A 113024-nucleotide genomic window follows, 5' to 3' on the forward strand; every position below is an offset into this window, starting at 1 on the left:
GTAGCCGATCTGCGACATGGTCGAGCCGGCCAGCGCCTTCTTGATGTCGTCCTTGGCGCAACCGACGATCGCACCGAAGAGGAGCGTGACCGCGCCGACGACGACGACCGCCAGCTGGGCGTCCGGCGCGGCGTTGAAGATCGCGCCGGAGCGGACGATCAGGTAGACCCCGGCGGTGACCATGGTGGCCGCGTGGATCAGGGCCGAGACCGGGGTCGGGCCCTCCATCGCGTCCCCGAGCCAGGACTGCAGCGGCACCTGGGCCGACTTGCCGCACGCGGCGAGCAGCAGCATCAGGCCGATGGCCGTCAGCATGCCCTCACTCGTCTCGCCCGTGGACTCCAGCACCGGCCCGAAGGCGAAGGTCCCGAAGGTCGTGAACATCAGCATGATCGCGATCGACAGGCCCATGTCGCCGACGCGGTTGACCAGGAAGGCCTTCTTCGCCGCGGTGGCCGCGCTGGGCTTGTGCTGCCAGAAGCCGATGAGCAGGTACGAGGCGAGACCGACGCCCTCCCAGCCGACGTACAGCAGCAGGTAGTTGTCGGCGAGCACCAGCAGCAGCATGGCCGCGAGGAAGAGGTTCAGGTAGCCGAAGAAGCGGCGGCGCCGCTCGTCGTGCTCCATGTACCCGACGGAGTAGAGGTGGATCAGCGTGCCGACGCCCGTGATCAGCAGGACGAACGTCATCGACAGCTGGTCGAGCCGGAAGGCGATGTCCGCCTGGAAGCCCTCGACGGGAATCCAGCTGAACAGCGTGCTGTGCAGGGCGCGTTCCTCCGCGCCCTTGCCGAGCATGTCGGCGAAGAGCACGGCGCCGATGACGAAGGACGCGGCGGCGAGCAGGGTGCCCAGCCAGTGGCCGGTGCGGTCGAGCCGGCGGCCGCCGCAGAGCAGCACCGCCGCTCCGAGCAGGGGCGCCGCGACGAGCAGCGCAATCAGGTTCTCCACGATTCGTCCGTCCCCTTACAGCTTCATCAGGCTGGCGTCGTCGACCGAGGCCGAGTGGCGGGAACGGAACAGCGACACGATGATCGCGAGTCCGACCACGACCTCCGCGGCGGCGACCACCATCGTGAAGAACGCGATGATCTGGCCGTCGAGATTGCCGTGCATCCGGGAGAACGCGACGAGCGCGAGGTTGCACGCGTTGAGCATCAGCTCCACGCACATGAACACCACGATCGCGTTCCGCCGGATCAGCACACCGGCCGCACCGATGGTGAACAGCAGGGCAGCGAGATACAGGTAGTTGACCGGATTCACCGCTTGGCCTCCTGTCCGTCCCGGTCGTGCTCGTCCCGGCCGCGTCCGAGGCGCTCCTCGGAGCGCTTCTCGATCGCCTTGAGGTCCTCCAGCGCGTCGGCCGACACGTCGCGGATCTGGCCGCGGTCCCGCAGGGTCCGGTTGACGGTGAGCTCGGACGGGGTGCCGTCCGGCAGCAGTCCGGCGATGTCCACGGCGTTGTGCCGGGCGTAGACACCGGGCGCGGGGAGCGGCGGCAGGTGCTTGCCTTCGCGTACGCGCTGCTCGGACAGCTCCCGCTGGGTCCTGGCCCGCTCGGTGCGCTCGCGGTGCGTGAGCACCATCGCGCCGACCGCGGCCGTGATCAGCAGGGCGCCGGTGATCTCGAAGGCGAAGACGTACTTGGTGAAGAGCAGCCGGGCGAGGCCCTCGACGTTGCCGCCGTTCGCGGTGTTGGCGACGCCCAGCCCGTTGAAGTTCTTCAGCGAGGCGTTGCCGATTCCGGCGATCAGCAGGATGCCGAAGCCGAGCCCGCAGGCGGCGGCCAGCCAGCGCTGCCCCTTCAGCGTCTCCTTCAGCGAGTCGGCTGCGGTGACGCCGACCAGCATGACGACGAAGAGGAACAGCATCATGATCGCGCCGGTGTAGACGATGATCTGCACGACGCCGAGGAAGTACGCGCCGTTGGCGAGGTAGAAGACCGCCAGGACGATCATGGTCCCGGCGAGGCTGAGCGCGCTGTGCACGGCCCGCTTCATCAGGATCGTGCCGAGCGCCCCGACGACCGCGATGGTGCCGAGCACCCAGAACTGGACGGCCTCGCCCGTGGAGGTGACGGAGGCGGCGAGCAGGTTCATGCCCCGATCACCTTCTTCGAGGCCGGTTCGCCCTCGCCGAACGTCGACTCGGCCTCCTGGACGGTCTCGCCCTTGGAGTGGGCCACCTGCTGGACCGTGCCGGGCGCGGCCTCCGTGACCAGCCCCCGGTAGTAGTCCTGTTCGTCCATGCCGGGGTAGATGACGTGCGGGCTGTCGACCATGCCCTCCTCCAGACCGGCGAGCAGTTGCTCCTTGGTGAAGATGAGGTTCGCCCGGCTGCTGTCGGCCAGCTCGAACTCGTTGGTCATCGTCAGCGCGCGGGTGGGGCAGGCCTCGATGCACAGTCCGCAGAAAATGCAGCGGGCGTAGTTGATCTGGTAGACGCGGCCGTACCGCTCGCCCGGGGAGTAGCGCTCCTCGTCGGTGTTGTCCGCGCCCTCCACATAGATGGCGTCGGCCGGACAGGCCCAGGCGCACAGCTCGCACCCGACGCACTTCTCCAGCCCGTCCGGATGGCGGTTGAGCTGGTGCCTGCCGTGGAAGCGCGGCGCCGTGACCTTCTGCTGCTCCGGATACTGCTCGGTCAGCCGCTTCTTGAACATGGCCTTGAAGGTCACGCCGAAGCCGGCGACCGGATTCTGGAACGCGCTCTCGGATTCCTCAGACACCGTCAGCCTCCTTTCCGTCCCGAGGACCATCACTGTCGGTTTGCGATCCGCCGCTGGCGATCAGTTCGCGGTCGCGGCGCGGGCGCCTGCGCGGCACCGGCGGCAACTCCTGGCCGGGCAGCGGCGGTACGGGGAATCCGCCCGCCATCGGGTCGAACGGGCCCGGTTCGGGCTTCGCGGCCTCGGCCTCCTTCTCCTTCTTGCCGCGGAAGACGTCGGCGACGAAGGACAGGAGCAGGACGGCGATCACGGCCCCGGCGACGTACAGCACGATCTGCTGGAAGTCGTAGTTCTCGTTCCGCAGTGCCCGCACGGTCGCGACCAGCATCAGCCAGACGACGGAGACCGGGATCAGCACCTTCCAGCCGAGCTTCATCAGCTGGTCGTAGCGCACGCGGGGCAGCGTGCCGCGCAGCCAGATGAAGAAGAACAGCAGCAGCTGGACCTTGAGGACGAACCAGAGCATCGGCCACCAGCCGTGGTTCGCGCCCTCCCAGAAGGCGGAGATCGGGTACGGCGCCCGCCAGCCGCCCAGGAACAGGGTGACCGACACGGCCGAGACGGTGACCATGTTGACGTACTCGGCCAGCATGAACATCGCGAACTTGATGGAGCTGTACTCGGTGTTGAAGCCGCCGACGAGGTCGCCCTCGGACTCCGGCATGTCGAACGGCGCCCGGTTGGTCTCACCGACCATCGTGACGACGTAGATGATGAAGGAGACCGGCAGCAGCAGGATGTACCAGCGGTCCGCCTGCGCCTCCACGATCGCCGACGTCGACATCGACCCGGAGTAGAGGAAGACGGAGGCGAACGCCGCGCCCATCGCGATCTCGTACGAGATCATCTGCGCGCACGAGCGCAGACCGCCGAGCAGCGGGTACGTCGAGCCGGACGACCAGCCCGCGAGCACGATGCCGTAGATGCCGACCGAGGCGACCGCGAGGATGTAGAGCATCGCGATCGGCAGGTCGGTCAGCTGCATCGTGGTGCGGTGGCCGAGGATCGAGATCTCGTTGCCGGCGGGGCCGAACGGGATCACGGCGATCGCCATGAAGGCCGGGATCGCGGCGACGATCGGGGCAAGGATGTAGACCACCTTGTCCGCGCGCTTGACGATCACGTCTTCCTTGAGCATCAGCTTGACGCCGTCGGCGAGCGACTGGAGCAGACCCCAGGGGCCGTGCCGGTTGGGGCCGATGCGCAGCTGCATCCAGGCGACGACCTTGCGCTCCCACACGATGGAGAAGAGCACCGTCACCATCAGGAAGGCGAAGCAGAACACGGCCTTGATGACGACGAGCCACCAGGGGTCGCGCCCGAACATCGACAGGTCCTCGAGAGCCAGGACGCTGCGCTGTGCTTCGGCGACATGAGCCAGCGTGGTCATGCGTGCACCTCCGTTGCGGGGGTGGCCGGGGCTGCGCCCGGCAGGCCGACGGGGGTCGAGGACCTGGACGGCCGCACGGCGTCGCGCAGGCGCGCGGCCGCCGGCCGGCGGGTGACTCGAGCGGTCATGACTGCACCTCCGGTGTCGCCTCGACGGCACCCGTCACGGCCGCGATACGGACCAGTTCGCCCGGACGGGCACCGGTGTCCGCCGTCACGCCGCCGCCGGCCGAGTTCATGGGCAGCCACACCACGCGGTCGGGCATCTCGCTCACCAGGAGCGGCAGCCGCACCGATCCGGCCGGGCCGGAGACCTGCAGTTCGTCGCCGTCCTCGACGCCGGTCTCGGCCGCGGTCGCCGCCGACAGCCGGGCCACGGCGGCGTGCCGGGTCGCGGCCAGCGCCTCGTCGCCCTGCTGGAGCACGCCCTGGTCGAGCAGGAGCCGGTGACCGGCGAGGACCGCCTCGCCGGCGCCCGGCCGCGGCAGCGGCCTCGCCGACTCGGCGGGTTCGCCGGCGCGGGGACCGTCCCAGCGGCCGAGCCGGTCCATCTCGGCGCGTACGGACGTCAGGTCCGGGAGGCCGAAGGGGATGTCGAGCGCGTCCGCGAGCATGTGCAGCACCCGCGCGTCGGTCGGCGGGAGGGGCCGGGTCATCTGCTCGGGCTTGAGGGCGGCCTCGAACATCCGCACCCTGCCCTCCCAGTTGAGGAAGGTGCCGGGCTTCTCCGCGACGGCCGCGACCGGGAAGACGACGTCCGCCCGGTCGGTGACCTCGCTGGGCCGCAGCTCCAGCGAGACGAGGAAGCCGACGGCGTCGAGCGCCTCCCGCGCGCGGGCCACGTCGGGCAGGTCGGCGACCTCGACACCGGCGACGACCAGCGCGGCCAGTTCGCCCGTGGCCGCGGCCTCGACGATCTGGCCGGTGTCCCGGCCGTAGCGGTGCGGGAGTTCGCGTACGCGCCAGACCTCGGCGGTCTCCTCGCGGGCCCGCGGGTCGGTGGCCGGGCGGCCGCCCGGCAGCAGCGACGGCAGTGCGCCCGCCTCGATCGCGCCGCGGTCACCGGCCCGGCGCGGGATCCACACCAGGCGGGCACCGGTGGCGGTCGCCGTGCGCAGGGCGGCGGTGAGGCCGCCGGGCACGGCCGCGAACCGCTCGCCCACCACGATCACCGCGCCGTCGGCGCGCAGCGCCTCGGCCGCCTTCGCGCCGTCCCCGTCCAGGCCGGTGCCGGAGGCGAGGGCGTCCAGCCACTCGGTCTCGGTGCCGGGCGCGGCCGGCAGCAGCGTGCCGCCCGCCTTGGCCAGGCCCCGCGTGGCGTGCGTGGCCAGGGAGAAGGTGCGCTGGCCGTGCTTGCGGTGGGCCTTGCGCAGCCGCAGGAAGACGCCGGGCGCCTCCTCCTCCGACTCGAACCCGGCGAGCAGGACCGCCGGCGCCTTCTCCAGCGAGGTGTAGGTGACTCCGGTGCCGGACAGGTCCCGGCCCTGCCCGGCGACCGCTGCCGCCAGGAAGTCGGCCTCCTCTGCGGAGTGGACCCGCGCGCGGAAGTCGATGTCGTTGGTGTCCAGGGCGACCCGCGCGAACTTGGCGTACGCGTAGGAGTCCTCGACGGTCAGCCGGCCGCCGGTGAGCACGCCGGCCCGGCCGCGTGCGGCACGCAGTCCCTCCGCCGCCGCCTCCAGCGCCTCGGGCCAGCTCGCCGGCTCCAGCTCACCCGTGTCCTTGCTGCGCACCAGCGGGGTGGTGAGGCGGTCGCGCTGCTGGGCGTAGCGGAAGGCGAACCGCCCCTTGTCGCACAGCCACTCCTCGTTGACCTCCGGGTCATCGGCGGCCAGGCGGCGCATGACCTTGCCGCGCCGGTGGTCGGTGCGGGTGGCGCAGCCGCCCGCACAGTGCTCGCACACGCTCGGCGAGGAGACCAGGTCGAAGGGGCGGGAGCGGAAGCGGTACGCGGCCGAGGTGAGCGCGCCCACCGGGCAGATCTGGATGGTGTTGCCGGAGAAGTACGACTCGAACGGGTCGCCCTCGCCGGTGCCGACCTGCTGGAGCGCGCCCCGCTCGATCAGTTCGATCATCGGGTCGCCCGCGACCTGGTTGGAGAAGCGGGTGCAGCGTGCGCACAGCACGCAGCGCTCGCGGTCGAGGAGCACCTGCGCCGAGATGGGCACCGGCTTCTCGTAGGTGCGCTTCCTCCCCTCGAAGCGGGACTCGGCCTGCCCGTGCGAGACCGCCTGGTTCTGCAGGGGGCACTCGCCGCCCTTGTCGCAGACCGGGCAGTCCAGCGGGTGGTTGATCAGCAGCAGCTCCATCACGCCCTTCTGCGCCTTCTCGGCGACGGGCGAGGTGAGCTGCGTCCTGACGACCATGCCGTCGGTGCAGGTGATGGTGCAGGAGGCCATCGGCTTGCGCTGGCCCTCGACCTCGACGATGCACTGGCGGCAGGCGCCGGCGGGGTCGAGGAGCGGGTGGTCGCAGAAGCGGGGGATCTCGATGCCGAGGAGTTCGGCGGCGCGGATCACCAGCGTCCCCTTGGGGACGGAGAGCTCGACGCCGTCGATGGTCAGCGAGACGAGGTCCTCCGGCGGCTGGGCCGCAGCTCCGCCGGCGGAGGCGGAGGACGTGGTGACGGTCATGCGTCCACCTCCGGGTGAGACGAGTCGAAGCCGCGGCCGGTGCCGGGCGCGTGCGCCGGACTCATGCGGACACCTCCGTGATGTGTCGATCGGCCCAGGCCGTGGACTTGGCCGGGTCGAAGGGGCAGCCCCGGCCCGTGATGTGCTGCTCGTACTCGTCGCGGAAGTACTTGAGCGAGGAGAAGATCGGGGACGCGGCGCCGTCGCCGAGCGCGCAGAACGACTTGCCGTTGATGTTGTCGGCGATGTCGTTCAGCTTGTCGAGGTCGGCAAGGGTGCCGGCCCCGTTCTCGATGTCCCGGAGCAACTGGACGAGCCAGTAGGTGCCTTCGCGGCACGGTGTGCACTTGCCGCACGACTCGTGGGCGTAGAACTCGGTCCACCGGGTCACGGCCCGCACGACGCAGGTGGTCTCGTCGAAGCACTGGAGCGCCTTGGTGCCGAGCATCGACCCGGCGGCGCCCACCCCCTCGTAGTCCAGCGGGACGTCGAGGTGTTCGTCGGTGAACATCGGGGTCGAGGAGCCGCCCGGGGTCCAGAACTTGAGCCGGTGGCCCGGCCGCATGCCGCCGCTCATGTCGAGCAGCTGGCGCAGCGTGATGCCGAGCGGGGCCTCGTACTGGCCGGGGCTCGCGACATGGCCGCTGAGCGAGTACAGCGTGAAGCCAGGGGACTTCTCGCTGCCCATCGACTTGAACCAGTCCTTGCCCTTGTTGAGGATCGCGGGAACGGACGCGATGGACTCGACGTTGTTCACCACAGTGGGGCACGCGTACAGACCGGCGACCGCGGGGAAGGGGGGCCTGAGCCGGGGCTGGCCGCGGCGGCCTTCCAGGGAGTCCAGCAGCGCGGTCTCCTCACCGCAGATGTACGCACCGGCGCCCGCGTGCACGGTGACGTCGAGGTCGAGTCCGCTGCCCAGGATGTCCTTGCCGAGGAAGCCTGCTTCGTACGCCTCGCGGACGGCCTCGTGCAGCCGCCGCAGCACGGGGACGACTTCGCCGCGCAGGTAGATGAAGGCGTGGTTGGACCGGATCGCGTAACAGGCGATCACGATGCCCTCGATCAGCGAGTGCGGGTTGGCGAAGAGGAGCGGGATGTCCTTGCAGGTGCCCGGCTCCGACTCGTCGGCGTTGACCACGAGGTAGTGGGGCTTTCCGTCGCCCTGCGGGATGAACTGCCACTTCATTCCGGTGGGGAAGCCCGCGCCGCCGCGGCCGCGCAGGCCCGAGTCCTTGACGTAGGCGATGAGGTCGTCGGGCGACATCGCCAGCGCCTTGCGCAGGCCCTCGTATCCCTCGTGCCTGCGGTAGGTCTCCAGGGTCCAGGACTCCGGCTCGTCCCAGAAGGCGGAGAGCACCGGGGCCAGCAGCTTCTCCGGGCTCGCCTCGCCGCCGGTCTCCGGCCGGGAGCTGCCCCCGTATTCGGTGGACACGGTCATCACTCCCCCTCCTCGCCGACAGGTCCGGCCGGGTGCTCCGGGTCGGATGCCGATGTCTGCTGCGGTGCGTCATGAGAGCTGAGGTGCTCGGAGCCGGGCTGCGGCGGCTCCTGGGGCGCCTCGCCGCGCGGGTGGACCACGCGCGTCGCCGGGGCGGCCTCGCCCCTGGCCAGGCGGAGCCCGATCAGGGACGCGGGCCCGGCGCCGCCGCTCGCCTCGACCGCGCCGGGACGCTCGTCGGGGAAGCCGGCCAGGATGCGGGCGGTCTCCTTGTAGGTGCACAGGGGCGCGCCGCGGGTGGGCGTGACCTGCCGGCCCGCCCGCAGGTCGTCGACGAGCCGCTTCGCCGACTCGGGCGTCTGGTTGTCGAAGAACTCCCAGTTGACCATCACGACGGGCGCGAAGTCGCAGGCCGCGTTGCACTCGATGTGCTCGAGGGTGACCTTGCCGTCCTCGGTCGTCTCGTTGTTGCCGACACCGAGGTGCTCCTTGAGCTCCTCGAAGATCGCGTCGCCGCCCATCACCGCGCACAGGGTGTTGGTGCAGACGCCCACCTGGTAGTCGCCCGACGGCTTGCGCCGGTACATGGTGTAGAAGGTGGCGACCGCGGTGACCTCCGCGGTGGTGAGGCCGAGCACGTCCGCGCAGAACCGCATGCCCGTACGGGTCACGTGGCCCTCCTGCGACTGCACGAGGTGCAGCAGCGGGAGCAGCGCGGAGCGCGAGTCCGGGTAGCGGGCGATGACCTCTTTCGCGTCCGCCTCGAGCCGGGCGCGCACATCGGCCGGGTAGTCGGGCGCGGGCAGCTGCGGCATGCCCAGCGATACGTCCGTCATCGGTCGACGCCTCCCATCACGGGGTCGATGGACGCGACGGCGACGATGACGTCGGCGACCTGGCCGCCTTCGCACATGGCCGCCATGGCCTGCAGGTTGGTGAAGGACGGGTCGCGGAAGTGGACCCGGAAGGGACGGGTGCCTCCGTCGGAGACGACATGGACGCCCAGTTCGCCCTTGGGCGACTCGACGGCGGCGTACGCCTGCCCGGCCGGGACGCGGAAGCCCTCGGTCACCAGCTTGAAGTGGTGGATCAGAGCCTCCATGGACGTGCCCATGATGTTCTTGATGTGGTCGAGGGAGTTGCCGAGTCCGTCCGGGCCCAGGGCGAGCTGCGCGGGCCAGGCGATCTTCTTGTCGGCGACCATGACCGGCCCGGGCTCGAGGCGGTCCAGGCACTGCTCGACGATCCGCAGCGACTGGCGCATCTCCTCGAGGCGGATGAGGAAGCGGCCGTAGGCGTCACAGGTGTCGGCGGTCGGCACGTCGAAGTCGTACGTCTCGTAGCCGCAGTACGGGTCGGTCTTGCGCAGGTCGTGGGCGAGGCCCGCGGCGCGCAGGATCGGTCCTGTGGCGCCGAGCGCCATGCAGCCCGTGAGATCGAGGTACCCGATGTCCTGCATACGGGCCTTGAAGATCGGGTTGCCGGTGGCGAGCTTGTCGTACTCCGGCAGGTTCTTCCTCATCGTCTTCACGAACTCGCGCATCTGGTCCACCGCGCCGGGCGGCAGGTCCTGGGCCAGCCCGCCGGGCCTGATGTACGCGTGGTTCATGCGCAGGCCGGTGATCAGCTCGTAGATGTCGAGGATCAGTTCACGGTCACGGAAGCCGTAGATCATGATCGTCGTGGCGCCGAGTTCCATGCCGCCGGTGGCGATGGCGACCAGGTGCGAGGAGAGCCGGTTGAGCTCCATCAGCAGCACGCGGATGATCGTCGCCCGGTCGGGGATCCGGTCGTCGATGCCGAGCAGCCGCTCCACGCCCAGGCAGTACGCCGTCTCGTTGAAGAACGGCGTCAGGTAATCCATGCGCGTGACGAACGTGGTGCCCTGCGTCCACGTCCGGTACTCGAGGTTCTTCTCGATACCGGTGTGCAGGTAGCCGATGCCGCAGCGGGCCTCGGTGACGGTCTCGCCGTCGATCTCCAGGATCAGGCGCAGCACGCCGTGCGTGGAGGGGTGCTGCGGACCCATGTTGACCACGATGCGCTGGTCGTCGGCCTTGGCCGCGGACTGGACGACCTCGTCCCAGTCGCCGCCGGTGACCGTGTACACGGTCCCCTCGGTGGTCTCGCGGGGGGAAGCGGTGGTCATTGGAGCCTCCCGAAGGGAGTCGATGAGGGGCGGTGGTCGAGTGGCGGGTCGGCGCTCACGAGTACGACCTCCGCTGGTCCGGAGCCGGGATCTGGGCGCCCTTGTACTCGACGGGGATGCCGCCGAGCGGATAGTCCTTGCGCTGCGGGAAGCCCTGCCAGTCGTCCGGCATCATGATCCGGGTGAGGGCGGGGTGGCCGTCGAAGACGAGCCCGAAGAAGTCGTACGTCTCGCGCTCGTGCCAGTCGTTGGTCGGATAGACCGACACCAGCGACGGGACGTGCGGGTCGCTGTCCGGCGCCGTGACCTCCAGCCGGATCAGCCGGCCGTGGGTGAGCGAACGCAGGTGGTAGACGGCGTGCAGTTCGCGGCCCTTGTCATGGAGGTAGTGCACCCCGCTCACGCCGGTGCACAGCTCGAAGCGCAGCGCCGGGTCGTCGCGCAGGGTCCTCGCCACCTGGAGCAGGTGTTCGCGCGCGATGTGGAAGGTGAGTTCGCCGCGGTCGACGACCGTCTTCTCGATGGCGTTCTCCGGGAGGAGGCCCTGCTCCTCCAGGGCGCCTTCGAGCTCGTCGGCGACCTCGTCGAAGTACCCGCCGTAGGGGCGGGTGGCCGGTCCGGGGAGCCGTACGGACCGCACGAGCCCACCGTAACCGGACGTATCCCCTCCGTTGTTGGCGCCGAACATGCCGCGCTGGACGCGGATCTCCTCGCCGTGCTCACCGCGCTGCCCGGGAAGGTTCTGCCCGGAGAGCTCCTTCTCCGGATTCGGCTGGTCCGTCATCACTGCATCCCCTTGGTGTCCCCCAGAGCTGACGCCTGGGTGGTGCCCCCATCTCCGCCCACGCGGCGCAGAGGTGCGGCTTTCGTGTTCGTCTGCGGCCCGGCGGCCGCGCGCGCGTCGCTCACCGGAGCAGCCCCTTCATCTCGATCGTCGGGAGCGCCTTCAGGGCCGCTTCCTCCGCCTCGCGGGCCGCTTCCTCCGCGTTCACGCCGAGCTTGGAGCTCTGGATCTTCTGGTGGAGCTTGAGGATCGCGTCCATCAGCATCTCGGGGCGCGGCGGGCAGCCGGGCAAATAGATGTCGACGGGGACAATGTGATCAACGCCCTGCACAATCGCGTAATTGTTGAACATTCCGCCCGATGAGGCGCAAACACCCATGGAGATCACCCACTTGGGGCTGGGCATCTGGTCGTAGACCTGGCGCAGGACGGGCGCCATCTTCTGGCTCACCCGCCCGGCCACGATCATCAGGTCGGCCTGGCGCGGCGAGCCGCGGAAGACCTCCATGCCGAACCGGGCCAGGTCGTACCGCCCGGCGCCCGTCGTCATCATCTCGATGGCGCAGCACGCCAGGCCGAAGGTCGCCGGGAACACGGACGACTTGCGCACCCAGCCCGCGGCCTGTTCGACGGTGGTCAGCAGAAAGCCGCTCGGCAGCTTCTCTTCGAGTCCCATAGGAGTGCCCCTTCGCCCCTCAGTCCCATTCCAGGCCGCCGCGCCGCCACACGTACGCGTAGGCGACGAAGACGGTGAGCACGAAGAGCAGCATCTCCACGAGCCCGAAGATCCCCAGCGCGTCGAAGGTGACGGCCCAGGGATAGAGGAAGACGATCTCGATATCGAAAATGATGAAGAGCATCGCCGTCAGGTAGTACTTGATCGGAAAGCGGCCGCCACCGGCCGGCGTCGGCGTGGGCTCGATGCCGCACTCGTACGCTTCAAGCTTCGCCCGGTTGTACCGCTTTGGGCCGATAAGCGTGGCCATGACCACGGAGAAGATCGCAAACCCTGCCCCGAGGGCGCCGAGCACAAGGATGGGCGCGTAAGCATTCACCCTCCCGCTCCTTCCAGTCGTCCTTGACCGTTGGACCGCACCGGGCCATCGCCTCGCCGCCTCGCGAAGATCGTGTACATGTGAGGCAGTTCACAAGCCCGACTGCTCCGCATCCTATGCCTCTCGGTCTGTGATCTGCGACACGGGGTCGGGCATCGCGTTTGTGATCTCCACCACCCGACGAACGATCATGAACGAGGATGAGCGGTGATCTTCACACGTGAAGCTCCCGAGTGATCACCAGACGTGACATCCGGTGCGGTTACCGCTGGTCAAAGGCGTGGCGCTCTATCAAGTGGTGGCCCATGCAGGCAAATTGGCAATGGACCGCAATGGGTGATAGAGGACATCCGCTCACTCGACCGTGGGACGGGGCGGACAGCAGTGGACGCGTGCGCGCATTCACGAGCCTCCGGGGGCCCGGACGTTGACCGTTCTGTGACCTGCGCCACTCACTCAAGAGTTCAACAAAAGCGGTCTTGGCCATCCGGGCGAGAGGGTGATAGGCGGACGGCAATTCGGACCTTTTACGGAAAGCCCATGATCACAGCCGTGATCACGCATGCCCGGTTTGCCCGTTACGGCGTCAATAAAGGTCCATCCGCAGCGGATTCACAGGTTCCGTTCGTAACTGTGGCGCAACCCACGTTTCTTGAAGGGAACCGTCGGGCCCTGATAGCGGTTGTACTCATGTCCCACACCGCTCACATACCCAGCCACCGGAAGCCCCGCCGCGGAGCGTCGAAAGTCGCGATCCGGACCGGAGTTGCCGGTGGCTTCCTCAGCACCATCGCGGTGGCCGGAGCCGCCGGGCCGGCGAATGCCGAGCCGGTGACCCAGACCATCGAGATGCCCGTCCTCACGTCCACCGACCTCTCCGCCGCAGTCGCGCAGTCGGCCGAGGCCACGCAGCAGGTCGCGCTCGACCTCGAACTGCAGGCGCAGGAGGACGCCGCCGCCGAGGAGGCGGCCAAGAAGGCCAAGAAGGCGAAGGCCGAGGCGGAGCGCGAGGCCGAGGCCAAGGCCAAGGCGGAAGCGAAGGCCCGCGCCGAGGCGGAGGCCGAGGCGCGCGCCTCCCGCAGCGCCGAGCGCACCACGCTGTCCGCCTCCACCGCCCCCGCGAGCGGCTCCGCCGCCACCGTGGTCGCCTTCCTCAAGGCGCAGCTCGGCGACGCGTACATCATGGGCGCCACCGGTCCCAACGCGTGGGACTGCTCCAGCCTGGTCCAGGCCGCGTACCGCCAGGTCGGCATCGAGCTGCCGCGCGTCTCGCAGGACCAGTCGGTCGCCGGCACCCAGGTCGGCACCTCCAACCTCCAGGTCGGCGACATCCTCTACTGGGGCGGCGCCGGCTCCGCGTACCACACGGGCGTCTACATCGGGAACGGCCAGTACCTGGACGCCGCGAACCCGAGCAAGGGCGTCGTCATCCAGGACCTGTCCGGCTACCCGGCGAGCGGCGCGGTCCGCGTGCTCTGAGGGCTGTCGGCGTCTTCGACGGGCCGCCGCTCCGGAACGGAGCGGCGGCCTTCGTCGTACTCACCCCCGTGACCGCGCCCCGGCCCGGCAGGGGCTCCGTGTGCGCGGTGATCCACTCCGCGAGCAGATCCGGCCGCCGGATCGGCCGCCATCCGGGAGCGATCACGACTCGGCGTCCGCGCTGCCGGACGAGGCGCTCGAAGAAATCACTGATCTCCGCCCCGTCGTACGGGTCTCGGCTCGCCATGAAGAGCAGTGCTCCCCGGTCGGAGACGGCGATGAGGAGGTCCGAATCGTGCGATGCGCCGGGCGTCACGCCGTCCGCCGCCGCCTGGGCAGGAACGGACCACCGGATGCGAGCGCATTCCGTCCACAGGGTCTCGCTGCTGTCCCCCGGCCTGGGCGAACCCACCACAACGAGCCCCGATGGCGCCGGTCCCCCCGCGGCGGCCCGCGGGACGCCTGGGCGTGCTGTCGGCGGACCGGCGGCACGCACACCCCAGCGCATCAGGTAATTGCGGATCGTCGGAGTCCGCAGCCCGACGTGGAACTGCCGGTCGACCAGTTCCGCGACGGACCTGCTGGTCCACAGGGCGTGCCGCAGCCCCACCTGCTCGGGCGTCGACGCGGTCACGGTCCTGAGCGCCCACAGCTGCTGTGCCGGGGAGAGGGCCAGTCGGTCACCGGGGCGGCGGCCGCGTCTGCGCGGGCGCAGCGCGTCGGCGCCCTTCAGCCGGTAGGTGCTCACCCAGGCGCCGACGGTCTGGCGGGACACTCCGTACATCCGTGCCACCTCGGTGCGCGGCAGTCCCGATTCGACCGCTGCCACCGCGCATCGCCGGAGATCCTCGAGGCCGTCGGCCGACAGCTTGCGGGCGTCGCGCGCGTACCTCACTCCGCCCCCGTCGTCGTCCCGGCCGCTCCGGTGCCTGCCCACGGCCTCAGCGCACATCGATCGCGGTCCTGACGATGGCCTGGTCGACCTCCGATGTGCGGACGGTCACCGACAGTTCCCACCGTCCGCGCACGGGCAGCGAGAAGCCGGTCGACGTGTAGTGCCCCGGCCCCAGGTAGGTCAGCGGTGCCCGGATCGGGCCGATCGAGGCCTCGCGCAAGGTGAACTCCGCCCGGACCTCGGGCACTTCGCTCGGCCTGCCCTGCTGGTCCAGGACGGACAGATGCACCTCGTTCAGGCCGGTCGCGGCGGGGCCGACGACCACGAGGAGTACGCCCCTCCCCTGCTTCCCTCCGGCATCGAAGCGGAACCCCTTGCTGAACGGTGCCTCCGCCGGCGCGGTGGGAGCCGTTTCGGCGCTGTGCTGCTGCGCTGCCGGCGTCCGCGCCGCCGGGGCCGCCTGGTCCTCCCTGTCCCTGGGCGGGTCGGTGTTCACCAGCACGGCCGAGAGACCGAGCAGGACCGCCGCGATCACCGTTTCCGCGACGACCAGCCGCCTGAAGCGGCGAACCTGCGAGCCACCGGGCTGCTGCCGGGCCACCGGTCGCCTGCCCGCGACGGCAGCCGGATCTGAGCCGCAGTGCCGCCGCACCCAGCCGCGGGCGGCGGCGCCCAGCGCAACGAGGACCACGACGAGGCACATCTTCGCGAGGAGAACGCGGCCGTACGCGCTGCCGAGCAGCGCAGGCGCCGTCCCGACCTGCCGCCAGGCCTGAAAGACCCCCGTCACGAGAAGCAGTACGACGCAGATCCGCGCCGTCCGGGAGAAGCGCCTCACGACGGGCTCCAGAACGGAGACGTCCGGCGGCCGCCGCAGAACGGTCGCCAGGACGACAAGGCCGCCGATCCACACGGCCATGGCCACCAGATGGACCGTGTCCGCAACGAGGGCGAACGCGACGAGCGGACCCACCGCGCTGTGGGCGGCGAGGCTCCAGGTCAGTGCCAAGCCGCAGCCGGCGGTGAGCACGAGGGCGGTGCGGCGCTTCCGCCCGCCCTCGCCGGGCGCGGAAGCCGTCAGTGCCTCGCGCTCGGGCCCCGAGCCGGGCCGACGGCCCAGGTCGTGTGCAGCGGCGCGCCGGAGGTACATCACCAGCGCCATCGCGGCGGCGCCCAGGAGCGCGGCACGCAGGAGGAGCATCCGGCCCATACGCGTGTCCAGCGTGGCGGTCATGAGCCGGGGGTCCGTGGCCGAGGAGAGCGATGTGCCTCCCGCGTACGGCCCGTAGAGGAGAAATCCGATCGCGGTCGCCGCCAGGAGGGCGGACCAGCCGCTCCACAGCAGCCTTCGTACGGAACTCCGGCGCGTGCTTCCGGGCCGGCACGCCGCGATGAAGCAGGCCGTCCCGAGCAGCAGCGCCAGACCCACGAACGACACCCAGCGGGTGATGTCGTACAGCGCGACGGTCCAACTGTCGGGCCGGGGTGCGGTTCCCGGCGCCGGCGCGGCGGCGGACGCGGACCGTCCGACGGTGAAGGCGAAGGCCCCTTGCACCGGGTGCGAGTCGGCGGAGACCGCGTGCCAGGCGACGGTGTACGTGCCGTCGGCAGACGCGTCCGGCACCGACACCGTGACAGTCTCGCTCCTTCCGCCGGAACGCGCGGGCCGGCCGGTGGCGACGGTGTCGCCGTCCGGTCCGATCAGCCGGATCCGGGCGAGTGGGAGGCTCACCGGTTCACTGAACGTCAGGGAGACCTGGCGAGGCGCGGCGCCGAGCGCCTGCCGGTCGGCCGGTGCCGTCGAGACCAGGGTGGCGTGCGCCTGGGCGGGAGTGGGGCTACCCACCACGGACAGCAGGGCCAGCAGGAACGCGACGCATACATGGGCGTACGTGAGGACCTTTGCTCGGTGCATCGTGGTTTCTCTCGCGTCGGAGGGCGGTGGGGCGGTTCGGCCATGCGGCCGGCGGCCCCGGGAGACGGACGGAGGCCGCCGGGCGCTCACCGCTCTCAGACGGAGACCTTCTCCTGCCCCGGCTGGTCCACGGATGTCCCTTCGCGGGCGGCGGGCCTCCTCAGGGCCGCCCGGCCGAGGGCCACAAGGCCGAGAGCGAGGGCACCGCCGCCGAGCACCCGGGCCAACGTGTCCGTGGCGGAGCCGGTCCGCGCCACGGGCGTGGCCCCGGCATCCTGCTCCTGCCTCGGCTCCCGTGCGGCCGCCGCCCCGGTGACGGGAGCTTCCTGGGCCGCCGCCTTCAGCTCGAGTACGGGCGCGGGGCGTTCGGGTTCCCCGCCGCCCTCCTGCGGGACGTCGATCCAGCGCACGACCTCGCCGTCCGAGTACGTCTGGAGCGCCTTGAAGACCAGCTCGTCGGTGTCCGTCGGCAGCGGGCCGAAGGACACGGGGAACTCCTGGAACTCGCCCGGCCGGATGGAGCCGCCCTTCCACACGATGGACGAGACGGCCTCGGTGAGCTCGTGGTCGCCGTCCTTGACCGGCTTGTCGAGTTTTTCCTTCTTCACCGTCGCCTTCCATCCGGGGACGGGCTGGACAGACACATGACCGAGCGGGTGGTCCGTCGGGAAGGCCACTTCCACCTGGACGGTCGAGGCGTCGTCCCGTTCGTTGGGCACCCGGAACGCCTCCTTCGTGAAGCCTCCCGGCTCGGCCGTGCCCGGGTCGACCGAGACGTGGGCCGAGGCGCCCGAGGCGGCGAGAAGGACGACCGCAGCACCTGCGACCGTCGCGGCGGAGAGGCACCGGCCCATGAGGTGCCGAGGGATGCGAGAAGTCATGGAGGACCTTTCGAAGGGGAAGTCGGGCAGAAGGACAGAGGTCCGCGGCGGCTCAGTCGATGAGGGGAAGCTCCGGTACGGAGACGACCGGCGGATCCACCTGGAAGATGGAGACGAGTCCCGTCATGCCCTCGTGCGTCTCCGAGTGCGAGAAGATGTGGCAGTGGATCATCCACTTGCCTGTCCTGGTGGGGGTCCAGACGATGTCGTAGGTCTGTCCCACACCGACGTTCAGCGTGTCCATCTCCTGCGGGACCGCCAGCGGGCGCCCGTCCTGCGCGACCACCGTGAAGTGGCCGCTGTGCAGGTGGATCGGGTGGATCATCTCCGGACCGGTGCCGATGAGACGTATGCGGACCTTCTCCCCCACGCGTGCCCTGAGCTGCGTGGTGGCGGGGAAGCTCTTGCCGTTGAACACGAACCCCAGTGCGCCGTCGCCGATCATCAGGCGGTAGTCGCGGTCGGCCTGGACGTCGCCGGTCTTCGGCACGACCTCGAGCGATCCGTAGAGCCCCTTGCCCAACTGCTCGCCGTGCATGTGCGTGTGGTACCAGTGGGTTCCCGGACTGATCGCCTTCCACTCGTACGTATGGCTCCCGCCGGGCTCGATCTCGGGCTGAGTGAGACCGGGGACGCCGTCCTGGTCGTTCGGCAGATCCATCCCGTGCCAGTGCACGGCGGTCGATTCGGGCAGGGCGTTCTCGACGACGATGCGGACGGGGTCTCCTTCGTTCACACGGATCACCGGGCCGGGGACGACGCCGTTGAACGCGTAGGCCTCCCGGACCTTGCCGGGAGCGACCTCCCAGGTGAGGGGCGCGGCACGGAGCTTGAAGACCTTGACGCCGTCCACGACCTCGTACGGCGCGAGTCGAGTGCCGTCGCCGAGGTCTCTTGCCTCCCCGGCCGCCGCCACCGCCGAAGGGTTGGGCCCGCCCGAGCCGTCCTGGGTGCCTCGCTGTTCGGCGAGGGGGTTGAAGGAGCTAAGGCCGATCACGGCGAAGAACGCCGCGGCGCTCACCGCGACACGCGGGAGGCGTGATCTGCGGGAAGGGGCCGGCCGTGAGGGCTGCGGCAGGTCGGGAAGAGCCATGGAGTGTCCCTTTCGGGGGGGCGGGGAGGTGGGCCTGGGGGCCGCCGGAGCGGCGGCCCCCCGGCTGCGGTCGATCCCTACGAGCACTTGCTCTCGTAGTCGAGGGGGTTGCGCTGACGGCAGGTCAGCTGGTCGTTCACCGCGTTGCTGGGCACGTTCTGGACCCAGCCGTTGTAGGCCAGCGGGATGGCGAGCACTCCTTGGCCGCCCATGCCGGCGTAGTCGACGATCCGGTCGTCGGTCTTGGTGTTCTCGTCCGCGGCGATGACCATCCGGCCGACGACCTTGGCGTCGGAGATGTCGCCGTTGTTGTCGGGGTCGATGTCGACGATGGACATGGCGTTGGAGAACTTGCTCACGACGTAGGCGTAGTAGCCTCCGCCCTTCTTGGCGCCGAAGTTGATGCCGTGGCAACCGGCGTCACAAGGCAGCCACTTCTTGACCTCGTCCGTCTTCGGGTCGATGACCGTGATGTTGGACGTCAGGGTGTTCGCCACCAGGACGGCCTTGCCATCCGGGCTGACCGGGATCTGGATCGGCAGTCCGCCGAAGGGTCCCGTGGAGCCCTTCACCGGGTCGTAGTTCCTCCACAGGTCGATCTGCTTGCTGTGGGTCTTCGCACCCCCGTCGTTGCAGGCGCTGTCCTTGAGCGAGATGCACGACACCGACGCACCGAGGAAGTTCGCCTCGTAGACCTTCGACGAGTCCGGCGTCATACCGGTCGCGATGGGCAGTTCGCCGGTCGCCTCCTTGCGAATGCCGCCGGTCGGGATGTCCACGACGGTGGAGTCGTAGCTGTTCACGTTCGGCGTGACCATCGTCTTGCCGTCGGCGCTCATCCAGTGGGCGTGCGGGTGGGCGACCTTCTCGCCCGGAGCCTGGACGGGGATACGGCGGTCGATCTTGGTGGCACCCGGGGACAGCTCCATCACCGCGCTGCCGCCGTTGAGGGCGACGTGCAGCTGGTCGGTGTCCGTCCTGGTCATCACGTGAGACGGGTCGGTTCCGACCTCGATCTGCCGGACGAACTCACCCGTCTTGCGGTCGAAGACGTCCAGCTTGTTGTCGAACCACTCGGTTTGGTAGATGTACTTTTCCTCGCGGTCCGTCCACATGTTGTGCGGGTTGTTCATGTTGATCTCGGGCAGGGCGACCTTGCGGTCGACGGTCCACGTGGAGACGTCGATCTTCGTGGCCGCGCCCGACTTGGTCTTGCCCGCCGTCTTCTCCATCTGGGTGTCCACCCAGACCTCGCCGACTCCGGGGACGCCCGGCCGCTGGCTCGTGGCCGGGAGGGTCTTCGGCGTGTGGAACTTGTTCTTGAGGTAGGCGTCGAGGCTGGGGACGATCTCCTGCCTGCCCTCGGAGTCGTGCATCAGGATCGGCGCCGGCGGATAGGCCGGATTCCACTGCCGGTCCTCGGTGTTGCTGTACTTCTGCCAGTTGCCCGGGACCGTGATGTTGAAGAACTTCTGAACCAGCTGGGCGATGATGTCGCCGTCGGAAGGCACGTTCAGCGAGCGGCTGTTGACCCGCAGCTTCTTGCCGAAGTCCAGACCCGGGGTGAGCGGGTCGTCGACGACGATCGCGCCGAGCATGTACGGGTGGATCTTGCATGCGAAGGCGTACAGACCCGGCTCGGTCAGCTGGACGCTGGTCTTGCCGACGAAGGCGCCCGGCTGGTCGAAGGGGAAGCCCTTCGCGCCGTCCGGCCAGATGAGCCCGGTGACGGTGTGGGCCGACGCGGCCTGCGGGGCCGATATGTCGAAGTTCGCCGTGACCGGAAGCTCGAGGTCATTGGTTTCCGCGTACTTCTGGATGTCCTCCAGCAGCGGCAGCAGGTCGGCCCCGACCGGCAGGTCCGCCAGCGTGGTCGACGAGTTCGCCGGCCTGCTCCTCATCTGCTCGGCCAGCTGATCGAGCAGCGTCGCCGCCTTCTCGGCCCGGGGGTCACCCTCGGGCAGGACCGTACTGATGGCCTCCTTGGTGGAGTCCAGACCCAGCAGCTTCAACGGGTCGACCCCGAGCTCGCCGACCAGCGGAGCGTCCGAGCCGTCGAAGTCGAACTTGTCGAGTCCGGACAGGTCGCCGTTGAGGGCGCCCAGAGCATCGTCACCCAGCAGAGCGCCGTCACCGAGCGCCTCGCCGACCAGTGGAAGACCGTCCAGGTTCACGCCCGGCAGACTCGAGGCGGTCTTGCTGAGCGGCACGCGCGGCAGCTCGGCCACCGCCAGCGAACGGCCACCGAAGAGGTTGACGTTCGTGTCGTACCACGAGCCCTGGTTGTCGGTGAGCCGCATGGAGACGGGCAGCGGCCCGGTGCCGACCGGCGCGCCCCCTTCCCCCTCGCCTCCGCCTCCACCGGAGGAGCCCCCGTCCGGCGGCGGCGTCGTGGCGGTGCTCGTCGGAGTCGGCGACGGTGTGGCACTGCCCGTGGGGGACGGGGTCGGGGACGGTGACGAGGAACCTCCCACGACCACGCTGCCCGTCATGTCCGGGTGGAACTTGCAGCGGTAGTTGAAGGTCCCGGCGGAGGAGAAGGTGAAGGAGTACTTCTGCCCCGGCTCCATGTCGGGGGAGTTCAGCGGGCCTCCCGTGACGCTGTGGAAGACGCTGTCGTCGTTCGACCACGTGACGGCGTCGCCGACGTCCACGCTGATGGTGGCCGGGTTGTACTGGAGATTCCTGATCGACACGGAGTGCGTCGCCGCCGAGGCCGCCGGAGCGGACAGACCGACAGCGAGCGCGGTCATGGTGAACGCCGTGGCAGCCGCCATGGCGCCTACCGCCCGTGGCCGGCGTCGCCGCCCTCCGGACGAGAACATGCGCGGCGCGTGGGAAAAGCGCATGATTTCCCTTCTCGTTGATGATCGCAGCGCATCGGCAGACCACCCGGCGAGGCATATCTCTTACCTCTCTCATTGCACGACGCCACTGCGGGAATAATCGATCGACTGGACCGGAATATCGCCTTTCCTTGGCAACTTCGCTTCGCCTTCGCGGTGTGGCGCAAAATATCTATCGATCACTTATGTCTCGCTTATCTCCCCACCGTTAAGGAGGAGTCAACACAGCTTCACTCGGGAAAACCGAGGACTGTGAAGGCGACCCGCCCTCGCAACATCCATGGCTGCGGCAATTAAATACATGACACTTCAACAGCAGCCACCTTCCCCCCATAACACCAGCTCACAGCGGTGAATCCGAGGGATGCGCGGTGTCATACATTTAACGTGGGCACCACACAATTCCGTCTGCGACACCTCGACACAAGACGCCCGCAACGCTGCGGATACACGAGCGCAAGTTACCTGTGAGTTTAGTACGGGCAAAGGAACGCCCTCGCTTGCACACTGGCGAGGAAAGCCTTCCGGGTGTCACCATGAGAGCTCACGACCGCAGAACATGGAGATGAATTCACCACCGTCGCTTTTTCATCGGCGACCTGCCGGCTGACACGACGGCCATGTCTCACAGAAAGCGAGAATGCCCATGCCCACCGCAGGACGTCGTTCCCGCACCCCGCGGCTGCTCTGGTTGCTCGGAGCGATGACGCTGGTCATCGGTGCCGGCACACTCATCGGTGCCACCGGCGGCACCGACGCGTCGCCGAGCCGGGAGGACCGGATGCGCAAGGCGCTCCGGCCGACCCCGCACACCGTCGTCTACGAGGTCACCGGCGCGGGCCGGACGTCACCCGACATCAGCTTCCGGACCGACGGCGTCAACACCACGGAACGTGTGGAGGACGCCCGCCTGCCCTGGCGCAGGAAGGTGACCCTCACGGCCGGGCCCGCGGCGGCGGTGGCGCAGGTGATGGCGGCAGGCGGCGACTCCGACTCCGTCTCCTGTTCGGTGCGTGTGGACGGCCTGGTCGTCGACAGCAAGACGTCCACGGGCAGGTACACCAACGTCTCCTGCTCCTTCGTCGTCCCTCCCGGAGAGCCCGAGGAGCCCGGAGAGAAATGAGCGGGCGCCGCCCGCGCCCCGGCGGTTCAGGTCCGGCCGCCCGGTGCCGCCCGCCGCTCGGTCAGCCACTCGTCGAACGTCTGCGTGCCGCGCGGGCCGGGCCCCGTCGGCAGCAGGCCGCCGGCCGCCATCGCGCGGCCCGCCGCGCCCGGGAACCTGACCGGCACCACCATGCGCCGCTCGTGCCGGGCCGGCAGCACACGGCGGACCATGTCGATCAACAGCTCCTCGCGGGGGCCCGCCAGTTCCGGGGCCGTTCCCACGGCCGGGCCCAGCGCCAGCCCGACGAGCACGCGGGCCGCCTCCCGGACGGCGACCGGCTGCACGCGCATCGGCGGGATCGGCGCCAACGGCCCTCGCATCCGGTCGAGGAGCTCGTCGGCGAACTCGTGGAACTGGGTGGCGCGCAGCACCGTCCACGGGACCGGACCGGCCGCCACGACCTCCTCCTGGCGGATCTTGCCCTGGTAGTAGCCGTGGCCGACCCGGTCGGCGCCCACGATCGACAGCGCCACGTGGTGGCGCACGCCCGCCCGTTCCTCCGCCATGAGCAGATGGCGCGACGCCGACTCGAAGAAGGCGACGGCCTTGCGGCGGCTGATCGTCGCCGCGTTGGTCACGTCGATCACCACCTCGGCGCCGGCGAGCGCGGCGTCCAGCCCCCGGCCCGTGGTGACGTCGGCGCCGGTCGACCGCGCCAGCACCACGGGCTCGTGACCCGCCGCCCGCAGTTCCCCGACGACGTGCCGCCCGGCCAGGCCCGTGCCGCCCGCTACCGCGACCCGCATGGGGTCCTCCCTTCGCCCGTCACCCCGCGTGGGTGACGCGGAGCTTCGACTGGCCGTGCGGCAGGCGCTCCCAGTCGTCCATGAAGCGGGCGGCCAGGCCGTGGCGCGCGGCCAGCCGTACCAGAGTCTCCGTGCGGTAGTAGAAGTCCTCGCCCAGCACCTGGTGCTCGCGCGTCTCGGTGCGGTCGTAGGTGAAGTCGAAGAAGCCGCCGGGCGCGAGGATGCGTCCCACGTGCGCGAGGCATTCGTCGATGATCTCCAGCGGCGAGTGGGAGAAGACGCTGTGCGCGTGCACGACCGTGAACGCGGCGTCGGGAAGGAAGTCCAGGGTCAGATCGTCGACGGGTGTCAGGTACGGCAGCTTGTCCTGGAGCCCGTAGCGGACAAGAGTCTTCTTCGCCTCGATGAGGATGTCGGGCGAGATGTCGATCCCGTAGTAGTGGCCGGGCTCCAGATGGTCGATCAACAGCCGGCCGGCCCGCAGGTTGCCGCAGCCGATCTCCAGCAGCCGGTCCTGCGGCCGCAGACCGTGCTCGCGCAGGTAGTCGAACTGCATCTGACCGATGGCGAGCCAGCGGTCGTGCGAGGGCCCGCCGCCGACCGCCGCCTCCGGGCTCCTCGCGGTGTCGGACGCCATCACCGCCCGGTAGTACGCGACGTGGCCGCGGTGGCGCAGCCGCAGCCACGCGTCCCGGCCCGCCCGGCGCAGATGGGGCACCACGCGGCGGGGATGGCGCAGGGCGTACCGCACCTTGTGGCCGAGCCGTGAGCGGTTCACCGACAGGCGGGATGTGCGTCCTTGCTGCATGACGGCCTCCGTGCCATCCGTGGGCTGCCCTTTTCCGGATGCTAACCAGCGGACGAGACGACCGGCACGGGCTCACTCGTTCGGAACGCGCGTTGGTCCGACTGCCGCGCCGGCCCGGGCGCCCGGCCGCACCCGGCGGCATCTTGGCTGCCATGCGGGAAACAGGCGTGATCAACGAGGCACTGACCGGTGCGGCGGGCGAGGTGCTGCGGGGACCGCGCGCCGGGACGGCCGCCGGGAACGCTCTGCCCTGGCTCGCGGCCGTCTCCGCCGCCTTCGCACTCGTCCACCTTGCGCTGATCGCCCCGGGTCTCGGGCTCGGCTGGGACGAGTCGGTGTACGTGAGTCAGGTGAGCCCGCAGGCGCCGGCGGCGTTCTTCAGCGCGCCGCGCGCCCGGGGCATCACCTTCCTCGTCGCCCCCGTCACGGCGCTGACCACCTCCGTCATGGCGCTGCGCGTCTTCATGGCCGTGCTGGCGGGCTGCGGCCTGTTCCTCGCGCTGTGGGTGTGGCGCCGGCTGCTGCCCGCTCCCGTCCTCGGCGTCGCGGGCGGGCTGTTCGCCAGTCTGTGGATCACGATGTTCTACGCCTCGCAGGCGATGCCCAACCTGTGGGTGGCCTACGGGGCGCTCGCCGCGGTCGGCTGCTTCCTGCGGGCCGCGCGGAGCCCGGGCGACCGGTGGGCGCCGGCCGGCATGGCGGCGGGGGTGGCGTTCGCCGCGCTGATGCGGCCCACGGACGCGGTGTGGCTCGCACTGCCGCTCGCGGTCGCGGCCGTGGTGATGCGGGCCTGGCGGTGGCCGCTGCTGCTGGTCCTGCTCGCCGCGGGCGTGGTCGTCGGCTGTGCCCAATGGATCGTCGAGGCGTACGTCTCGTACGGGGGCCTCACCGCCCGGCTGGAGCGGGCCGGCGAGATCCAGGGCCGGCTCGGCTGGTACTTCTCCGTCGACGATCACGTACGCGCCCTCGACGGACGCCTGCTGTGCCGCCCCTGCGACGTGGCCTGGCGGCACCACGCGGCGGCCCTGTGGTTCTTCGTCCTGCCGCTGTTCGTGGCGGCGGGCGTGCGGACCGCCGCCCGCACCCGCCGCCACCGCACGCCGCTGGTGGTCGCGACCGTCGTCGGTGCCGCGCTGGCCGTGCCCTACCTGTTCACCGTCGGCTACGCGGCACCGCGCTTCCTGCTGCCCGCCTACGCCCTGCTCGCCCTGCCCGTCGCGTACGGCCTCGTCCGGGCGTGCCGGCCGCGGCCGCGCGGGCGGTGGATCGCCGTCGGGATCGTCGCGGTGTTCGTGGCGGCGCATCTGGCGATCCAGTTCCGGGTGGCCGACAGCGCCGCGGACCGGGTGCGGCGCAGCACCGCCGATCTCGGGCGCATCACCGCCGAGCTGCGTGCCCTGGGTGTGCGCCCGCCGTGCGTGGTCAGCGGCACGGAGGCGATCCGCATCGCGTTCCGCGCCGGCTGCGCCTCCCGCCAGCCCTGGGGCCACGACGAGAGCATCACGCCGGGGGAACTCGCGGCCGCGGCGCGCCACCGGCCGGTCGCCGTCGTGGTCGCGGACGGGGGACGCCCCCCGGCGTACGCCCGCGCGTGGCCCGCCCATCCGCTGCCCGACCTGGGGAGCCTGACGGGCCTGCGGGTCTACGTCTCGGCCGCGGACCGCTGAGTCCGCCCCTTCGTGGCCCGGCACGCGGGCGACGCTCGAACCACCCACGACCGCTCGGCCGCCCGTTCCCTCCAGCCGTCCCGCTGTGCCCGCCGGGCGGTCACGCCTTCGGGGCCACCTTCGACAGGCCGTTGATGATGCGGTCCATCGCGTCGCCGCCCGTGGGGTCCGTCAGGTTCGCCAGCATCTTCAGCGTGAACTTCATCAGCAGCGGGTGCGTCAGGCCGCGCTGGGTGGCGACCTTCATGACCTTCGGGTTGCCGATCAGCTTCACGAACGCGCGGCCCAGCGTGTAGTAGCCGCCGTAGGTGTCCTTGAGGACCTTCGGGTAGCGGTGCAGGGCCAGTTCGCGCTGGGCGGGGGTCTGCCGGGCGTGGGCCTGGACGATGACGTCGGCCGCGATCTGGCCGGACTCCATCGCGTAGGCGATGCCCTCGCCGTTGAACGGGTTGACCAGGCCGCCCGCGTCGCCGACCAGCAGCAGGCCCTTCGTGTAGTGGGGCTGGCGGTTGAACGCCATGGGGAGGGCCGCGCCGCGGATCGGGCCCGTCATGTTCTCCTCGGTGTAACCCCAGTCCTCCGGCATCGAGGCGCACCACGCCTTGAGCACCTCGCGCCAGTCCAACTCCTTGAAGGACGCGGAGGTGTTGAGGACGCCCAGGCCGACGTTGGACGTGCCGTCGCCCATGCCGAAGATCCAGCCGTAGCCGGGCAGCAGCCGGTCCTCGCCCGGGCCGCGCCGGTCCCACAGCTCCAGCCAGGACTCCAGGTAGTCGTCGTCGTGGCGCGGGGAGGTGAAGTACGTACGCACCGCGACGCCCATCGGGCGGTCCTCACGGCGGTGCAGGCCCATCGCGAGGGAGATGCGCGAGGAGTTGCCGTCGGCGGCGACGACGAGCGGCGCGTGGAAGGTGACCGGCGTCTTGTCCTCGCCGAGCTTGGCGTGCACGCCCGTGATGCGGCCGGTGCGGTCGTCGACGATCGGCGCGCCCACGTTGCAGCGCTCGTACAGCCGCGCGCCCGCCTTCTGCGCCTGCCGCGCCAGCTGCTCGTCGAAGTCGTCGCGCTTGCGGACGAGTCCGTAGTCCGGGTACGAGGCGAGGTCCGGCCAGTCCAGCTGGAGGCGCACGCCGCCTCCGATGATCCGCAGGCCCTTGTTGCGCAGCCAGCCGGCCTCTTCCGAGATGTCGATGCCCATCGCGACCAGCTGCTTGGTGGCGCGGGGGGTGAGACCGTCGCCGCAGACCTTCTCGCGCGGGAACGCCGTCTTCTCCAGGAGGAGGACGTCGAGCCCGGCCTTGGCCAGGTAGTACGCGGTCGTGGAGCCGGCCGGGCCTGCCCCGACGACGATCACATCGGCAGTGTGCTCGGTAAGGGCTTCGGTCACGGCGGATTCTCCCGAAGATTCGATTCGATTCGGTTCGATATTGCGTACCGAACGGCACAGGACATGGGCAGTCTATGGGGGCGATCAGTTCCGCCGACCGAAGGGCTCCGTACATGAGCAGCAGGCCGCTCCCCGACATACAGCTGCGCGTCCCCACCGACGAGGACGCCCTGGCCTGGCACCGGGTCTTCGCCGACCCCGAGGTCATGGAGTTCCACGGGGGCAGGCCGGCCGAGCTGTCGGTGTACGAGGAGCTGACCGCCCGGCAGCGCAGGCACGACGCCGAGCGCGGCTTCTGCTTCTGGACGATCCTCGACGAGCACGGAGAGGTCGTCGGTTTCACGGGCGCGCAGCCGTGGCCGCACGAGAACTTCGGGCCGGTCGGCGAGATCGAGATCGGCTGGCGGCTCGCCCGCTCCGCCTGGGGCAAGGGCTACGCCACGGCCGCCGCCCGCACCACGCTGGAGCGGGTACGGGCGGCGGGTGTGGAGCGCGTGGTGGCGATGGTGCACTCCCGCAACGAGCGGTCCATCGCCGTGGTCCGGCGGCTCGGAATGGAGCTCGCCGAGACGTTCACGACCCCGGCGTCGCAGCAGACCGGCTACTGCTTCCGGCTGGAGCTGGCGGACGGCCTCAGCCGGCCGTGAACGTGGCGACCGCCGTGGAGAACACCACGTCCTTGTCCGGGTCCCAGCGGTCGGCGCGACCGGCGGCGAGGATCGCGTACTCGGTGCCGTCGGCGGCGACGAAGGCCTGGTCGATGACGTGGCGGACCAGGCCGCCCTCGTCGGGCTCGGGGATGTGCGTGAACTCCCAGAGCGCTCCCGGGCGGCCCTGGTAGGTGTTCTGCTCCAGCCGCAGGCGCCGGTAGTCGCTCGCGGCGTTCGCCAGGTGCTTCTTCTCCAGGCCGGTGAAGTTCTCGTACGAGCTCATCGGGGTGTTCCGGATGACGCCGATCTGCACGTACTCGCCTCCAGTGGGCGCCTCGTAGAAGACCTGGCTGCCCGCCTGCCGGCGGGTCCAGCCCTCCATGACCGCCACACTGAACCCGGCGGGGTCCTCGCGCACCACGAAGCCGGCGGGGAGCGAGCCGCCGGGGGAGGCGGACGGCGAGGACGACGCCGAGGAGGAGGGCGAGGAGGCGGGCGACGGCGTCGCCTGCGGCTTGGCGTCCGGCGTCTGCGCCGGCGGCGCGGACCGCCGGTCCTGCGTCGTGGGTGCGTGGTCCTTGTCCTGGTGGTCCTGCCAGATCAGCAGCCCGGCCGTCGCCCCGCCGCCGATGACGAACGCGGCGGTGAGCGTCGCCGTCCACAGCAGGACCTTGCGCCTGCGGTCCCCGGGGGCTCCCCCGCCCGGTTTGGCAGGCAGCGGCGCCGTTCCGGACATCGCCGGGGCGCCGAGGTGCACGGTGTACGGGTCGTGCGGACCACCGCCTGCGGCACCGGCCGCCGGGGCCTGCGGACCGCCCGCCTCCGGACCGGGCGCGGGAGCCCCGGGCGCGGGCAGTCCCGGTGCGTACGGCACCGGTGCGGGCGCCGCCCCGGGCCCGTACGGCACCGGCGGCGGGGTGTACGGCGTCGCCTGCGCCGCCGGCGATTGTCCAGGCCGCCCGGGCAGGAGCGAACCGACGAACGTCGCGCCGCCCACCCACAGCAGCCCGAACAGCAGCGCGTCCGGCACGCTCGGCGCGATCTCGGCGAAGCCCTGGCCGCCGAAGCCGGCCAGCCCGCCCGCCATTTCGGCGGAGACACCACAGACCCCGGTGAACAGCAGCACCAGCCCCAGGACGAATGCTGCCGCCAGCAGCTGCTCGCGCCGGTCGGCCGAACGGCGCGCCGCCCACACGCCGAGGATCAGCGCCGAGACGGCGCCGAGCGCCACCGCTCCCGCCACCGCCCCGCCGCCCCACACGTCGGAGATCTCGCCCAGCCCGAAGCTGCCGTGCTCGGAGCCCCAGCCGAAGAAGACGGCATCGCCCTGGACCTCGTACGTCACCGGCACGCCCCAGCCCAGACCGAGCACGGTGAGGCCGATGTTCGGCAGGAGCGGCAGCGCCATCAGCAGAGCCGTACCGTCCACGTCGTCGTTGGCCGCGTAGACGGCGAAGCCGGTCAGCGAGCACAGCGCGACTGCGACGGCGAGCGCGCGGACCGCCGTGCCGAAGGCGCGGACCGCGGACCGGACGGCGGGGCGCTGCGCCAGCCACGCGGCGAGGTCGTCGCGCTGGAGCACCCCGGCCGTCACGACCGCCGAGAGCACCAGCGCGCCGAGCGCCGCGAGCAGCGGTGACGAGGAGACCTCGATGCCCGCGATCCCGGGCTGGGCGAACAGGCCGAGCACGAGGACGGCCGCGGTGACCACCAGCGAGACGCGCACGGCCGCTTCGAGCCCCGCGCCGCGCGCACGGAGCATCCGCGCTCCCGTCCACAGTGCGGCGATCCACAGCACGGTGACGGTCAGCGGGACGAGCGAGAGCGACGCGGTGCCCTGTGTCACGGCCTCCATGCCCGAGTCGGAGAAGCCCGAGCCGCCGGAACCGTCGCCGTAACCACCCGAGGAGTCCCCCCAGCCGAAACGGCCGCCGCCCGAGGAGTCTCCGGTGCCGAACCCGGCCCCGTCGGCGGCCTTCAGCTCGAACCCGCCGCCGAATCCCTGCATCAGCAGCGCGAGGGCGATCCGCAGCCGGTCGCTCCAGCCGACGACGACCTCGTCCTGTTGTCCGTACGACGGGATCGCCAGCGCGGTCGCGAGCAGGAGCAGCAGACCGGTCGGCCAGAGCGCGGCCTGCACCGATGCCGCCCAGTCGCCGCGCAGCGCCCGCCGGAAGAAGGCCGCCACGGGCGAGGGCGCGGCGGGACCGGGTCCGTACGCGGGCGGGGGCGGCACGGACGCCGGGGTCTGCGCCGGGACGGGGACGGGCACCGGCGGGGCGGTCTCGGCCGGCCGCTCCTTGCCGCATGTCATGCAGAAGCGGGCCTCATCGGGGGATGGGGCACCGCAGTGGCCGCAGTACGACGCCATGGGGAGACTCCGAACGCAACGGGTGGGGACGGAAGTTGACGCTCCATGAGGAGCACGTAAGCAACTGACTCATCCTGCCACCCGCCGGTTCCCGCCTCAGAACACGGACAGCCCCGTCAGCGTCGTGAACCTGTCCAGCGCCGCCACCCCGGCCACCGAGTTGCCGCGGGCGTCGAGACCCGGGCTCCACACGCACAGCGTGCAACGGCCCGGCACGACGGCCACGATGCCGCCGCCGACCCCGCTCTTGCCGGGCAGACCGACACGGTAGGCGAAGTCACCGGCCGCGTCGTACGTGCCGCAGGTGAGCATCACCGCGTTGATCTGCTTGGCCTCGCTGCGGGTCAGCAGCCGCGAGCCGTCCGCGCGCAGCCCGTGCCGGGCCAGGAAGCGGGCGGCGCGCGTCAGGTCGGCGCAGCTCATCTCGATCGAGCACTGCCAGAAGTAGTGGTCGAGGAGGGACGGGACGGGGTTGGTGATGTTGCCGTAGGACGCCATGAAGTGGGCGAGCGCCGCGTTGCGGTCGCCGTGCGCGGACTCCGACTCGGCGACCTCGGGGTCGAAGGCGAGGTCCTTGTTCCCGCTCTCCTCACGCAGGAATCCGAGCAGTTCGCTGCTGGCGTCGCCGGTGAGGGTCTGCAGCGCGTCGGTGACGACGAGGGCGCCCGCGTTGATGAACGGGTTGCGCGGGATGCCGTTCTCGTACTCCAGCTGCACCAGCGAGTTGAAGGGGTTGCCCGAGGGCTCGCGGCCCACCCGTTCCCACAGGCCGTCGCCGCCCGCGGCCAGCGCCAGCGCGAGCGTGAAGACCTTGGTGATCGACTGTGCGGAGAACGGGTGGCGCCAGTCCCCCACCCCGTACACGTTGCCCCGCAGGTCGGCGACGGCCATGCCGAAGCGTTGCGGGTCGACCCCGGCGAGGGCCGGGATGTACTCGGCGGGCCTGCCGCTGCCGACCAGCGGGGCGACGTCCTGCGCAATCTGCTCCAGGACCGCCTGGTAGTCCACGGCGATGGACTGGTGTTCCACGCCTGCTGCCTACTGCTGGGGCTTGGTGCCGCGGTGCAGCGCGACGATGCCACCGGACAGGTTGCGCCAGGCGACCTTCGTCCAGCCGGCCTGCTGGAGCCTGCGGGCGAGTGCGGGCTGGTCGGGCCAGCTCTGGATCGACTCGGCGAGGTAGACGTACGCGTCCGGGTTGGAGGACACCGCGCGGGCGATGGGCGGCAGGGCCCGCATCAGGTACTCCTCGTACACGGTGCGCAGCGGCGCCCATGTCGCGTGCGAGAACTCGCAGATGACCACACGGCCGCCCGGCTTGGTGACCCGGTACAGCTCGCGCAGCGCCTGGTCGGTGTCCTGCACGTTGCGCAGCCCGAAGGAGATCGTCACGGCGTCGAAGACGTCGTCGGCGAACGGCAGCTTCGTCGCGTCGCCCGCGGTCAGCGGCAGCCACGGGTGGCGCTTCTTGCCCTCGCGGAGCATGCCGAGGGAGAAGTCGCACGGGACGACGTACGCGCCGGTGGTGGTGAACGGCAGCGAGGAGGTGCCGGTGCCGGCCGCGAGGTCGAGGACCTTCTGCGCGGGGCGCGCGTCCACGGCCTTGGCGACCTCCCTGCGCCAGCGCCGGTCCTGGCCGAGCGAGAGCACGTCGTTGGTGAGGTCGTAGTTCGCCGCCACGTCGTCGAACATCGAGGCGACTTCGTGCGGCTGCTTGGCCAAGGTTGCTCGGGTCACAGTCCCATTCAAGCAGCCCGCCCCGCCGACCGGCCCGGCGGACGCCCCGTGACTGCCCGCGGCGCGGCGCCTCCCAGGTGGCGTCGCCCATGAGGCGGCCCGGCGGCGCGTCCGTGGAGCCGGCCCGGCCGGCCGCGCGTGCTCGATGGCGAGGTCGCGGATCGCCGTGCCCGACACGGTGTGCGGATCTCGGGGCGCGCCCGGCGCGTGCCACCGCGCCCGGCTCACCTCCGCCGGTACACCAGTCGGCCTCCGAGGACGGTCGCGACGCACGTGGCCGCACCGCCCAGGCGCAGCGCGCGGGCCGGCTGCTCGCCGACGGGGACGTCGAACACCGCGAAGTCGGCGGCGCCGCCGGCACTCAAGTCGCCGTCGAGCAGCGCGTTGAGGGGGAAGTGCACGACGGGATCGAGCGCGAGGGCGTCCCCCTCGTACCGGCCGCGCCGCGCGTCGCGCACCCTCAGCCCGGACCGCGCGACCGCCGTCCGCACGGCCGGCACGGTGAAGGGTCCGGCGAGCGCGGTGACTCCGTGCGCCAGCAGCCGCTGGAGACCGCGCCGGGCACTCGCGCCCCAGCGCGTGTCGTCCATCGCGAGCGCCTCCAGGGCATCGCCCGTCAGCGGCTCGGTGCCGAGTTCGTCCGCCTCGCGCGGATCGGGGTGGTACGCACTCTCCAGCAGTGGCACGGCCTGCGGATGGCGCAGCCCGGGCAGCAGCAGCCCGGGCCAGCGGCGCACCCGCGCCTGCGGGCGCTCACCGGCCAGCCGTTCGTACGGGCCGGCCGCGACGATCAGCCCGCCGTCCACGGCCACGGCGTCGGCGTCCTTGCGGCCGGTGAAGGCCGCCCGGTCCGCGACGTGAATGGTCAGCAAAGCGGCCTCAGTTGGCGCCGAGCAGCTTCAGCTCCGGGTGCGCCGTCCCGCCCTCGATCGCCGTGGACGAGATGTGCGAGACCACGCGCTCGTCGACCGGGTCGTCCGCCGGGTCCTCGTGCACGACGATGTGCTCGTACGTCGTCGTCCGCTGCGCCGGCACGCGGCCCGCCTTGCGGATCAGGTCGATGATCTCCATGCGGTTGGAGCGGTGCTTGGCGCCGGCCGAGGAGACGACGTTCTCCTCCAGCATGATCGAGCCGAGGTCGTCCGCGCCGTAGTGCAGCGACAGCTGGCCGACCTCCTTGCCCGTGGTGAGCCAGGAGCCCTGGATGTGCGCGACGTTGTCGAGGAACAGACGCGCGATCGCGATCATGCGCAGGTACTCGAACAGGGTCGCCTGCGTACGGCCCTTGAGGTGGTTGTTCTCGGGCTGGTACGTGTACGGGATGAAGGCGCGGAAGCCGCCCGTGCGGTCCTGCGCGTCGCGGATCATCCGCAGGTGCTCGATCCGCTCGGCGTTGGTCTCGCCCGTGCCCATCAGCATCGTGGAGGTCGACTCGACACCGAGGCCGTGCGCGATCTCCATGATCTCCAGCCACCGCTCACCGGACTCCTTGAGCGGCGCGATCGCCTTGCGGGGGCGCTCCGGCAGCAACTCGGCGCCGGCGCCCGCGAAGGAGTCGAGGCCGGCCGCGTGGATGCGGGTGATCGCCTCCTCGACGGTGACGCCGGAGATCCGCGCCATGTGCTCCACCTCGGACGCGCCGAGCGAGTGGATCACCAGCTGCGGGAACTCCTTCTTGATGGCCGCGAAGTGCTTCTCGTAGTACTCGACGCCGTAGTCGGGGTGGTGGCCGCCCTGGAACATGATCTGTGTGCCGCCGAGTTCGACGGTCTCCGCGCAGCGGCGCAGGATGTCGTCGAGGTCGCGGGTCCAGCCCTTGGCGGTGTCCTTCGGCGGGGCGTAGAAGGCGCAGAACTTGCAGGCCGTGACGCATACGTTGGTGTAGTTGATGTTGCGTTCGATGATGTACGTCGCGATGTTCTCCGTACCGGCGTACCGGCGCCGGCGCACGGCGTCCGCAGCGGCGCCCAGCGCGTGCAGCGGCGCGGAGCGGTAGAGGTCGAGCGCTTCCTCGGCTGTGATCCGCCCGCCTGCGGCGGCACGGTCCAGGACGGACTGAAGGTCGGCCTTCTCGGTCACCGGGCGTCACCCTTCGGCGGTCTTCTGTGGATCTACGGACCGATCCAGGCTACGCCACGGCCCCGACGCCCGGCCGCGGGCCTCCCCGTCCCCCGCCCGCTCAGCGCCGCACCTTCGCGAGCGTCGCGGTCGGTGTGCCCGCGGCCTCCTCGTGGGACCGGTAGCGCAGGGTGCCGTCGTCGGCGAGCGTGAACACCAGCACCGCCTTCCCGCCGGTGCACTTGCCGGCCGTGCCCTCGCGCTCGGGGTCGGTGCGCTCCTCGATGCGCACCATCCGGGAGGTGGCCGAGGTGAGCCTGCCGACGCCGTAGCACTCGACGCTCACTCCCAGGACCGAGATCGCGTTGGTGCTGTGGACGACGTCCTGCCCCTTCGTCCCCTTGGTGAAGGTGACGGTCACGGTGCCGTGCGGCAGGCCGGACCGTTCGGTGGCGGGCCCCGACCAGGTGCCGAGGAACGCCGCCGGAACTTCGTCGCCCTTGCTCGGGGAGGGGGACGCGGTCGCGGCGGGCGGCGGCTCGGCCGCTTCGTTCGCGCCCTGCTTGCCGTCGCCGCCGCGGCCCGGCCACAGGTCGAGGAGGAAGCCGCTGCCGAGGGTGACGGCCGCGAGGGCGCCGGCCACGGTGAGGGCGAGCGTGCAGCTGACCCTGCGGCCCTTGCGGCCGCCGTTCGCCGAGAGGGAGATGCCGCCGCCGTCGGCCGGGCGGGACGTACCGGAGGCCGTGGCGGCCTCGTGACCGACGGCCGGCGCCGGCCTGCCCCACGGTGCGGCGGCCCCGTCCGGCTCGACCGGCGGGCCGAAGACGCCGAGGGCCGGGCTGGAGAACGCGACCGGGCCGGAGGCGGCCGGGTCCGCCGCCGGGCCCAAGGCCGAGGGTGCGACGGGCTCGACGGGGAAGGACTCCAGGTGCAGCAGGTCCACCGCCGCGCGGCTGATCTCCTCCACCAACGGGCCCGGCAGCCAGCCCGCCCCGGCGCCGGCACCGAGTTCTTCCGCGACCTCGGCGGGCGTCGGCCGCGCCGCCGGGTCCTTGGCCAGGCAGGCGCTCACCAGATCCCGTATCCCGCCGTCCAGTGCGCCGAGTTCGGGCTCCTCGTGCACCACCTTGTAGAGCAGCGCGGCCGAGGAGTCGCCGGGGAAGGGGGCCTCACCGGTCGCCGCGTAGACGAGGACCGCGCCCAGCGAGAACACGTCGGCCGCGCCCGTGACTCCCTTGCCCAGGATCTGCTCGGGGGACATGTAGCCCGGCGAGCCGACCGAGACGCCGGTGGAGGTGAGCGACACCGTGCCCTCGGTGGCGCGCGCGATCCCGAAGTCGATCAGCCGCGGGCCCTCCAGGGTGAGCAGCACGTTCGACGGCTTCACGTCCCGGTGCACCAGGTCGAGGGCGTGCACCGCGACCAGGGCCCTGGCGAGCCCGGCGCCCAGCACGCGCACCGAGGGCGTCGGCAGCGGGCCGTGGCCGGCGATTGCCCGGGACAGGGCGGGGCCGGCGACGTAACCGGTGGCGACCCAGGGCACGGACGCGTCGGGGTCGGCGTCCAGTACGGGGGCGGTCCACTCCCCGCCGACCCGGCGCGCGGCCTCGACCTCGCGCCGGAACCGCGCCCGGAACTCGTCGTCGAGCGCGAAGTGCGGATGGACGACCTTCACCGCGACCGTACGGCCGCCCGCGCTGCGGCCCAGGTAGACGCGGCCCATCCCGCCCGCGCCGAGTCTGCCGAGCAGCCGGTACGCACCGATGACGCGCGGCTCACCCGGATCCAGCGGCTGCATCTCAACTCCCCCGTCAGCCCTGGCGCCAAGGCCCTGGCACAGACCGTCCGGTCAACAGACTAGGGGGTGGGGTGTCAGCGGTGGCCGTCGAGCAGCCGCACGTCCACATCGGCGGGGAAGCCGGTGGTCGGCCCCGTCCTGCGCGCGAACTCCCGTACGCCCGCGAGCTGCTCGGGCCCGAAGCGGAAGTCCAGCGTCGTGAAGTAGCGCTCCAGCAGCTCAGCGTCGAAGCTCTCCCAGCGCGCCGCCTGCTCTGCGACCTTGCCGACCTCCTCCAGGGACAGGTCCCGAGAGGCGAGGAACGCCTCGTGCACCTGGTGCACGACGACCGGCTCACGGGCCAGGTAGTCCTTGCGCGCGGCCCAGACGGCGAAGACGAAAGGCAGCCCGGTCCAGTCCTTCCACATCTGCCCGAGGTCGTGGACCCGCAGGCCGAGGCGGGGCGCGTCGTGCAGGGAGGCGCGCAGCGCTGCGTCCCCGATGAGGACGGCGGCGTCCGCCTCCTGCATCATCACGCCGAGGTCCGGCGGGCAGGTGAAGTAGTCGGGCGCCACCCGGTACTGCTCGGCGAGCAGCAGCTGCGCGAGGCGCACGGAGGTGCGGGAGGTGGACCCGAGCGCGACGCGCGCCCCGTCCAGCTGCTCCAGCGGCAGCTGGGAGACGATCACACAGGACATCACGGGGCCGTCGCAGCCGACGGCGAGGTCGGGGAATGCGACGAGGTCGTCGGCATTACGAAGGAATTCCACGAGGGTGATCGGCGCGATGTCGAGTTCGCCGCGCACCAGACGCTCACTGAGCTTCTCGGGAGTGTCCTTCGTCAGTTCCAGGTCGAGAAGAGTTCCCGTTCTGGCAAGCCCCCAGTAAAGAGGGAGACAGTTCAGGAACTGGATGTGGCCGACGCGCGGCCGGCTGCGACGGATGTCGGTTGCTGTGCTTTCACCGTGACTGTCCACATCGTGAGGCTAGACCCGTGGCCTCCCGCGGCAGGCGCCGGGGCCGCGCGGTGACCTCCGTGCGGCCCGCCCGAACTGCGCTTCGTCAGCGCCCCGGGCCCCGAACCAAACGTCCGGGTGACGTGATCTTTCCCTCTACCGCTGTGCGCACGCTGCGTGCTAGGCTCAACGCAAGTTGCAGTTTGGTTTCCCTTGCAGTACAGAGCCTGCGGAGCATGTAACCCGCAGGCTTTTGTAGTTTTCAGACTTCTTGCAGGTTCTGGAGCAGGGCAACCCTTTGGCCCATAGGAGGGCTTATGGCTACCGGAACCGTCAAGTGGTTCAACGCTGAAAAGGGCTTCGGCTTCATCGCCCAGGACGGCGGCGGCCCGGATGTCTTCGTCCACTACTCCGCGATCAACGCGACCGGCTTCCGCTCCCTCGAGGAGAACCAGGTCGTGAACTTCGACGTCACCCAGGGCCCCAAGGGCCCGCAGGCGGAGAACGTCACCCCGGCCTGATTGGCCACGGGTCGGCGATCGCGCACGACTTAGCAGTACCAAGGAGCCCCGTTCCCTGTGGAACGGGGCTCCTGCCCTTTCCGGAGCGGGCACTACTACCGCCTGGCCGGCGGCTTCGCCCGGCTGTTCGTTCCCCGCGCCGTCGCGCGCGGCACGGGGACTCGTCACCCGAACGCACGGACCGCCTTGCCTGCCGTGCGGACCGGACGTCGCATGGAGTCATGTTCGTTCGTACGACGTATGCGACAGGTGATCCGGCCACGCTCGACCAGGCCGTGCAGGCACTGACCACGGAAGGCAGGCGGCAGCTCGTCGCGGAACCCGGCTTCCGCGGCGCGGGCATGTTCGCGGACCGCGAGCTCGGCAAGCTGGTGACCGGGACGTGGTGGGAGGACGAAGCGGCCATGCGGGCGAGCGCCGACCGCATGGGGAAGGTACGCGCCCAGGTGCTGTCGTCGTTCGCGACGACCGTGACGGTCGAGAACTGGGAGGCCGCGGTCGCAGCCCGCGCGGAATCGGTCCCCGAAGGCGCCCGCTTCCGGCTGACCCGGCTGGATTTCGCCCCCTCCGACGCGGACAGCCTGGTCGACGCCTTCGAGAACGGCGTCCTGCCACGGCTGCGGACCATGACCGGTTTCCTCGGCGGATCGCTCCTCGTCGACCGCGCCGCCGGGCGCGGCGCGGTGGGCACGGTCTACGCCGACAAGGACAGCCTCGCGGCCTCGCGCAGTCCCGTCGCCGCGCTGCGGGGCGAGGCCACGAGCAAGGCGCGGGCCACCCTGCGGTCGCTGGAGGAGTTCGAGGTGGTCATGGTGGAGAGCCCGCCGCCGTCCTGACGCCGGGAACGCCGACCGGACGGGGGCGACGGCGAGCCGGGCCCCGGGGACGTCACCGCGGGCTCCAGCGCTCCCCGCGCATGAGCCGATCGAGCCCCGTCCAGGCGAAGTTCATCAGCAGGCCCGCCGCCTCCTTGGCCGAGACCCCACCGGCCTCGTTCGCCCAGCCGGCGAGCGACTCGGCGGCGCCCACCAGCGCCTGGGCGAGGCCGGCCACGTCCCGCTCGGCCAGCTCGGCGTCGCGGTGCCCCGCCGGCGGCACGCCCTGCCGGGCCGCGGCCGCGATCAGGCCGGTCACGAAGGCGGCGATGTCCTCGCGCATCCTCGCCACCTCGGCGGCGAACGGCTCGCCGTGCGTACGTGCCTGGTGGTGCAGCACGGCCCAGCCGTCTGGGTTCTCGGCGGTGTGCCGGAAGAACGCCTCCAGGCCGGCCCACATCTGCCGGTCGGCCGAGAGACCCGGCTCGACGGCCGCCTGCACGGCCTCCGTCAGGGCCCTGGCCTCCCGCCGGATGCACGCCGTGAAGAGCTCTTCCTTGGAGTTCAGATACAGATAGACGAGCGGCTTGGAGACCCCCGCCAGCTCAGCGATCTCGTCCATCGACGCGGCCCGGTAGCCGCGCTGCCCGAAGGTGTGGACGGCGGCGTCCATCATCTGCTGCTCGCGCACGGCCCGCGGCATCCGCTTGGCCCTCACGCCTTTCACAGCACCCATTGTCGAACGTTCCTCCCGCCCCGTGCCCTTACCCAGCGGTAAGACTACGACCTGGGGGAAGGACGGACCGAACAGCGGAGAACGGCCAGGAGAAAGATCGTCCGGATGTGATCGGTGCCGCTCCCCGGCGCCGCCCGCCCCGCGCACGCACGAGCGCCCCGGATCCGCCGGATCCGGGGCGCTTCGCCTGTGGACGGGCCGTTACGCGGCGGCCGGGACCGCGACCTCGCGCTCGGCGCCCCGCACCTCGGCCTCGTCGATCGGGGAGGAGGTGGCCGCGTTGTACGCGTCGCGGTCGAGGATGTTCTCGCGGGCGGCGACCAGGACCGGGACCAGCGCCTGGCCGGCCACGTTCGTCGCGGTCCGCATCATGTCGAGGACCGGGTCGATCGCCATCAGCAGACCCACGCCCTCCAGCGGGAGGCCGAGCGTGGACAGGGTCAGCGTCAGCATCACGGTCGCGCCGGTCAGACCCGCCGTGGCGGCCGATCCGACGACCGAGACGAACGCGATCAGCACGTACTCCTTGATGCCCAGCTGCACGTCGAAGATCTGCGCGATGAAGATCGCGGCGAGCGCCGGGTAGATCGCGGCGCAGCCGTCCATCTTGGTCGTGGCCCCGAACGGGACGGCGAAGGAGGTGTACTCCTTCGGCACACCGAGACGCTCGGTGACCTTGACCGTGACCGGCATGGTGCCGACGGAGGAGCGGGAGACGAAGGCCAGCTGGATCGCGGGCCAGGCGCCCTTGAAGAACTGGATCGGGTTGACCTTGGCCACGGTCGCCAGCAGCAGCGGGTAGACGCCGAACATGACCAGGGCGCAGCCGATGTAGACGTCGGCGGTGAAGGTGGCGTACTTGCCGATCAGGTCCCAGCCGTAGTCGGCGATGGCGAAGCCGATGAGGCCGACGGTGCCGATCGGCGCGAGGCGGATGACCCACCACAGGGCCTTCTGGAGCAGCTCCAGGACCGACTCGCTGAGAGTCAGGATCGGCTGGGCCTTCTCGCCGAGCTTGAGGGCGGCGATACCGGCGACGGCGGCCATGAAGACGATCTGGAGGACGTTCAGCTCGGTGAAGGGCGTGATGACGTCGGTCGGCACGATGCCGGTGAGGAAGTCGATCCAGGAGCCGGCGTTCTCGGGCTTCTGGCCGTCCTTCGGGGTGAGGCCGGTACCGGCGCCGGGGTTGGTCACCAGGCCGATGGCGAGGCCGATCGCGACCGCGATCAGCGACGTGATCATGAACCAGAGCAGGGTGCGGGTGGCCAGCCGGGCGGCGTTGTTGACCTTCCGCAGATTGGTGATCGAGACCAGGATCGCGAAGAAGACGAGCGGCGCGACCGCCAGCTTCAGCAGCTGGACGAAGATCGAGCCGACCTGGTCGAGCGTGTCCTTCAGCCAGGCGACGTCCTGGCTGCGGGCGAACCAGCCGAGCAGGACGCCGAGCACCAGACCGGCGACGATCTGGGCCCAGAAGGGGATCTTCGGTATGCGGTTACCGGACGCGGACACAGTGGTCGCGGACACGGGCACACTCCACAGGGGCGTAGCGGGGACAGACGGGGAACAGAGATGCGGCGCCCGTGCGCGGATGCGCGGCGCCGCTGTGATGCCGGGTCAGAACTGGCGGCAACAGACCGCGGACATACTGGGGGCGCCCCCGGCGCGAGCGCAGCGAAGTGCGAGGGGGAGGCACAGATCGACATGCAGGCGCGCCACGAGCGGGATGCTCGCGGCGGTGTGATGGCGCACTGCTGTCTTCATGCCGAACACGTTAACACTTGAACTTTGAGAACCTCAAAGCTCCCCTTGGGGAGCATCCCCTTCGGGCCCCGTCGGCCCGGGGCGCCCGTCCCTACCGCGTGACGCCGTCCTCCTGCGAGCGGTTGGCCTCGAGGCGCGCCTTGGCCCGGTCGACCTTGGTGACGATCTGCTCGGACATGGCGTCGCGCTGCTTGCGCAGGAGCACGAAGCTCAGCGGTGCGGAGAGCACGAGGGCGAGCAGGACCACCCAGGCGAAGTTGGCTTCGCCGAGGCCCTTGGGCAGGGCGCCGACCTGGACGAGACCGGCGACGACGACGAAGCAGCCGACGAAGATCGCGAGCCGCAGCGCGGTGTACCGGATCGCGGCGCTCGACTTTCCTGCGGACACAGCGGGCCTTCTTCCTTGACGACAGAGGTGCCCGTCCAGTGAAGCACGCCCGACAAAAGGGGCGTCCCGCAGGGCCTCGATGAGGGATGGTGGTCGGTGGGGGCACCTCCCAGCGGTAGCTGGGGGAGGGAGGCGGATCAGTTCAGCGGCAGGAGCATGATGACGTCGTCGCGGTCGTCGCCGTCCGCGACGCGGATGGCGCCCGGTACGCGGCCGACCTCCTTGTACCCGCAGGCGGTGTAGAACCGGTCGGCGCCGGTGCCGCCTCGGCAGGTGAGGCGTATCGCCTCGATGCCGTCGAGACCCCGGGCGGCCTCCGCGGCGGCGGCCATCAGTTCGCGGCCGTAGCCCTTGCCCTGGTGACGGGGGTGGACCATGACGGTGTAGAGCCAGATCCAGTGGGTCATCAGGCGGTGCGTGTTGAGCGCGAGGAACGCCGTGGCCGCGATCTCGCCGTCCTTGTCGCGCCCGACGAGCAGCCGCATCCGGCCCTCTGCCATGGCCGTCAGGTGCTTGACCCACTCGGGACGTATGTCGTCGGCCGTGACGGGCGGCACGAAGCCGACGGCCCCGCCGGCATTGCTGACGTCGGCCCACAGCTCCAGCACGCCGTCACGCAGAGCCGGCCCGCCGGGCGGATCGAGTTCGAAGGTGAGAGCCATGCGCCCCAGCGTAGGAAAAGCCCGGCGGCGGGCACACAGAATTCCGGGGTCCGAGACGGACGCGGCGCTCCGCCCCCGGGCCGGGGGCCGGGGGGCGGAGTCACTGGACGTCAGACGCGCATCGGCTGCGGGGACTCACGGCGGGAGGCGTCCGGGCCGGGGTACTCGCGGATGATCTCGTAGCGCGTGTTGCGCTCGACCGGGCGGAAGCCGGCGTCGCGGATCAGGTCGAGCAGGTCGTCGCGGGTGAGCTTGTTCGGCGTGCCGTAGTTGTCGGCGTCGTGCGTGATCTTGTACTCGACGACCGAGCCGTCCATGTCGTCCGCGCCGTGCTGGAGGGCGAGTTGGGCGGTCTGCACGCCGTGCATCACCCAGAAGACCTTGACGTGCTGGACGTTGTCGAACAGCAGACGGGAGACCGCGAAGGTCTTCAGCGCCTCCGCGCCCGTCGCCATGGTCGTGCGCGCCTGCAGCTTGTTGCGCACCTTGCCGTCCTGCATGTCGACGAAGTCGTGCTGGTAGCGCAGGGGGATGAAGACCTGGAAGCCGCCGGTCTCGTCCTGGAGTTCACGTAGCCGCAGGACGTGGTCGACGCGGTGGCGCGGCTCCTCGATGTGCCCGTACAGCATCGTGCACGGGGTCTTGAGGCCCTTCTCGTGCGCCAGGCGGTGGATGCGCGACCAGTCCTCCCAGTGGGTGCGGTGGTCGACGATGTGCTGGCGGACCTCCCAGTCGAAGATCTCCGCGCCGCCGCCGGTCAGCGATTCGAGGCCGGCCTCGATCAGCTCGTCGAGGATCTCGGAGGCGGACAGCCCCGAGATGGTCTCGAAGTGGTGGATCTCAGTGGCGGTGAAGGCCTTCAGCGAGACGTTCGGCAGGGCCTTCTTCAGCTCGCTGAGCGAACGCGGGTAGTACCGCCACGGCAGGTTGGGGTGAAGGCCGTTGACGATGTGCAGCTCGGTGAGGTTCTCGTTCTCCATCGCCTTGGCGAGGCGGACGGCCTCCTCGATGCGCATGGTGTACGCGTCCTTCTCGCCCGGCTTGCGCTGGAACGAGCAGTAGGCGCACGACGCGGTGCACACGTTGGTCATGTTGAGGTGGCGGTTGACGTTGAAGTGGACCACGTCGCCGTTCTTGCGCGTGCGGACCTCGTGGGCGAGACCGCCGAGCCAGGCCAGGTCGTCCGACGCGTAGAGCGCGATGCCGTCCTCACGGGTCAGCCGTTCACCGGCCCGGACCTTCTCCTCCAGCTCGCGCTTGAGTCCAGCGTCCACCTGGCCGCCTCCCATATCTCCACGTAAAACAGGCTCCGCCCACCGTACTCCCCCGCCCTGGCGTCCCTTCACGGGCGGGGCGGTACGGCGGGCGGCGGGTGACTCACGCCTCGTCGGGAAGGTCTCCGACGCGGTTCTCCCACTTGGTGGAGAGGACGATCGTGGTGCGGGTGCGCGAGACGCCGCGGGTGCCGGAGAGCCGGCGGATGGTCTTCTCCAGGCCGTCGACGTCGCTGGCGCGCACCTTGAGCATGTACGAGTCGTCGCCGGCGATGAACCAGCAGTCCTCGATCTCGGCGAGGTCCCGCAGACGGCGGGCGACGTCCTCGTGGTCGGCGGCGTCCGAGAGCGAGATGCCGATGAGGGCCGTGACGCCGAGACCGAGCGAGGCCGCGTCCACGGTGGCGCGGTAGCCGGTGATGACCCCCGCCGCCTCCAGGCGGTTGATGCGGTCGGTCACGGAGGGGCCGGAGAGCCCCACGAGCCGGCCGAGCTCGGCGTACGAGGCCCTGCCGTTCTCGCGCAGGGCCTGGATGAGCTGCCTATCCACGGCGTCCATATGCCTGAGCCTTCCATTATTCAGCGATACCGCAAGTTTACGTGTAGAATCTAAGGCACGCGGGGTCGACACCCTGCGATTTACTCAAACGATCACAGCTGATCCCACAAGGATCCGGATCCATACAGGAGATGACACTCACCGTGTACACGATCGAGATGGCCTACGCCCACATGCGACAGCTGCAGGAGCTGGCCAACCGCTCGCGTGCCCACCAGCCCTCCGCCGCCCGCCGGGCCGACCGGACCCGCGCACCGCGCCGCGGCAGGAAGAGCTAATCGTCCGCGGAGCCACCACCGAGCTCCCCCTCCCAACGGCGGTACAGCCGATGCGGCACCTCTGCCGCGTCCAGCACCCGCCCGGCGACGAAGTCCACCAGATCCTGGATGTGCGTCGCCCCCGCGTAGAACGCCGGAGAGGCGGGCAGCACCACGGCGCCCGCCTCGTCCAGCGTCACCAGATGCTTGAGGGTCTGCCCGTTCAGCGGGGTCTCCCGCACGGCGACCACCAGCCGGCGCCGCTCCTTGAGCGTCACGCTCGCGGCCCGCTGGAGAAGGTCCTTCGACAGCCCCAGCGCCACACCCGCCACACAGGCGGTGGACGCGGGCACGATCAGCATCCCCTTGACCGGGTACGACCCCGACGACGGACCGGCGGCCAGGTCCCCCGCGGCCCAGTGGCGCACCCCGGCCACGTCGACGTCGAACGTGTCGGGCTTGCCGTCCGCCCCGCGGGCCAGCCACTGACGCAGGTCGTCCCGCCAGTGCGCGTCCCTGAAGGGGATCCCCGTCTCGTCGAGCAGGGTCAGCCGTGAGGCCCGGCTGACGACGAGGTCCACGCTCTCGCCGGCGGCGAGCAGCGCCCGCAGCACGGCGGCGGCGTACGGCGTGCCGGAGGCACCCGACACCCCCACGACCCACGGCCGACGACTGTTCATCTCCTGCGGCTCCACATGGGTGAGCCTATCCGGCCCCGGCCCCGGGCCGGTCAGACCGTGAGGCCACGCACCACCAGGTCCAGCAGCGCGCAGACGAACAACGCCATCCCGATGAAACCGTTCACCGTGAAGAACGCCCGGTTCAGACGCGACAGGTCGTGCGGGCGCACGATCGTGTGCTCGTAGAGGAACGCCGCCGCCACGATCACCAGCCCCAGCCACAGGAACACCCCCGCGTCCGTGGCCAGCGCGTACCAGACGAACAGCGCCATCGTCACCACGTGGCAGCCGCGCGCCCCGTACAGCGCCGCCGGGATGCCGAAGCGCGCGGGGACCGACTTCACGCCGTGGGCCCGGTCGGCCTGGACGTCCTGGCACGCGAAGATCAGGTCGAAGCCGCCGATCCACACGCCCACCGCAAGACCGAGGATCACCGCCTCCCACGACCACGCGCCGGTGACCGCGATCCACGCGCCGACCGGCCCCATGGCCTGGGCGAGCCCGAGGATGGCGTGCGGGAAGTTCGTGAACCGCTTGCCGTACGGATAGACCACCATCGGGACCACGGCGACGGGCGCGAGCGCCAGGCACAGCGGGTTGAGCAGGGCCGCGGCACCGAGGAAGACGACGACCGCGACGAGCGCGCCCGTCCACGCCGAGCGGACGGACACCGCCCCGGTCACCAGCTCGCGCGAGGCGGTACGCGGATTACGGGCGTCGATCTCCCGGTCGATGATCCGGTTGCACGCCATCGCGAACGTCCGCAGGCCGACCATCGCGACCGTGACGAGCAGCAGCTCGCCCCAGTGGACGGTGCGGTCGTGCCGGAACATCGCGGTGAGCGAGGCGATGTAGGCGAACGGCAGCGCGAAGACCGAGTGCTCGATCATCACCAGACGCAGGAACGCCCTGGTGCGTCCGGGCTGCGGGACGGCCGCGGCGGCGGAGGTCACAGGCCGTACTCCTTCCAGCGGCGGTCGACCTTCGCCGCCGTCTCCGGGTCCGACACGACCATCTCGGGCCAGCCGCCGTCGCGGGTGTAGCCCTCCTCGGGGAGCTTCCGCGTCGCGTCGATGCCCGCCTTGCCGCCCCAGAACTGCTGGTAGGAGGCGTGGTCGAGATGGTCGACCGGGCCCTCGACGACCGTGAGGTCACGGGCGTAGTCCGTGTTGCCGAGCGCACGCCAGGAGACCTCGTGCAGGTCGTGGACGTCGCAGTCGGCGTCGACGACCACGATCAGCTTGGTCAGCGACATCATGTGCGCGCCCCAGATCGCGTGCATGACCTTCTGCGCGTGCTTCGGGTACTTCTTGTCGATCGAGACGATCGCGCAGTTGTGGAAACCGCCCGACTCCGGCAGGTGGTAGTCCACGATGTCCGGCACGATGATCTTGAGGAGCGGGAGGAAGAAGCGCTCGGTGGCACGGCCCAGCGGGCCGTCCTCCGTCGGCGGCCGGCCCACCACGATCGACTGGAGCAGCGGCCGCTTGCGCATCGTCACGCAGTCGATCGTCAGCGCCGGGAACGGCTCCTGCGGCGTGTAGAAGCCGGTGTGGTCGCCGAACGGGCCCTCGGGAAGCATCTTCCCCGGCTCCAGCCAGCCCTCCAGCACGACCTCCGCGTTCGCCGGGACCTGGAGCGGCACGGTCTTGCAGTCGACCATCTCGATCCGCTTGCCCGCCACGAACCCCGCGAACAGGTACTCGTCGATGTCGCCGGGCAGCGGCGCCGTCGAGGCGTACGTGACGGCCGGCGGGCAGCCGAAGGCGATCGCGACCGGCAGCCGCTCGCCCCGCCCGGCGGCGACCTGGTAGTGGTTGCGGCTGTCCTTGTGGATCTGCCAGTGCATGCCGATGGTGCGCCGGTCGTGGCGCTGGAGGCGGTACAGACCGAGGTTGCGCACACCGGACTCGGGGTCCTTGGTGTGCGTGAGTCCCAGGTTGAAGAAGGAGCCGCCGTCCTCGGGCCAGGTGAACAGCGCGGGCAGGGCGTCCAGATCGACGTCGTCGCCGGTGAGGACGACCTCCTGCACGGGCGCGTCCTTCACCTTCTTCGGCGGCACGTGCACCATCGAGCCCAGCTTGCCGAACGCCTCGCGCACCCCGACGAACCCGTGCGGCAGCTCGGGCTTGAGCAGTCCGCCGATCTTGTCGCTGATCTCGTCGTAGGACGTCAGGCCGAGCGCCTTGAGCAGCCGGCGGTCGGTGCCGAACACGTTCATCGCCAGCGGCATCGCCGAGCCGCGCACGTTCTCGAAGAGCAGGGCGGGGCCGCCGGCCTTGTTCACCCGGTCGACGATCTCCCCGACCTCCAGATAGGGGTCGACTTCGGCCTTGATGCGCTTGAGGTCGCCCTCGCGCTCCAGCGCCCGGAGCAAGGAGCGAAGATCGTCGTAAGCCATGGGCCAAGTATCGGCCACGGGCTACCCTGGGCCCGTCACCGGGGCCGGGGAACACGGCTCCGCCCACATCTCCAGGGGGCTGTCCCACATGCTCAGGGCGCTGATGTACATCCTGCCGCTGGCGCTGACGATCTACGCGTTCATCGACTGCCTGAACACGCCCGAGGACGAGGCGAAGCATCTGCCCAAGATCGCCTGGATCTTCATCATCCTGCTGTTCTGGATCGTCGGGCCGATCGTCTGGTTCGCCGCCGGGAAGATGCGGCACGCCCCGGCGGGTGGGCGCACCCCCTCCGAGTGGCACCGCAACCACCGCACGGAGTGGGTCGCCCCCGACGACAACCCCGAGTTCCTGAAGTCCATCAAGGACGAGAACAAGAAGGACGAGTCGCTCCTCAAGGACTGGGAGGCCGATCTGCGCCGCCGTGAGGAGGAGCTCAAGCGCCGCGAGCAGGGCGAGGACAAGGACAGCTGATGGAGCTGCGGCTCCTGGTGACCTTCGAGAAGGTCGCCACCGTCCTCGGCTTCACCCGGGCCGCCGCCGAACTGAGGTACGCCCAGTCCAGCGTGACGAGCCAGATCCGGTCCCTGGAGTCCTCGCTCGGCGTGGACCTGTTCGAGCGGCTCGGCAGCCGTATCCGGCTCACGGAGGCGGGCGAGCGCCTGCTTCCGTACGCCCGCCGGATGATCGACCTCGCCGACGAGGCGCGGGCCGCGGTCGCCGGGGCCGACGAGCCGGCCGGGGCGATCACCGTCGGCACCATGGAGTCGCTGACCTCCTACCGGCTGCCGCCCCTCCTGGAGCTCTTCCACCACCGCTATCCGAAGGTCCAGCTGTCCCTGCGGCCCACGCTCGGCGACGAGACCCGCCGGGCGCTGCGCCGGGGCGCGTACGACATCGGCTTCCTGATGGAACCGGACACGGAGCACGAGGGGCTGGAGAGCGAGGTCCTGGCCGCGGAGCCGCTGGTGCTCGTGTCCGCGCCCGGTCATCCGCTGGCCGGACGTACGGGACTCGCGGCCGTGGATCTGGCGGCGGCGCAGCTGGTGGGCACGGAGCCGGGCTGCCCGTACCGGGACCTGTTCGAGCGGGAACTGGCGGACTGGGCACCGCCGTTCATGGAGTTCGGGACGATCGAGGCGACCAAGCGGGGCGTGGCGGGCGGTCTGGGGATCGCCCTGCTGCCCCGGATCGCCGTCTTGGGGGAGCTGGCGTCCGGGGTGCTGGTGGCGCTCGGCTGGGAGCCGCCGTTCACCCTCTTCACGCAGATCGCGTGGCGGCGGGAGAAGCGGCTTCCGGCACATGTGCGGTTGTTCGTGGACCAGGCGCGGCGGCTCGTGCGCGAGGACGTCGCGGAAGGGTGACCCTGAGGCTCGCCAGCACGATCAGCGGCACGCCGAGCGCCTGGACGAGCCCGATGTGGTGCCCGTACACCGCCCAGTCGGCGATCATCGCGACGGCCGGGTAGGTGAAGGCGAGGACGGCGATCTTCGCCGTGGGCAGCTTCTGGTAGGCCGCGTACATCAGCACGTACATGACGCCCGTGTGGATCAGTCCGAGGCCGGCGAGCCACATCCACCCCGCGCCGAGCCGCGACGCCGCCCCGAAGTCGGCGAAGGGCAGCAGCAGCGGGATGCCGACGAGGACCTGCACGAGGGCGACGAGATGCGGGCGCACGCCGGTGACCCGCTTGGTGACGACGGTCGACAGCGCGTAGAGCACGGCGGCGGCGAGCGCGAGGCCGAGCCCCTCGAGGGACGCCGTGTCGCCGGGCCGGACGCCGGAGACGAGGACCAGCCCGGCGAACGCGACCGCGAGCCAGCCGAACCTGGCGGCCGTGATCCGCTCCCGCAACAGCACCGCGCCGAGCAGCACCAGGAAGAAGGGCTGCGTGTGGTAGACGACGGTGGCGAAGGAGATCGAGGTGGCCTCGTACGCCTCGAAGAGGAACACCCAGTTGAAGACGATGAACACCCCGCCGAGGGCGGCGAGTCCGAGCTTCTTCGGGGTGAAGCCGTGTCCCGTGAACCAGCCGCGGGCGAGGATGTACGCGCCGAGGGCGGCGGCCCCGAAGAGGCAGCGGAAGAACACCACGTCGAAGGGCGACGCCCCGGACTCGACGACGAAGATGCCGAGGGTGCCCGAGAGCACCATGGCGAGGGTGAGTTCGACGGTTCCCCTGGTCTCGTTTCTCATGGTCATGACGCTACGAACGGACCCGTGCGCCGGTCCACGGGCCAGTGGGGCGTCCTGCCGATGGCCCCATCGGCCGTGTCGATGGGGTGGTGCCGGGGCCCGCCGGGGAAGAGTCCGGGCATGGACGATGCTCAGGCCCGCAGGTGGCTCGCCACCGCCGTCGCCGAGGCCCGTGCGGGGCTCGCCGAGGGCGGCATCCCGATCGGGGCCGCGCTGTACGGGGCCGACGGCTCGCTGCTGGGGCGCGGCCGCAACCGGCGTGTGCAGGACGGCGATCCGTCGATGCACGCCGAGACGTCGGCGTTCCGGGCGGCCGGGAGGCAGCGGTCGTACCGGGGCACCACGATGGTGACGACGCTCTCGCCGTGCTGGTACTGCTCCGGGCTGGTGCGGCAGTTCGGGATCTCCCGGGTCGTGATCGGCGAGGCGCGAACCTTCCACGGCGGGCACGACTGGCTGGCGGAGCACGGCGTGGAGATCGTGCTGCTGGACGATCCCGGGTGCGCGGCGATGATGCGGGACTTCGCCGAAGGTCATCCGGCGCTGTGGAACGAGGACATCGGCGACGCATGACCCGGCCCCGCCGGAGCCCGCGACGGGCGGTAACGGACTGAACACGAAAACGCGTCAATCCCCTCGCCCACCTGCCCCGCGGGCCATATCATGGCCGTCAACTACCTGTTCCCCGGCGCCACTTGACCGCTCGGGAGTTGTTTTTGAGGGATCAACTCGCCGCGAGGAGCCAACTGCTCGCGCAGCTCACGTCCCATCTCACCGGCACCGAGGTCGCCGGCCGGAAGTTCCGCCCCTCCTGCAAGGCCCTGCCGCCTCCCGTCGTCGCCGTCGTCGGCGGCCGCGGCATGGGCAAGTCGTACGACTTCGCCTGGCTGCGGGACGTCTGCGGACCGGTCACGCCCACCGCGTACCTGGACTGCGCCGACGACACGCTGCGCACCGGCGCGGCCGAGTCGCCGGAGTCGCGTTCGCTGGTGACGGAGGCGCTGCGGCTGCTCGGCATCGGCTTCACCAGCGCCGGGCCCCCACGGGTGCCGACGCTGCACATGACCCGGCTGTTCGCGGGGCTCGTCGCCGTCGCCTCCGGCACGTGGAACGCCGACCAGGACGATCGCATCGCCGCCGAACTGCGCCGCCTGGAGCTGATCTCGCCGTCCCGGGGCAACTGGGCGGCGGTCGTCCAGAGCTGGGTGGCCAAGCTGATGGCGGCGTACGCGGCGCTGCCCATGCCGCTGCCGCCGGTGCAGAAGTTCATCGAGGTGTCGGTGGAGGTGCTGCTCCAGGAGCTGTTCCAGCGCGGCAGCCGCAAGGCCGTCGGCTGGTACGGGGCCTATCCGGGCGCGCAGGGCAGCGCCCGCTGGGGGCTGACCCTGCTGGGCAGCCACTTCCGGCTCGGCGGTGACCAGCGGCGGCGGGCCGAGTACTTCCTCGGTCAGGCGCTGCGGGCCGACCTGGAGGAGGCGTACCGGACGACCGCCGGCTGGCTGCTGCGCACCGGCCGCCCGCTGATGCTGCTCGACAACGCCCACGACGAGCTGGGCGAGCAGCTGGTGCGCGACTGCCTCACCCACCGGTCGACCGGCCATCCGGACCGGGTGGTGGTGTACGCGGCGTTCCGGCGCGGCGATCCGCCGGTCCTGCAGGGCGCGCACCGGCTGGCGTCGCTCAGCTCCGCGGTGGGCCTCGCGGGGGGCCGGGGCGACGGGCTGTGCGTACACCCGATGGTCGTGGTGCCGTATCCGCCGCTGCCTCCGGCCGGTCCCGAGACCTCCGACGGGCTGCTGAGCCACGTCGATCCGGACGCGATGCTGCCGCCCGGACTGCCGCGCGCGCTCTACCGGTTCACGGGCGGACGGCCGCTGGCCATGACCCGGATCACGGACGCGATCGAGGAGCTGCGGACGGCGGACGGCGCCTCCGTGCCGCCCGGCCCGGCGGGCCCGCCGGCGCCGACCGCCCTCGCGACGCTGACGCTGCGTTCGCTGCTGCGGCACCGGCCGGCGACACCGCGGCGGGCGGCCACCGGGCCGACGGTCGCCGAGGCGCTGCGGGAGGAGCTGGCCCCCGGGGAGCTGGGCGACCTGCTCACCCGGGTGTCCCCGGCCGCCGACGCGCGCTCCGCCGATCTGCTGCTCCCGGCGGCGGCCGGCATGACGACGCCGGAGCTGCGCCACGCGCTCGACTCCGACGGATGGCCGCGCTGCGACCGGCACTTCGTGGCCGACCACTGTCTGCGCACCCTGCTGCTGCACCGGCTCTACCACCTGGACGCCGACCACTCGTCGTGGCTCGGTATGCACTCGCGGCTCGTGATGCATTACGCGGCGGCGGGCCCCGACTCCTGGCAGGCGTACCACCACGAGCTGGCGATCGGCCGGACCGGCGGCGCGGTCGCGTATCTCACCGACTCGCTCGGCCGCGCGGACACGGCAGCCTGGCTGGACGAGCTGCTGCACATCGCGTCCGCGCCCGGCTTCGAGGGGCTGTCGGAGCGGCGGAGGCAGGCGTTCACGGGCGGGCACCGTGAGCCGCAGCGGCGCGTCGAGCGGCTGCTGAACGCCGCCTGGCTGGCGCAGGACTGGCTGGAGCTGCCCGAGGCGCGGCTGGAGGCGGCGGTCCACGGGGCGCTGCACGCCCTGCGGGACGACGTCGCCGACAGCTCCGTACTCACCGACGCCGCCACGCACTGGGCGGAGAGCATCCGGTCGGGCCGTCCGCTGCGGGAGTGCGACTGCTCCCGGCGGGGCCGGGCGAGTGGGGGGATGGACTGATGAACAACCTGACGAAGATCCTCATCGGGGCCGGGGTCGTGACCGCGGTCGTGCTGGGCGTGCTCTTCGGGCCGGGCGTCCTCGATCAGAACCGCTCGTGCGCGAAGGGCGTGGTGAAACCCGAGGGCAGCGACGAGTGCATCGGTGTCTCGGCCACCGGCTACGACTTCGGGGTGAAGGAGATACGGGAGGTCGCGCGCGCCATCGCCGTCGAGAACCGGAGCGCGGAGGACTCCGAGCAGCTGACGGTCTCGGTGGCGGTGATGATGCCGTTCACCTCGAGGGCGCCGGAGCAGCTGACGAAGATGCGCCACGAGCTCCAGGGGGTGTACCTCCAGCAGAAGCTCGCCAACGAGGCCGAGGGCAGGCCGCCGAAGATCCGTGTCCTGCTGGCCAACACCGGCAACCTCGGCCACCACTGGGAGACCGTGGCGAACCAGCTGGTCACGATGGCGGACGGTCCCGAGCAGCTGCGCGCGGTGACGGGCATCGCGACGAGCAACACCGCGAACAAGCAGGCCGTCGCCCTGCTGGCCCGTCATCACATTCCGATGGTGGGCTCGACGATCACCGCCGACGACATCACCAACATCCCCGGCCTCGCGCGGGTGTCCCCGACCAACAGGGACGAGGCCCGGGCGCTGGTGTCGCACGCCAAGTCCGTCGACCGCAGCGCGCTGCTCGTGTACGACACGAATCCGGACGACCGCTACGCGCATTCGCTGCGCGAGGCGTTCAACGAGCAGCTGCCGGACCAGGTCTACGAGCCGACGCAGTTCACGTCCAGCAAGGAGCCGGACAACCCGGGCAATCTCGGCAACGTCTTCAACAGCATCGCCCACTACATCTGCGACACCGACGCCCACACGGTGTTCTTCGCCGGCCGCCACACCCCGCTGCGGATCTTCCTCTCCGAGCTCGGCAGGGCGGGCTGCGCGCGCCGCGGTTTCACCGTTCTGACCGGCGACGAGGCGTCCTACCTGGGCTCGGACGACAAGCTGGACCGGCAGGCGCTGGCGTTGCGGCCGGGCGAGAAGAAGCCGCGGGTGACGCTGAAGTACGCGGCGCTCGCCCACCCGGACGCCTGGGTCGAGACACCCGGGCGGACGTTGCCCGCGACCGGCGGCTCGGCGGCGGCGTACCGGCAACTGGCCGACGCGATCGCCGAGATGCGCACCGAGATCGGGCCGAACCAGCTCCAGGACGGACAGACGATCATCGGGCACGACGCGATGGCGACGGCCGTGCAGGGCATCCGGCGCGCGACCGGCACCTCGGCGAAGGCTCCCGCGCTGACCGATGTGACGGCCCAGTGGCCGCATCTGACGGGCTCGCTCCGGGTGAACGGCGCGAGCGGCTGGATCTGCCTGGACAACTACGGCAACCCGCGGAACAAGGCGGTGCCGATCGTGCGGCTCGCCGCCGACGGGACGCTGCGGTTCGAGGAGTTCTCCTGGCCGGACCAGAAGCCGCCGCCGGTGGACTGCATCGTCAGGAAGGACTGAATGGTTCCGCGTTCAGGCGGCCGCGTAGGCGTCCCGCAGCTGCTGCCAGCGCTCGGCGGTCCAGGCCGACCAGTCGGTGGTCGGCCTGCCCTCCAGCGCGGCGACCAGCAGCTCGAAGTGGTTGTGCCAGCCGGCCAGGCAGTCGAGCAGCACCTCGTCGTCGCAGCGCAGTTCGTTGGTGAAGCGGAGCACCGTGCTCTCGTCACCGTGCGGCTCCAGGTGGAAGCGGATGCGGCCGTGCACGGTGACCGTGTACTCGGCGACCCGCTCCACGTCCCACGCCGTGACATGGCCCTCCGCGAAGGTGTGGCGCCCCTCCGCGTCGGTGTTGAGCCAGCGCAGCCTCACCGCGCCGCCGATTCTCGGTTCGAGCAGGTCGGCGGCGCAGAGCCAGGTCGGCAGACCCTCGGGAGTGGCGACGGCGGCCCATACCCGGATCACCGGATGCGGCAGATGCAGCTCGTACCGCAGCAGGTGAGTGCCGTCGTCCCGGGTCTCGACGGTGCCCTGGGGGATCACGTCACTCATGCCTCCAGCGTCCCGCGGGGGCGGCGCGGGCGCTACCTCACGGGCGGCCTCAGACGCCCGCGTACGAGTGCAGGCTGTTCACGAACATGTTCACGCCGTAGTAGTTCCACAGGAAGCACAGGAACGCGACGAGCGCGATGTACGCGGCCTTGCGGCCCTTCCAGCCGGCCGTGGCGCGGGCGTGCAGGTAGGCGGCGTAGGCGACCCAGGTGATGAACGACCAGACCTCCTTGGCGTCCCAGCCCCAGTAGCGGCCCCACGCGTCGCCGGCCCAGATCGCGCCCGCGATGATCGTGAATGTCCACAGCGGGAAGACGGCCGCGTTGACGCGGTAGGAGAACTTGTCGAGCGAGGCGGCCGAGGGCAGCCGCTCCATGACCGACGTGGCGAACCTGCCGGGCTGCCCGCCGCGGGCGAGCTTGCGCTCGTAGGCGTCGCGGAAGAGGTAGAGCACCGCGCCGACCGCGCCGAGGTAGAAGACGGCGCCGCAGAAGATCGCGGTGGAGACGTGGATCCACAGCCAGTACGAGTCGAGGGCGGGCACCAGCTGGTCGCTCTCGGTGTACAGGTACGTCACGGCGAAGCCGAGGTCCAGCAGGACGGTGGTGACCAGCGGCAGGCCGGCCCAGCGGATGTTCTTCCCGGCCAGCAGGAGGGCGAGGTACACGCCGACGGCGACCGTGGAGAACGTCGTGGAGAACTCGTACATGTTGCCCCACGGCGCCCGCTGCACCGACAGGGCACGGGCGACGACGCCCGCCGCCTCCAGCAGGAACGCGAGGGCGGTGAGCGACACGGCGATGCGGCCGTACAGGTCGCCCTGCTCGGTGCCGCCGTGCGCGCCGGGGCCGTCGGGCACGTCCCGGGTGCCGCTCGCGGCCCGCGTGACGACCTTCGGCCTCTCCAGGACCGCGGTCGCGCCCGCCTTCGTGACCGTGACCGGCGGGGCGGCGGCCTCCTCCGCGGGGGCCGTGAGCGCGGCGGCCGTGCGGGCCACCTTGCTGCGGCTGCCGAAGAGCCACTCGGCGATGTGCGCGAGGAAGGCCAGCGTGTAGACGGCCATCGACGAATAGATCAGGTAGTTGCTGATCTGCGCCAGGTTCTCGTTGGCTGCGGCGGCGGTTGCGGCGGCGAGAGTCACTTCTCAGCCCCTTCGGCAGGAACGTCTACAGGTTCAGGCGCCGTCGGCGCCTGTGAGTGGAGGGTCGTGGCCAGGTCGGCCAGTTCCTCCGGGAGCCTCGCCGACTCGCTGCGGCCGAGGCCCGCCATCTCGACGACCGTCGTACCGTCCTCACCGCGCACGGCCCGCACCCAGACGCGGCGGCGCTGGATGAACAGCGAGGCGGCGAGGCCCGCGATGGCGGCGATCGCGCCGGTCAGCGCCCAGCCGGTGGCGGGCTGACGCGTGATCTGGAAGGTCGCCCACTCCTTGACCTCCTCCTCGAAGGTGATGGAGCCCGCGCCGTCCGGCAGCTTCATGGTCTCGCCGGGGCGCATCCGCTGCTTGAGGATCTCACCGTCGGCGTTCGTGAACTGCTTCATCTTGCTGGTGTCGAGCTGGTACACGTTCTGCGGCAGACCCGCGTCGACACCCAGGCTGCCGTGGTAGCCGGTGAGCGCGAGGACGGGGTACTCGAGGCCCGGGAACTGCGAGAACATGTCGCCCTTGCCGTCTCCCGCGAACGTCGGCACGAAGAACGCCTGGAAGCCGAGCTGGTCCTTGCGGCCGTCCTTGTCGCGGTAGCCGTCCATCACCTTGATGGCACCGGTGGAGGTGATGTTGTTGTCGATGGGCAGCAGCGGCACCGCGTCCTGGAAGACGACCTCGCCCTTGCCGTCCCGCACGGTGACGACGGGGGCGTACCCGTGGCCGTTGAGGAAGACCTTGGTGCCGTCCACCTCCAGCGGCTTGTTGACCTCGATGACCTGCTTCTTCTCGGTGCCGCCGGGCCCGGACCAGGTCACGGCGGCCTCGTAGGTGCGCGGCGTGCCGCGCTGCGGGCCGCTCTTCGCGTACGTGCCGGTGAAGCTGTCCAGCGTGAAGCTGAACGGGGACAGGTCGTCGGTGTCGAACAGCGAACCGGACTTGAAGTCGTCGTACTGCGTGAGCGTGTTGGAGAAGCCGCCGCCCTCGACGACCAGCTTGCCGCCCTCGGACTTGAACAGCTGGCCCGCCGCGAACGCCACGAGCATCACGATCAGCGACACGTGGAAGACCAGGTTGCCGGCCTCGCGCAGGTAGCCCTTCTCGGCGGCGACCGCGTCGCCCGCCTCGTGGGCGCGGAAACGGCGCCCGCGCAGCAGAGCGAGCGCCGCCCGGCGCACCTGCTCCGGCTCGGCCTCCGTGCGCCACGTCGTGTACGCGGGCAGCCGGTTCAGCCGCCGCGGCGCGCCCGGGGCGCGCCCGCGCAGCTGGCCGACGAACTGCCAGGAGCGGGGCACGATGCAGCCGATGAGGGAGACGAACAGCAGGATGTAGATCGCGGAGAACCACACCGAGCTGTAGACGTCGAAGAACTGCAGCTTCTCGTAGAGGGGCCCGAGGACCTCGTGGCGGTCCTTGAACGCCTGCACCTTCATCTCGTCCACGCTGTTCTGCGGGACGAGGGAGCCGGGGATGGCCCCGAGCGAGAGCAGGAAGAGCAGGATCAGCGCGACCCGCATGGAGGTCAGCTGCCGCCAGAACCAGCGCGCCCAGCCGAGCACGCCGAGGGTGGGGCCGCCGACGGCCTGGTCCGTCGCGTTGTCGGTGGGGGCGGTGGACAGCTGTGCGCCGGCCTCGCCGAGTTCGCGTTCGTCGGTGTCGTACGTGCTCATGGACGTTCAGATCCCCACCGTGAAACCGTTGGACCAGCTCTGCATCGACTGGACCATGGTGTCCCAGACACCTGTGAGCAGCAGCAGACCGGTCGCGATCATCATCACGCCGCCGGTCCGCATCACCCATGCGTAGTGCTGCTTGACCCAGGCGAACGCACCGAGCGCCTTGCGGAACGCCACCGCCGCGAGGACGAACGGCAGCCCGAGGCCGAGACAGTACGCGACGGTCAGCAGCGCCCCGCGGCCGGCACTGGCCTCGCTCGCTGCGAGCGCCGTCACGGCGGACAGCGTCGGTCCGATGCACGGCGTCCAGCCGATCCCGAACAGCGCGCCGAGCAGCGGTGCGCCCAGCAGGCCCGACACCGGCCGCCTGTGGACGCGGAACTCGCGCTGGGTGAGCCAGGGCATCAGGCCCATGAAGAAGACACCCAGCAGGATCATCAGCGCGCCGAGGACCTTGGACAGGATCTCCCGGTGCCCCTGGAGCGTGGAGCCGAAGTAGCCGAAGAGCGCCCCGCCGGACACGAACACGGCGGTGAAGCCGACGACGAACAGGGAGGCGCCGGCGACCATCCGGCCGCGCTTCGCCTCGGCGAGGTCGGTGCCCGTGACCCCGGTGACGTACGAGAGATAGCCGGGGACGAGCGGCAGCACGCACGGCGAGAAGAAGGACACCAGCCCGGCGAGCAGGGCGATGGGCAGAGCGAGAAGCAGGGCGCCGCCGAAGACCGTGTCGTACACGTCCGGTGCCGCGGCAAGGAACGTCACAGGATCACTTCTCCGCGATCAACGGGTCGATGATCTTGTGCAGTTCCTCGTCGTCGAGCGCCTTGAGCGAGCGGGCCGCGATCTTTCCGTCCCGGTCGAGCACGATCGTGGAGGGAATGGCCTGCGGATTGAGGCTGCCCTTGGGGAAGCCGTTGACGATCAGCTTGCCGATCGGGTCGTACAGGCTCGGGTACTCGATTCCGTAGTCCTTCTCGAAAGCGAGCGCCGGGCCCTTCTTGCTGTCCCGGGTGTTGATCCCGACGAACTCGACGCCCTTCGCCTTGGTCTCCTTGGCGACCTTCGCGAAATAGGGGGCCTCGGAACGGCACGGCGGGCACCATGATCCCCACACGTTCATCACGACGATCTTGCCCTTGAGGCCGGCCACGTCGAGCGGTTCGCCCTCCAGGGTCTCGCCCTTGAGCTCGTTCGGGGACTGACGCTCCCCCTTGGCGACGGTGTCGATGCCGCCGGAGCCGGTGACGAAGTTGGTGTCGCCGCCGCCTCCGGACTTTCCGCCCTCGCCACAGGCCGACAGGGTGAGCGCACCTGCGGCGACCAGGGCGGTCAACAGGGCGGCGCGGGGGGCACGGCTGAGGCTCATGTGAAAAGTTTCGCATGGCCCCGGCGGCGATCTTCCGCACCCCCCTGCGTGCCCGATAAGGCCCCTTGTCAAGAAGCCTTAAGGAATGCGTTCCAGCCGCCCGCGGGGGACTCGCCGACCTGAAGGGTGCGCAGTTTCGCGAGCACCTGCGGATCCTGCACGTCGAGCCAGTCGCAGAACTGCCGGAAGGAGACCAGCCGTACGTCCTTCTTGCCGGCCATGCCCTTGAGCGCTTCCTCCACGGCGTCCATGTAGATGCCGCCGTTCCACTGCTCGAAGTGGTTGCCGATGAAGAACGGTGCGCGATTGGACTCGTAGGCGCGGGTGAATCCCGCGAGATACGCCTCCGTCGCCTGCCTGCGCCAGCCCGGAAAGCGCGAGGGCACGCCCTGCGTCGCCTGGTGGGACTGGTTGGCCAGCATGTTGTAGTCCATGGACAGCACCTCGAAGGAGCGCCCGGGGAACGGCACCTGCTGGAGCGGCAGGTCCCAGATGCCCAGCCGCTTGTCGGGCCACATCTGGCGGCCGCCGGGCGAGGAGGCGTCGTACCGCCAGCCCAGCTGCTTCGCGACGGGCAGGAGCTCGGCCTGGCCGAGCAGACACGGCGTGCGGCCTCCGACGAGTTCCTTGCGGTAGTCGAAAGGCAGGGGATCGATGTCGTGCCAGCCGCTGTTGGTACGCCATTCGGTGACGAACTTCACAGCCTGGTCGGTCTCGCTGCGCCAGTCCGCCGACGACCAGTTGCCCACCGATCCGGAACCGGTGCAGAAATGCCCGTTGAAGTGGGTGCCTATCTCATGGCCGTCGAGCCATGCCTGGCGTATGTGCTTCAGCGTGTCCTTGATGTGCTCGTCGGTGAGATAACCGATGTCCGAGGCGCCGATCGCGTTGTTCGGCGGACGGTAGAGCGTTTTCTTCGACTCGGGCAGCAGGTAGATACCGGAGAGGAAGAAGGTCATCGCCGCGCCGTGGTTCCTGGCGAGTTCGAGAAAACGCGGGAAAAGACCGTTGCCGACCTCGCCCGCACCGTCCCAGGAAAAGATCACGAATTGCGGCGGCGTCTGCCCGGGCTCCAGCGGAACGGGACGCTCCGGCTGATGCGGCTGCTTCCCGGTGTCGGAGGTGGAGCCGTCGCCGATCGGCCGGCCCCGCGTCGCCGAAGGCGAGGGCTTCGCGCCCTTGCCCTGGTCACCGCCCCGGCCGGGCGCACCACCTCCGGCGCCGCCCGGACCACTGGAGCCGCAGCCCGCCACGGTGACCGCGGCCGCGGCCCCAAGTCCCGCTCCGAGCAGGCCCCGTCGAGTGATGTCGCGCATATCGTCCCCATCCGCGCTCCCCTGGTCGGGGGGAGCCTTTCCAAACCGGCACAGGGAGAGATGCCGTGTGGAACGCGGGGGTTCCTGATGTGCGGGACGGGTTTTTCTACGCCATTTCCCGTGCGGGCTAGGCGCCGAATGCCTTGGACTTGCCCTTCACGGGTTTGGCGCCGGCGAGAAGATGCGGCGGGACGAGATCCCGGGCCGGCTCGGAGTATCCGACCGACACGATCCTGTTCCCCTCGTAGGTGAACGAGGTCAGCGAGGCGAGGGTGCACTGCCTGCGCCGCGGGTCGTGCCACAGCCGTCGCCTCTCGACGAAACTGCGCACGACCCAGATCGGCAGCTGGTGGCTGACGCACACGGCCTCGTGGCCGCGCGCCGCGTCCCGCGCCGCCTCCAGCGCGGCCGACATCCGCACGACCTGCTCCACGTACGGCTCGCCCCAGGACGGCCGGAACGGGTTCGTCAGGTGCTTCCAGTTGGCCGGCTGGCGCAGCGCGCCGTCGCCCACGCCGAAGGTCTTGCCCTCGAAGACGTTGGCCGCCTCGATCAGCCGCTCGTCGGTCTCGAGGGTCAGACCGTGCGACTTGGCGATCGGCTGGGCGGTCTCCTGGGCCCGCTCCAGCGGGGAGGCGACGACATGCGTGATGTCCCGGGCCGCCAGGTGCTCCGCGACCCGGTCGGCCATCTGCCGGCCGAGCTCGGAGAGGTGGTAGCCGCTGCGGCGGCCGTAGAGGACGCCGTCCGGGTTGTGCACTTCGCCGTGGCGCATGAGATGGACGACGGTGATGTCCCTGGTGCTCATGCGGTGGCCTCCGCTGCGGCTCGGGCGGCGGCGGGCAGCGCGGCCGCGATCCGCTCGATCGCCCGCTCGTCGTGGGCGGTCGAGACGAACCAGGACTCGAACGCGGACGGCGGCAGGTAGACCCCGTCGGCGAGCATCGAGTGGAAGAACGCGTTGAAGCGGAACGCCTCCTGCTTCTTCGCGTCCTCGTAGTCCCTGACCTCGGTCGGGGTGAAGAAGACGGAGAACATGTTGGACGCCGTCTGCAGGCGGTGCGCCACGCCCTCCTTGGTCAGGGCGTCCGTCACCAGCGCCTGGATCCGCTGCGAGACCGCGTTCACCTTCTCGTACGCGGCGTCGTCCAGCAGGCGCAGCTGCGCGAGGCCGGCGGCGGTCGCCACCGGGTTACCGGAGAGCGTGCCCGCCTGGTAGACGGGACCGGCCGGCGCGAGGTGCGCCATGACGTCCCGGCGCCCGCCGAACGCGGCGGCCGGGAACCCGCCGCCCATGACCTTGCCGAACGTCATCAGGTCGGGCACCACGCCGTCGACGCCGTACCAGCCCGCCTTCGAGGTGCGGAAGCCGGTCATCACCTCGTCGGAGATGTACAGCGCGCCGTTCTTCGCGCAGGCGTCCTTGAGCCCCTGGTTGAAGCCGGGCCGCGGCGGCACCACGCCCATGTTGCCCGGCGACGCCTCCGTGATCACACAGGCGATCTCGCCCGGGTGGTTGTGGAACGCCGCCTGCACGGCCTCCAGGTCGTTGTACGGCAGCACGATCGTGTCACCGGCCTGAGCCCCCGTGACGCCGGGCGTGTCCGGCAGGGCGAACGTCGCGACCCCGGAGCCCGCCGCGGCGAGGAGCGCGTCGACGTGCCCGTGGTAGCAGCCGGCGAACTTGATGACCTTGGACCGGCCGGTGAAGCCGCGGGCCAGCCGGATCGCCGACATCGTCGCCTCGGTGCCGCTGGAGACCAGCCGTACCTGCTCGACGGGCTCGACACGGGCCACGATCTCCTCGGCGAGGGCGACCTCGCCCTCGCCCGGCGTGCCGAAGGAGGTGCCGCGGGCGACCGCCGCCTGCACCGCCTCGATGACCTCGGGGTGGGAGTGCCCGAGGATCATCGGCCCCCACGAGCAGACGAGGTCGACGTACTCGCGGCCGTCGGCATCGGTCAGGTACGGGCCGGTGCCGGACACCATGAACCTGGGCGTACCGCCCACGGCACGGAAAGCACGGACGGGAGAGTTCACGCCGCCGGGCGTCACGAGGGACGCGCGGTCGAAAAGCGTCTGCGAAACTGGGGCGTCATAGGGAAAGCTCACGGAAACCATGGTCTCAGAGGCCCGGGCGATCTTGCGGACAGGTGTTTCACCACACGTTCGTGGGGGAGGTCACTGTCACGATGATCTGGTTGCGCGGCGGGGGCTGCGAGTGGTCGGGTGGAGATATGCATCGCGGTGGCGGACTGGGCGAGGGGACCGACGACCTGGGTCCTGAGCCTGCCCGGCGCGGAAAGCACCGGCGAGGCGAAGCGGATGATCCCGTGGGAGGCAGGAGCGGCCGGTTGGGGGTGACGTACAAGTACTTCGGTGCGCCCGACGGCGCCACGGCGGCACGGGTGCCGATCTCGATGCGCCCCGAGGAGCTGGGCGGCGACGAGCTCGGCATGGGCGGCATGTTCACCAAGATCAAGCCGGAGACCATAGCCGCGATGGTGCTGACCGGTATCCAGGGCATGCCGCTGCACAAGGTGCCGCCGCTGGAGCTCGTGGTGCTGCACCCCGACTACGCCGTGGTGAAGCTGCCCATGACCGTGGTGGACCCGCTGCGGGACATCGGCGAGGAGTCGGTGGGCGCGGCGGCCTTCATCTGGTCGACGGTCCCGGACCGGGGCGGCCCCCGGGACGCGTTCAACGTCTACCAATTGCTCCACGAATGGCAGGATTTCAGCCATCGTCTGCACGAGGCGGGCCACCAGCCGTACTGCCTGGTGTGGCCCTGACCCCGCGCGCCCCTCGTCCGCCCGGTCAGACGACCGGCGGCCGGCCGAGCCGGGCCATGAGCCACACCGTGCTCCAGCGCATCGGACGGCGCTCTCCGCACGGCGTACGGACGCCCTCGGCGAATCCGCCGAACCAGGCGCGAAGGCCCGGCGCCGAGCGGGTGCGCGCCAGGGTGAGCGCGGTCCACGAGCCCAGGTAGAGGGGCACGAGCAGGGCCGGGAGGTTCCGCTTCGCCAGCCAGACACGGTTGCGGGCGGTCATCCGGTAGTAGACGCCGTGCCGCGTGGGAGGCGTACGGGGGTGCTGGAGCACCAGCTCGGGGGCGTAGAGGATCTTCCAGCCGTCGTCCAGGGCGCGCCAGGCGAGATCGGTCTCCTCGTGCGTGAAGAAGAAGTCGTCCGGCCAGCCGCCGACCCGCTCCAGCATCCGCATCGACAGGGCGTGCCCGCCGCCGAGGAACGTGGTCACCTGGCCGCCGCGCAGCGGATCGGTCTTCCCGATGCGCGGCACGTGCCGGCGCTGGGTGAAGCCGGTCTCGTCGGCGATGCGGAAGCTGACGATCCCGAGCGCGGGGTCGGCGTCGTACATCGCGGCGATACGGCTGAAGACGTCCGTCTCGATGAGCAGCCCGTCGTCGTCCAGGTCGACGAGCACGTCGACGTCGCCGAACTCCCGCAGCCGCTCCATGGCGACGTTGCGCCCGCCGGACACGCCGAGGTTCTCGGGCAGCTCGACACCCGTGACGCCTGCCGGCAGTTCGGACAGCGGGGCGCCGTTGGAGACCACGACGACGCGGGTGGCGGGATGGTCCTGAGCGGCCACCGAGTCGAGCAGGGCCCGCAGTTCCGCAGGGCGGGAGCCCATCGTCAGTACGGCCACACCCACACGCGCTCGGGACACGTCCACATCTCCATCTGTTGCCGGTCGTGACCCGCGAGCTTAACGGTGTCGGTCCGGCAGATGTATGGAGGTGAACGCGCACGGGCACGTGCATGTGGCCGACGGCCGTGAGCGTGCAGGGCGCGCACCCGCCGTGACCGGCGGCGGTGCACGGTACGGGGCGCACCGGTCCCCTGTGGTGGTGACGCACGCCTCATCCGCGCCGCTCGCGCCCGGAGCCGCCCCGCGCGCCCGCTAGGGGCGGCGCCATCCCGGGTCGCGTCCCGTCAGCGCCAGCAGCCGGTCGAGGTCGGACGCGCCCGCTCCCCCGTCCGGCAGCGGATACTCCTCGCCGAAGACCCCCATCGCGCGGGCGGTCGGCGCGAGCTCCCCGAACGCGGTCAGCACCTCACGGACCACCACCGGATCCGGCGTGTACTCCTGCCCCGTGGCCCGCGCGAGATCCCAGGCGTGCACGGCGAGGTCGCCGAGCGCCATCCTTCCGACCAGGCCCGCCGACATGTTCATGGCGCCCGTGGTGCCCTGGTCCGCTCCCGGCGCCGCCCACGCCTCGACGAGCGCCTCGGCCTCCGCCGCGAACTCCTCGCGCCAGTCGCCGTGCCCGGCACGGTCCGGCTCCGCGGAGAAGTCGGCGTCCTTCTTGGCCGCCAGCAGCTGGAAGTTGACCACCACCTGGAAGAGGTGATCGACCAGCTGCCGCACGTCGTACTCGGCGCACGGCGTCGCATCGCCGAGCCGGTCGTCGGTGATGCCGCGCACCACCGGCACGGAGCGTTCGACGGCTGCCCGCAACAGGTCGCTGATGGTGTTCGTCATACGTCCGACCGTAGGCAGCACCGCCTCCCCCGTCTTGAAGAAACGCGACAGTCGCCGGATTAGGATCGGCGCATGGCAGGTCCGCGACGCGACACCCGGGGCATCGTCGAAGCCCGGGAGCTGCTCGCCCGCGTCGACTTCCGCCGCCGCGAGCCGGCCCCCGAACTGCGCCCCTACCTCGAGCACTACTGGCTCATCGACTGGGACCTGACCGAGCCGTACGCCTCCCACGTCGTGCCGCACCCGTCCGTGAACCTGGTGTTCCAGCAGTACGGCGACGAGGAGCCGTGGGCCGAGATCGCGGGCATCGGCCTGGGGCTGTTCACGCAGAAGCTGGAGGGCCGGGGGCGGGTGTGCGGCGTGCAGTTCCGGCCGGGCGGGTTCCGGCCCTTCGCACCGGGCCGCCCGGTGTCGGACTGGACGGGCCGGCGGGTCCCCCTGACGCAGGCGTACGCGGACCTGGGCCCGGTACGGGGCCCCGACGAGCCGGACGGATCGGAGGGACCCGTCGGGCCGGTCGCGGCCGGGACGTCGCACGTCGCCGCGGAGGTCCGCCGGGTCGTCGGCCCGGACGACGAGGACGCCCGCGTCGCCGCCCTGGACGCCTTCCTCCTGGGCCTCGCCCCCGCGCCGGACCCGCAGGCGTCGCAGGCCATGGCCCTGGTCGACCGGGTCCGCGCCGACCGCTCGATCCGGCGCGTCGCCGAACTCGCCGCCGCGGAAGGTGTGTCGACGCGCTCGATGCAACGGCTCTTCTCCGCGTACGTCGGCGTCGGCCCGAAGTGGGTCATCCTCCGTTACCGCATCCACGAGGCGCTGGAGCGCGCCGAGACGGAGACGGCCGCGGTCGACTGGTCCGCGCTCGCCGCCGAACTCGGCTACAGCGACCAGGCCCACCTCGTACGGGACTTCACCGCGACGGTGGGCGTCCCGCCGACCGCGTACGCACGTCCCCCGCACTGAGCCCCGCCGTACGGGGCCCTCGTCGTACCCCGCCCCTACAGTGCCGGGCATGGGCATCGACACAGTGAAGGTACGGATCGAGCCGTGGTCCGAGGACGACTTCGAGCTGCTGTGCGCCGTGAACGCGCCGGAGCTGATGGACCACCTCGGCGGTCCCGAGACCGAGGAACAGCTGATCATGCGGCATCAGCGCTATGTGGAGCTGAGCGCCGACCGCACCGGCCGCGGCCGGATGTTCCGCATCGTCCTGGCCGAAGGGGATGACGCCGGCCGGTCCGCCGGCTCCGTCGGCTTCTGGGAGCAGACCTGGGACGGCGAGCAGATCTACGAGTCGGGATGGGCCGTGCTGCCCGCGTTCCAGGGCCGCGGGATCGCGACCGCCGCGACGCTGGCGGTGATCGAGCGGGCGCGCGCCGAGCGGCGGCACCGCACACTGCACGCGTTCCCCTCCGTGGACAACGTCGCGTCCAACGCCGTGTGCCGCAAGGCCGGTTTCACGCTCCTCGGCGAGCGCGAGGTCGAGTACCCGCCCGGGAACGTGCTGCGCTCCCACGACTGGCGCCTCGACCTCACGAGCAGCTGACTAACGGAATAAACTCGCCCAACCATTAGTAGCGTGTCATGACGGAGGGGGATCCATGCTGCTCGCCCACATCAGCGATCTGCATCTCGACGGCACGGAGCGGGCCACCGACCGCGCCGTGCGCACCATCGCCTATCTCAACTCCCTGTCCCGCCGGCCCGACACCGTCCTGGTCACCGGCGACATCGCGGACCACGGGGCGCCCGAGGAGTACGCACAGGCGGCGGAGCTGCTGTCCGGCCTGAGCGCGCCGCACGTCACCTGCCCCGGCAACCACGACGACCGCGCCGCCTACCGCAAGGTGCTGCTGGGCGACACGTCCGCCGCCACGCCGGAGTCGCCCGTCAACCGGCTGCACCGCGTGGGCGGTTACGCCCTCCTGCTGTGCGACTCGACGATCCCCGGCGAGGACGCCGGGCGCTTCGACGACGAGACGCTGCGGTGGCTGGAGCGCACGCTCGACGACCTGGGCGACACCCCCGCCCTGCCCGCCTTCCACCACCCGCCGGCCGTGATCCACCACCCGTACCTGGACGCGACGAACCTGACGAACGCCGACCGCCTGTCGGACCTGCTGGCCGGGCGGGACAACGTCCCGGCGGTCCTGACCGGCCACGCCCACACCGCCGGCGCGACGACCTTCGCGGGCCGGCCGCTGCTGGTGGCCCCGGGGGTCGTCTCGACGCTGCGCCTGCCGTGGGAGAACGGCGAAACGCTGACCGACCGCACCGCACCTCCGGGCGTCGCGTTCCACGTCCTGGACGAGGGCGGCGCCCGTGTCACGACCCACTTCCGCGTCGTGCCGTAGCGGGCCGATCGGGAGCACGGCGAGGGCCCGCTTGACGAGGCGGGCCCTTTCCCTGGATATTTATCTGCGTCACGCAGATTATGCATAACGAAGACTCTCTTGTCTGAGGAGCTCCCATGACCACCCTCGTCACCGGCAGTCGCGGCAAGGTCGGCTCGGCCCTGCTCTCCCTGCTGCAGGAGCGCGGCGCCTCGGTCCGGGCCGCATCCGCCGCCCCCGACAAGCTCGCCCTCCCGGACGGCCTCGAACCCGTACGGCTGGCCCTCGACGACCCGTCGTCCTTCCCCGCGGCCCTCCAAGACGTCGACTCCGTCTTCCTGTACGCCGAGCCGTCCCACATCGACGCCTTCGTCGACGCGGCGCACACCGCCGGCGTCTCCCACATCGTCCTGCTGTCGTCCAGCTCGGTCCTCGGCGCCGACGCGGCCTCCGACCCCCTCGCGGGCCACCACCTCGCCGTCGAAGAGGCCCTCACCGCCGGACCGGTGGCCACGACCGTCCTGCGCCCCGGCGCGTTCGCCGGAAACGCGCTCCAGTGGGCGCGCGCCCTGCGCACCACCGGCGTCATCGACCTTCCCTACCCGGGCAGTTACGGCGACCCGATCCACGAACGGGACGTGGCAGAGGCCGCTCTGGCCGTGCTCACCGATCCCGGGCCGAGGGGGCGCGCGTACCACCTGACCGGACCCGAGTCCCTCACCTTCGCCGAGCAGATCGCGATCCTGGAGCGCGCCGCGGGCCGCGCGGCGCCCATCGAGATCCGCGCGGTGACGCCGGAGCAGTGGCAGGAGTCCGTATCCGCCTACCTGCCCGCCGCGTTCGCGCGGGCCCTGCTCGACTACTGGGCGTCGACGGACGGTTCGCCCGCGCTGCTCACCCGCACCGTCGAGGAACTGACCGGACGCCCGGCGCGGACGTTCGCCGAGTGGGCGCAGGAGCACGCGGACGCGTTCCGCGTCTAGCGCGGGACGCTGAGCAAACTGGTGGCTGCCACCGTGCGGCCGGTGACATGCTGGCGCTGTGAACGGACCGGAAATCACCTTCAGCGTCGCCCCTGAGCTGCGGCTCTTCCTCCCGCCGGAGCGCCGCCAGGGCCGCACCGCCGTCGTCACGGACGGCTCGTCGACGCTCGGACATGTCGTCGAGTCGCTCGGTGTCCCGCTCACGGAGGCGGGCCGCCTGCTGGTCGACGGCCGCCAGGTGCCGGTCTCGCACATTCCGCAGGAAGGCGAACACGTCGAGGTACGCGGCGTCGACCGGCCCCAGCGTGTCCCCGGCGCGCCGCTCCGCTTCCTGCTCGACGTCCATCTGGGCACGCTGGCGCGGCGGCTTCGCCTCCTCGGCGTGGACGCGGCGTACGAGAACGAGGACATCGGCGATCCCGCCCTGGCCGCCCAGTCCGCGAAGGAGCGGCGCGTGCTGCTCTCGCGCGACCGGGGCCTGCTGCGGCGCCGGGAGATCTGGGCGGGCGCGTACGTCTACAGCGACCGGCCCGACGACCAACTCACGGACGTACTGGAGCGGTTCGCGCCGGAGCTCGCGCCCTGGACGCGGTGCACGGCGTGCAACGGGCCCCTGACGGACGCCGACAAGGACTCGGTGCAGGCGCAACTGGAGCAGGGCACGCAGCGCACGTACGACGTGTTCGCCCGGTGCACCGTCTGCGACCGCGTCTACTGGCGCGGCGCCCACCACGCCCGTCTGGAGGCGATCGTCGCGTCGGCCCTGCGCACGGCGGGGGCGTGAGGGCGGACCCGCCGCACCGTCCGCCTGTCGCCCCTACGCGTCGAAGTCACCCGCGCGCAGCCGCTCCACCTGTGTCGCGCTCAGCTCCACCGTCCGCTGCATGTGCGCCGTGAGCAGCGCGATCTCCTCGTCGGCGTACGTGTCGATCATCGACACCCAGGCTCCGCCCAGCCGGGCCCACAGCGCCCCGAACTCGGCCATCCGCTCCGGCACGCACGCCACCAGAACCCGGCGCCGGTCGTGCGTGTCGCGCTCCCGCGTCACATATCCGGCGCGCTCCAGCCGGTCGACCAGCCGGGTCGCCGAACCGGTGGTGAGCCCGGTCAGCTCCGCGACCCGCCCGGTCGTGACCGGGCCGCCTTCGAGCTCGAGCAGGTTCAGGCACTGGAGATCCGTGGGATGCAGCCCGAGATGATCGGCGAGGGCCTGGTTGAACAGGGCGTACGAGGCCATGTAGCGACGCGACGCCGTGGACAGCTCCCTCATGAGCCGGCCCCGCGCGGCGCCGTCCGAGTTCTTCTGCGTCATGCAGGAAGTGTACGGAGCAGTCCTCCATGGCCTTCACCGGCAGAGGCCAGGCTGCCGGGGCCTCGGCCGCCGGGGCGGGCTGTCCGGAGGCCGGGTCGTCCCGGGGAGCGGTGCGTCTGCCGGGCGACCACTCACCGGAGATCAGGGGCGCTCACCCGTCAGATAGCGCTGCACCGTCGGGGCCAGCCAGCTCACCACCTCCTCTTTGGTCATCTCGACGGCGGGCGGGAAGCGCAGCACATACCGGGCCAGGGCCATGCCGAGGATCTGAGAGGCGACGAGCGCGGCGCGGCGCGGGGCGTCGGCCGGGTCCGGTGACAGGCTCGCGACGACCGGACCCAGCTGCTCCCGGAAGATCGAGCGGGCACGCTCGGCCGCGGCGGCGTTCGTGACACCCGCCCGCAGCAGCGCCGTGAGCACGTCGTCGTGCTCCCACCGGTCCAGGAAGTGGGCGACGAGCACCGCGCCGGCATGCCTGCCGGGCAGCGCGCCCAACTCCGGCAGGCGCAGGTCGAATTCGGAGGCCGCGGCGAACAGCCCCTCCTTGTTGCCGTAGTAGCGCATGACCATCGAGGGGTCGATGCCCGCGTCGCGCGCTATGGCCCGGATCGTCGCCCGCTCGTACCCGTCGGCCGCGAAGCGCTCGCGGGCGGCTTCGAGGATCGCGGCCTTGGTGGCATCGGAGCGGCGGGGAGTGCCGGGTGCTTCCGTCGTCATGCCAACGACTGTAGGCCAACAGGTGTTGACACGCCAGAGGCGACCGCTCTACATTTGCCAACAAGCGTTGACCAACAGGTGTTGACCTACAGCCGTCGACCACCGGAGGCAGCCATGCCCGGCAAGCCCAGCACCGCAGCCCGCACCACACCGATCGAGCACGCCGACGGACCCGGCCCGTTCGACACAGACGTGATCGTCGTCGGGGCCGGCCCGACCGGTCTGCTCCTGGCGGGCGACCTCGCCTGCGCCGGCGTCTCGGTCACACTCGTCGAGCGTCGCCCCCGTGAGATCAGCAACCTCACCCGCGCCTTCGGCGTCCATGCCCGCACGCTGGAGCTGCTGGACGCCCGCGGCCTGGCCGACGAGCTGGTGGCGAAGGGCACGCCGATCACCGGACTGCGCCTGTTCCGCCGGCTCTCCCTCGACCTCGGCACGCTCCCGTCCCGCTTCCCGTTCCTCCTGATCACCCCGCAGTACGAGGTGGAGAGGTTGCTCGAGCGCCGGGCCCAGTCCGCGGGCGTCGACTTCCGCCACGGGACGGAGCTGACCGGCCTCGACCAGTCCCCCACCCACACCCCGGCGTCCGTCACCGCCGAGCTCCGCGGCGAGGACGGCACCCGCAGCACCCTGCGTGCCCGCTACCTCGTCGGCGCCGACGGCGTCCGCAGCGGCGTGCGCACAGCGCTCGGCCTGCCGTTCCCCGGCGTGTCCGTCATCAGGTCCATCGTGCTCGCGGACGTCCGCCTCGCCGAGGAGCCCCCCGGCCTCCTCACGGTCAACGGAGCGGGCGGCACGTTCGCCTTCATGGCCCCCTTCGGCGACGGCTGGTACCGCGTCATGGGGTGGGACCGCACCCGGCAGGTCCCCGACAGCGAGCCCGTCACCCTCGACGAAGTGCGCGAGATCGCGCGCCGGGCCCTCGGCAGCGACTTCGGCATGCACGACGCCCGCTGGATCTCCCGCTTCCACAGCGACGAGCGCCAGGCCCCGGCCTACCGCGCCGGCCGGGTCTTCCTCGCGGGTGACGCCGCGCACGTGCACTCCCCGGCCGGCGGCCAGGGCATGAACACCGGCCTGCAGGACGCGGCCAACCTCTCCTGGAAGCTCGCCTCGGTGATCCAGGGCCTCGCCCCGGAGCCCGAGGCGCTGCTCGACAGTTACGAGTCGGAGCGGCACCCCGTCGGCAGGATGGTCCTGCGCAGCAGTGGAGCGATCGTGCGCCTCGCGATGGCCCACACGCCCCTCCAGCGCGCAGCGCGTTCGCTCGCCGCCCGCGTCATTGGCAGCATCCGGCCTGCGGCACGGAAGGCCCTGGGCGTCGTCTCCGGCATCGGCATCTCGTACCGCGCACCGCGCGGCGCGCACCCCCTCACCGGCCGGCGCGCTCCGGACCTGCGGCTCGCCGAGGGCAGGCTCTACGAGCTGCTGCGCAAGGGCGAGTTCGTGCTGATCGGCCCCGCCGACGAGGCCGCTCCCGAGACCGCCGCTGCCCCGGCCGCACCCGGCCGCGTCATAAGAGCGCACTGGGCGTCCGGCCGGCGCACCGCGCTGCTCGTCCGCCCCGACGGATACATCGCCTGGGCGACGGGACGCGAGCCGGCCGTCTGACCGGCCGGTGAGGCACCGGCCGGCCGGACGGCCGGCATCGGAAGGCGTACGGGACCGGAACGCGACACGGGCCGGAGGACGTACGGGACCGGAAGGCGCACGGGCCGGAGGACGTACGGGACCGGAAGGCGCACGGGCCGGAGGACGTACGGGACCAGAAGGCGCAGGGGCCGGAGGACGTACGGGACCAGAAGGCGCTCGGGTCACAAGGCGTACGGGTCAGAAGGCGTACGGATCCCCGGTGGCCGGCGCGACGACCTTGTGGTTGTTGTTCGCCGGATCCCGGTCGGTCGCCCCGCCGTTCCACACCGTGCCGATCTTCACCACCGCCTCGGCCGGGTCGCCCGTGATCCCCAGCCGGAGGGAGGTCTTGCGGCCGACCCCGTCCGCGCCCAGCGGGCCCGTGCCGCACAGCACCACCCGTTCACCCGCCCACAGGCAGCGCTTGGGCAGCCGCAGTTCGCCGACCGGCCGAAGGGAGAACGCCACCCTCACCGTGGCGTCCTCCAGGCTGGAGGGACCGTGGTTGCTGGTCATCAGGGAGATCTTGAGCCACCCGTCGTCCAAGGAGACATGACCGTGATGGGCCACGTCCGCCTCCGGCGCCACGGCGCCCGAGGCCCCGGCGGCCCCGGCCGCTCCGACGCCCCCCGGCCCCGAGTCCCCGCCCGCACGCGCGCCCGCACCCGAGGCGACCACCAACACCAACGCCGCGACCCCGGCCGACATCACCCTACGCATCACACACATGAACCGAAGATACCGATTCTTCCGTTACGCACCTGATTGCCCGTCGCTCCGGCGCGTCCCGGCCGCCCCCGTCGCCGGCCGGCCCGGGCATGCGCCACGCGGCCCGGCGCATCCCACCCACCCCCGCCGTAGTCCGGCCCCTGTACGGCCTCACAGTCGCGGAGCCGCTGCGCGCCCCGTGCGGAGATCGGCGCGTCACCTTGCCGACCTATCCTGACCGCAGTTCGATCACACGCGCGAGGAGCCACGACATGACAACCGACCGGACCCCCGTCGCCGTCGTCACCGGAGCCGGCAGCGGCATCGGCGCAGCCACCGCACGGCAGTTGGCCGCCGCAGGCTTCCACGTCGTCCTCACCGCCCGCCGGAAGGACCGCATCGAGGCCGTCGCCGCCGAGATCACCGCCGCCGGCCACCAGGCCACCGCCCACCCGCTAGACGTCACCGACCGGCCGGCCGTCGACTCCTTCGCGGCGTCCCTGGACCGTTGCGACGTCCTCGTCAACAACGCGGGCGGCGCGCTCGGCGCCGACCCGGTCGCCACGGGCGATCCCGCCGACTGGCGCCGGATGTACGAGGTCAACGTGATCGGCACGCTCAACCTCACCCAGGCGTTCCTGCCCGCGCTCACCGCGAGCGGCGACGGCACCGTCGTCGTCCTGTCCTCCACCGCGGGCCTCGCCACCTACGAGGGCGGCGGCGGTTACGTCGCCGCCAAGCACGGCGCCCACGTCCTCGCCGAGACCCTGCGCCTGGAGATCGTCGGCACCCCCGTCCGCGTCATCGAGATCGCGCCCGGCATGGTCCGGACGGAGGAGTTCGCCACGACCCGCTTCCGCGGCGACACCGAGAAGGCCGCCAAGGTCTACGCGGGCGTCGCCGAACCGCTCAGCGCCGACGACGTCGCCGACACCATCACCTGGGCCGTCACCCGGCCGTCCCACGTCAACATCGACCTGCTCGTGGTCCGCCCCCGCGCCCAGGCGTCCAACTCCAAGGTTCACAGGGAGCTCTGATGAACGACCGCATCGCCGTCTCGCGCCTCGCCGCCGCCGATCTGCCGGCGGCCGCCCCCGGACTCGCCGCCCTCCTCGTCGACGCGGTCGACGACGGCGCGTCGGTCGGCTTCACCTCCGCGCTCACGCCCGAGAAGGCCGCCGCCTGGTGGTCGGACCTGGCACCCGCCCTGTCGGACGAGCGGATCGCCGCCTGGACCGCCCGCGACGGCGACCGGCTCGTCGGCACCGTCCAGCTCAGGTGCGAGACCTCGCCCAACGGACGGCACCGCGCCGAGATAGCCAAGCTGGTCGTGCACCGCTCCGCCCGCGGACGCGGCATCGCGCGCCGACTGCTCACCACCGCCGAGGAGTTCGCGCGTTCGACGGGCCGCACCCTGCTCATGCTGGACACGCAGACGGGCAGCACGGCCGAGCGCCTCTACCGCTCGGCGGGCTGGACCCCGCTCGGCACGGTCCCCGACTACGCCGCCGACCCCTCCGGCGTCCTGCGCCCGACGACGTTCTTCCACAAGACCCTCCAGCCGGCGCCGCAGGGCCCGGAACGGACCGCCGAGCTCACGGGCGCGCAGGCCGGCCCGGAAGCGTGACGCGCGGGCGACCGCGTGCGCCCCGAGGACCTCGCCGCCCTGACGAGCGACAAGCCGCGTGCCCGGCCACCTGACGACCGCGGCCACCGCACGGCCTGGGCACCGGGCACACGTGAAGGCCCCGGACCGCTCCCGGTCCGGGGCCCACAGCGGCCGCCTCAGCCCTTCACGCAGACGACCTGCTTGAGCTTCGCCACCACCTCGACCAGGTCCCTCTGCTGGTCGATCACCTTCTCGATCGGCTTGTACGCGCCCGGGATCTCGTCGACCACACCCGAGTCCTTGCGGCACTCGACCCCGCGCGTCTGCTCCTCCAGGTCCCGCGTCGAGAAGCGCCGCTTCGCCGCGTTGCGGCTCATCTTGCGGCCCGCGCCGTGGGAAGCGGAGTTGAAGGAGGCTTCGTTCCCGAGGCCCTTCACGATGTACGAGCCGGTGCCCATCGACCCCGGGATGATCCCGTAGTCGCCGGAGCCCGCCCGGATCGCACCCTTGCGGGTGACCAGCAGGTCCATGCCCTCGTACCGCTCCTCCGCCACGTAGTTGTGGTGGCAGGAGATGACCGGATCGAACGTCACCTTCGCCTTGCGGAACTCGCGGCGCACGACCTCCTGGAGGAGCCCCATCATGATCGCGCGGTTGTACTTCGCGTACTCCTGCGCCCAGAAGAGGTCGTTCCGGTAGGCGTGCATCTCCGGGGTGTCCGAGACGAACACCGCGAGGTCACGGTCGACCAGGCCCTGGTTGTGCGGCAGCTTCTGCGCCTCGCCGATGTGGTGATCGGCCAGCTCCTTGCCGATGTTCCGGGAGCCGGAGTGCAGCATCAGCCAGACCGACCCCTGGTCGTCGATGCACACCTCGCAGAAGTGGTTTCCGCTGCCCAGCGTCCCCATCTGCTTCGTCGCCCGCTCCCGGCGGAACTTGACCGCGTCCGCCACCCCGTCGAAACGGTCCCAGAAGTCGTCCCAGCCCCCCGCCGGGAAGCCGAACACCTGCGTCGGGTCCACCATCTCGTCGTGCATGCCCCGGCCCACGGGGATCGCCTGCTCGATCCTGGAGCGCAGGCGGGAGAGGTCGCCGGGCAGGTCGTTCGCCGTCAGGGACGTCCTCACCGCCGACATGCCGCAGCCGATGTCCACACCGACCGCCGCCGGGCACACCGCGCCGTGCATCGCGATCACCGAGCCGACCGTCGCGCCCTTGCCGTAGTGGACGTCCGGCATGACGGCGAGGCCCTTGATCCAGGGCAGCGTGGCGACGTTCTGCAACTGCCGCATCGCCACGTCCTCGACCGTCGCGGGGTCGGTCCACATCCGGATCGGGACCTTCGCGCCCGGCACCTCTACAAACGACATAACTCCTCAATTCCCCCGAAAGACATGTAACGCAAATGCCCGGCCAATGACCGCGTAAGACTCGGCGGACCAGCATCCGGGGCAGCGCGTGCGATAGACATTGTGTCCATCGGCCCTCAGCGGCCGACAACCGTTTTTCCCCGGCGCGACGGCGCGGACCGGACAGAGGGACCCATGGAGAAGGGAGCCAGGCACGTGCAACGCAAGGCGTACGTCCCCGGCGCGGCGGCGCTCCTCGCGGCGCTGGTCACCGGCCTCACCGGCTGCACCTCGGGCGGTGGGGACGACGGTTCGGCGCCCGACGCCAAGGCCAACGGCGCCCCGGCCTCGGCCGCACCTCCCGGCAGATACCGCACGTTGCTGGAGCCCTGCGGCTCCGTCGAGCGGAACACCCTGAAGAACCTGCTGCCCGGCGTGCTCACGCTCCCCCAGGACCAGCAGCAGCAGGTGCTCGGCGGTACGCCGGCCGTGACGTACGACACCGACCGCCGTGCCGCCTGCAGTTGGAAGGGGCAGGCGCCGGACTCCTCCCACCAGCTGCGGGTCGACTTCGAGCGGGTCGTCTCCTACGACCCGGCCGTCAGCGACGACACCCGGGCGCAGGAGGTGTTCACGAAGAAGCAGTCCGCGACCTCCGTGCCCGTCATCCCCGGCCCCGAAGCCACCGTCTCGCCCACCGCGAGCGCCGGCGCGAGCACCGGACCGGGCGCGACCCCGGACCTGGAGGTCCAGGCCGGAAAGACAGGCAGGCCAGGGGGCGAGGCCGAGGAGTCCGAGTCCCCCGAGGACCCGCCGAGCTCCGGACAGCCGTCGGGCGACGCCTCCCCCGGCGGCTCCGCGGAGGGCGCCGGCGGCAGCCCGTCCCCGGGCGGGTCCACCACGGGGCTCGAGCCGCGCGTCCTGGAGGGGCTCGGCGACGCCGCCTTCATCGACGACGTGCTCGACCGTGCCGGGTCCACCGCGCAGCGCCGCACCGTGAGCGTGGTGTTCCGCACATCGAACGTGATCGTCACGGTCGTCTACGCCGAGCAGCCGGCGCCGGCGGCGGAGGTCCCGGACAGCAAGGAACTGCAGGAAAAGGCGCAGAGTGTGGCCCGCCGGCTGGCGGAGCTCTTCGACGAGTGACCGGCCGCGGCGGCCGGCTGCCGGTCCGGCGGCCGGGCCCCCGCCGCCGCGCGGCCGCGTACGGTGGCCTGGCGGCCGTGACGGCCGTGACCGGCCTGACGGACCCGACGCCCGACGGACAGACCGAACGACCGAGTGAAGGAACCATGCACCGTTCAGCCCCGCGACTCACCCGCATACTCGCCTGCGCAGCCGTTCCGGTGATGCTCGTCGTCGCCGGCTGCTCCTCGGACTCCGGTGACGGCAAGCCCGAGGGTTCGGCGTCCGCCTCCCGCACCCCCGAGGCGAAGAAGACGCCGGAGGTCGCGCCCGCGAAGTTCACGAAGCTGCCCGACCCGTGCGAGTCGATCGCCCGCAAGACGGTCAAGGACCTGGTGCCGGGCGCGAAGTCCGGTGCGGCCGGCCGGTCCTCCGACGCCGGCAGCCGTGGCAGCTGCTCCTGGAACGGCCTGGACGACAACGGTGTGGAGGGTTCGCAGTACCGCTGGCTGGACGTCTCCTTTCTGCGTTACGACTCCGACGCCACGCTCGCCGTCAGCGGTGAGCAGCGCGCGAAGGACAACTACGCGAAGGAGGTCGCCAAGACGCAGGCGACCGAGGGCGCGAAGGACGTGAAGTCCAGCCCGGCGCCCGGCATCGGCGACGAGGCGACCACCATCAACTACACGCTGAAGAAGACCGGTGAGAACTTCACGTACGCGGTGGTCGTGGCGCGTACCGAGAACGGTCTGGTGACGCTCACCTACAACGGCACCGGTTACGCGGGCGCGAAGAACCCCTCGTCCGGGGACCTGACGAAGGACGCGCTGAAGGCGGCGAAGGAGGCCGTCGCCTCCGTGGCCACGGCCAACAAGTAGCCGACGGGCGGACGGTGCGCCGAGCCGGTCCCGTTCGCCGGCACACCGTTCCCCCACCGGTGCCGACGTCCTTCCGGCCGGCTTCGGCCGACTGCCCGTCGCCTTCCGCCCTTTGCCGTACCGAGGGCGGAGGGACGGACTCCGGGGGCATGTGCCAGGCTGTGCCCCGCAGATTATGGATGGGGAGGGGAACGCCGTGGCCGCGATGCAGCTGACGCGCACGCACCGAGTGCTCATCGGTGTCGTCGTCGCGGGAGCGCTGATCATTGCCGCGATCGGCTTCGCGGGGTCGTACGCCGCGGTGCGCGAGCTCGCGGAGAGCAAGGGGTTCGGCGACTTCTCCCTCGTCTTCCCCATAGGTATCGACGCGGGCATCTGTGTGCTGCTGGCGCTCGATCTGCTGCTGACGTGGATGCGCATACCGTTCCCGCTGCTGCGTCAGACGGCGTGGCTGCTGACGGCCGCGACGATCGCGTTCAACGGCGCGGCCGCCTGGCCCGACCCGCTCGGTGTCGGCATGCACGCGGTGATCCCGGTGCTGTTCGTCGTCGCCGTGGAGGCGGCTCGCCACGCGGTGGGCCGGATCGCGGACATCACGGCGGACAAGCACATGGAGGGCGTGCGGCTCACGCGCTGGCTGCTCTCGCCCGTGCCGACGTTCAGGCTGTGGCGGCGGATGAAGCTGTGGGAGCTGCGCAGCTACGAGCAGGTGATCAAGCTGGAGCAGGACCGGCTGATCTACCAGGCCCGTCTTCAGGCGCGCTTCGGCCGGGCGTGGCGCCGCAAGGCGCCCGTCGAGGCGCTGATGCCGCTGCGGCTGGCGAAGTACGGCGTTCCGCTGGCCGAGACGGCCCCGGCGGGTCTCGCGGCCGCGGGCATCGAGCCGGCGCTGCTCCCGCCCGCGCCGGTGACGACGCAGGCCGGCCAGCCCGAGCTGCCGACCGGCGCCGGGCGGCGTCCGGGCCCGCGGGAGGCGATCGCCGGCGAGCCGTCGGCGCTGCCCGTGGAGGAGACCGCCGACGAGCAGCAGGCGCGGGCGGAGGGGCCCCAGGCCCCGGGCGCCTACGAGAGCCCCTGGTTCGCCGCGTCGCAGGCCGCGCAGGATGCCTACCAGGGCACGTACGACCCGACGTACGTCGAGGGTTTCGAGCCCGTGCCGGTGCCGGTCCCCGCGGGCCCCGGCGGCCGTACGCGCCCGCTCGGGACGGGTCCCGACCCGCAGGCGTTCGACCAGCCGTACGCCCAGGGGTACGAGGAGCAGTACGCGCAGCCCGTGCCGGAGCCGGAGGCGGTGGCCGAGTTCACGCCGGAGGACAAGGAGTTCGAGGAGCTGGCGTACCCGGCGTACAAGGACTACGTGGACGAGCACCAGGTCTATCCGAACGCCCGGACGCTCGACATACTTCTCGCCGACCGGTACGGCGTCCGGCACCCGAACAGCACTGCCCTGCTCAAGCGACTGATGCCGGGCCTCCAGAAGCGCCATCAGGCCGATCTCGAGGCCGAGCACATCGCCTGAGGAACGGCCCCATGCGGAAGGGCCCTCACCCCGTGCGGGGTGAGGGCCCTTCCGCGTACGCCGGGGTGATCAGGCCCCGAGCAGCTTGCGCACGCGGTCGGCGCCGACGGCGAGCAGCAGCGTGGGCAGGCGCGGGCCGGTCTCGCGGCTGACCAGCAGGCGGTACAGCAGCGCGAAGAAGGCGCGCTGGGCGACCTTCAGCTCCGGCGTCGGCTTGGCGTCCGGCGTGAGGCCGGCCATGACCTTCGGCACTCCGTAGACGAGCGTGGTGAGCCCGTCCAGGGACCAGTGCGTGTCGAGCCCCTCCAGCAGCAGCCGCAGCGACTCGCGGCCCTCGTCGTCCAGCGAGCCGAGCAGCTCGGTGTCGGGCTCGGAGCGCACGACGGTCCGCGCGTCGGCCGGGACGTGCGTCGAGATCCAGCTCTCGGCGCGGTCCAGCCGCGGCCGGACCTCGTCGAGGTCCGTGACCGGGTTCGCCGGGTCCAGCTCGCTGAGGATGCGCAGCGTCTGGTCCTCGTGGCCGGCGGTGATGTCGACGACCGAGGCGAGCGTGCGGTACGGCAGCGGGCGCGGCGTGCGCGGCAGGTCGCCGGCGGCGGTGCGGGCGGCGCGGGAGTAGGCGGCGGCGTCGGCGGGCAGGACGGTGCCGTCGGCGACCTTGGCCTCCAGCTTGTCCCACTCGTCGTACAGCCGCTGGATCTCCTGGTCGAAGGCGATCTTGAAGGACTGGTTGGGCCGGCGGCGGGCGTACAGCCAGCGCAGCAGCTGGGGCTCCATGATCTTCAGCGCGTCGGCCGGGGTGGGCACGCCACCGCGGGACGACGACATCTTCGCCATGCCGGAGATGCCGACGAAGGCGTACATGGGGCCGATCGGCTGCCTGCCGTCGAAGATCGAGACGATCTGGCCGCCGACCTGGAACGACGAGCCCGGGGACGAGTGGTCGACGCCGGACGGTTCGAAGACCACGCCCTCGTACGCCCAGCGCATCGGCCAGTCGACCTTCCAGACCAGCTTGCCGCGGTTGAACTCGCTCAGCCGGACCGTCTCCGAGAACCCGCACGCGGTGCAGGTGTACGTCATCTCGGTGGTGTCGTCGTCGTACGCCGTGACCGTGGTCAGGTCCTTGTCGCACGAGCCGCAGTACGGCTTGTACGGGAAGTAGCCCGCGGAGCCGGTGCCGTCGTCCTCCGCCGCCGCGCCGGAGCCCTCGGCGGCCTCCAGCTCGGCCTCGTCGACCGGCTTCTGCGACTTCTTCGCCTGGGCCTCGGCCTGCGCCTTCGGGTCCTTCTTGGTGCGGTACTGGGCGAGGATCGCGTCGATGTCGCCGCGGTGCCTCATCGCGTGCAGGACCTGCTCGCGGTAGGCGCCGGAGGTGTACTGCGCGGTCTGGCTGATGCCGTCGTACTCGACGCCCAGCTCGGCCAGGGACTCGGTCATCGCGGCCTTGAAGTGCTCCGCCCAGTTCGGGAAGGAGGAGCCCTTCGGCGCGGGGACCGAGGTCAGCGGCCTGCCGATGTGCTCGGCCCAGGACTCGTCGACGCCGTCGATCCCCTTCGGGACCTTGCGGTAGCGGTCGTAGTCGTCCCAGGAGATCAGGTGACGGACCTCGTACCCGCGGCGCCGGATCTCGTCGGCGACCAGGTGCGGGGTCATGACCTCACGGAGGTTGCCCAGGTGGATGGGGCCGGAGGGCGACAGTCCGGAGGCGACGACGACCGGTTTGCCAGGCGCACGTCGCTCCGACTCGGCGATGACCTCGTCCGCGAAACGGGAGACCCAGTCGGTCTCGGTGCTGCTCTGAGCCACGGTCGGCACGTCCTTGATTCCTCGGGGTCGGAAATACGTCGGGAAACTCGCGTACACCATTCTCCCAGACCGGGAAACCGGATCCCACAGAGTTCCCGCGCCGCGCCGGGACGCGCCCCGCGTCCCGGCAAACCGGTTGCCCGGCCATGGGACACTTGACCACTGGAACATCCCCCTCGACAGGAACGGAAGCTCATGGCCTCGGTCCCTTCCCTCGCTTCGACCGTGCAGCAGCGTCTCGCGGACGCCCTGGCAGCAGCGCTGCGGAAGACCGAGCTCGCCGACCCTTCCCCTCGCCCTTCGGGCTGGGGAGACCCCATGCTGCGACGAAGCGACCGGGCCGACTTCCAGGCCAACGGCATCCTGGCGCTCGCGAAGCGGCTCAAGGGCAACCCGCGCGAGCTGGCGACCAAGGTCGTCGAGGCGATCGGCGCGAACGACGTGCTGCGGGACATCGAGGTCTCCGGCCCCGGCTTCCTGAACATCACGGTGACCGACAAGGCGATCACCGAGACGCTGGCCGCCCGCGCCGCGGACGCCCGGCTCGGCGTGCCGACGGCCGCCGAGCCCGGCACGACGGTGATCGACTACGCCCAGCCGAACGTGGCCAAGGAGATGCACGTCGGCCATCTGCGTTCCGCGGTGATCGGCGACGCGATGGTGCGGATCCTGGAGTTCTCGGGCGAGCGGGTGGTGCGGCGGCACCACATCGGCGACTGGGGCACCCAGTTCGGCATGCTCATCCAGTACCTGATCGAGCACCCGCACGAGCTGGACCACAAGGACGGCGCCTCCGGCGAGGAGGCGATGTCCAACCTGAACCGCCTCTACAAGGCGGCCCGTGCCCTCTTCGACTCCGACGAGGAGTTCAAGGCCCGCTCGCGGGACCGCGTGGTGGCGCTCCAGTCGGGCGACGAGGAGACCCTCGCGCTGTGGCAGAAGTTCGTGGACGAGTCGAAGATCTACTTCTACTCGGTCTTCGACAAGCTCGACATGGAGATCCGCGATCCCGACGTCGTCGGCGAGTCCGGCTACAACGACATGCTCGACGAGACGTGCCGCATCCTCGAGGAGTCCGGTGTCGCCGTGCGCTCCGAGGGCGCGCTGTGCGTCTTCTTCGACGACGTGAAGGGCCCCGACGGCAACCCGGTCCCGCTCATCGTCAGGAAGTCCAACGGCGGCTACGGCTACGCGGCCACCGACCTGTCCGCCATCCGCGACCGCGTGCAGAACCTGGACGCCTCCACCCTGCTGTACGTGGTGGACGCCCGTCAGTCCCTGCACTTCAAGATGGTCTTCGAGACCGCGCGGCGGGCCGGCTGGCTCGGTGACAAGGTCAAGGCCGTGCAGCTCGCCTTCGGCACCGTGCTCGGCAAGGACGGCAAGCCGTTCAAGACCCGTGAGGGCGAGACGGTCCGGCTGGTGGACCTGCTCGACGAGGCGATCGACCGGGCGACGGCCGTCGTCGCCGAGAAGCGGGAGAAGGTCGGCCTGACCGACCAGGAGGTCGCCGACAACGGCCGGTACGTGGGCATCGGCGCGGTCAAGTACGCCGACCTGTCGACGTCCGCGGTGCGCGACTACAAGTTCGACCTGGACCAGATGGTCTCGCTCAACGGCGACACCTCGGTCTACCTCCAGTACGCGTACGCCCGTATCCAGTCGATCAAGCGGAACGCGGGTGACCGCCGCCTGGTCGCCCACCCCGAGCTCGAACTGGCCCCGGCGGAGCGGGCGCTGGGTCTGCACCTGGACCAGTTCGGCGAGGTGCTGGCGGAGGTGGCGTCGGCGTACGAGCCGCACAAGCTGGCCGCCTACCTCTACCAGCTGGCCTCGCACCTGACCACGTTCTACGACCAGTGCCAGGTGCTGAGCGACGACAACCCGGCGGAGCTCGTGGAGAACCGCCTCTTCCTCGTCGACCTCACGGGCCGCACACTGCACCAGGGCATGGCGCTGCTGGGCATCCGCACGCCCGAGCGCCTCTGAGCGACCGCGCGGCGACGCGCGAGAGGGGGCCGTGAGCTGCTGGTGAGCAGCTCACGGCCCCCTTGCGTGCGCCGGTCAGCGGATCGGGTGCGACGTCCTCCCGGACGCCTCGTCGATCTCCGTGTGCGCCTTCTGCAGCAGCTGGGACGCGAGGTCCATCAGGGCGCGGGCACCCGCGATCTCCTCGCCGACCAGCAGCTGCGGCTGGTCGGAGTGGTGACGATTCGCGCTTCCGTGTCCCCGGTATTCCGTCCCGTCACCGAGCCTCACCATGGCGGCCGCCCTGGTCCGGTCGCCTTCCTCCTGGAACTCCATCTCGATGTGCCATCCGACGAGTGTCTTCATGGCGGATCACCTCCAGCGGTACGCGTACCCCTTCCAGGGTGCGCCGCACGTCCGCTGATCACCACAGCACTTACCAGTTGGTGCGTATCTGACTTTTCAGTCGGTACTTGTCCGGTCATCCGGGCCGGACAAGGATCGAGGCATGCCTTCGACATCTGAGAACACGCAGGTCAGCCATGTCTCCGTGCTGGGCCTCGGCCTGATGGGCTCCGCCCTTGCCGCCGCCCTCCTGCGCGCGGGCCACTCCGTCACCGTGTGGAACAGAACCAGCGCGAAGACGGGCCCGCTGGTCGCCCAGGGCGCGCTGCCCGCCTCCACCGTCGCCGACGCGGTGGCCGCGAGCCCGCTCGTGATCGTGTGCCTGACGACGAACGACGACGTCCGCGAGGCGCTGGCGCCGGCCGACCTCACCGGCACGGTGCTGGTCAACCTCACCAACGGGACGCCCGCCCAGGCCCGCGACCTCGCGGCGTACGCGCACAAGCAGGGCGCCCGCTACATCGACGGCGGCATCATGGCCGTCCCGCAGATGATCGCGACCCCGGCCGCGTACGTCCTCTACAGCGGCGACGAGCAGGCGTACGAGACACACGAGCCGGTGCTCGCCGCGTTCGGCGGCACGAAGTGGGTCGGTACGGATCCCGGTCGCGCCGCTCTGCACGACCTGGCGCTGCTGACCGGCATGTACGGGATGCTCATCGGCGTGACCCAGGCCCTCGCGCTGGTCCGCTCGGCGGGGGTCACCGCCTCGGAGTTCGCGGGGCCGCTGCACGCCTGGGTCTGCGCGATGCTCGACGGTGTCGTGCCGGGCATCGCCGAGGCCGTCGACTCCGGCCGTCACCTCACGGACGTCTCCAGCCTCGCCGTCAACCAGGCCGCCTTCCCGAACCTCACGACCACCTACCGCGAACAGGGCATCAGCATGGAGCTGTTCGAGCCGTTCCAGAAGCTCCTCGACCGCTCGATCGCCGAAGGCCACTCCGCCGACGGCCTGTCCCGGCTCGTGGAGATGCTCGACGACGAGGGCTGAACGCCCGGTTGTCGGTGCCGACGGCTACCGTCGCCGGCACGGTGATCCACGGGGGCGCGAACACGGAGCACTCGACGTACCGGTGGAACCGACTGCCGGCAGGGTGGCGCCTGTTCCGTAACGACCGAATGTGAATGTTACCCGCGGTTCTCATTGGTCTATACCTTGACTCGACCATGACATCGCGCTTGAGTAGGCGGCACAGCCCCCCACCGCGGCTCGCCCGGAGGCCAACTCGCCCTCCGAGGCGAGTCGTTGCGCTCAAAGGAGTGATCGAGTGCTGAGAACACGCCTCGCGGCTCTGCTGGCCGCGGTCCTCATGGCCACCGGCCTCGCCGGGGCCCTGATGCCTTCCGCCTCCGCCGCCTCACCCTGCGACACCGCCCCCAACTGGCAGCAGGGCGCCTGGTACACGACTGGCAACGTTGTCAGATACAACGGCGCCTACTACATCGCCGAGCACGACAACCCGGGTTACGACCCGACGATCAGCACCTGGTACTGGGACCCGTACAACTGCGGCGGGTCCACGCCGTCGCCGTCCGGCTTCGTGGTGAGCGAGGCCCAGTTCAACCAGATGTTCCCGAACCGGAATTCCTTCTACACGTACAGCGGCCTCACCGCGGCCCTGAGCGCCTACCCCGGCTTCGCCAACACCGGCAGCGACACGGTGAAGAAGCAGGAGGCCGCCGCCTTCCTGGCCAACGTGAGCCACGAGACCGGCGGGCTCGTCCACATCGTCGAGCAGAACACCGCCAACTACCCGCACTACTGCGACCGGAGCCAGCCGTACGGCTGCCCGGCCGGCCAGGCGGCGTACTACGGACGCGGACCCATCCAGCTCAGCTGGAACTTCAACTACAAGGCCGCGGGCGACGCGCTCGGCATCGACCTGCTGAACAACCCGTGGCGCGTGGAGCGCGAGGCGGCCGTGGCCTGGAAGACGGGCCTTTGGTACTGGAACACCCAGACCGGCCCCGGCACCATGACCCCGCACAACGCGATGGTCAACCAGGCGGGCTTCGGCCAGACCATCCGCTCCATCAACGGCTCCCTGGAGTGCGACGGCAAGAACCCGGCGCAGGTCCAGAGCCGCGTCAACAACTACCAGCGGTTCACTCAGATCCTGGGTGTGTCCCCGGGCGGCAACCTGTACTGCTGACCGTCCCGGTCACCTCATGAACGGGCCGCGGCCCCGGGAGCACACACACCCCGGGTCCGCGGCCGCTCCATGCGCACGCGACGGCACAGGCACCCGGAGGAGGGCGAGCCGCAGGGCCCCGTCCTCACCGGCACGGTGCTCGACGCGTCGTAAGGCGCCCGGTTCACGGCCGCGCGAACTCGCACCACACCACCTTGCCCGGCTCGCGCGGCCCCACGCCCCACCCGTCGGCCAGCGCGGCCACCAGCAGCAGACCGCGCCCCGACTCCCCGTCCGGCTGTCGCACGCACGGCTCCCCCTCGCCGCTGTCGTGCACCTCGACCCGCAGCACAGAGCCGCGTTCGTACAGCCACATCCGCAGCAGGTATCCGCGCCCCGGCGGTACGCCGTGCACCAGCGCGTTCGTCGCGAGCTCGCTCACGCAGAAGGTGACATCGTCGGCCCGCGCGCCCCACTCCCACGCCGTGAGCGTCGCGCGGGCGAACTCCCGTGCCGCCGCGACGGAGCGGCGCTCGCGTCGGCAGAACAGCTCGCGCAGGTCCTCGTGTTGCATCGTCTTGTCCACGGGACGAGCGTCGCGTCGCGTGACGGCCCGGCAGCACCCCGTCGACCCGTACGTTTCATTTGTACGGGTCGGCGAGGCGTAACGTACGGAGGCGCCCGGGGAGTTGGTGAGGTATGCACCCCAGGAGACGCCACCGGAAGAACGCCTCGGCGATGCGCATGGTCGGCCGCCAGCTCGCCCGCTTCCGCGAGGCCGCCGGCCTCACCCAACGCGAACTCGCGACGGCGTTCAGCCTCGCGGAGGAGACGGTCGCCTCGATCGAACAGGGCCGTCGTCCGCTGAAGCCGGACCTCGCGCAGAGACTCGACGACCGCCTCGACACCAAGGGCGCGCTGTCGGTGGCGGTCGAGCACATGCCGGAGGTGGACCTGATCCCGGCGTGGGCGGAGGAGTACATGGACCTGGAGCGGGAGGCGATCGCGCTGTCCTGGTACGACAACCAGGTCGTCCCGGGCCTGCTCCAGACCGAGCGCTACGCGCGCGGTGTCTTCCGCAGCCGGGTGCCCGTCTTCAACGCGGACGAGATCGAGGCACAGGTCGCCGCGCGCGTCGCACGCCAGGAGATCCTGGCGCGGACCCGGCCGCCGACGATCAGCTTCGTGATGTGGGAGGCCATCCTCATGGACCGCATCGGCGGCGACGACGTGTACGAGGAGCAGGTGCGTCACTTACGCGCGTGCGCCGAACTGCCGGGCGTCTCGCTGCAAGTGATGCCGTTCGGCCGCACCTGCCATGCGGGGTTGGACGGCCCCTTCATCCTGGTCGAGACTCCTGATCACCAGCTCCTCGGTTACGCCGAGGGGCAGCGCGGGAGCCAGCTGCTCACGGACCCCGACGAGGTCAGCATCCTGGCGCAGAAGTATGCGATGCTGCGGGCACAGGCCCTCAACCCGGAAGACAGCACGGGCCTGTTGGACCGGCTGCTGGGAGAGCAATGAGCACCGCACTGAAGTGGTTCAAGTCCAGCTACAGCGGCAGCGAGGGCGGCGCCTGCCTGGAAGTGGCGTACAACTGGCACAAGTCGAGCCACAGCGGCGACGAGGGCGGCGCCTGCGTCGAGGTCGCCACCCACCCCACCACCGTCCACGTCCGCGACTCGAAGACCCCCGGCGGCCCGGTGCTCAGCCTCGCCCCGGCCGCCTGGACGGCCTTCGTCAGCGACCTGCGCTGAGACCCTGTGCGCCCTGGACGTACAGGGCCCAGGCGAGGCAGCCGAAGGCCGCGGTGTGCAGGACGGCCCGGACGGTGTTCCACCTGACCCACGTGCCCTCGAAAGCCGCCCGAGCCGCCTTGAGCTGAGCGGGGTCGCCCGCGAGGGACACCTTGTCGAGCGCGTCGTTGAGCGGCACGTTCTGCGTGCCGGTCACCAGGAACGCCATCATGTACAGGACGAGCCCGGCGACGATCCACCACCGGGCCGCGCCTCCGTGCCCGCCCCCCGGCTGGACCGCCGCGAGGACGAGCAAGGGCAGCGGCAGCAGGAACGGCACCAGGAACCAGCCGTTGATGATGGCGCGGTTGATGTGCTGCATGACCGGGACGAACGCCTGGTCGCCCGAGCGGGCGAGGCCCGGCATGACGGCGTACGCGAAGGCGGCGAACAGCCCGGCCATCAGCCCGGTCGCCACCGTGGAGACCACGAGGGCCGCGGTGTTCAGTGTTCTCATGCGTTCTCCTCTGCGTTGCCGGCGGCGGGGGTGATCCATTCGACGAACTGGACGATCACCCCGTTCGGGTCGGTGATCTGGAAGAGCCGCTCGCCCCACGGCTCCTCGCGCAGCGGCATGGTGATCTCGACGCCCTCGCCGCGCAGCCGCTTCTCCTCGGCCTCCAGCCCCGTGAGGGTGAAGGCGAGGATCAGCCCGCGGGCGTGCTGGTCGCGCTGCTCTTCGGGCAGGACCTCGATGCCGCGCCGCAGCAGGACGATGTCGACTGCGGCGTCGGCCCGGGTGAGGGAGGCGAAGCCGTCGGCGGCGGCCTGCTCCTGGTAGCCGAGGTGGGTGGTGAAGAAGGCCTGGGAAGCGGCCACGTCGTCGACGGTGAGCGAGACGGTGGAGGCGGTGATCTGCAAGGCGGTGTCCTTTTGCGGAGGTTGGGGAAGCCGGCGCGCCACGGGGGCGGTCGGGTCGGTCAGTAGGAGCTGCGGCGCGGGAGGTTGCGTACGCGGCGGTTGTTGTCCTGGAACCGGGCGGGGTGGAGCTGGACGGGCCGTCGGCCACCCTGCCGCCGTCCGCCGGCGGGCGGGTTGTCGGCCTGGTCGGCGAGAAGCCGGGCGAGATCGATTCGCTGCATGCGATGTTCCCCTCGATAGAAACTTACGTTGGACGTAAACTTAGACCGACCGAACCAGGGGTGTCAACATAAAATTGCTACGGATGTAAGATTCCCTCATGAGCAACGACACGATCACAGTGAGGGGCGCCCCGGCGCCCGCCGCGTCGGCGGGTCTTCGGGAGTCGAAGAAGCGCGAGACACGGCAGCTGATCTCCGATCACGCGACCAGGCTGTTCATGGCCCAGGGCTTCGAGCGGACGACCATCGCGGAGATCGCCGACGCCGCGCGGGTCGCCAAGAAGACGGTGACCAACTACTTCCCGCGCAAGGAGGACATGGCGCTGGACCACCAGGAGGCTTTCGTCGCGAGCCTGGCGGACACCGTCACAGGCCGGTCCGCAGGTGAATCGGCCCTCGCGGCACTGCGCCGCGCGTTCGAGGCCGCCGTCGCGGCCCAGGACCCGGTCGCCGGATTCGCGGGCCCGGACTTCTCCCGCATGATCGACGACAGCCCGACCCTCTCGGCGTGCCTGCGGGGTCTGCACGACCGGCGCGAGGAGGCTCTGGCCGAAGCACTCGCCCGGACCACGGGGGCGAGTTCCGGCGACATCACTCCCCGTACGGCCGCGGCGCTGCTCGGCGCGGTGCACCGGGTCCTGTTCGGGCGCATCCAGGAGCTCACCCTCGCGGGCCGATCCAACGACGACATCGCGCGGACCGTCGCAGCCGAGGCCGCCCGCGCCTTCGACCTGCTCGCACCGGCCCTCGCCGACTACGCGGTCGCCTGACCGGTCGGCGCCGGGACCACCGTGCACGAACGGCGGACGGCCCGGTGCTCACGCGCGCACCGGGCCGTCGGGGAAGTCTTGGTCAGCGACCTGCGCCGATCCGCTGGGCGACCTCGGTCGCCCAGTAGGTGAGGATCATGCTCGCCCCCGCGCGCTTGATGCCGAGCAGCGTCTCCGCGATGGCCTTCTCCCGATCGATCCAGCCCTTCTCGGCGGCGGCCTCGACCATCGCGTACTCGCCGCTGATCTGGTACGCCGCGACCGGCACGTCCACCGACTCCGCGACCTTCGCCAGGACGTCCAGGTAGGGGCCCGCGGGCTTGACCATGACCATGTCGGCGCCCTCTTCGAGGTCGAGCGCCAGCTCGCGCATCGACTCGCGGACGTTGGCCGGGTCCTGCTGGTAGGTCTTGCGGTCGCCGCTCAGCGACGAGCCGACGGCCTCGCGGAAGGGGCCGTAGAAGGCGGACGAGTACTTCGCGGTGTACGCGAGGATCGACACGTCCTCCTTGCCGATGGTGTCCAGCGCGTCACGGACGACGCCGATCTGACCGTCCATCATGCCGCTGGGACCGACGACGTGGACGCCTGCGTCGGCCTGGACCTGGGCCATCTCGGCGTAACGTTCCAGCGTGGCGTCGTTGTCGACCCGGCCTTCGGCGTCGAGGACGCCGCAGTGGCCGTGGTCGGTGTACTCGTCCAGGCACAGGTCGGACATGATGACGAGCTCGTCCCCGACCTCGGCCCGCACGTCCCGGATGGCGACCTGGAGGATGCCGTCGGGGTCGGTGCCCGCCGTGCCGAGCGCGTCCTTCTTGGCGTCCTCCGGCACCCCGAAGAGCATGATCCCGGCGACGCCCGCCTCGCGCGCCTCGACGGCGGCCTTGCGGAGGGTGTCGCGGGTGTGCTGCACGACGCCGGGCATGGCCTGGATCGGCACCGGCTCGGAGATGCCCTCGCGGACGAAGGCCGGGAGGATCAGATCGGCCGGGTGCAGCCGGGTCTCGGCGACCATGCGACGCATGGCGGGGCTCGTCCGGAGCCGCCGGGGGCGGGCACCGGGGAAGGATCCGTACGCAGTCATACGTGCCACGCTACGCCTGCCCGGGGCGGGCAATTACCGACACCGCGTCGGCGGGAGCGGCCTACGGACGCGTCGCCGTGACCACCCAGGCGGCGGAGTCGTAGCGGACGCCGTCGGGGGTCGCGTGAGCCTCGAGATCGGCGCGCAGCGCGGCGTGGGCCCGGGCGCGGCCGGCCTCGTCGAGGTCCTCGACCATCCACGCGAGCATGCCGGAGACGAAGGCGAAGGCGTGGTCGGGGGTGCGGCCGAAGTTCATCGGGAGGCCGAAGTCGTCCAGGTGGGGCGTACGGAAGCCTGCGGCGACGAGCCGTTCGCGGACGACGTCGGGGTCGGACAGGGAGAACGGGCCGGGGGCGTCCGGGGGCGGGGCGCTCAGGTCGCGCCCGGCGGCGAGGGCGGTCACGAACGACCGGAACCACTCGTTGCGGGAGATGTCCTGCCAGACGAGCAGCACGAGCCGGCCGCCGGGCCGCAGGGCGCGGGCGATGTTGCGGAAGGCGGCCACGGGGTCGGCGAAGAACATGCTGCCGGCGCGGCTGATCGCGACGTCGAAGGACGCCTCGTCGAAGGGGTAGGTCTGCGCGTCGGCCTGCTCGTGGCGGACACTGTCGAGCCCTTGGCGCTCCGCCTCGCGGCGGGCGACCCTCAGCATCGGCCCGGACAGATCGACGCCGAGCACGGGCCCGCCCGCGGTGAGCCGTGCGGCGGCACGCGAGGTCAGCCCGGCCCCGCAGCCGATGTCCAGGACCCGCTCACCGCGCTGAAGATGCGCCGCGTCCAGAAAGGGCTGCTGGTAGGCGTGGACCGCCCGGTCGAAGTCCGGGGCGTGCTCCGCCCAGTACGCCCCTTCGTCACCGTCCCAGGTCCGCGCCTGCTCGGCGTTGGAAGGATCGACATGCAGAGTCCTGGAGCCCATGACCGTCACCCACTCGTGTAGCACCACCGTGCTTCCGGTGTACGCCTCGGGGGCCCTCATGTCGAACACCCCAGAACGCGGCGTGGCCGGGCAGGAGCCTCTCCCGCCCGGCCACGCCGGGTCACCTCATGTCACCGCGTACGTCACGTCGTCGTACGACGCCGCCGTCCGCCGGGACGCCGTTCCGACGGGCGCGTCACGTGCTCGCCCGCCTCCACGGCAGCCGCCCGCCGCCGCGCGCCGAACTCCGCCAGCGCCTCGGCCAGCTTGTGCACCGACGGCTCGGGCGACAGGACGTCGACCCGCAGCCCGTGCTCCTCCGCGGTCTTCGCGGTCGCGGGGCCGATGCACGCGATGACGGTCACGTTGTGCGGCTTGCCCGCGATGCCGACGAGGTTCCGCACGGTCGACGACGACGTGAACAGCACCGCGTCGAAACCGCCGCCCTTGATCGCCTCGCGGGTCTCCGCCGGCGGCGGCGACGCACGCACCGTCCGGTAGGCGGTCACGTCGTCGACCTCCCACCCGAGTTCGATGAGGCCCGCGACCAGCGTCTCGGTCGCGATGTCGGCACGCGGCAGGAAGACGCGGTCGATCGGGTCGAAGACCGGGTCGTACGGCGGCCAGTCCTCCAGCAGCCCGGCCGCGGACTGCTCACCGCTCGGCACGAGGTCCGGCTTCACGCCGAAGTCCACCAGCGCGGCCGCCGTCTGCTCGCCGACCGCGGCGACCTTGATCCCGGCGAAGGCGCGGGCGTCGAGCCCGTACTCCTCGAACTTCTCCCGCACGGCCTTCACCGCGTTCACCGAGGTGAAGGCGATCCACTCGTAGCGTCCGGTCACGAGTCCCTTGACCGCGCGCTCCATCTGCTGCGGCGTACGCGGCGGTTCGACCGCGATCGTCGGGACCTCGTGCGGCACCGCGCCGTAGGAACGAAGCTGGTCGGAGAGCGAGGCCGCCTGCTCCTTGGTACGCGGCACGAGCACCTTCCAGCCGAACAGCGGCTTGGACTCGAACCACGCGAGCTGGTCGCGCTGGGCGGCGGCGCTGCGCTCACCGACCACGGCTATGACCGGCTGGTGCCCCTCGGGGGACGGCAGCACCTTCGCCTGCTTCAGCGTCTGCGCGATGGTGCCGAGCGTCGCGGTCCAGGTGCGCTGGCGCGTCGTCGTACCGGCGACGGTGACGGTCAGCGGGGTGTCGGGCTTGCGGCCCGCGGCGACCAGTTCACCGGCGGCGGCGGCGACCGTCTCCAGCGTCGTGGAGACGACAACCGTGCCGTCGCTCGCGCCGACCTCGGTCCAGCACCGGTCGGACGCGGTGCGGGCGTCGACGAAACGGACGTCGGTGCCCTGCTCGTCGCGGAGCGGGACACCGGCGTACGCGGGCACGCCGACGGCCGTCGCCACACCGGGCACGACCTCGAAGGGGATGCCGGCGGACGCGCACGCGAGCATCTCCCGGCCGGCGTCGGTGTCCATGCCCGGGTCGCCGGTCACCGCACGGACGACCCGCTTGCCGCCCCTCGCGGCCTCCATGACAAGATTGGCCGCATCCCTGAGGACCGGGATCCCGGCGGATGCTGACGCGTCGTCAACAACCGTCAGCTCAGGCGTGCTCACGCCTGCCCGCGCATGGCCGCGAACGACATCGAGGACAGCGGGCTCGGCGATCAGCACGTCCGCGTCGGCGAGCGCCTCGACGGCGCGCAGAGTCAGCAGACCGGGGTCGCCGGGACCGGCACCCAGGAAGGTGACGTGCCCGTGTGCCGCGAGGGCCGGAAGGTTCGAGGTGGTGGGGCTCAAAGTGCTCGCTCCCCCATAAGACCGGCCGCACCCTTGGCGAGCATCTCGGACGCGAGTTCGCGACCGAGCGCGATGGCGTCGCCGTGCGACGTGGGTACGGGACCGGTGGTGGACAGCTGCACCAGCGCGGAGCCGTCGGTCGTGCCGACGACCCCCCGCAGGCGCATTTCGGTGGCAACCTGGCCGTCGGCCAGCAGGTCGGCCAGCGCACCCACGGGTGCGGAGCAGCCGGCCTCCAGGGCGGCGAGCAGGGAACGCTCGGCGGTCACGGCGGCCCGCGTATGCGGGTCGTCGAGTTGCCCGAGCGCGGCGGCGAGGTCCGCGTCGGCCGCGGAGCACTCGATCGCCAGGGCCCCCTGGCCGGGGGCGGGCAGGACGAAGTCGACCGACAGGAAGTCGGTGACCTCGTCGATCCTGCCGATGCGGTGGAGTCCGGCAGCGGCGAGCACGACGGCGTCGAGCTCTCCGTTCCGTACGTATCCGATCCGGGTGTCGACGTTTCCGCGGATCGGCACGGTCTCGATGCGCAGCCCGTGGGAGCGGGCGTACGCGTTCAGCTGCGCCATGCGGCGCGGCGAACCGGTGCCGACGCGGGCGCCGTCCGGCAGTTCGTGGAAGGTCAGGCCGTCGCGGGCGACGAGCGCGTCGCGCGGGTCCTCCCGCTCGGGGATCGCGGCCAGTGTCAGACCCTCGTGCGGCGTGGTGGGCAGGTCCTTCAGCGAGTGGACGGCGAAGTCCACCTCGCCGCGGAGCAGCGCGTCCCGCAGGGCCGCGACGAACACGCCCGTGCCGCCGATCTGCGCCAGGTGCTCGCGGGAGACGTCCCCGTACGTCGTGATCTCGACGAGCTCGACGTCGCGGCCGGTCAGCCGGCGCACCGCCTCAGCCACATGCCCGGACTGGGCCATGGCGAGCTTGCTGCGCCTGGTCCCGAGCCTCAGTGCCCTCTCGGTCATACTCGCCCTCGGTTCTTGACGTCTGCGTCATTCAGGTCGGCCCGGCTGACGGAGGCGACCGTCTCCGGGTCGAGGTCGAAGAGGGTCCGCAGCGCGTCCGCGTACCCGGCGCCGCCGGGCTCGCTGGCGAGCTGCTTGACCCGCACGGTGGGCGCGTGCAGGAGCTTGTCCACCACGCGGCGCACGGTCTGGGTGATCTCGGCGCGCTGCTTCTCGTCGAGACCGGTGAGCCGGCCGTCGAGACGGGCCATCTCGCTGGAGACCACGTCGGCGGCCATGGTGCGCAGGGCGACCACGGTCGGGGTGATGTGGGCAGCGCGCTGGGCCGCGCCGAAGGCGGCGACCTCGTCGGAGACGATCGAGCGGACCTGGTCCACGTCGGCGGCCATGGGCACGTCGGCGGACGCCTCGGCGAGCGACTCGATGTCCACGAGCCGTACGCCGGCGAGGCGGTGGACGGCGGCGTCGATGTCCCGGGGCATGGCCAGGTCGAGCAGCGCGAGCCGGACGGGGCCGTTGCCGTCGGCGTGCGGCACGGTGGCCGTGCGGGCGGAGGCGGCGCGCGTGCGGGAGGCGTTGTCGACCCAGGCGCCGTGCTGCGCGAGGGAGTCGTCGAGCCCGACGGGGCACTCGGAGCCTGGGGCAACGTCCGCGCCGTCGAAGACCGCGTCCTCGCCGACGACCCGGCCGGCGGCGACCGGACCGGCCTGTCCCGTGCCGGCGCCCGCCTCGGGCGCGTCCGGAACCGTGCCGGGGACTGCCGGGACCACCTCGGGGCCGTCCAGGGGGAGTTCGGCCACGCGGCCGTCGCGGGCCGCCACCGCGGCCAGACGGGCGACCACGCTGCCCTCGGGGGCGCGCAGGTCCCTGCCCGGAGTGGCCTCCGGCACCACGTGCTGCGCGAGCGCCGTCGCGACCGCTTCGGCGGTCAGGACCAGACCCGTCGCGCCGGTGCAGGAGACGGCCACGTCGGCACGTGTCAGTTCGTCGGCGACGGACCCCATCGGCACCGCGTGGGCGCGCACGCCGCCCGACTCGGAGAGGACCGCGGCCAGCCGCTCCGCCCGCTCCGTCGTCCGGTTGGCGATGACCAGTTCGCGTACGCCCAGGCGCGCCAGCGTCGTCGCGGCGAGCGACGACATCGAGCCGGCGCCGATCACCAGGGCACGCTTGTCCGCGGCCCACGCCTCGACGGACTCGCCCGCGGCGAGCTGTTCGAGACCGAAGGTGACGAGCGACTGCCCGGCCCGGTCGATCCCGGTCTCGCTGTGGGCGCGCTTGCCGACGCGCAGCGCCTGCTGGAACAGGTCGTTGATCAGCCGTCCCGCGGTGTGCAGCTCCTGCCCGCGTGCGAGGGCGTCCTTGATCTGGCCGAGGATCTGGCCCTCGCCGACGACCATGGAGTCCAGGCCGCAGGCCACCGAGAAGAGATGGTGGACGGCCCGGTCCTCGTAGTGCACGTACAGATAGGGAGTGAGCTCCTCGAGCCCGACCCCGCTGTGCCGGGCGAGCAGCGTGGACAGCTCGGCGACACCGGCGTGGAACTTGTCCACGTCCGCGTACAGCTCGATGCGGTTGCAGGTGGCGAGGACCGTCGCCTCCGTGGCGGGCTCCGCCGCGAGGGTGTCGTGCAGCAGCTTGACCTGCGCATCGAGGGACAGCGAGGCACGCTCCAGCACGCTCACGGGAGCGCTGCGGTGGCTCAGGCCGACGACGAGGAGACTCATACCGGCATCACGGCGGGCATGTCCCCGTCGGGTCCCTTCCGGCCCGTGGCCTCGGCCTCCTCGCCGGCCTTCCGCTGCTCGTGGAAGGCGAGGATCTGCAGCTCGATCGAGAGGTCGACCTTGCGCACGTCGACACCGTCCGGCACGGACAGCACGGTGGGGGCGAAGTTGAGGATGGAGCTGACGCCGGCCGCGATCAGGCGGTCGCACACCTGCTGGGCGGCGCCGGCGGGCGTCGAGATGACGCCGATCGAGACCCCGTTGTCCCGGATGATCTTCTCGAGCTCGTCCGTGTGCTGGACGGGGATGCCGGCGACGGGCTTGCCGGCCATGGTCGGGTCGGCGTCGATCAGCGCGGCGACCCGGAAACCGCGGGACGCGAAGCCGCCGTAGTTGGCGAGGGCGGCGCCGAGGTTACCGATACCGACGATGACGACCGGCCAGTCCTGCGTCAGACCGAGCTCGCGGGAGATCTGGTAGACGAGGTACTCGACGTCGTATCCGACACCGCGGGTCCCGTACGAGCCGAGGTACGAGAAGTCCTTGCGCAGCTTCGCGGAGTTGACGCCCGCGGCGGCGGCCAGCTCCTCGGAGGAGACCGTCGGCACGGACCGCTCCGAGAGCGCCGTCAGGGCGCGCAGGTACAGCGGAAGCCGGGCGACGGTGGCCTCGGGGATTCCTCGGCTACGGGTCGCCGGTCGGTGATTTCGGCCAGTTGCCACGGTGCTCCTGCGGGATGAGCGAGGCTGCAGGCGGCCGTGTGTCCCAAGACCGCCCCGTCGAATGCAGGCTATGTCTTTGTGAACGCGTGCACAAAGATTGTGTCCGCTTTGTCCGTGCAAAGTGACCGGGGTCACGCAATCCGGTGGCCGGATCCTGGAACCGCGGACCACCCCGGTCCGTTGAGGCGCCAAAGGGGGCAAAGCCGTACACACTCCTTACGATCTACGCCCCCGAGACCGCCTGGCTCCGCCCACTCTGCCCTGTCACGGTCCTGCCCCGAAAGAGGCGTGCACGGCGGAGGAATCCAAGCAAAACGACCATGATGGTACCCGCCTTCCGGGGCGTCAGCTCCCGAGCGCGCGGCGCAGCCGGTCGGGGTCCACACGCCAGAAGGTGTGCTGCTCCCCGTCCACCAGGACGACGGGGATCTGCTCCCAGTAGGCGCGGTGCAGTTCGGTGTCTTGGTTGATGTCCTTCTCCTCCCAGGAGGCGCCGGTCTCGGCGCAGACCGTCTGGACCACGGCCCGCGCGTCGTCGCACAGATGGCATCCGGGCTTGCCGATGAGCGTCACCACGCGCTCCTCGGACTTGTTCTTCGTACGCCGCAGCACAGGACTCATGAGCCCATTCTCGCCCCGCCGACCGCCGACCCGTTTAACACCGCGGTCGCAGAGTGTTCACGTCGTCGCATCCCGGTGAGTCGGGAACTCCCCGGCAGACTGGCTATGCTCACGTCATGGCCGCTCTGGGATGGCTCACCCCGCGTAGGCGCTCCGCCACCGCTCGCAGCGTGCTGGCGGGCGAAGCCGCAGCCGAGGCAGCGCGCAAGTCCTCGCAGACCATCGAGGCACTCGAAGCCCTCGAGGAAGGACCCGGCGCCCCCGAACCGGAGTTCCCGGTCGCCGGCGACGTCCACGCCGCCGCGTTCTTCGACCTCGACAACACCGTGATGCAGGGCGCGGCGATCTTCCACTTCGGCCGCGGGCTGTACAAACGGAAGTTCTTCCAGCGCCGCGACCTGGCGCGGTTCGCCTGGCAGCAGACGTGGTTCCGGCTGGCCGGCGTCGAGGACCCGGACCACATGCAGGACGTCCGCGAGTCGGCCCTGTCCATCGTCAAGGGCCACCGGGTCTCGGAGCTGATGAGCATCGGCGAGGAGATCTACGACGAGTACATGGCGGACCGCATCTGGCCGGGGACCCGGGCGCTGGCCCAGGCGCACCTGGACGCGGGCCAGAAGGTCTGGCTGGTGACGGCCGCGCCGGTCGAGACGGCGACGATCATCGCCCGCCGGCTGGGGCTGACCGGCGCGCTCGGGACGGTCGCCGAGTCGGTCGACGGCGTGTACACGGGCAAACTGGTCGGCGAACCGCTGCACGGCCCGGCGAAGGCGGAGGCGGTACGGGCGCTGGCGGCGGCGGAGGGCCTGGACCTGGCCCGCTGCGCGGCGTACAGCGACAGCCACAACGACATCCCCATGCTGTCGCTGGTCGGCCACCCGTACGCGATCAACCCGGACACGAAGCTGAGGAAGCACGCACGCGAACGCGACTGGCGCCTGCGGGACTACCGGACGGGCCGCAAGGCGGCGAAGGTCGGCATCCCGGCGGCAGCGGGCGTGGGAGCCCTGGCGGGCGGCACGGCAGCAGCAGTGGCCCTCCATCGCCGCCGCCGCTGACACGCCGCGAGGCCGCTTCCAGCCCCGCCGACGCTTGAGGCGCGGGGTCCGGGGCAGCGCCCCGCAGGACCGCCGCACACACCAGGCCGACCGGACCGCGCCACCGGCCACAGGCCACATGCGGCCGCCGGGGGCGCCTCCAGCCCCGCCGACGCTTGAGGCGCGGGGTCCGGGGCAGCGCCCCGCAGGACCGCCGCACACACCAGGCCGGCCCGACCGGCTGCCGCGAGCAGCTGAGGCGCGGGGCCCAGGGGCAGCGCCCCCGGAGCCCCCACGCGCGCCCCCGCGTGTCGGCGCGCATTCCGCGGTTCTTACCCCTCCACACCCCCGGCCAGTCCCATTTCCCCGACGCGACCACAAGTCACTCCGCGATCAGACAGATCACGAAGTAATTCGATCAACAACCGCTCACAATGTGCCACGTGATCAGTCGTCAACTCATAAGAGAAGCGACGGAAACGGCGATTTGAGCAACTCGGTGTAGCGCTGCCTGTACGAAGCGTTATTCTCCTCAGACGCATGACGGACCCCACCTGTCATCACGACGGGTGAACGGTCCCGCACTGCACGTGATGGAAGCTCTGCCTCTGGGAGTCCCGTGTACCCACACGTCGGGGTTGACGCCTCGGGCCTGGCTACGCTGCGCGCAGCGGTCCTCGACCACCTGCGCGGCTTTGTCCCCACCGCGTACGCCGTCCCCGCACTCGCCACGTCCGGCCTCGCCGTCAGCGGCCCGGCCGCCCCCTGCTATGCCCTGGCCGACGGCATTCCGAACGGCATGCAGAAGGGATCGGCCCGCAGCGCCGTCGATGACGGGCGACGCCAGGACGACGGGCGCACGGCCGTCGGCAGACGGGGCGGACGCGGCGGCTCCGGCGCGGCCACCGCCCGCCGGCCCACCGCCGACAGCGACAGCGCCCGCATGATGGAGCTCGTCGAGCGCGCCCAGGCGGGTGAGGCCGAGGCCTTCGGGCGGCTCTACGACCAGTACAGCGACACCGTCTACCGGTACATCTACTACCGCGTGGGGGGCAAGGCGACCGCCGAGGACCTGACCAGCGAGACGTTCCTCAGGGCGCTGCGCAGGATCTCCACCTTCACCTGGCAGGGGCGCGACTTCGGCGCCTGGCTCGTGACGATCGCCCGCAACCTCGTCGCCGACCACTTCAAGTCGAGCCGCTTCCGCCTGGAGGTGACCACCGGCGAGATGCTCGACGCGAACGAGGTCGAGCGCAGCCCGGAGGACTCGGTCCTGGAGTCCCTGTCGAACGCCGCACTGCTCGAAGCCGTACGCAAGCTCAACCCCCAGCAGCAGGAGTGCGTCACCCTCCGCTTCCTGCAGGGCCTGTCCGTCGCCGAGACCGCCAGGGCCATGGGCAAGAACGAGGGCGCGATCAAGACCCTGCAGTACCGGGCCGTCCGCACCCTCGCCCGGCTGCTCCCCGACGACGCACGCTGAACCCGCGCTCGTACCCCTACGACCCTGCACCCAACTCACCGTCGGTGACGCCTCGATGACGCACTGGTCCGATCATCTTTCGCGCGTAACCCAAGTGCCGCGCCGCTCGTTGTGCGGAATGCAGACTCCCTGTGGACACGCCATGCCCGCAGACACTCACTCTTTCGTGTGGATGTGCTCAAGGCGTGCAACCCTCCAGACGCCCAGGGGAGTCGATCGTCATGACGAGAGGAGGTGCCGCCAGTGATCGCGAACGTATCGGCGCACCGGCGGGCGAACGCCTTCGCCCAGGCCTTGGAAGACCAGGCGGCCGATCAGCAGGCGGAGTCGGTCGAATCGACCGAGCAGGAAAGGCTGTTGAGTCTGGCTCACGGTCTCGGCGAGCTGCCGAAGCCGGAGCTGGACCCCGAGGTCAAGGTGGTGCAGCGGGCCCAGCTCGTGGCCGCCATGGAAGCGATGCTTCAACAAGGCACGGCGCAGGGAGGTCCATCCGCGGGCCCTACGGTGCCGGAGCAGCGGACCCACGGCCGTGGTGCCCACCGGGCCTCCCGGCTCCGGAAATTGCGACCGCGCTCCCGCTGGTCGAAAGGGCTCGCGGCCGGCGGCCTGACCGTCGGTGTGGCCGCGGGCGCCTTCAGCGGGGTGGCCGCTGCCAGTTCCGACGCCCTGCCCGGTGACTCGCTGTACGGGCTGAAGCGCGGCATGGAGGACCTCAAGCGCGGCATGGCGGACGACGAATCCGACCGCGGCGAGCTCTACCTCGACCAGGCGTCCACGCGCCTGAGCGAGGCCCGCCGCCTGATGGAGCGGGGCCGCTCCGGTCACCTGGACCACGAATCGCTCGGCGAGGTCCGCCGCACGCTCACCGGCATGCGGCACGACGTCAGCGAGGGCCACCGACTGCTCGGCGCCGCCTACGAGCGCGACGGCTCGCTCGGTCCGATCGCCACGCTCAACTCCTTCTCCCGCTCCCACCGGGACGTGTGGGACGGACTGCGCGACCGGCTTCCCGCCCAGCTCACCGACGTCGGCGAAGAGGTCAGTTCGGCGTTCGACGCCATAGACCAACAGGTCGGCCCGCTGGAGTCGCTGCTGCCGCGCGCACCCGAGGCCGACGACCGCGGCTCGCAGGGCGTGGACGTTCCCGGGGACGACGGGCGCACCACGGACGCGGGCAGCAGCACACCGTCCGCGCCCGACGCGGGCGGCGGTCACACGGGCGAGGACAGCAGCCCCCGTCCGTCCGGCTCCAGCTCCGCCGCCGACGACGGGCTGCTCGGCGGAAACACCGGCGGCCTGTTCGACCCGCCGGCGCAGGACGCCGACCCGTCCGCGTCCGGCAAGCACTCGGAGTCGACTGCTCCGGACGTCACCATCCCGCCCCTGCTGCCGGGGATCCTCCCGGGCCTCGGCATCGACAGCGACGACGAATAGGACCGACGTCCAGGACACGTGTGAGGGGCGTCCCCGGCCGGGGACGCCCCTCACACGTGCACGGGCTCGGAAATCGGAAGAGGACGGCTCAGAAGAAGACGGAGCGGCGCTGCACCAGCAGCTTGTAGAGCGTGTGCTGGATCTGCTCGCGCACCTGGTCCGTCAGGTTGAACATCAGCATCGGGTCCTCGGCCGCCTCCGGCGGATACCCGTCCGTCGCGATCGGCTCGCCGAACTGGATCGTCCACTTCGTCGGCAGCGGCACCACCCCCAGCGGCCCCAGCCACGGGAAGGTCGGGGTGATCGGGAAGTACGGGAAGCCCAGCAGCCGCGCCAGCGTCTTGGCGTTGCCGATCATGGGGTAGATCTCCTCCGCGCCGACGATCGAGCACGGCACGATCGGCACGCCCGCCCGCAGCGCCGTCGACACGAAGCCGCCGCGCCCGAACCTCTGGAGCTTGTACCGCTCGCTGAACGGCTTTCCGATGCCCTTGAAGCCCTCCGGCATCACCCCGACGACCTCGCCGCCCTGGAGCAGCCGCTCCGCGTCCTCCGCGCACGCGAGCGTGTGCCCGGCCTTGCGCGCCAGCTCGTTCACCACCGGCAGCATGAACACCAGGTCGGCGGCGAGCAGCCGCAGGTGGCGTCCGGCCGGGTGGTTGTCGTGGACGGCGACCTGCAGCATCAGCCCGTCCAGTGGCAGCGTCCCCGAGTGGTTGGCCACCACCAGGGCGCCGCCGTCCGACGGGATGTTCTCGATGCCCTTCACCTCGACACGGAAGTACTTGTCGGCCAGCGGCCGCAGCAGCGACATCAGCACGTGGTCCGTCAGCTCGGCGTCGTATCCGAACTCGTCGACCTCGTAGTCACCGGTCAGCCGCCGGCGCAGGAACGCCAGTCCGCCCGCGATCCGGCGGTCCCAGTCCCCCCGACCCGCCGGCGCCGGCTCCCCGGCGGCCGTGTCGCGGGCTGCCGCCACGACGCCCCGGTCCGGCAGCGGGCTCACGGCGGCGTCCCGCCCGGTCGCCTCCGACGCCGCCGTCTCCCGCACCACCGGGTCCGGCGCCTCGCGCACCACGGAATCGCCCGCCGCGGCCGGGTCGGCCATGCGGCGCGCGGACCCGCCGGGGCGCCGCCGCGCCGGTCGCTGCGCACCACCGCGCGAACGGTCGTCGTCGAACGGAATGACCTTGGCGTCCGCCATCGTTGGCTGCGCTCCTTATCCGGGCCCCTCGGGGCTCATCCGGCGCTGTGCGTCGTCTCGCCGCGCGTCGTCTCACCGGTCGTCGTCTCCACGGCGGGGCCCGCCCCCCGGCCGACGGGCAGCGCCGCCGCGACCCGGTCCACGGCCCTGGCCACGGACTCGGGCGGCAGCAGCCCGGGAGCCCGGCTGCGTGCGAAGTCCGCGAACGTCTCGGCGGTCGTGAACCGCGGACGGAACCCCAGTGTCTCGCGCATCTGGACCGTGCTGACCACGCGGCCGTGGGTGAGCAGCCGGATCTGCTCCGGCGAGAAGTCCGTGATGCCGACCGTGCGCAGCGCGGAGCCGACCCAGGTGACGGCGGGCAGCGGCACCGGCATGGTCGGCCGCCCCAGCCGCCGGGAGCACTGGGACAGAGTCAGCACACCATCGCCCGCGATGTTGAACGTGCCGCTGTTCAGCGTCCCGCGGCGCGGTTCGTGCAGCGCGATCCGCAGCACGTCGATGACGTCGTCCTCGTGGACGAACTGCAGACGCGGGTCGTAGCCGAAGGCGGTCGGCATGACCGGCAGGGAGAAGAACTCGGCGAGCGGCGAGTCGGCGCACGGGCCGAGGATGTTCGCGAACCGCAGGACGCACACGGCCACGTCCGGGCGTCGCCGGGCGAACCCGCGCACGTACCCCTCGACCTCCACGGCGTCCTTCGCGAAGCCGCCGCTCGGCAGCGACTTGGGCGGGGTGGTCTCCGTGAAGACGGCGGGGTCGCGCGGAGCCGAGCCGTACACGCTCGTACTGGACTTGACCACCAGCCGCTTGACCGTCGGCGACTTCTGGCAGGCGCCCAGCAGTTGCATGGTGCCGATGACGTTGGTCTCCTTGACGGCCGTGCGGCCGCCGGCACCCAGCGGCGTACCCGTCACGTCCATGTGCACGACCGTGTCGACGGCGTGCTCGGCCAGGACGCGGGCGATGGCCGACTGGCGGATGTCGGCGCGGACGAATTCGGCCCCGCCCAGATGATGTCCGGGCCCCACCGCGTCGACGCCGATCACGCGGTCCACCTCGGGATCGCGCTGAATGCGCCGCACGAGACGGCCGCCCAGCTGCCGGGCCACACCGGTGACGAGCACGACCTTGCCCAAGATCAGCGCCTTCCCCTAGGTCCAGGTCCTGGCGTCACCGTAGCGCGTCGGTGTTGCGCTGTGATGACCGCACGGCGCACTTTTGCCACGTGCTTCCTTCTCCCGCCCCCACTTCTCGTCCACACGGGCCCCACAACGCACCTCGGCCCCTCCACCAGGCTGGTGGAAGGGCCGAGAAAACACGTACAGCTGTCGCCTACTTCTTGTTGCGACGCTGAACGCGGGTGCGCTTGAGCAGCTTGCGGTGCTTCTTCTTCGCCATCCGCTTGCGCCGCTTCTTGATAACAGAGCCCACGACTACCCTCGCTCACTTCTCTTCACTCGGTGCGGGGCGTCTGGGCCCACACGACCTACGTCGGCCTAGCCTACCCGCCAGAGCGCCGAGCTTGTAATCCGAGGGCGACCGTCCTGTTTCCCGTTACGCGGATTCCACCCCCACGAAGGATTCGCGGAGATACTCGTGCACCGCTTGCTCCGGTACCCGGAAGGACCTCCCCACCCGGATCGCCGGCAGATGACCACTGTGCACCAAGCGGTACACGGTCATCTTCGACACCCGCATCACCGAGGCAACTTCCGCCACGGTAAGGAACTTGACCTCGTTCAGAGGCCTCTCGCTGCCAGCAGCCATGACCCACCTGTACCTTCCGCACCCGACGCGCACCGGCTTCCCCTCCGGTGACTCTTCGTCGCTGTGCGCTCACTGCCCAGACTAGGGGCGGGTGGTGCGAGTGGGGAAGAGGAGCTGCAATCGGCCGCCTACTGTGACAGACACGCTCGATTGAGTACATAGCGCGTCAGAGGACGGTAGTACTCCGGCCGAACGGCGTCATCAAGCGGAACCGCGACCGACACCCGCCCCTCCGCCTCGCCGACGAACAGCGCGGGATCGTCCGTGTCCGCGAGGCCCATGGCCTCGATCCCCAGCTGACCTGCCCCGCAGACCCAGCCGTGGTCTCCGACGACGAGCTCGGGCAGAGGCCCGCCCGCGTCCGCGGCGGCCTGGAGCGCGACCCTGACCGGCAGAGGGGAATGGCTGTGCGCGCCCGCCTCGCGCGCTCCCTCCTCGTACAGCGAGGCCACCCCCCGTACGTAGACGAGCCGGTGCGTGCGTACGCCGAACCGGGTCGTTATGTCGACACATCGCCCCTGCGCAGGGGTGAGGACGGAACACCCCGCCGCCGACACCGCGTCTGCCAGGTCTGCGTAGAACCCCAGCAACCGGTGCGGATGCCCCGTGCCGAACAGCACGGGAGCCCGCCTCCGCGCCACATCCCCCAACCGCCCGGCGAACGCGTCCAGTGCACACAGCGTCAGCTCCGGGTCGATGACGTCGCCTCCGGCCACGCACGCCGGATCGGCGGACACCCCGCATCTCCTGGACATCAGCGCGATCAGGTCCCGCTCGCTCCACGACCACCGTGGAGCGAGCCCCAGGGTCACCCGGGGGTCCCGCGCGGCGAACGCGCGATAACTGCGCAGGGCGGCCTCACGCGAGGTCGCCACGCCCCCCGCCAACCCCGACGCCAGCAGATGCGCCCGCAGCTGTACCCGCAGCGTTCCGGTGCTCAACACCCTTCCGATGCTGACGCACCGGACCCTGCGGCAGGTCCGAAACGCGTGTGCTCCGCACAGTTGGCGTAACCGCCCCTGCAGTGCCCGCCGCTAGGCCAGCAGCCCGCGGAGCGGGAACACGGCCCGACGCGTCGCCAGGATCGACTGGTCGAGCCGGTCCGCCGGGTCGTAGCCGTCCTCCCAGGACCGCAGGCGCACCGGCCACCGGCCGTCCGTCATCCGCGCCGGCCCCAACTGGCGCGTCCGCGCGTAAACCTCGCCGCGCCACGTCGAGGGGATCACCGACTCCGGGTCCACCGGCTGGTGCGCGGCGATCCCGACGAGGTGCGTCCACGACCGGGGAACGACATCCACGACCTCGTAGCCCCCGCCGCCGAGCGCCACCCACTTCCCGTCCGCGTGCGCGTGCGCGAGTTCGTGACACGCCTCCTGCACCGCACGCTGCGCGTCGAGCGACACCGCCAGATGAGCGAGCGGGTCCTCGAAGTGCGTGTCCGCGCCGTGCTGCGACACCAGCACCTGCGGCCGGAAGCCGGCCAGCAGCTCGGGCACCACCGCGTGGAACGCGCGCAGCCACCCCTCGTCACCCGTTCCTGCGGGCAGCGCCACGTTCACCGCCGAGCCCTCGGCGGCTCCGGTGCCGCCCGTCTCCTCCGGCCAGCCGGTCTGCGGGAACAGCGTGCGCGGATGCTCGTGCAGCGAGATCGTCAGCACGCGCGGGTCGTCCCAGAACGCCGCCTGGACCCCGTCGCCGTGGTGCACGTCCACGTCCACGTACGCGACCCGCTCCGCACCCAGCTCCAGCAGCCGGGCGATGGCCAGCGACGCGTCGTTGTAGATGCAGAACCCGGCCGCGGCTCCCGGCATCGCGTGGTGCAGGCCGCCGGCGAAGTTGACGGCGTGCGCGGCGTTCCCCCGCCACACCGCCTCGGCGGCGCCCACCGACTGCCCGGCGATCAGCGCCGATGCCTCGTGCATCCCCGCGAAGGCCGGGTCGTCGACCGTGCCGAGTCCGTACGACTGGTCCGCACGCGCCGGGTCCTCGGACGCCGCCCGTACCGCAGTCACGTAGTCCTCGCGGTGCACGAGCCGGAGCGTCGAGTCGCCCGCCGGCCTGGCGGCCACCACGTCCATGGCGCGGTCCAGCCCGTACGCCCGCACCAACCCCATGGTCAGCGCGAGCCGGACCGGATCCATCGGATGGCTGCTTCCGAAGTCATACTTCGTTACCGCCTCGTCCCACATCAACAACCCGCGGCCGCTCATGCCCGCCACCGTATCGGGCGGGCTCCGCCCCGAACGACCGGGCATACGCCAACGTGACCAGCACCATCACCATCGGCACCAGCATGGCGCCCCGGTAGCTCCACACGTCCCCGAGCGCCCCGACCAACGGCGACCCGACCAGGAAGCCGACGTAGTTGAACACGTTGAGCCGCGCCACCGCCGCATCGCTGTCCCCCGGCGCCAGCCGGCCCGCCGCCGCGAACGTCTGCGGCACGATCACGCACAGCCCGAACCCCAGCAGTGTGAACCCGAACATCCCGGCCCACGCACCCGGCGCCCCCGCGACCACCGCGAACCCGGCCGCCGCCAGCACCGCCCCGCCCCGGACGACGGCCACGGCCCCGAAGTGCCGTACCGCGAGGTCCCCGACGGCCCGGCCCACCAGCGTCGTCACCATGTACGCGTTGTACGGCACGGTCGCCAGCTCCTCGGAGCTTCCCAGGACGTCCTGCAGGTACTTCGCACTCCAGTTGGAGACGGTCGAGTCCCCGATGTACGCGAAGGTCATCACCAGACACAGCGGCGCCAGCACCTTGAGGGCCACCCCGCCCCCGGCAGCCTCCGTCCGGCGGGACTCCGGAGCCCGCTCGCCGTCGACGTACCACCGGCTCGCGGCCAGCACCGCCGGTACCAGGACCGCGACCACCGGCAGATACGACACGACCAGCGCGACATCGAAGTGCGCACCCGCCCACGCCAGCGATGCGCCCGCGATCCCGCCGAGGCTGTACGCCGCGTGGAAGCCGAGCATGACGCTCCGCCCGTACGCCCGCTGGAGGCTGACGCCCAGCATGTTCATCGCGGCGTCGAGCGCACCGACGGCCATCCCGAACACCCCGAGGCCGACGCCCACTTGCCACATCCGGTCGCCCGCGGCGACGCCGAGGAGCGACAGCAGCACGATCGGCTGCGACCACCGCAGCACCGCGCTCGCCGGGACCCGGCGGACCATGCGCCCGGTCAGGACGCTGCCCACCCCGGCGAGAACCGGCACGGCCGCGAGGAAGAGCGGCAGCAGCCCGTCGGATATCCCGTAGCGGTCCTGCACGGCGGGGATACGCGTCACGAGCAGAGCGAACGCGACGCCCTGGGAGAAGAAGCCGAACGCCAAGGAGGCCCGCCCGTGGCGCAACCGCGCATCCGTCATGGCGGCACAGCGTACGGACAGGGACTACCGGGGGGTAGACACGTCACACGAGCAATGCGGGCAGCTCCGCCATCGCACCGAAGCAGCCCTTGGCCCCGGCGAGTCTGTCGGCGGGCGTCATGGCGGTGAACCCGTACACGTCCATACCGGCCGCCAGGGCCGCTTGCACGCCCAGGCGGCTGTCCTCGACGACGACGCACCGCTCGGGCGTCACCCCCATGCGCGCGGCGGCGTGAAGGAAGAGATCGGGCGCGGGCTTGCCCCGGCCCACGTCCTGGGCACTGAACACGATGCCGTCGGTGAACCACCGGTCGAGCCCTGTGGTGCGCTGCCCGACACGGATCCGCTCATGACTTCCGGAGGACGCGACGCAGTACGGCACACCGTCGGCCGTGAGCTTCTCCAGAACGTCCGTGACGCCGTCGACGGCGGCCAACTCCCGCTCGAAGGCGGCGAAGACGCGCGCGTGCAGCGTCTCGTCGAAGTCCGCCGGCAGCGCCTGCCCGGTCCGCTCCCGGACGAGGTCGTGGACGCGGTGGACGGCGGCCCCCATGAAGTCGCGCAGGGAGTCCTCGTACGAGGTGGGGTGGCCGAGCTCGGTGAGATAGCCGGCGAGGATGGTGTTCGAGAGGGGCTCGCTGTCGACGAGCACGCCGTCGTTGTCGAAGATGACGAGGTCGTAGCGCATGCCGCCGACTTTATGCGACCCCCGAACGCAGGAAAGCCCCGGAACAGTGTTCCGGGGCTTTCCCACAATGATTGTTCGGCGGCGTCCTACTCTCCCACAGGGTCCCCCCTGCAGTACCATCGGCGCTGAAAGGCTTAGCTTCCGGGTTCGGAATGTAACCGGGCGTTTCCCTAACGCAATGACCACCGAAACTCTATGAAGATGTCCGAACTACCAGCCGGCAAGGCGAGTTCGTTACTTCAGAACTAACACAGTGGACGCGAGCAACTGAGGACAAGCCCTCGGCCTATTAGTACCGGTCAACTCCACCAGTTACCTGGCTTCCATATCCGGCCTATCAACCCAGTCGTCTACTGGGAGCCTTACCCTCTCAAGGAGGTGGGAGTCCTCATCTCGAAGCAGGCTTCCCGCTTAGATGCTTTCAGCGGTTATCCTTTCCGAACGTAGCCAACCAGCCATGCCCTTGGCAGGACAACTGGCACACCAGAGGTTCGTCCGTCCCGGTCCTCTCGTACTAGGGACAGCCCTTCTCAAGACTCCTACGCGCACAGCGGATAGGGACCGAACTGTCTCACGACGTTCTAAACCCAGCTCGCGTACCGCTTTAATGGGCGAACAGCCCAACCCTTGGGACCGACTCCAGCCCCAGGATGCGACGAGCCGACATCGAGGTGCCAAACCATCCCGTCGATATGGACTCTTGGGGAAGATCAGCCTGTTATCCCCGGGGTACCTTTTATCCGTTGAGCGACGGCGCTTCCACAAGCCACCGCCGGATCACTAGTCCCGACTTTCGTCCCTGCTCGACCCGTCGGTCTCACAGTCAAGCTCCCTTGTGCACTTACACTCAACACCTGATTGCCAACCAGGCTGAGGGAACCTTTGGGCGCCTCCGTTACCCTTTGGGAGGCAACCGCCCCAGTTAAACTACCCATCAGACACTGTCCCTGATCCGGATCACGGACCCAGGTTAGACATCCAGCACGACCAGAGTGGTATTTCAACGACGACTCCACCTGAACTGGCGTCCAAGCTTCACAGTCTCCCACCTATCCTACACAAGCCGAACCGAACACCAATATCAAACTGTAGTAAAGGTCCCGGGGTCTTTCCGTCCTGCTGCGCGAAACGAGCATCTTTACTCGTAGTGCAATTTCACCGGGCCTATGGTTGAGACAGTCGAGAAGTCGTTACGCCATTCGTGCAGGTCGGAACTTACCCGACAAGGAATTTCGCTACCTTAGGATGGTTATAGTTACCACCGCCGTTTACTGGCGCTTAAGTTCTCAGCTTCGCCGACCCGAAAGTCAGCTAACCGGTCCCCTTAACGTTCCAGCACCGGGCAGGCGTCAGTCCGTATACATCGCCTTACGGCTTCGCACGGACCTGTGTTTTTAGTAAACAGTCGCTTCTCGCTGGTCTCTGCGGCCACCCCCAGCTCAAGCAGCAAGTGCTCTCACCGGTGATGGCCCCCCTTCTCCCGAAGTTACGGGGGCATTTTGCCGAGTTCCTTAACCATAGTTCACCCGAACGCCTCGGTATTCTCTACCTGACCACCTGAGTCGGTTTAGGGTACGGGCCGCCATGAAACTCGCTAGAGGCTTTTCTCGACAGCATAGGATCATCCACTTCACCACAATCGGCTCGGCATCAGGTCTCAGCCTTGATGTTGTGCGGATTTGCCTACACAACGGCCTACACCCTTACCCCGGGACAACCACCGCCCGGGCTGGACTACCTTCCTGCGTCACCCCATCACTTACCTACTACCGCCTTGGGTCAGCGGCTCCACCACTCCGACCTCGTCCGAAGACTCAGCCGGCGGCTTCACGGCCTTAGCATTAACGGGTTCAGTACTGGGCGTTTCAAAGCGGGTACCGGAATATCAACCGGTTGTCCATCGACTACGCCTGTCGGCCTCGCCTTAGGTCCCGACTTACCCTGGGCAGATCAGCTTGACCCAGGAACCCTTAGTCAATCGGCGCACACGTTTCTCACGTGTGTATCGCTACTCATGCCTGCATTCTCACTCGTGAACCGTCCACAACTCGCTTCCGCGGCTGCTTCACCCGGCACACGACGCTCCCCTACCCATCACAGCGGGCGTTGGCCCTCATGCTGCAATGACACGACTTCGGCGGTACGCTTGAGCCCCGCTACATTGTCGGCGCGGAATCACTTGACCAGTGAGCTATTACGCACTCTTTCAAGGGTGGCTGCTTCTAAGCCAACCTCCTGGTTGTCTCTGCGACTCCACATCCTTTCCCACTTAGCGTACGCTTAGGGGCCTTAGTCGATGCTCTGGGCTGTTTCCCTCTCGACCATGGAGCTTATCCCCCACAGTCTCACTGCCGCGCTCTCACTTACCGGCATTCGGAGTTTGGCTAAGGTCAGTAACCCGGTAGGGCCCATCGCCTATCCAGTGCTCTACCTCCGGCAAGAAACACACGACGCTGCACCTAAATGCATTTCGGGGAGAACCAGCTATCACGGAGTTTGATTGGCCTTTCACCCCTAACCACAGGTCATCCCCCAGGTTTTCAACCCTGGTGGGTTCGGTCCTCCACGAAGTCTTACCTCCGCTTCAACCTGCCCATGGCTAGATCACTCCGCTTCGGGTCTTGAGCGCGCTACTATGTCGCCCTGTTCGGACTCGCTTTCGCTACGGCTTCCCCACACGGGTTAACCTCGCAACACACCGCAAACTCGCAGGCTCATTCTTCAAAAGGCACGCAGTCACGAGATACAAGCAAGCTTGCATCCGACGCTCCCACGGCTTGTAGGCACACGGTTTCAGGTACTATTTCACTCCGCTCCCGCGGTACTTTTCACCATTCCCTCACGGTACTATCCGCTATCGGTCACCAGGGAATATTTAGGCTTAGCGGGTGGTCCCGCCAGATTCACACGGGATTTCTCGGGCCCCGTGCTACTTGGGAAATTCTCAAACGAGCCGTATGAATTTCAGCTACGGGGGTCTTACCCTCTACGCCGGACCTTTCGCATGTCCTTCGCCTATCCATACGGTTTCTGACTCGTCGACCAGCCGGCAGACTGGTCAAGAGAATTCCCGCAACCCCGTATGCGCAACCCCTGCCGGGTATCACACGCATACGGTTTGGCCTCATCCGGTTTCGCTCGCCACTACTCCCGGAATCACGGTTGTTTTCTCTTCCTGAGGGTACTGAGATGTTTCACTTCCCCTCGTTCCCTCCACACTGCCTATGTGTTCAGCAGTGGGTGACAGCCCATGACGACTGCCGGGTTTCCCCATTCGGAAACCCCCGGATCAAAGCCTGGTTGACGACTCCCCGGGGACTATCGTGGCCTCCCACGTCCTTCATCGGTTCCTGGTGCCAAGGCATCCACCGTGCGCCCTTAAAAACTTGGCCACAGATGCTCGCGTCCACTGTGCAGTTCTCAAGCAACGACCAGCCACCCACCACCCCGCCGACAAGCGGCGAGTTCACTGGGGCCGGCATCCCGAAGGGCAAGCAACGCTCGCACCCTCAGACACCCAACAGCGTGCCCGGCACAGCCGATCCCTGGATGGTCGCGTTCCACGCTCCGAGGAGCAGTACTAGCGGTCACCAGTGACCGAGTGCGCCGAATAATCAACGTTCCACCCATGAGCTGACCGTGCAGAACGTTTGTCTGCAATCGGTGCTGTGCTCCTTAGAAAGGAGGTGATCCAGCCGCACCTTCCGGTACGGCTACCTTGTTACGACTTCGTCCCAATCGCCAGTCCCACCTTCGACAGCTCCCTCCCCGAGGGGTTGGGCCACCGGCTTCGGGTGTTACCGACTTTCGTGACGTGACGGGCGGTGTGTACAAGGCCCGGGAACGTATTCACCGCAGCAATGCTGATCTGCGATTACTAGCAACTCCGACTTCATGGGGTCGAGTTGCAGACCCCAATCCGAACTGAGACCGGCTTTTTGAGATTCGCTCCGCCTCGCGGCTTCGCAGCTCTTTGTACCGGCCATTGTAGCACGTGTGCAGCCCAAGACATAAGGGGCATGATGACTTGACGTCGTCCCCACCTTCCTCCGAGTTGACCCCGGCAGTCTCCTGTGAGTCCCCATCACCCCGAAGGGCATGCTGGCAACACAGAACAAGGGTTGCGCTCGTTGCGGGACTTAACCCAACATCTCACGACACGAGCTGACGACAGCCATGCACCACCTGTATACCGACCACAAGGGGGCGACCATCTCTGGCCGTTTCCGGTATATGTCAAGCCTTGGTAAGGTTCTTCGCGTTGCGTCGAATTAAGCCACATGCTCCGCTGCTTGTGCGGGCCCCCGTCAATTCCTTTGAGTTTTAGCCTTGCGGCCGTACTCCCCAGGCGGGGAACTTAATGCGTTAGCTGCGGCACCGACGACGTGGAATGTCGCCAACACCTAGTTCCCAACGTTTACGGCGTGGACTACCAGGGTATCTAATCCTGTTCGCTCCCCACGCTTTCGCTCCTCAGCGTCAGTAATGGCCCAGAGATCCGCCTTCGCCACCGGTGTTCCTCCTGATATCTGCGCATTTCACCGCTACACCAGGAATTCCGATCTCCCCTACCACACTCTAGCCTGCCCGTATCGAATGCAGACCCGGGGTTAAGCCCCGGGCTTTCACATCCGACGTGACAAGCCGCCTACGAGCTCTTTACGCCCAATAATTCCGGACAACGCTTGCGCCCTACGTATTACCGCGGCTGCTGGCACGTAGTTAGCCGGCGCTTCTTCTGCAGGTACCGTCACTTTCGCTTCTTCCCTGCTGAAAGAGGTTTACAACCCGAAGGCCGTCATCCCTCACGCGGCGTCGCTGCATCAGGCTTTCGCCCATTGTGCAATATTCCCCACTGCTGCCTCCCGTAGGAGTCTGGGCCGTGTCTCAGTCCCAGTGTGGCCGGTCGCCCTCTCAGGCCGGCTACCCGTCGTCGCCTTGGTAGGCCATCACCCCACCAACAAGCTGATAGGCCGCGGGCTCATCCTGCACCGCCGGAGCTTTCAACCGCAGACCATGCGATCCGCAGTGTTATCCGGTATTAGACCCCGTTTCCAGGGCTTGTCCCAGAGTGCAGGGCAGATTGCCCACGTGTTACTCACCCGTTCGCCACTAATCCCCTCCCGAAGGAGGTTCATCGTTCGACTTGCATGTGTTAAGCACGCCGCCAGCGTTCGTCCTGAGCCAGGATCAAACTCTCCATGAATGTTTACCCGTGATCGGGTGACACATCCGAGAGCGGAACAACCGGTCGGAATAAGACCGGTCGTTCACAGCGTCCTCGCTGTGATTGCCATCCCGCAAGCGGGATGGACTTTTTCAAAGGAACCTCGACCATCCGGAGATGGACGGGGTATCAACATATCTGGCGTTGATTTTTGGCACGCTGTTGAGTTCTCAAGGAACGGACGCTTCCTTTGTACTCACCCGCAGAACATCTTCTGAGGCTTTCCTCCGGGCGCTTCCCTTCGGTCTTGCGTTTCCGACTCTATCAGATCTTTCCGATCCGATTTCCTCGGCGCTTTCCAGTTCTTCGCTCTCGCGCTTCCCTTTCCGGCGGTTCCGACTCTACCAGATCCTTTCGGGCCTGATTCCCAGTCAGAGGGGGTTGTCTTCCCGGCCGTTGGGCCGTTCCGACGAGGTGAGACTTTAGCGGAATCCCAGGCCCCGACGCTAATCGGGGTCTCGCTCGTTCGAAGGTCGAACGAGGATTCCTCATTCCGCGAAAACGCACGCGAAAGACGGGCGCCAGAAAGTCTGTCGCTCGCTCGAGTGGGTCTTGCGGAATGGTGTCCGGGGACCAGCCTGAGCCGGTGCTCACGTCGGACAACTCGGAGAACAGTACGGATGGCGGAACCCGGTGTCAACTCGGACCCCGGGCGCGTAGGCTGAGCCGCATGACCACGCGCACGTGCCCCAATCTCTGGTGGGCCGCCTGACGGCGGCCGGCACCTGCGCATGCTCTTCAACGGCCGCCGCTTCGGCGGCCGTTCGCGTTTCCCCACTCCGGGGGTCCGGCCGCGGCAGCGGCGGCTCCGACCCGACACGGAGTGGAGTACGGAATGAAGCGGATCTTCAGCGGCGTCAAGCCGACCGGGCACCTGACCCTCGGCAACTACCTCGGGGCGATGCGACGCTGGGTCGAGATCGACCAGCACCGGTCGGACTCCCTGTTCAGCGTCGTCGATCTGCACGCGCTGACCATCGAGCACGATCCAGCACGGGTGCGCAGGCTCAGCCGGCAGGCGGCGACGCTGCTGCTGGCCGCGGGGCTCGACCCGGAACTGTGCACGCTCTTCGTACAGAGCCATGTGGACGAGCACGCGCGGCTCTCGTACATCCTCGAGTGCACGGCCACCGACGGCGAGC

At 70.4% G+C, this 113024-nt stretch carries 106 protein-coding genes and 3 rRNA genes (2 of these 109 only partly in view); 34 read left to right on the top strand and 75 right to left on the bottom strand.

Annotated elements, in window-relative coordinates:
- The 12 genes from nuoL to QFZ82_RS17480 all read right to left on the bottom strand — a co-directional run.
- Positions 1 to 951, bottom strand: the beginning of a protein-coding gene (nuoL, locus tag QFZ82_RS17425) for an NADH-quinone oxidoreductase subunit L (protein WP_307714043.1). The gene continues 993 nt to the left of window position 1, outside the view; 951 of the gene's 1944 nt are visible here — the first part of the coding sequence; its start codon is at positions 949 to 951; its stop codon lies off the left edge, out of view.
- A gap of 15 nt (positions 952 to 966) precedes the next feature.
- Complete coding sequence (gene nuoK, locus QFZ82_RS17430; RefSeq protein ID WP_064070011.1) at positions 967 to 1266, bottom strand: NADH-quinone oxidoreductase subunit NuoK; 300 nt, start codon at positions 1264 to 1266, stop codon at positions 967 to 969.
- Entirely contained in the window at positions 1263 to 2102 is an 840-nt protein-coding gene (locus tag QFZ82_RS17435; protein ID WP_307714044.1) for an NADH-quinone oxidoreductase subunit J, read from the bottom strand. Before QFZ82_RS17435 ends, nuoK begins: the two co-directional genes overlap by 4 nt.
- Positions 2099 to 2761, bottom strand: a complete 663-nt coding sequence (nuoI, locus tag QFZ82_RS17440; RefSeq protein ID WP_373429296.1) for an NADH-quinone oxidoreductase subunit NuoI — start codon at positions 2759 to 2761, stop codon at positions 2099 to 2101. The genes QFZ82_RS17435 and nuoI overlap by 4 nt, the downstream gene beginning before the upstream one ends.
- Positions 2724 to 4121: an NADH-quinone oxidoreductase subunit NuoH gene (gene nuoH / locus QFZ82_RS17445; protein ID WP_307714047.1), complete on the bottom strand. Its 1398-nt coding sequence runs from the start codon at positions 4119 to 4121 to the stop codon at positions 2724 to 2726. Before nuoH ends, nuoI begins: the two co-directional genes overlap by 38 nt.
- Positions 4122 to 4245: 124 nt before the next feature.
- The gene (locus QFZ82_RS17450; RefSeq protein WP_307714049.1) at positions 4246 to 6753 is read right to left on the bottom strand and encodes an NADH-quinone oxidoreductase subunit G; all 2508 of its coding nucleotides are present in this window, start codon (positions 6751 to 6753) and stop codon (positions 4246 to 4248) included.
- Positions 6754 to 6814: 61 nt separating this feature from the next.
- Positions 6815 to 8197 carry an NADH-quinone oxidoreductase subunit NuoF gene (gene nuoF / locus QFZ82_RS17455; RefSeq protein WP_373429297.1) on the bottom strand — a complete coding sequence of 461 codons (1383 nt, stop codon included), beginning with the start codon at positions 8195 to 8197 and terminating at the stop codon, positions 6815 to 6817.
- The gene (gene nuoE / locus QFZ82_RS17460; RefSeq protein WP_307717754.1) at positions 8194 to 9009 is read right to left on the bottom strand and encodes an NADH-quinone oxidoreductase subunit NuoE; all 816 of its coding nucleotides are present in this window, start codon (positions 9007 to 9009) and stop codon (positions 8194 to 8196) included. Before nuoE ends, nuoF begins: the two co-directional genes overlap by 4 nt.
- A gap of 17 nt (positions 9010 to 9026) precedes the next feature.
- Complete coding sequence (locus QFZ82_RS17465; protein ID WP_307714051.1) at positions 9027 to 10343, bottom strand: NADH-quinone oxidoreductase subunit D; 1317 nt, start codon at positions 10341 to 10343, stop codon at positions 9027 to 9029.
- A 55-nt stretch (positions 10344 to 10398) separates the two neighbouring features.
- Positions 10399 to 11127, bottom strand: a complete 729-nt coding sequence (locus QFZ82_RS17470; protein WP_307714052.1) for an NADH-quinone oxidoreductase subunit C — start codon at positions 11125 to 11127, stop codon at positions 10399 to 10401.
- A 121-nt stretch (positions 11128 to 11248) separates the two neighbouring features.
- Positions 11249 to 11803, bottom strand: coding sequence for an NADH-quinone oxidoreductase subunit B family protein (locus tag QFZ82_RS17475; protein ID WP_177148523.1), 555 nt, complete (start codon positions 11801 to 11803; stop codon positions 11249 to 11251).
- A gap of 19 nt (positions 11804 to 11822) precedes the next feature.
- Positions 11823 to 12182, bottom strand: a complete 360-nt coding sequence (locus tag QFZ82_RS17480) for an NADH-quinone oxidoreductase subunit A (protein WP_003974383.1) — start codon at positions 12180 to 12182, stop codon at positions 11823 to 11825.
- 690 nt (positions 12183 to 12872) lie between these two features.
- Between QFZ82_RS17480 and QFZ82_RS17485 the strand changes: the two genes are divergently transcribed.
- Positions 12873 to 13661 (top strand): C40 family peptidase, encoded by a 789-nt coding sequence (locus QFZ82_RS17485; RefSeq protein WP_307714053.1) that lies wholly within the window; start codon positions 12873 to 12875, stop codon positions 13659 to 13661.
- On the opposite strand, the gene QFZ82_RS17490 is transcribed toward QFZ82_RS17485, so the two are convergent.
- The 5 genes from QFZ82_RS17490 to QFZ82_RS17510 all read right to left on the bottom strand — a co-directional run bounded on the left by QFZ82_RS17490 (position 13609) and on the right by QFZ82_RS17510 (position 21222).
- Positions 13609 to 14598, bottom strand: a complete 990-nt coding sequence (locus tag QFZ82_RS17490) for a helix-turn-helix domain-containing protein (protein WP_307714054.1) — start codon at positions 14596 to 14598, stop codon at positions 13609 to 13611. The genes QFZ82_RS17485 and QFZ82_RS17490 overlap by 53 nt on opposite strands.
- A 4-nt stretch (positions 14599 to 14602) precedes the next feature.
- Positions 14603 to 16471, bottom strand: coding sequence for a copper resistance CopC/CopD family protein (locus QFZ82_RS17495; protein ID WP_307714055.1), 1869 nt, complete (start codon positions 16469 to 16471; stop codon positions 14603 to 14605).
- Positions 16472 to 16566: 95 nt separating this feature from the next.
- A complete protein-coding gene (locus QFZ82_RS17500) occupies positions 16567 to 17352 on the bottom strand; it encodes a YcnI family protein (RefSeq protein ID WP_307714056.1) in 786 nt (261 codons plus the stop codon).
- A 52-nt stretch (positions 17353 to 17404) separates the two neighbouring features.
- Complete coding sequence (locus tag QFZ82_RS17505; RefSeq protein ID WP_307714057.1) at positions 17405 to 18445, bottom strand: multicopper oxidase family protein; 1041 nt, start codon at positions 18443 to 18445, stop codon at positions 17405 to 17407.
- 77 nt (positions 18446 to 18522) lie between these two features.
- Complete coding sequence (locus QFZ82_RS17510) at positions 18523 to 21222, bottom strand: cupredoxin domain-containing protein (RefSeq protein ID WP_307714058.1); 2700 nt, start codon at positions 21220 to 21222, stop codon at positions 18523 to 18525.
- A gap of 715 nt (positions 21223 to 21937) precedes the next feature.
- On the opposite strand from QFZ82_RS17510, the gene QFZ82_RS17515 reads away from it, so the two are divergent.
- Positions 21938 to 22414: an MmpS family transport accessory protein gene (locus QFZ82_RS17515; protein WP_307714059.1), complete on the top strand. Its 477-nt coding sequence runs from the start codon at positions 21938 to 21940 to the stop codon at positions 22412 to 22414.
- A gap of 26 nt (positions 22415 to 22440) precedes the next feature.
- Here QFZ82_RS17515 and QFZ82_RS17520 read toward each other — a convergent pair whose 3' ends face one another.
- Positions 22441 to 23202 carry an SDR family oxidoreductase gene (locus QFZ82_RS17520; protein ID WP_307714060.1) on the bottom strand — a complete coding sequence of 254 codons (762 nt, stop codon included), beginning with the start codon at positions 23200 to 23202 and terminating at the stop codon, positions 22441 to 22443.
- Between the two features lie 19 nt (positions 23203 to 23221).
- On the bottom strand, positions 23222 to 24010 hold the full coding sequence (locus QFZ82_RS17525) for a class I SAM-dependent methyltransferase (protein ID WP_307714061.1): 789 nt from the start codon (positions 24008 to 24010) through the stop codon (positions 23222 to 23224).
- A 152-nt stretch (positions 24011 to 24162) separates the two neighbouring features.
- On the opposite strand from QFZ82_RS17525, the gene QFZ82_RS17530 reads away from it, so the two are divergent.
- Positions 24163 to 25677 (top strand): hypothetical protein, encoded by a 1515-nt coding sequence (locus QFZ82_RS17530; RefSeq protein ID WP_307714062.1) that lies wholly within the window; start codon positions 24163 to 24165, stop codon positions 25675 to 25677.
- A gap of 100 nt (positions 25678 to 25777) precedes the next feature.
- Here the strand turns inward: QFZ82_RS17530 and QFZ82_RS17535 are convergent, their stop codons facing one another.
- On the bottom strand, positions 25778 to 27064 hold the full coding sequence (locus QFZ82_RS17535; protein WP_307714063.1) for a geranylgeranyl reductase family protein: 1287 nt from the start codon (positions 27062 to 27064) through the stop codon (positions 25778 to 25780).
- Between the two features lie 113 nt (positions 27065 to 27177).
- Here QFZ82_RS17535 and QFZ82_RS17540 point away from each other — a divergent pair, with 113 nt between their 5' ends.
- Positions 27178 to 27711 carry a GNAT family N-acetyltransferase gene (locus tag QFZ82_RS17540; RefSeq protein WP_307714064.1) on the top strand — a complete coding sequence of 178 codons (534 nt, stop codon included), beginning with the start codon at positions 27178 to 27180 and terminating at the stop codon, positions 27709 to 27711.
- Here the strand turns inward: QFZ82_RS17540 and QFZ82_RS17545 are convergent.
- From QFZ82_RS17545 to QFZ82_RS17575, 7 genes are all read right to left on the bottom strand, one after another.
- Entirely contained in the window at positions 27698 to 30028 is a 2331-nt protein-coding gene (locus QFZ82_RS17545; protein ID WP_307714065.1) for a hypothetical protein, read from the bottom strand. The two genes, QFZ82_RS17540 and QFZ82_RS17545, sit on opposite strands and share 14 nt — an antisense overlap.
- Positions 30029 to 30181: 153 nt before the next feature.
- Entirely contained in the window at positions 30182 to 31093 is a 912-nt protein-coding gene (locus QFZ82_RS17550) for a glutaminase (RefSeq protein WP_307717755.1), read from the bottom strand.
- Positions 31094 to 31123: 30 nt separating this feature from the next.
- Positions 31124 to 31822 (bottom strand): demethylmenaquinone methyltransferase, encoded by a 699-nt coding sequence (locus QFZ82_RS17555; protein WP_307714066.1) that lies wholly within the window; start codon positions 31820 to 31822, stop codon positions 31124 to 31126.
- A 224-nt stretch (positions 31823 to 32046) separates the two neighbouring features.
- Positions 32047 to 32694: a hypothetical protein gene (locus tag QFZ82_RS17560; protein WP_307714068.1), complete on the bottom strand. Its 648-nt coding sequence runs from the start codon at positions 32692 to 32694 to the stop codon at positions 32047 to 32049.
- Between the two features lie 7 nt (positions 32695 to 32701).
- Positions 32702 to 33901, bottom strand: coding sequence for a cyclic dehypoxanthinyl futalosine synthase (gene mqnC, locus QFZ82_RS17565; RefSeq protein WP_307714069.1), 1200 nt, complete (start codon positions 33899 to 33901; stop codon positions 32702 to 32704).
- 100 nt (positions 33902 to 34001) lie between these two features.
- The gene (locus QFZ82_RS17570) at positions 34002 to 35678 is read right to left on the bottom strand and encodes a serine/threonine-protein kinase (protein ID WP_307714070.1); all 1677 of its coding nucleotides are present in this window, start codon (positions 35676 to 35678) and stop codon (positions 34002 to 34004) included.
- Between the two features lie 74 nt (positions 35679 to 35752).
- Positions 35753 to 36634, bottom strand: coding sequence for a menaquinone biosynthetic enzyme MqnA/MqnD family protein (locus QFZ82_RS17575; RefSeq protein ID WP_177148509.1), 882 nt, complete (start codon positions 36632 to 36634; stop codon positions 35753 to 35755).
- A 296-nt stretch (positions 36635 to 36930) separates the two neighbouring features.
- Between QFZ82_RS17575 and QFZ82_RS17580 the strand changes: the two genes are divergently transcribed.
- Together QFZ82_RS17580 and QFZ82_RS17585 are read left to right on the top strand one after the other, a co-directional pair.
- Positions 36931 to 37134: a cold-shock protein gene (locus tag QFZ82_RS17580; RefSeq protein WP_017948713.1), complete on the top strand. Its 204-nt coding sequence runs from the start codon at positions 36931 to 36933 to the stop codon at positions 37132 to 37134.
- 221 nt (positions 37135 to 37355) lie between these two features.
- On the top strand, positions 37356 to 37970 hold the full coding sequence (locus QFZ82_RS17585; RefSeq protein WP_307714071.1) for an antibiotic biosynthesis monooxygenase: 615 nt from the start codon (positions 37356 to 37358) through the stop codon (positions 37968 to 37970).
- A 52-nt stretch (positions 37971 to 38022) separates the two neighbouring features.
- Here QFZ82_RS17585 and QFZ82_RS17590 read toward each other — a convergent pair whose 3' ends face one another.
- The 6 genes from QFZ82_RS17590 to QFZ82_RS17615 all read right to left on the bottom strand — a co-directional run bounded on the left by QFZ82_RS17590 (position 38023) and on the right by QFZ82_RS17615 (position 43335).
- Positions 38023 to 38685, bottom strand: a complete 663-nt coding sequence (locus tag QFZ82_RS17590; protein WP_307714072.1) for a TetR/AcrR family transcriptional regulator — start codon at positions 38683 to 38685, stop codon at positions 38023 to 38025.
- Positions 38686 to 38886: 201 nt separating this feature from the next.
- Positions 38887 to 40221 carry a dicarboxylate/amino acid:cation symporter gene (locus QFZ82_RS17595; RefSeq protein WP_373429298.1) on the bottom strand — a complete coding sequence of 445 codons (1335 nt, stop codon included), beginning with the start codon at positions 40219 to 40221 and terminating at the stop codon, positions 38887 to 38889.
- A gap of 322 nt (positions 40222 to 40543) precedes the next feature.
- The gene (locus QFZ82_RS17600; RefSeq protein WP_307714074.1) at positions 40544 to 40840 is read right to left on the bottom strand and encodes a DUF4229 domain-containing protein; all 297 of its coding nucleotides are present in this window, start codon (positions 40838 to 40840) and stop codon (positions 40544 to 40546) included.
- Between the two features lie 137 nt (positions 40841 to 40977).
- Positions 40978 to 41502, bottom strand: coding sequence for a GNAT family N-acetyltransferase (locus QFZ82_RS17605; protein ID WP_307714075.1), 525 nt, complete (start codon positions 41500 to 41502; stop codon positions 40978 to 40980).
- A gap of 110 nt (positions 41503 to 41612) precedes the next feature.
- Positions 41613 to 42776, bottom strand: a complete 1164-nt coding sequence (mqnE, locus tag QFZ82_RS17610; RefSeq protein ID WP_307714076.1) for an aminofutalosine synthase MqnE — start codon at positions 42774 to 42776, stop codon at positions 41613 to 41615.
- A 103-nt stretch (positions 42777 to 42879) separates the two neighbouring features.
- Positions 42880 to 43335: an Lrp/AsnC family transcriptional regulator gene (locus QFZ82_RS17615; RefSeq protein WP_177148502.1), complete on the bottom strand. Its 456-nt coding sequence runs from the start codon at positions 43333 to 43335 to the stop codon at positions 42880 to 42882.
- A 131-nt stretch (positions 43336 to 43466) separates the two neighbouring features.
- Between QFZ82_RS17615 and QFZ82_RS17620 the strand changes: the two genes are divergently transcribed.
- Positions 43467 to 43613 carry a hypothetical protein gene (locus QFZ82_RS17620; protein ID WP_177148501.1) on the top strand — a complete coding sequence of 49 codons (147 nt, stop codon included), beginning with the start codon at positions 43467 to 43469 and terminating at the stop codon, positions 43611 to 43613.
- On the opposite strand, the gene QFZ82_RS17625 is transcribed toward QFZ82_RS17620, so the two are convergent.
- Genes QFZ82_RS17625 through QFZ82_RS17635 form a run of 3 tightly spaced genes read right to left on the bottom strand, consistent with a single transcriptional unit; the run spans position 43610 to position 46673 of the window.
- Complete coding sequence (locus QFZ82_RS17625) at positions 43610 to 44272, bottom strand: UbiX family flavin prenyltransferase (RefSeq protein WP_307714077.1); 663 nt, start codon at positions 44270 to 44272, stop codon at positions 43610 to 43612. The genes QFZ82_RS17620 and QFZ82_RS17625 overlap by 4 nt on opposite strands.
- Before the next feature lie 50 nt (positions 44273 to 44322).
- The gene (gene mqnP / locus QFZ82_RS17630; protein ID WP_307714078.1) at positions 44323 to 45225 is read right to left on the bottom strand and encodes a menaquinone biosynthesis prenyltransferase MqnP; all 903 of its coding nucleotides are present in this window, start codon (positions 45223 to 45225) and stop codon (positions 44323 to 44325) included.
- A complete protein-coding gene (locus QFZ82_RS17635; RefSeq protein ID WP_307714079.1) occupies positions 45222 to 46673 on the bottom strand; it encodes a menaquinone biosynthesis decarboxylase in 1452 nt (483 codons plus the stop codon). Before QFZ82_RS17635 ends, mqnP begins: the two co-directional genes overlap by 4 nt.
- A gap of 88 nt (positions 46674 to 46761) precedes the next feature.
- Between QFZ82_RS17635 and QFZ82_RS17640 the strand changes: the two genes are divergently transcribed.
- A complete protein-coding gene (locus tag QFZ82_RS17640) occupies positions 46762 to 47148 on the top strand; it encodes a PLD nuclease N-terminal domain-containing protein (protein ID WP_307717756.1) in 387 nt (128 codons plus the stop codon).
- The gene (locus QFZ82_RS17645; RefSeq protein ID WP_307714080.1) at positions 47148 to 48038 is read left to right on the top strand and encodes a LysR family transcriptional regulator; all 891 of its coding nucleotides are present in this window, start codon (positions 47148 to 47150) and stop codon (positions 48036 to 48038) included. The genes QFZ82_RS17640 and QFZ82_RS17645 overlap by 1 nt, the downstream gene beginning before the upstream one ends.
- On the opposite strand, the gene QFZ82_RS17650 is transcribed toward QFZ82_RS17645, so the two are convergent.
- The gene (locus QFZ82_RS17650; protein ID WP_307714081.1) at positions 47935 to 48870 is read right to left on the bottom strand and encodes a DMT family transporter; all 936 of its coding nucleotides are present in this window, start codon (positions 48868 to 48870) and stop codon (positions 47935 to 47937) included. The two genes, QFZ82_RS17645 and QFZ82_RS17650, sit on opposite strands and share 104 nt — an antisense overlap.
- Positions 48871 to 48990: 120 nt before the next feature.
- On the opposite strand from QFZ82_RS17650, the gene QFZ82_RS17655 reads away from it, so the two are divergent.
- From QFZ82_RS17655 to QFZ82_RS17665, 3 genes are all read left to right on the top strand, one after another.
- The gene (locus tag QFZ82_RS17655; RefSeq protein ID WP_307714082.1) at positions 48991 to 49443 is read left to right on the top strand and encodes a nucleoside deaminase; all 453 of its coding nucleotides are present in this window, start codon (positions 48991 to 48993) and stop codon (positions 49441 to 49443) included.
- Positions 49444 to 49586: 143 nt separating this feature from the next.
- Complete coding sequence (locus QFZ82_RS17660) at positions 49587 to 51656, top strand: hypothetical protein (protein ID WP_307714083.1); 2070 nt, start codon at positions 49587 to 49589, stop codon at positions 51654 to 51656.
- Positions 51656 to 53161: an ABC transporter substrate-binding protein gene (locus QFZ82_RS17665; RefSeq protein WP_307714084.1), complete on the top strand. Its 1506-nt coding sequence runs from the start codon at positions 51656 to 51658 to the stop codon at positions 53159 to 53161. Before QFZ82_RS17660 ends, QFZ82_RS17665 begins: the two co-directional genes overlap by 1 nt.
- Before the next feature lie 12 nt (positions 53162 to 53173).
- Here the strand turns inward: QFZ82_RS17665 and QFZ82_RS17670 are convergent, their stop codons facing one another.
- From QFZ82_RS17670 to hemL, 8 genes are all read right to left on the bottom strand, one after another.
- Positions 53174 to 53689, bottom strand: a complete 516-nt coding sequence (locus QFZ82_RS17670; RefSeq protein WP_307714085.1) for an SRPBCC domain-containing protein — start codon at positions 53687 to 53689, stop codon at positions 53174 to 53176.
- A 49-nt stretch (positions 53690 to 53738) separates the two neighbouring features.
- Positions 53739 to 54830, bottom strand: a complete 1092-nt coding sequence (gene ccsB, locus QFZ82_RS17675; protein ID WP_307714086.1) for a c-type cytochrome biogenesis protein CcsB — start codon at positions 54828 to 54830, stop codon at positions 53739 to 53741.
- Positions 54827 to 56506 (bottom strand): cytochrome c biogenesis protein ResB, encoded by a 1680-nt coding sequence (locus QFZ82_RS17680; protein ID WP_307714087.1) that lies wholly within the window; start codon positions 56504 to 56506, stop codon positions 54827 to 54829. Before QFZ82_RS17680 ends, ccsB begins: the two co-directional genes overlap by 4 nt.
- A gap of 6 nt (positions 56507 to 56512) precedes the next feature.
- Positions 56513 to 57277, bottom strand: a complete 765-nt coding sequence (locus QFZ82_RS17685; protein ID WP_307714088.1) for a cytochrome c biogenesis CcdA family protein — start codon at positions 57275 to 57277, stop codon at positions 56513 to 56515.
- Positions 57278 to 57281: 4 nt separating this feature from the next.
- Complete coding sequence (locus QFZ82_RS17690) at positions 57282 to 57881, bottom strand: TlpA disulfide reductase family protein (RefSeq protein ID WP_307714089.1); 600 nt, start codon at positions 57879 to 57881, stop codon at positions 57282 to 57284.
- A gap of 68 nt (positions 57882 to 57949) precedes the next feature.
- Positions 57950 to 59197, bottom strand: a complete 1248-nt coding sequence (locus tag QFZ82_RS17695; RefSeq protein ID WP_307714090.1) for a hypothetical protein — start codon at positions 59195 to 59197, stop codon at positions 57950 to 57952.
- A 127-nt stretch (positions 59198 to 59324) separates the two neighbouring features.
- Positions 59325 to 60005 (bottom strand): histidine phosphatase family protein, encoded by a 681-nt coding sequence (locus QFZ82_RS17700; protein WP_307714091.1) that lies wholly within the window; start codon positions 60003 to 60005, stop codon positions 59325 to 59327.
- Complete coding sequence (gene hemL, locus QFZ82_RS17705; RefSeq protein WP_307714092.1) at positions 60002 to 61318, bottom strand: glutamate-1-semialdehyde 2,1-aminomutase; 1317 nt, start codon at positions 61316 to 61318, stop codon at positions 60002 to 60004. Before hemL ends, QFZ82_RS17700 begins: the two co-directional genes overlap by 4 nt.
- A 116-nt stretch (positions 61319 to 61434) precedes the next feature.
- Between hemL and QFZ82_RS17710 the strand changes: the two genes are divergently transcribed.
- Positions 61435 to 61989, top strand: coding sequence for a hypothetical protein (locus QFZ82_RS17710; protein ID WP_215185445.1), 555 nt, complete (start codon positions 61435 to 61437; stop codon positions 61987 to 61989).
- Positions 61990 to 62014: 25 nt separating this feature from the next.
- Here QFZ82_RS17710 and QFZ82_RS17715 read toward each other — a convergent pair whose 3' ends face one another.
- Both QFZ82_RS17715 and QFZ82_RS17720 read right to left on the bottom strand, forming a co-directional pair.
- Positions 62015 to 62890, bottom strand: coding sequence for a glycosyltransferase family 2 protein (locus QFZ82_RS17715; RefSeq protein WP_307714093.1), 876 nt, complete (start codon positions 62888 to 62890; stop codon positions 62015 to 62017).
- 234 nt (positions 62891 to 63124) lie between these two features.
- Positions 63125 to 63706: a TIGR03086 family metal-binding protein gene (locus QFZ82_RS17720; protein WP_307714094.1), complete on the bottom strand. Its 582-nt coding sequence runs from the start codon at positions 63704 to 63706 to the stop codon at positions 63125 to 63127.
- 72 nt (positions 63707 to 63778) lie between these two features.
- On the opposite strand from QFZ82_RS17720, the gene QFZ82_RS17725 reads away from it, so the two are divergent.
- The 5 genes from QFZ82_RS17725 (at position 63779) to QFZ82_RS17745 (ending at position 67806) form a co-directional block, all read left to right on the top strand.
- Positions 63779 to 64669: a helix-turn-helix domain-containing protein gene (locus QFZ82_RS17725; protein ID WP_307714095.1), complete on the top strand. Its 891-nt coding sequence runs from the start codon at positions 63779 to 63781 to the stop codon at positions 64667 to 64669.
- Positions 64670 to 64718: 49 nt separating this feature from the next.
- Positions 64719 to 65252, top strand: a complete 534-nt coding sequence (locus QFZ82_RS17730; protein WP_307714096.1) for a GNAT family N-acetyltransferase — start codon at positions 64719 to 64721, stop codon at positions 65250 to 65252.
- Positions 65253 to 65307: 55 nt separating this feature from the next.
- Complete coding sequence (locus tag QFZ82_RS17735; RefSeq protein ID WP_307714097.1) at positions 65308 to 66060, top strand: phosphodiesterase; 753 nt, start codon at positions 65308 to 65310, stop codon at positions 66058 to 66060.
- A gap of 116 nt (positions 66061 to 66176) precedes the next feature.
- Entirely contained in the window at positions 66177 to 67022 is an 846-nt protein-coding gene (locus QFZ82_RS17740) for an NAD(P)H-binding protein (protein WP_307714098.1), read from the top strand.
- 58 nt (positions 67023 to 67080) lie between these two features.
- Positions 67081 to 67806 carry a Mut7-C RNAse domain-containing protein gene (locus QFZ82_RS17745; RefSeq protein ID WP_307714099.1) on the top strand — a complete coding sequence of 242 codons (726 nt, stop codon included), beginning with the start codon at positions 67081 to 67083 and terminating at the stop codon, positions 67804 to 67806.
- 33 nt (positions 67807 to 67839) lie between these two features.
- On the opposite strand, the gene QFZ82_RS17750 is transcribed toward QFZ82_RS17745, so the two are convergent.
- Complete coding sequence (locus QFZ82_RS17750) at positions 67840 to 68334, bottom strand: MarR family winged helix-turn-helix transcriptional regulator (protein ID WP_307714100.1); 495 nt, start codon at positions 68332 to 68334, stop codon at positions 67840 to 67842.
- Positions 68335 to 68475: 141 nt separating this feature from the next.
- On the bottom strand, positions 68476 to 69051 hold the full coding sequence (locus QFZ82_RS17755; RefSeq protein ID WP_307714101.1) for a TetR/AcrR family transcriptional regulator: 576 nt from the start codon (positions 69049 to 69051) through the stop codon (positions 68476 to 68478).
- Between the two features lie 114 nt (positions 69052 to 69165).
- Here QFZ82_RS17755 and QFZ82_RS17760 point away from each other — a divergent pair, with 114 nt between their 5' ends.
- The gene (locus QFZ82_RS17760; protein ID WP_307714102.1) at positions 69166 to 70662 is read left to right on the top strand and encodes an FAD-dependent monooxygenase; all 1497 of its coding nucleotides are present in this window, start codon (positions 69166 to 69168) and stop codon (positions 70660 to 70662) included.
- A 219-nt stretch (positions 70663 to 70881) separates the two neighbouring features.
- Here the strand turns inward: QFZ82_RS17760 and QFZ82_RS17765 are convergent, their stop codons facing one another.
- Positions 70882 to 71412, bottom strand: coding sequence for a hypothetical protein (locus QFZ82_RS17765; protein ID WP_307714103.1), 531 nt, complete (start codon positions 71410 to 71412; stop codon positions 70882 to 70884).
- A gap of 251 nt (positions 71413 to 71663) precedes the next feature.
- Here QFZ82_RS17765 and QFZ82_RS17770 point away from each other — a divergent pair, with 251 nt between their 5' ends.
- Positions 71664 to 72428, top strand: coding sequence for an SDR family NAD(P)-dependent oxidoreductase (locus tag QFZ82_RS17770; RefSeq protein ID WP_307714104.1), 765 nt, complete (start codon positions 71664 to 71666; stop codon positions 72426 to 72428).
- Positions 72428 to 73018, top strand: a complete 591-nt coding sequence (locus QFZ82_RS17775) for a GNAT family N-acetyltransferase (RefSeq protein ID WP_307714105.1) — start codon at positions 72428 to 72430, stop codon at positions 73016 to 73018. The genes QFZ82_RS17770 and QFZ82_RS17775 overlap by 1 nt, the downstream gene beginning before the upstream one ends.
- A 158-nt stretch (positions 73019 to 73176) precedes the next feature.
- On the opposite strand, the gene QFZ82_RS17780 is transcribed toward QFZ82_RS17775, so the two are convergent.
- A complete protein-coding gene (locus QFZ82_RS17780) occupies positions 73177 to 74370 on the bottom strand; it encodes an RtcB family protein (RefSeq protein ID WP_307714106.1) in 1194 nt (397 codons plus the stop codon).
- 195 nt (positions 74371 to 74565) lie between these two features.
- Here QFZ82_RS17780 and QFZ82_RS17785 point away from each other — a divergent pair, with 195 nt between their 5' ends.
- The 3 genes from QFZ82_RS17785 (at position 74566) to QFZ82_RS17795 (ending at position 77871) form a co-directional block, all read left to right on the top strand.
- Entirely contained in the window at positions 74566 to 75495 is a 930-nt protein-coding gene (locus QFZ82_RS17785) for a DUF3558 domain-containing protein (protein ID WP_307714107.1), read from the top strand.
- Between the two features lie 146 nt (positions 75496 to 75641).
- Positions 75642 to 76352: a DUF3558 domain-containing protein gene (locus QFZ82_RS17790; RefSeq protein WP_307714108.1), complete on the top strand. Its 711-nt coding sequence runs from the start codon at positions 75642 to 75644 to the stop codon at positions 76350 to 76352.
- A 205-nt stretch (positions 76353 to 76557) separates the two neighbouring features.
- Entirely contained in the window at positions 76558 to 77871 is a 1314-nt protein-coding gene (locus tag QFZ82_RS17795; protein WP_373429426.1) for a DUF2637 domain-containing protein, read from the top strand.
- A 69-nt stretch (positions 77872 to 77940) separates the two neighbouring features.
- On the opposite strand, the gene lysS is transcribed toward QFZ82_RS17795, so the two are convergent.
- Complete coding sequence (gene lysS, locus QFZ82_RS17800) at positions 77941 to 79689, bottom strand: lysine--tRNA ligase (protein ID WP_307714110.1); 1749 nt, start codon at positions 79687 to 79689, stop codon at positions 77941 to 77943.
- Between the two features lie 186 nt (positions 79690 to 79875).
- Between lysS and argS the strand changes: the two genes are divergently transcribed.
- A complete protein-coding gene (gene argS / locus QFZ82_RS17805) occupies positions 79876 to 81669 on the top strand; it encodes an arginine--tRNA ligase (protein ID WP_307714111.1) in 1794 nt (597 codons plus the stop codon).
- Between the two features lie 75 nt (positions 81670 to 81744).
- Here argS and QFZ82_RS17810 read toward each other — a convergent pair whose 3' ends face one another.
- A complete protein-coding gene (locus tag QFZ82_RS17810) occupies positions 81745 to 82014 on the bottom strand; it encodes a DUF1876 domain-containing protein (protein ID WP_307714112.1) in 270 nt (89 codons plus the stop codon).
- A 142-nt stretch (positions 82015 to 82156) separates the two neighbouring features.
- On the opposite strand from QFZ82_RS17810, the gene QFZ82_RS17815 reads away from it, so the two are divergent.
- Positions 82157 to 83044 (top strand): NAD(P)-dependent oxidoreductase, encoded by an 888-nt coding sequence (locus tag QFZ82_RS17815; RefSeq protein WP_307714113.1) that lies wholly within the window; start codon positions 82157 to 82159, stop codon positions 83042 to 83044.
- A 319-nt stretch (positions 83045 to 83363) separates the two neighbouring features.
- Positions 83364 to 84206 (top strand): glycoside hydrolase family 19 protein, encoded by an 843-nt coding sequence (locus tag QFZ82_RS17820; RefSeq protein ID WP_373429427.1) that lies wholly within the window; start codon positions 83364 to 83366, stop codon positions 84204 to 84206.
- Positions 84207 to 84369: 163 nt separating this feature from the next.
- Here QFZ82_RS17820 and QFZ82_RS17825 read toward each other — a convergent pair whose 3' ends face one another.
- The gene (locus QFZ82_RS17825; protein WP_307714115.1) at positions 84370 to 84771 is read right to left on the bottom strand and encodes an ATP-binding protein; all 402 of its coding nucleotides are present in this window, start codon (positions 84769 to 84771) and stop codon (positions 84370 to 84372) included.
- 113 nt (positions 84772 to 84884) lie between these two features.
- On the opposite strand from QFZ82_RS17825, the gene QFZ82_RS17830 reads away from it, so the two are divergent.
- Positions 84885 to 85709 carry a helix-turn-helix transcriptional regulator gene (locus tag QFZ82_RS17830; RefSeq protein WP_307714116.1) on the top strand — a complete coding sequence of 275 codons (825 nt, stop codon included), beginning with the start codon at positions 84885 to 84887 and terminating at the stop codon, positions 85707 to 85709.
- Positions 85706 to 85942, top strand: coding sequence for a DUF397 domain-containing protein (locus tag QFZ82_RS17835; RefSeq protein ID WP_307714117.1), 237 nt, complete (start codon positions 85706 to 85708; stop codon positions 85940 to 85942). Before QFZ82_RS17830 ends, QFZ82_RS17835 begins: the two co-directional genes overlap by 4 nt.
- Here the strand turns inward: QFZ82_RS17835 and QFZ82_RS17840 are convergent.
- From QFZ82_RS17840 to QFZ82_RS17850, 3 genes are read right to left on the bottom strand one after another with little or no spacing between them, the layout of a single operon-like run.
- On the bottom strand, positions 85926 to 86438 hold the full coding sequence (locus tag QFZ82_RS17840; protein ID WP_307714118.1) for a DUF1772 domain-containing protein: 513 nt from the start codon (positions 86436 to 86438) through the stop codon (positions 85926 to 85928). The genes QFZ82_RS17835 and QFZ82_RS17840 overlap by 17 nt on opposite strands.
- A complete protein-coding gene (locus tag QFZ82_RS17845; protein ID WP_307714119.1) occupies positions 86435 to 86842 on the bottom strand; it encodes a VOC family protein in 408 nt (135 codons plus the stop codon). Before QFZ82_RS17845 ends, QFZ82_RS17840 begins: the two co-directional genes overlap by 4 nt.
- Positions 86843 to 86901: 59 nt before the next feature.
- Complete coding sequence (locus QFZ82_RS17850) at positions 86902 to 87063, bottom strand: hypothetical protein (RefSeq protein ID WP_307714120.1); 162 nt, start codon at positions 87061 to 87063, stop codon at positions 86902 to 86904.
- 98 nt (positions 87064 to 87161) lie between these two features.
- Here QFZ82_RS17850 and QFZ82_RS17855 point away from each other — a divergent pair, with 98 nt between their 5' ends.
- A complete protein-coding gene (locus QFZ82_RS17855) occupies positions 87162 to 87833 on the top strand; it encodes a TetR/AcrR family transcriptional regulator (RefSeq protein ID WP_307714121.1) in 672 nt (223 codons plus the stop codon).
- Between the two features lie 82 nt (positions 87834 to 87915).
- On the opposite strand, the gene hemB is transcribed toward QFZ82_RS17855, so the two are convergent.
- The 7 genes from hemB to QFZ82_RS17890 form a co-directional block, all read right to left on the bottom strand.
- On the bottom strand, positions 87916 to 88917 hold the full coding sequence (gene hemB / locus QFZ82_RS17860; protein ID WP_307714122.1) for a porphobilinogen synthase: 1002 nt from the start codon (positions 88915 to 88917) through the stop codon (positions 87916 to 87918).
- A 61-nt stretch (positions 88918 to 88978) separates the two neighbouring features.
- Positions 88979 to 89893, bottom strand: coding sequence for a class I SAM-dependent methyltransferase (locus QFZ82_RS17865; protein ID WP_307714123.1), 915 nt, complete (start codon positions 89891 to 89893; stop codon positions 88979 to 88981).
- 83 nt (positions 89894 to 89976) lie between these two features.
- Entirely contained in the window at positions 89977 to 91638 is a 1662-nt protein-coding gene (locus QFZ82_RS17870) for a uroporphyrinogen-III synthase (protein WP_307714124.1), read from the bottom strand.
- Positions 91635 to 92594: a hydroxymethylbilane synthase gene (gene hemC / locus QFZ82_RS17875; protein ID WP_307714125.1), complete on the bottom strand. Its 960-nt coding sequence runs from the start codon at positions 92592 to 92594 to the stop codon at positions 91635 to 91637. Before hemC ends, QFZ82_RS17870 begins: the two co-directional genes overlap by 4 nt.
- Entirely contained in the window at positions 92591 to 94321 is a 1731-nt protein-coding gene (locus QFZ82_RS17880; protein WP_307714127.1) for a glutamyl-tRNA reductase, read from the bottom strand. The genes hemC and QFZ82_RS17880 overlap by 4 nt, the downstream gene beginning before the upstream one ends.
- A complete protein-coding gene (locus QFZ82_RS17885) occupies positions 94318 to 95043 on the bottom strand; it encodes a redox-sensing transcriptional repressor Rex (RefSeq protein ID WP_177148455.1) in 726 nt (241 codons plus the stop codon). The genes QFZ82_RS17880 and QFZ82_RS17885 overlap by 4 nt, the downstream gene beginning before the upstream one ends.
- Before the next feature lie 345 nt (positions 95044 to 95388).
- Positions 95389 to 95664, bottom strand: a complete 276-nt coding sequence (locus QFZ82_RS17890; protein ID WP_307714128.1) for a glutaredoxin family protein — start codon at positions 95662 to 95664, stop codon at positions 95389 to 95391.
- A gap of 116 nt (positions 95665 to 95780) precedes the next feature.
- On the opposite strand from QFZ82_RS17890, the gene QFZ82_RS17895 reads away from it, so the two are divergent.
- The 3 genes from QFZ82_RS17895 (at position 95781) to QFZ82_RS17905 (ending at position 99615) form a co-directional block, all read left to right on the top strand.
- Complete coding sequence (locus QFZ82_RS17895; protein ID WP_307714129.1) at positions 95781 to 96722, top strand: HAD family phosphatase; 942 nt, start codon at positions 95781 to 95783, stop codon at positions 96720 to 96722.
- Between the two features lie 598 nt (positions 96723 to 97320).
- Positions 97321 to 98181 carry an ECF subfamily RNA polymerase sigma factor, BldN family gene (locus tag QFZ82_RS17900; RefSeq protein ID WP_307714130.1) on the top strand — a complete coding sequence of 287 codons (861 nt, stop codon included), beginning with the start codon at positions 97321 to 97323 and terminating at the stop codon, positions 98179 to 98181.
- A gap of 243 nt (positions 98182 to 98424) precedes the next feature.
- Positions 98425 to 99615 carry a DUF5667 domain-containing protein gene (locus QFZ82_RS17905; protein ID WP_307714131.1) on the top strand — a complete coding sequence of 397 codons (1191 nt, stop codon included), beginning with the start codon at positions 98425 to 98427 and terminating at the stop codon, positions 99613 to 99615.
- An 88-nt stretch (positions 99616 to 99703) separates the two neighbouring features.
- Here the strand turns inward: QFZ82_RS17905 and QFZ82_RS17910 are convergent, their stop codons facing one another.
- The 11 genes from QFZ82_RS17910 to QFZ82_RS17960 all read right to left on the bottom strand — a co-directional run bounded on the left by QFZ82_RS17910 (position 99704) and on the right by QFZ82_RS17960 (position 111861).
- On the bottom strand, positions 99704 to 100819 hold the full coding sequence (locus tag QFZ82_RS17910) for a 1-acyl-sn-glycerol-3-phosphate acyltransferase (protein ID WP_307714132.1): 1116 nt from the start codon (positions 100817 to 100819) through the stop codon (positions 99704 to 99706).
- A gap of 35 nt (positions 100820 to 100854) precedes the next feature.
- The gene (locus QFZ82_RS17915; protein WP_307714133.1) at positions 100855 to 101958 is read right to left on the bottom strand and encodes an NAD-dependent epimerase/dehydratase family protein; all 1104 of its coding nucleotides are present in this window, start codon (positions 101956 to 101958) and stop codon (positions 100855 to 100857) included.
- A gap of 196 nt (positions 101959 to 102154) precedes the next feature.
- Positions 102155 to 102253, bottom strand: coding sequence for a 30S ribosomal protein bS22 (locus QFZ82_RS17920; RefSeq protein WP_003948845.1), 99 nt, complete (start codon positions 102251 to 102253; stop codon positions 102155 to 102157).
- 123 nt (positions 102254 to 102376) lie between these two features.
- Positions 102377 to 102589 (bottom strand): helix-turn-helix domain-containing protein, encoded by a 213-nt coding sequence (locus QFZ82_RS17925; RefSeq protein WP_014046653.1) that lies wholly within the window; start codon positions 102587 to 102589, stop codon positions 102377 to 102379.
- A 128-nt stretch (positions 102590 to 102717) separates the two neighbouring features.
- Positions 102718 to 103533, bottom strand: coding sequence for a phosphatase (locus QFZ82_RS17930; protein ID WP_307714135.1), 816 nt, complete (start codon positions 103531 to 103533; stop codon positions 102718 to 102720).
- Between the two features lie 90 nt (positions 103534 to 103623).
- Positions 103624 to 104799: an acetoin utilization protein AcuC gene (locus QFZ82_RS17935; RefSeq protein ID WP_307714136.1), complete on the bottom strand. Its 1176-nt coding sequence runs from the start codon at positions 104797 to 104799 to the stop codon at positions 103624 to 103626.
- Positions 104750 to 105967: an MFS transporter gene (locus QFZ82_RS17940; RefSeq protein WP_307714137.1), complete on the bottom strand. Its 1218-nt coding sequence runs from the start codon at positions 105965 to 105967 to the stop codon at positions 104750 to 104752. Before QFZ82_RS17940 ends, QFZ82_RS17935 begins: the two co-directional genes overlap by 50 nt.
- Before the next feature lie 43 nt (positions 105968 to 106010).
- Positions 106011 to 106655, bottom strand: a complete 645-nt coding sequence (locus tag QFZ82_RS17945) for an HAD family phosphatase (RefSeq protein WP_307714138.1) — start codon at positions 106653 to 106655, stop codon at positions 106011 to 106013.
- 73 nt (positions 106656 to 106728) lie between these two features.
- A 5S ribosomal RNA gene (rrf, locus tag QFZ82_RS17950) occupies positions 106729 to 106845 on the bottom strand.
- A 79-nt stretch (positions 106846 to 106924) separates the two neighbouring features.
- Positions 106925 to 110047 (bottom strand): 23S ribosomal RNA (locus tag QFZ82_RS17955).
- 287 nt (positions 110048 to 110334) lie between these two features.
- Positions 110335 to 111861: ribosomal RNA gene (locus QFZ82_RS17960) — 16S ribosomal RNA — on the bottom strand.
- Together the 16S, 23S and 5S rRNA genes form the textbook arrangement of a ribosomal RNA operon.
- A gap of 856 nt (positions 111862 to 112717) precedes the next feature.
- On the opposite strand from QFZ82_RS17960, the gene trpS reads away from it, so the two are divergent.
- Positions 112718 to 113024 carry the 5' end (the start) of a tryptophan--tRNA ligase gene (gene trpS, locus QFZ82_RS17965; RefSeq protein WP_307714139.1) on the top strand. 689 nt of this gene lie beyond the right edge of the window, so only the first 307 of its 996 coding nucleotides appear in the window; it begins with the start codon at positions 112718 to 112720; the stop codon falls past the right edge of the window.

Origin of the sequence: Streptomyces sp. V4I23 (assembly GCF_030817975.1) — a bacterium.
Classification (GTDB): domain Bacteria; phylum Actinomycetota; class Actinomycetes; order Streptomycetales; family Streptomycetaceae; genus Streptomyces.

Coding starts and splice junctions, on each gene's coding strand:
- QFZ82_RS17435 (WP_307714044.1), bottom strand. CDS start 2,102: ATGAACCTGCTCGCCGCCTCCGTCACCTCCACGGGCGAGGCCGTCCAG.
- nuoI (WP_373429296.1), bottom strand. CDS start 2,761: ATGGTCCTCGGGACGGAAAGGAGGCTGACGGTGTCTGAGGAATCCGAG.
- nuoH (WP_307714047.1), bottom strand. CDS start 4,121: ATGACCACGCTGGCTCATGTCGCCGAAGCACAGCGCAGCGTCCTGGCT.
- QFZ82_RS17450 (WP_307714049.1), bottom strand. CDS start 6,753: ATGACCGTCACCACGTCCTCCGCCTCCGCCGGCGGAGCTGCGGCCCAG.
- nuoE (WP_307717754.1), bottom strand. CDS start 9,009: ATGCCGCAGCTGCCCGCGCCCGACTACCCGGCCGATGTGCGCGCCCGG.
- QFZ82_RS17465 (WP_307714051.1), bottom strand. CDS start 10,343: ATGACCACCGCTTCCCCCCGCGAGACCACCGAGGGGACCGTGTACACG.
- QFZ82_RS17470 (WP_307714052.1), bottom strand. CDS start 11,127: ATGACGGACCAGCCGAATCCGGAGAAGGAGCTCTCCGGGCAGAACCTT.
- QFZ82_RS17475 (WP_177148523.1), bottom strand. CDS start 11,803: ATGGGACTCGAAGAGAAGCTGCCGAGCGGCTTTCTGCTGACCACCGTC.
- QFZ82_RS17485 (WP_307714053.1), top strand. CDS start 12,873: ATGTCCCACACCGCTCACATACCCAGCCACCGGAAGCCCCGCCGCGGA.
- QFZ82_RS17495 (WP_307714055.1), bottom strand. CDS start 16,471: ATGCACCGAGCAAAGGTCCTCACGTACGCCCATGTATGCGTCGCGTTC.
- QFZ82_RS17500 (WP_307714056.1), bottom strand. CDS start 17,352: ATGACTTCTCGCATCCCTCGGCACCTCATGGGCCGGTGCCTCTCCGCC.
- QFZ82_RS17505 (WP_307714057.1), bottom strand. CDS start 18,445: ATGGCTCTTCCCGACCTGCCGCAGCCCTCACGGCCGGCCCCTTCCCGC.
- QFZ82_RS17510 (WP_307714058.1), bottom strand. CDS start 21,222: ATGGCGGCTGCCACGGCGTTCACCATGACCGCGCTCGCTGTCGGTCTG.
- QFZ82_RS17515 (WP_307714059.1), top strand. CDS start 21,938: ATGCCCACCGCAGGACGTCGTTCCCGCACCCCGCGGCTGCTCTGGTTG.
- QFZ82_RS17520 (WP_307714060.1), bottom strand. CDS start 23,202: ATGCGGGTCGCGGTAGCGGGCGGCACGGGCCTGGCCGGGCGGCACGTC.
- QFZ82_RS17525 (WP_307714061.1), bottom strand. CDS start 24,010: ATGCAGCAAGGACGCACATCCCGCCTGTCGGTGAACCGCTCACGGCTC.
- QFZ82_RS17530 (WP_307714062.1), top strand. CDS start 24,163: ATGCGGGAAACAGGCGTGATCAACGAGGCACTGACCGGTGCGGCGGGC.
- QFZ82_RS17540 (WP_307714064.1), top strand. CDS start 27,178: ATGAGCAGCAGGCCGCTCCCCGACATACAGCTGCGCGTCCCCACCGAC.
- QFZ82_RS17545 (WP_307714065.1), bottom strand. CDS start 30,028: ATGACATGCGGCAAGGAGCGGCCGGCCGAGACCGCCCCGCCGGTGCCC.
- QFZ82_RS17570 (WP_307714070.1), bottom strand. CDS start 35,678: ATGCAGCCGCTGGATCCGGGTGAGCCGCGCGTCATCGGTGCGTACCGG.
- QFZ82_RS17580 (WP_017948713.1), top strand. CDS start 36,931: ATGGCTACCGGAACCGTCAAGTGGTTCAACGCTGAAAAGGGCTTCGGC.
- QFZ82_RS17585 (WP_307714071.1), top strand. CDS start 37,356: ATGTTCGTTCGTACGACGTATGCGACAGGTGATCCGGCCACGCTCGAC.
- QFZ82_RS17590 (WP_307714072.1), bottom strand. CDS start 38,685: ATGGGTGCTGTGAAAGGCGTGAGGGCCAAGCGGATGCCGCGGGCCGTG.
- QFZ82_RS17605 (WP_307714075.1), bottom strand. CDS start 41,502: ATGGCTCTCACCTTCGAACTCGATCCGCCCGGCGGGCCGGCTCTGCGT.
- QFZ82_RS17615 (WP_177148502.1), bottom strand. CDS start 43,335: ATGGACGCCGTGGATAGGCAGCTCATCCAGGCCCTGCGCGAGAACGGC.
- QFZ82_RS17620 (WP_177148501.1), top strand. CDS start 43,467: ATGACACTCACCGTGTACACGATCGAGATGGCCTACGCCCACATGCGA.
- QFZ82_RS17625 (WP_307714077.1), bottom strand. CDS start 44,272: ATGAACAGTCGTCGGCCGTGGGTCGTGGGGGTGTCGGGTGCCTCCGGC.
- QFZ82_RS17635 (WP_307714079.1), bottom strand. CDS start 46,673: ATGGCTTACGACGATCTTCGCTCCTTGCTCCGGGCGCTGGAGCGCGAG.
- QFZ82_RS17640 (WP_307717756.1), top strand. CDS start 46,762: ATGCTCAGGGCGCTGATGTACATCCTGCCGCTGGCGCTGACGATCTAC.
- QFZ82_RS17645 (WP_307714080.1), top strand. CDS start 47,148: ATGGAGCTGCGGCTCCTGGTGACCTTCGAGAAGGTCGCCACCGTCCTC.
- QFZ82_RS17650 (WP_307714081.1), bottom strand. CDS start 48,870: ATGAGAAACGAGACCAGGGGAACCGTCGAACTCACCCTCGCCATGGTG.
- QFZ82_RS17655 (WP_307714082.1), top strand. CDS start 48,991: ATGGACGATGCTCAGGCCCGCAGGTGGCTCGCCACCGCCGTCGCCGAG.
- QFZ82_RS17665 (WP_307714084.1), top strand. CDS start 51,656: ATGAACAACCTGACGAAGATCCTCATCGGGGCCGGGGTCGTGACCGCG.
- QFZ82_RS17670 (WP_307714085.1), bottom strand. CDS start 53,689: ATGAGTGACGTGATCCCCCAGGGCACCGTCGAGACCCGGGACGACGGC.
- QFZ82_RS17680 (WP_307714087.1), bottom strand. CDS start 56,506: ATGAGCACGTACGACACCGACGAACGCGAACTCGGCGAGGCCGGCGCA.
- QFZ82_RS17690 (WP_307714089.1), bottom strand. CDS start 57,881: ATGAGCCTCAGCCGTGCCCCCCGCGCCGCCCTGTTGACCGCCCTGGTC.
- QFZ82_RS17695 (WP_307714090.1), bottom strand. CDS start 59,197: ATGCGCGACATCACTCGACGGGGCCTGCTCGGAGCGGGACTTGGGGCC.
- QFZ82_RS17700 (WP_307714091.1), bottom strand. CDS start 60,005: ATGAGCACCAGGGACATCACCGTCGTCCATCTCATGCGCCACGGCGAA.
- hemL (WP_307714092.1), bottom strand. CDS start 61,318: ATGGTTTCCGTGAGCTTTCCCTATGACGCCCCAGTTTCGCAGACGCTT.
- QFZ82_RS17710 (WP_215185445.1), top strand. CDS start 61,435: ATGCATCGCGGTGGCGGACTGGGCGAGGGGACCGACGACCTGGGTCCT.
- QFZ82_RS17720 (WP_307714094.1), bottom strand. CDS start 63,706: ATGACGAACACCATCAGCGACCTGTTGCGGGCAGCCGTCGAACGCTCC.
- QFZ82_RS17725 (WP_307714095.1), top strand. CDS start 63,779: ATGGCAGGTCCGCGACGCGACACCCGGGGCATCGTCGAAGCCCGGGAG.
- QFZ82_RS17730 (WP_307714096.1), top strand. CDS start 64,719: ATGGGCATCGACACAGTGAAGGTACGGATCGAGCCGTGGTCCGAGGAC.
- QFZ82_RS17735 (WP_307714097.1), top strand. CDS start 65,308: ATGCTGCTCGCCCACATCAGCGATCTGCATCTCGACGGCACGGAGCGG.
- QFZ82_RS17740 (WP_307714098.1), top strand. CDS start 66,177: ATGACCACCCTCGTCACCGGCAGTCGCGGCAAGGTCGGCTCGGCCCTG.
- QFZ82_RS17750 (WP_307714100.1), bottom strand. CDS start 68,334: ATGACGCAGAAGAACTCGGACGGCGCCGCGCGGGGCCGGCTCATGAGG.
- QFZ82_RS17755 (WP_307714101.1), bottom strand. CDS start 69,051: ATGACGACGGAAGCACCCGGCACTCCCCGCCGCTCCGATGCCACCAAG.
- QFZ82_RS17760 (WP_307714102.1), top strand. CDS start 69,166: ATGCCCGGCAAGCCCAGCACCGCAGCCCGCACCACACCGATCGAGCAC.
- QFZ82_RS17765 (WP_307714103.1), bottom strand. CDS start 71,412: ATGTGTGTGATGCGTAGGGTGATGTCGGCCGGGGTCGCGGCGTTGGTG.
- QFZ82_RS17770 (WP_307714104.1), top strand. CDS start 71,664: ATGACAACCGACCGGACCCCCGTCGCCGTCGTCACCGGAGCCGGCAGC.
- QFZ82_RS17775 (WP_307714105.1), top strand. CDS start 72,428: ATGAACGACCGCATCGCCGTCTCGCGCCTCGCCGCCGCCGATCTGCCG.
- QFZ82_RS17780 (WP_307714106.1), bottom strand. CDS start 74,370: ATGTCGTTTGTAGAGGTGCCGGGCGCGAAGGTCCCGATCCGGATGTGG.
- QFZ82_RS17790 (WP_307714108.1), top strand. CDS start 75,642: ATGCACCGTTCAGCCCCGCGACTCACCCGCATACTCGCCTGCGCAGCC.
- QFZ82_RS17795 (WP_373429426.1), top strand. CDS start 76,558: ATGCAGCTGACGCGCACGCACCGAGTGCTCATCGGTGTCGTCGTCGCG.
- argS (WP_307714111.1), top strand. CDS start 79,876: ATGGCCTCGGTCCCTTCCCTCGCTTCGACCGTGCAGCAGCGTCTCGCG.
- QFZ82_RS17810 (WP_307714112.1), bottom strand. CDS start 82,014: ATGAAGACACTCGTCGGATGGCACATCGAGATGGAGTTCCAGGAGGAA.
- QFZ82_RS17815 (WP_307714113.1), top strand. CDS start 82,157: ATGCCTTCGACATCTGAGAACACGCAGGTCAGCCATGTCTCCGTGCTG.
- QFZ82_RS17820 (WP_373429427.1), top strand. CDS start 83,364: ATGGCCACCGGCCTCGCCGGGGCCCTGATGCCTTCCGCCTCCGCCGCC.
- QFZ82_RS17830 (WP_307714116.1), top strand. CDS start 84,885: ATGCACCCCAGGAGACGCCACCGGAAGAACGCCTCGGCGATGCGCATG.
- QFZ82_RS17835 (WP_307714117.1), top strand. CDS start 85,706: ATGAGCACCGCACTGAAGTGGTTCAAGTCCAGCTACAGCGGCAGCGAG.
- QFZ82_RS17840 (WP_307714118.1), bottom strand. CDS start 86,438: ATGAGAACACTGAACACCGCGGCCCTCGTGGTCTCCACGGTGGCGACC.
- QFZ82_RS17850 (WP_307714120.1), bottom strand. CDS start 87,063: ATGCAGCGAATCGATCTCGCCCGGCTTCTCGCCGACCAGGCCGACAAC.
- QFZ82_RS17855 (WP_307714121.1), top strand. CDS start 87,162: ATGAGCAACGACACGATCACAGTGAGGGGCGCCCCGGCGCCCGCCGCG.
- hemB (WP_307714122.1), bottom strand. CDS start 88,917: ATGACTGCGTACGGATCCTTCCCCGGTGCCCGCCCCCGGCGGCTCCGG.
- QFZ82_RS17865 (WP_307714123.1), bottom strand. CDS start 89,893: ATGAGGGCCCCCGAGGCGTACACCGGAAGCACGGTGGTGCTACACGAG.
- hemC (WP_307714125.1), bottom strand. CDS start 92,594: ATGACCGAGAGGGCACTGAGGCTCGGGACCAGGCGCAGCAAGCTCGCC.
- QFZ82_RS17880 (WP_307714127.1), bottom strand. CDS start 94,321: ATGAGTCTCCTCGTCGTCGGCCTGAGCCACCGCAGCGCTCCCGTGAGC.
- QFZ82_RS17890 (WP_307714128.1), bottom strand. CDS start 95,664: ATGAGTCCTGTGCTGCGGCGTACGAAGAACAAGTCCGAGGAGCGCGTG.
- QFZ82_RS17895 (WP_307714129.1), top strand. CDS start 95,781: ATGGCCGCTCTGGGATGGCTCACCCCGCGTAGGCGCTCCGCCACCGCT.
- QFZ82_RS17910 (WP_307714132.1), bottom strand. CDS start 100,819: ATGGCGGACGCCAAGGTCATTCCGTTCGACGACGACCGTTCGCGCGGT.
- QFZ82_RS17925 (WP_014046653.1), bottom strand. CDS start 102,589: ATGGCTGCTGGCAGCGAGAGGCCTCTGAACGAGGTCAAGTTCCTTACC.
- QFZ82_RS17935 (WP_307714136.1), bottom strand. CDS start 104,799: ATGAGCGGCCGCGGGTTGTTGATGTGGGACGAGGCGGTAACGAAGTAT.
- QFZ82_RS17940 (WP_307714137.1), bottom strand. CDS start 105,967: ATGACGGATGCGCGGTTGCGCCACGGGCGGGCCTCCTTGGCGTTCGGC.
- QFZ82_RS17945 (WP_307714138.1), bottom strand. CDS start 106,655: ATGCGCTACGACCTCGTCATCTTCGACAACGACGGCGTGCTCGTCGAC.